Origin of the sequence: Corynebacterium endometrii (genome assembly GCF_004795735.1) — a bacterium.
GTDB lineage: Bacteria > Actinomycetota > Actinomycetes > Mycobacteriales > Mycobacteriaceae > Corynebacterium > Corynebacterium endometrii.
Window position 1 is genome coordinate 802,787 of sequence record NZ_CP039247.1, and the last position, 114,647, is coordinate 917,433.

108 protein-coding genes, 1 tRNA gene and 2 pseudogenes (1 of these 111 cut by a window edge) are annotated in these 114,647 nt (G+C 61.2%); 61 read left to right on the top strand and 50 right to left on the bottom strand.

The window, feature by feature from the left end:
- Positions 1-604 precede the first annotated feature (604 nt).
- The 6 genes from CENDO_RS03635 (at position 605) to CENDO_RS03660 (ending at position 4,932) form a co-directional block, all read left to right on the top strand.
- Complete coding sequence (locus CENDO_RS03635) at positions 605-871, top strand: type B 50S ribosomal protein L31 (protein ID WP_136140825.1); 267 nt, start codon at positions 605-607, stop codon at positions 869-871.
- Positions 872-886: 15 nt separating this feature from the next.
- A complete protein-coding gene (gene rpmF / locus CENDO_RS03640; RefSeq protein WP_136140826.1) occupies positions 887-1,060 on the top strand; it encodes a 50S ribosomal protein L32 in 174 nt (57 codons plus the stop codon).
- Positions 1,061-1,280: 220 nt separating this feature from the next.
- Positions 1,281-1,979 carry a response regulator transcription factor gene (locus CENDO_RS03645; RefSeq protein ID WP_136140827.1) on the top strand — a complete coding sequence of 233 codons (699 nt, stop codon included), beginning with the start codon at positions 1,281-1,283 and terminating at the stop codon, positions 1,977-1,979.
- A gap of 424 nt (positions 1,980-2,403) precedes the next feature.
- Positions 2,404-3,921 (top strand): S1C family serine protease, encoded by a 1,518-nt coding sequence (locus CENDO_RS03650; RefSeq protein ID WP_136140828.1) that lies wholly within the window; start codon positions 2,404-2,406, stop codon positions 3,919-3,921.
- A 57-nt stretch (positions 3,922-3,978) separates the two neighbouring features.
- A complete protein-coding gene (locus tag CENDO_RS03655; RefSeq protein ID WP_136140829.1) occupies positions 3,979-4,584 on the top strand; it encodes a MogA/MoaB family molybdenum cofactor biosynthesis protein in 606 nt (201 codons plus the stop codon).
- Between the two features lie 144 nt (positions 4,585-4,728).
- Positions 4,729-4,932 (top strand): hypothetical protein, encoded by a 204-nt coding sequence (locus tag CENDO_RS03660; protein ID WP_342773424.1) that lies wholly within the window; start codon positions 4,729-4,731, stop codon positions 4,930-4,932.
- Positions 4,933-5,034: 102 nt separating this feature from the next.
- On the opposite strand, the gene mscL is transcribed toward CENDO_RS03660, so the two are convergent.
- The 3 genes from mscL to CENDO_RS03675 form a co-directional block, all read right to left on the bottom strand.
- Positions 5,035-5,472: a large conductance mechanosensitive channel protein MscL gene (gene mscL, locus CENDO_RS03665; RefSeq protein ID WP_136140831.1), complete on the bottom strand. Its 438-nt coding sequence runs from the start codon at positions 5,470-5,472 to the stop codon at positions 5,035-5,037.
- A 281-nt stretch (positions 5,473-5,753) separates the two neighbouring features.
- Complete coding sequence (locus CENDO_RS03670) at positions 5,754-6,551, bottom strand: SAF domain-containing protein (protein ID WP_136140832.1); 798 nt, start codon at positions 6,549-6,551, stop codon at positions 5,754-5,756.
- 45 nt (positions 6,552-6,596) lie between these two features.
- Positions 6,597-7,226, bottom strand: a complete 630-nt coding sequence (locus tag CENDO_RS03675) for a 5-formyltetrahydrofolate cyclo-ligase (RefSeq protein WP_136140833.1) — start codon at positions 7,224-7,226, stop codon at positions 6,597-6,599.
- A 65-nt stretch (positions 7,227-7,291) separates the two neighbouring features.
- Between CENDO_RS03675 and CENDO_RS03680 the strand changes: the two genes are divergently transcribed.
- The 4 genes from CENDO_RS03680 to sepX all read left to right on the top strand — a co-directional run bounded on the left by CENDO_RS03680 (position 7,292) and on the right by sepX (position 12,131).
- Positions 7,292-8,215: a UTP--glucose-1-phosphate uridylyltransferase gene (locus tag CENDO_RS03680; protein WP_136140834.1), complete on the top strand. Its 924-nt coding sequence runs from the start codon at positions 7,292-7,294 to the stop codon at positions 8,213-8,215.
- 245 nt (positions 8,216-8,460) lie between these two features.
- Positions 8,461-9,750, top strand: a complete 1,290-nt coding sequence (gene glp / locus CENDO_RS03685) for a molybdotransferase-like divisome protein Glp (protein ID WP_136140835.1) — start codon at positions 8,461-8,463, stop codon at positions 9,748-9,750.
- 5 nt (positions 9,751-9,755) lie between these two features.
- A complete protein-coding gene (locus CENDO_RS03690; protein ID WP_136140836.1) occupies positions 9,756-10,472 on the top strand; it encodes a GNAT family N-acetyltransferase in 717 nt (238 codons plus the stop codon).
- A 123-nt stretch (positions 10,473-10,595) separates the two neighbouring features.
- Positions 10,596-12,131 (top strand): divisome protein SepX/GlpR, encoded by a 1,536-nt coding sequence (gene sepX / locus CENDO_RS03695; protein ID WP_136140837.1) that lies wholly within the window; start codon positions 10,596-10,598, stop codon positions 12,129-12,131.
- A gap of 1 nt (position 12,132) precedes the next feature.
- Here sepX and CENDO_RS03700 read toward each other — a convergent pair whose 3' ends face one another.
- Complete coding sequence (locus CENDO_RS03700; RefSeq protein ID WP_425456198.1) at positions 12,133-12,804, bottom strand: DNA-3-methyladenine glycosylase I; 672 nt, start codon at positions 12,802-12,804, stop codon at positions 12,133-12,135.
- 6 nt (positions 12,805-12,810) lie between these two features.
- Positions 12,811-13,347, bottom strand: a complete 537-nt coding sequence (locus CENDO_RS03705) for a methylated-DNA--[protein]-cysteine S-methyltransferase (RefSeq protein WP_136140838.1) — start codon at positions 13,345-13,347, stop codon at positions 12,811-12,813.
- A 54-nt stretch (positions 13,348-13,401) separates the two neighbouring features.
- Between CENDO_RS03705 and CENDO_RS03710 the strand changes: the two genes are divergently transcribed.
- A complete protein-coding gene (locus CENDO_RS03710; RefSeq protein WP_136140839.1) occupies positions 13,402-13,815 on the top strand; it encodes a DoxX family protein in 414 nt (137 codons plus the stop codon).
- Positions 13,802-14,500 (top strand): zf-HC2 domain-containing protein, encoded by a 699-nt coding sequence (locus CENDO_RS03715; protein WP_136140840.1) that lies wholly within the window; start codon positions 13,802-13,804, stop codon positions 14,498-14,500. The genes CENDO_RS03710 and CENDO_RS03715 overlap by 14 nt, the downstream gene beginning before the upstream one ends.
- A gap of 99 nt (positions 14,501-14,599) precedes the next feature.
- Here the strand turns inward: CENDO_RS03715 and CENDO_RS03720 are convergent, their stop codons facing one another.
- Positions 14,600-16,174 (bottom strand): dolichyl-phosphate-mannose--protein mannosyltransferase, encoded by a 1,575-nt coding sequence (locus CENDO_RS03720; RefSeq protein WP_136142127.1) that lies wholly within the window; start codon positions 16,172-16,174, stop codon positions 14,600-14,602.
- 211 nt (positions 16,175-16,385) lie between these two features.
- On the opposite strand from CENDO_RS03720, the gene rsmI reads away from it, so the two are divergent.
- The 3 genes from rsmI (at position 16,386) to metG (ending at position 19,966) form a co-directional block, all read left to right on the top strand.
- Positions 16,386-17,249, top strand: a complete 864-nt coding sequence (gene rsmI / locus CENDO_RS03725) for a 16S rRNA (cytidine(1402)-2'-O)-methyltransferase (protein ID WP_136140841.1) — start codon at positions 16,386-16,388, stop codon at positions 17,247-17,249.
- 17 nt (positions 17,250-17,266) lie between these two features.
- The gene (locus CENDO_RS03730; RefSeq protein WP_136142128.1) at positions 17,267-18,070 is read left to right on the top strand and encodes a metallophosphoesterase family protein; all 804 of its coding nucleotides are present in this window, start codon (positions 17,267-17,269) and stop codon (positions 18,068-18,070) included.
- 63 nt (positions 18,071-18,133) lie between these two features.
- A complete protein-coding gene (metG, locus tag CENDO_RS03735) occupies positions 18,134-19,966 on the top strand; it encodes a methionine--tRNA ligase (RefSeq protein ID WP_136140842.1) in 1,833 nt (610 codons plus the stop codon).
- A 247-nt stretch (positions 19,967-20,213) separates the two neighbouring features.
- On the opposite strand, the gene CENDO_RS03740 is transcribed toward metG, so the two are convergent.
- Both CENDO_RS03740 and CENDO_RS03745 read right to left on the bottom strand, forming a co-directional pair.
- Entirely contained in the window at positions 20,214-20,747 is a 534-nt protein-coding gene (locus tag CENDO_RS03740) for a GNAT family N-acetyltransferase (RefSeq protein WP_136140843.1), read from the bottom strand.
- A 175-nt stretch (positions 20,748-20,922) separates the two neighbouring features.
- Positions 20,923-21,417: a GNAT family N-acetyltransferase gene (locus tag CENDO_RS03745; protein ID WP_136140844.1), complete on the bottom strand. Its 495-nt coding sequence runs from the start codon at positions 21,415-21,417 to the stop codon at positions 20,923-20,925.
- A 49-nt stretch (positions 21,418-21,466) separates the two neighbouring features.
- On the opposite strand from CENDO_RS03745, the gene CENDO_RS03750 reads away from it, so the two are divergent.
- The 4 genes from CENDO_RS03750 to CENDO_RS03765 all read left to right on the top strand — a co-directional run bounded on the left by CENDO_RS03750 (position 21,467) and on the right by CENDO_RS03765 (position 25,681).
- Positions 21,467-22,306, top strand: a complete 840-nt coding sequence (locus tag CENDO_RS03750; protein ID WP_136140845.1) for a TatD family hydrolase — start codon at positions 21,467-21,469, stop codon at positions 22,304-22,306.
- A 256-nt stretch (positions 22,307-22,562) separates the two neighbouring features.
- Positions 22,563-23,711: a resuscitation-promoting factor gene (locus tag CENDO_RS03755; protein ID WP_136140846.1), complete on the top strand. Its 1,149-nt coding sequence runs from the start codon at positions 22,563-22,565 to the stop codon at positions 23,709-23,711.
- 101 nt (positions 23,712-23,812) lie between these two features.
- Positions 23,813-24,691 carry a 16S rRNA (adenine(1518)-N(6)/adenine(1519)-N(6))-dimethyltransferase RsmA gene (gene rsmA / locus CENDO_RS03760; RefSeq protein ID WP_136140847.1) on the top strand — a complete coding sequence of 293 codons (879 nt, stop codon included), beginning with the start codon at positions 23,813-23,815 and terminating at the stop codon, positions 24,689-24,691.
- The gene (locus tag CENDO_RS03765) at positions 24,692-25,681 is read left to right on the top strand and encodes a 4-(cytidine 5'-diphospho)-2-C-methyl-D-erythritol kinase (RefSeq protein WP_136140848.1); all 990 of its coding nucleotides are present in this window, start codon (positions 24,692-24,694) and stop codon (positions 25,679-25,681) included.
- 46 nt (positions 25,682-25,727) lie between these two features.
- Here CENDO_RS03765 and CENDO_RS03770 read toward each other — a convergent pair whose 3' ends face one another.
- Positions 25,728-27,017 carry an NHL repeat-containing protein gene (locus CENDO_RS03770; protein ID WP_136140849.1) on the bottom strand — a complete coding sequence of 430 codons (1,290 nt, stop codon included), beginning with the start codon at positions 27,015-27,017 and terminating at the stop codon, positions 25,728-25,730.
- Positions 27,018-27,107: 90 nt separating this feature from the next.
- On the opposite strand from CENDO_RS03770, the gene CENDO_RS03775 reads away from it, so the two are divergent.
- The 3 genes from CENDO_RS03775 (at position 27,108) to CENDO_RS03785 (ending at position 30,044) form a co-directional block, all read left to right on the top strand.
- Entirely contained in the window at positions 27,108-28,979 is a 1,872-nt protein-coding gene (locus tag CENDO_RS03775) for an ABC-F family ATP-binding cassette domain-containing protein (protein ID WP_136140850.1), read from the top strand.
- A gap of 74 nt (positions 28,980-29,053) precedes the next feature.
- On the top strand, positions 29,054-29,608 hold the full coding sequence (locus CENDO_RS03780; RefSeq protein WP_136140851.1) for a hypothetical protein: 555 nt from the start codon (positions 29,054-29,056) through the stop codon (positions 29,606-29,608).
- Between the two features lie 106 nt (positions 29,609-29,714).
- A complete protein-coding gene (locus CENDO_RS03785; RefSeq protein WP_136140852.1) occupies positions 29,715-30,044 on the top strand; it encodes a putative quinol monooxygenase in 330 nt (109 codons plus the stop codon).
- Between the two features lie 74 nt (positions 30,045-30,118).
- Here the strand turns inward: CENDO_RS03785 and CENDO_RS03790 are convergent, their stop codons facing one another.
- Together CENDO_RS03790 and treS are read right to left on the bottom strand one after the other, a co-directional pair.
- The gene (locus CENDO_RS03790) at positions 30,119-31,300 is read right to left on the bottom strand and encodes a phosphotransferase (RefSeq protein WP_136140853.1); all 1,182 of its coding nucleotides are present in this window, start codon (positions 31,298-31,300) and stop codon (positions 30,119-30,121) included.
- Between the two features lie 24 nt (positions 31,301-31,324).
- Positions 31,325-33,211 carry a maltose alpha-D-glucosyltransferase gene (gene treS / locus CENDO_RS03795; protein WP_136140854.1) on the bottom strand — a complete coding sequence of 629 codons (1,887 nt, stop codon included), beginning with the start codon at positions 33,209-33,211 and terminating at the stop codon, positions 31,325-31,327.
- A 221-nt stretch (positions 33,212-33,432) separates the two neighbouring features.
- Here treS and ppk2 point away from each other — a divergent pair, with 221 nt between their 5' ends.
- Positions 33,433-34,302: a polyphosphate kinase 2 gene (gene ppk2, locus CENDO_RS03800; protein ID WP_136140855.1), complete on the top strand. Its 870-nt coding sequence runs from the start codon at positions 33,433-33,435 to the stop codon at positions 34,300-34,302.
- Between the two features lie 50 nt (positions 34,303-34,352).
- Here ppk2 and CENDO_RS03805 read toward each other — a convergent pair whose 3' ends face one another.
- A complete protein-coding gene (locus tag CENDO_RS03805) occupies positions 34,353-35,159 on the bottom strand; it encodes an HAD family hydrolase (RefSeq protein WP_136140856.1) in 807 nt (268 codons plus the stop codon).
- A gap of 98 nt (positions 35,160-35,257) precedes the next feature.
- Between CENDO_RS03805 and CENDO_RS03810 the strand changes: the two genes are divergently transcribed.
- Both CENDO_RS03810 and CENDO_RS03815 read left to right on the top strand, forming a co-directional pair.
- Complete coding sequence (locus CENDO_RS03810) at positions 35,258-36,313, top strand: 3-hydroxyisobutyryl-CoA hydrolase (RefSeq protein WP_136140857.1); 1,056 nt, start codon at positions 35,258-35,260, stop codon at positions 36,311-36,313.
- A gap of 538 nt (positions 36,314-36,851) precedes the next feature.
- A complete protein-coding gene (locus tag CENDO_RS03815; protein WP_136142129.1) occupies positions 36,852-38,174 on the top strand; it encodes a dicarboxylate/amino acid:cation symporter in 1,323 nt (440 codons plus the stop codon).
- On the opposite strand, the gene CENDO_RS03820 is transcribed toward CENDO_RS03815, so the two are convergent.
- The 5 genes from CENDO_RS03820 to CENDO_RS03840 form a co-directional block, all read right to left on the bottom strand.
- Positions 38,171-39,442, bottom strand: a complete 1,272-nt coding sequence (locus CENDO_RS03820) for a DUF6882 domain-containing protein (protein ID WP_136140858.1) — start codon at positions 39,440-39,442, stop codon at positions 38,171-38,173. The genes CENDO_RS03815 and CENDO_RS03820 overlap by 4 nt on opposite strands.
- Before the next feature lie 18 nt (positions 39,443-39,460).
- Complete coding sequence (locus tag CENDO_RS03825; protein ID WP_136140859.1) at positions 39,461-40,603, bottom strand: glycosyltransferase family 4 protein; 1,143 nt, start codon at positions 40,601-40,603, stop codon at positions 39,461-39,463.
- 1 nt (position 40,604) lies between these two features.
- A complete protein-coding gene (locus tag CENDO_RS03830; RefSeq protein ID WP_136140860.1) occupies positions 40,605-41,807 on the bottom strand; it encodes an NAD-dependent epimerase/dehydratase family protein in 1,203 nt (400 codons plus the stop codon).
- Positions 41,808-41,918: 111 nt separating this feature from the next.
- On the bottom strand, positions 41,919-42,506 hold the full coding sequence (locus CENDO_RS03835) for a TetR/AcrR family transcriptional regulator (RefSeq protein WP_136140861.1): 588 nt from the start codon (positions 42,504-42,506) through the stop codon (positions 41,919-41,921).
- Positions 42,499-44,868 (bottom strand): MMPL family transporter, encoded by a 2,370-nt coding sequence (locus tag CENDO_RS03840; RefSeq protein WP_136140862.1) that lies wholly within the window; start codon positions 44,866-44,868, stop codon positions 42,499-42,501. Before CENDO_RS03840 ends, CENDO_RS03835 begins: the two co-directional genes overlap by 8 nt.
- Before the next feature lie 131 nt (positions 44,869-44,999).
- Between CENDO_RS03840 and CENDO_RS03845 the strand changes: the two genes are divergently transcribed.
- Complete coding sequence (locus tag CENDO_RS03845) at positions 45,000-45,668, top strand: sulfite exporter TauE/SafE family protein (RefSeq protein WP_136140863.1); 669 nt, start codon at positions 45,000-45,002, stop codon at positions 45,666-45,668.
- 4 nt (positions 45,669-45,672) lie between these two features.
- Here CENDO_RS03845 and CENDO_RS03850 read toward each other — a convergent pair whose 3' ends face one another.
- A complete protein-coding gene (locus CENDO_RS03850; RefSeq protein ID WP_425456210.1) occupies positions 45,673-46,230 on the bottom strand; it encodes a gamma carbonic anhydrase family protein in 558 nt (185 codons plus the stop codon).
- Positions 46,231-46,629, bottom strand: a complete 399-nt coding sequence (locus tag CENDO_RS03855; RefSeq protein ID WP_136140865.1) for a hypothetical protein — start codon at positions 46,627-46,629, stop codon at positions 46,231-46,233.
- Between the two features lie 118 nt (positions 46,630-46,747).
- On the opposite strand from CENDO_RS03855, the gene CENDO_RS03860 reads away from it, so the two are divergent.
- Entirely contained in the window at positions 46,748-47,620 is an 873-nt protein-coding gene (locus CENDO_RS03860; protein ID WP_136140866.1) for a patatin-like phospholipase family protein, read from the top strand.
- A gap of 47 nt (positions 47,621-47,667) precedes the next feature.
- On the opposite strand, the gene CENDO_RS03865 is transcribed toward CENDO_RS03860, so the two are convergent.
- Both CENDO_RS03865 and CENDO_RS03870 read right to left on the bottom strand, forming a co-directional pair.
- Positions 47,668-49,311, bottom strand: coding sequence for a peptide chain release factor 3 (locus CENDO_RS03865; protein WP_136140867.1), 1,644 nt, complete (start codon positions 49,309-49,311; stop codon positions 47,668-47,670).
- A gap of 19 nt (positions 49,312-49,330) precedes the next feature.
- Positions 49,331-50,176, bottom strand: a complete 846-nt coding sequence (locus tag CENDO_RS03870) for an SDR family NAD(P)-dependent oxidoreductase (protein ID WP_136140868.1) — start codon at positions 50,174-50,176, stop codon at positions 49,331-49,333.
- A gap of 121 nt (positions 50,177-50,297) precedes the next feature.
- Between CENDO_RS03870 and CENDO_RS03875 the strand changes: the two genes are divergently transcribed.
- Entirely contained in the window at positions 50,298-50,834 is a 537-nt protein-coding gene (locus CENDO_RS03875; protein WP_136140869.1) for an NADPH-dependent FMN reductase, read from the top strand.
- 97 nt (positions 50,835-50,931) lie between these two features.
- Here the strand turns inward: CENDO_RS03875 and CENDO_RS11135 are convergent, their stop codons facing one another.
- Both CENDO_RS11135 and pth (CENDO_RS03880) read right to left on the bottom strand, forming a co-directional pair.
- On the bottom strand, positions 50,932-51,105 hold the full coding sequence (locus CENDO_RS11135; protein ID WP_168707164.1) for a hypothetical protein: 174 nt from the start codon (positions 51,103-51,105) through the stop codon (positions 50,932-50,934).
- A 221-nt stretch (positions 51,106-51,326) separates the two neighbouring features.
- Entirely contained in the window at positions 51,327-51,905 is a 579-nt protein-coding gene (gene pth, locus CENDO_RS03880) for an aminoacyl-tRNA hydrolase (RefSeq protein ID WP_246014415.1), read from the bottom strand.
- Between the two features lie 116 nt (positions 51,906-52,021).
- Between pth (CENDO_RS03880) and CENDO_RS03885 the strand changes: the two genes are divergently transcribed.
- Positions 52,022-53,014, top strand: coding sequence for a nitronate monooxygenase (locus CENDO_RS03885; RefSeq protein WP_136140871.1), 993 nt, complete (start codon positions 52,022-52,024; stop codon positions 53,012-53,014).
- Between the two features lie 62 nt (positions 53,015-53,076).
- Positions 53,077-54,531 carry a glyceraldehyde-3-phosphate dehydrogenase gene (locus CENDO_RS03890; RefSeq protein ID WP_136140872.1) on the top strand — a complete coding sequence of 485 codons (1,455 nt, stop codon included), beginning with the start codon at positions 53,077-53,079 and terminating at the stop codon, positions 54,529-54,531.
- Positions 54,532-54,637: 106 nt separating this feature from the next.
- On the opposite strand, the gene CENDO_RS03895 is transcribed toward CENDO_RS03890, so the two are convergent.
- From CENDO_RS03895 to CENDO_RS03935, 9 genes are all read right to left on the bottom strand, one after another.
- Entirely contained in the window at positions 54,638-55,552 is a 915-nt protein-coding gene (locus CENDO_RS03895) for a fumarylacetoacetate hydrolase family protein (RefSeq protein WP_136140873.1), read from the bottom strand.
- A gap of 50 nt (positions 55,553-55,602) precedes the next feature.
- Entirely contained in the window at positions 55,603-56,160 is a 558-nt protein-coding gene (gene pth / locus CENDO_RS03900) for an aminoacyl-tRNA hydrolase (RefSeq protein WP_210726566.1), read from the bottom strand.
- Between the two features lie 50 nt (positions 56,161-56,210).
- Positions 56,211-57,218, bottom strand: a complete 1,008-nt coding sequence (locus CENDO_RS03905; protein ID WP_136140875.1) for an HNH endonuclease signature motif containing protein — start codon at positions 57,216-57,218, stop codon at positions 56,211-56,213.
- 189 nt (positions 57,219-57,407) lie between these two features.
- Positions 57,408-58,073: a 50S ribosomal protein L25/general stress protein Ctc gene (locus CENDO_RS03910; RefSeq protein WP_136140876.1), complete on the bottom strand. Its 666-nt coding sequence runs from the start codon at positions 58,071-58,073 to the stop codon at positions 57,408-57,410.
- A gap of 283 nt (positions 58,074-58,356) precedes the next feature.
- Positions 58,357-58,851, bottom strand: a complete 495-nt coding sequence (locus CENDO_RS03915) for a DNA alkylation repair protein (protein ID WP_168707165.1) — start codon at positions 58,849-58,851, stop codon at positions 58,357-58,359.
- Positions 58,852-58,885: 34 nt separating this feature from the next.
- Positions 58,886-59,656: an SDR family NAD(P)-dependent oxidoreductase gene (locus CENDO_RS03920; RefSeq protein WP_136140878.1), complete on the bottom strand. Its 771-nt coding sequence runs from the start codon at positions 59,654-59,656 to the stop codon at positions 58,886-58,888.
- A 104-nt stretch (positions 59,657-59,760) separates the two neighbouring features.
- Positions 59,761-60,756 (bottom strand): ribose-phosphate diphosphokinase, encoded by a 996-nt coding sequence (locus CENDO_RS03925; protein WP_136140879.1) that lies wholly within the window; start codon positions 60,754-60,756, stop codon positions 59,761-59,763.
- A 39-nt stretch (positions 60,757-60,795) separates the two neighbouring features.
- Positions 60,796-62,277 carry a bifunctional UDP-N-acetylglucosamine diphosphorylase/glucosamine-1-phosphate N-acetyltransferase GlmU gene (gene glmU / locus CENDO_RS03930; RefSeq protein ID WP_136140880.1) on the bottom strand — a complete coding sequence of 494 codons (1,482 nt, stop codon included), beginning with the start codon at positions 62,275-62,277 and terminating at the stop codon, positions 60,796-60,798.
- A 99-nt stretch (positions 62,278-62,376) separates the two neighbouring features.
- Positions 62,377-63,615 (bottom strand): MFS transporter, encoded by a 1,239-nt coding sequence (locus CENDO_RS03935; protein ID WP_136140881.1) that lies wholly within the window; start codon positions 63,613-63,615, stop codon positions 62,377-62,379.
- 79 nt (positions 63,616-63,694) lie between these two features.
- On the opposite strand from CENDO_RS03935, the gene CENDO_RS03940 reads away from it, so the two are divergent.
- The 4 genes from CENDO_RS03940 (at position 63,695) to adhP (ending at position 71,164) form a co-directional block, all read left to right on the top strand.
- Positions 63,695-64,474, top strand: coding sequence for a trimeric intracellular cation channel family protein (locus tag CENDO_RS03940; protein WP_136140882.1), 780 nt, complete (start codon positions 63,695-63,697; stop codon positions 64,472-64,474).
- Positions 64,475-65,202: 728 nt separating this feature from the next.
- Positions 65,203-65,886: a TetR/AcrR family transcriptional regulator gene (locus CENDO_RS03945; RefSeq protein WP_136140883.1), complete on the top strand. Its 684-nt coding sequence runs from the start codon at positions 65,203-65,205 to the stop codon at positions 65,884-65,886.
- Positions 65,887-65,897: 11 nt separating this feature from the next.
- Positions 65,898-69,770, top strand: a complete 3,873-nt coding sequence (mfd, locus tag CENDO_RS03950) for a transcription-repair coupling factor (protein ID WP_136140884.1) — start codon at positions 65,898-65,900, stop codon at positions 69,768-69,770.
- 365 nt (positions 69,771-70,135) lie between these two features.
- Positions 70,136-71,164 (top strand): alcohol dehydrogenase AdhP, encoded by a 1,029-nt coding sequence (gene adhP / locus CENDO_RS03955; protein WP_136140885.1) that lies wholly within the window; start codon positions 70,136-70,138, stop codon positions 71,162-71,164.
- A 98-nt stretch (positions 71,165-71,262) separates the two neighbouring features.
- Here adhP and CENDO_RS03960 read toward each other — a convergent pair whose 3' ends face one another.
- On the bottom strand, positions 71,263-72,723 hold the full coding sequence (locus CENDO_RS03960; protein ID WP_136142130.1) for an amino acid permease: 1,461 nt from the start codon (positions 72,721-72,723) through the stop codon (positions 71,263-71,265).
- A 171-nt stretch (positions 72,724-72,894) separates the two neighbouring features.
- Here CENDO_RS03960 and CENDO_RS03965 point away from each other — a divergent pair, with 171 nt between their 5' ends.
- The 10 genes from CENDO_RS03965 (at position 72,895) to CENDO_RS04010 (ending at position 82,736) form a co-directional block, all read left to right on the top strand.
- Positions 72,895-73,524, top strand: a complete 630-nt coding sequence (locus CENDO_RS03965) for a MazG nucleotide pyrophosphohydrolase domain-containing protein (protein WP_136140886.1) — start codon at positions 72,895-72,897, stop codon at positions 73,522-73,524.
- Positions 73,525-73,649: 125 nt separating this feature from the next.
- On the top strand, positions 73,650-74,429 hold the full coding sequence (locus tag CENDO_RS03970; RefSeq protein ID WP_136142131.1) for a lytic transglycosylase domain-containing protein: 780 nt from the start codon (positions 73,650-73,652) through the stop codon (positions 74,427-74,429).
- Between the two features lie 195 nt (positions 74,430-74,624).
- A complete protein-coding gene (gene eno / locus CENDO_RS03975; protein WP_136140887.1) occupies positions 74,625-75,902 on the top strand; it encodes a phosphopyruvate hydratase in 1,278 nt (425 codons plus the stop codon).
- Between the two features lie 160 nt (positions 75,903-76,062).
- Positions 76,063-76,707 carry an FtsB family cell division protein gene (locus CENDO_RS03980; RefSeq protein WP_136140888.1) on the top strand — a complete coding sequence of 215 codons (645 nt, stop codon included), beginning with the start codon at positions 76,063-76,065 and terminating at the stop codon, positions 76,705-76,707.
- Between the two features lie 65 nt (positions 76,708-76,772).
- Complete coding sequence (locus CENDO_RS03985) at positions 76,773-77,321, top strand: DUF501 domain-containing protein (protein WP_136140889.1); 549 nt, start codon at positions 76,773-76,775, stop codon at positions 77,319-77,321.
- Between the two features lie 23 nt (positions 77,322-77,344).
- Positions 77,345-78,316, top strand: a complete 972-nt coding sequence (locus CENDO_RS03990; protein WP_136140890.1) for a Ppx/GppA phosphatase family protein — start codon at positions 77,345-77,347, stop codon at positions 78,314-78,316.
- Between the two features lie 75 nt (positions 78,317-78,391).
- Positions 78,392-78,468 (top strand) — tRNA-Leu (locus CENDO_RS03995).
- 732 nt (positions 78,469-79,200) lie between these two features.
- On the top strand, positions 79,201-79,617 hold the full coding sequence (locus CENDO_RS04000; protein ID WP_136140891.1) for a hypothetical protein: 417 nt from the start codon (positions 79,201-79,203) through the stop codon (positions 79,615-79,617).
- 915 nt (positions 79,618-80,532) lie between these two features.
- On the top strand, positions 80,533-81,090 hold the full coding sequence (locus CENDO_RS04005; RefSeq protein WP_136140892.1) for a hypothetical protein: 558 nt from the start codon (positions 80,533-80,535) through the stop codon (positions 81,088-81,090).
- 839 nt (positions 81,091-81,929) lie between these two features.
- Complete coding sequence (locus CENDO_RS04010; protein ID WP_136140893.1) at positions 81,930-82,736, top strand: Bax inhibitor-1/YccA family protein; 807 nt, start codon at positions 81,930-81,932, stop codon at positions 82,734-82,736.
- A gap of 877 nt (positions 82,737-83,613) precedes the next feature.
- Here CENDO_RS04010 and CENDO_RS04015 read toward each other — a convergent pair.
- The 3 genes from CENDO_RS04015 to CENDO_RS04025 all read right to left on the bottom strand — a co-directional run bounded on the left by CENDO_RS04015 (position 83,614) and on the right by CENDO_RS04025 (position 85,418).
- A complete protein-coding gene (locus CENDO_RS04015) occupies positions 83,614-84,081 on the bottom strand; it encodes a hypothetical protein (RefSeq protein WP_136140894.1) in 468 nt (155 codons plus the stop codon).
- Positions 84,082-84,132: 51 nt separating this feature from the next.
- Positions 84,133-84,654, bottom strand: coding sequence for a transcription elongation factor GreA (greA, locus tag CENDO_RS04020; RefSeq protein ID WP_136140895.1), 522 nt, complete (start codon positions 84,652-84,654; stop codon positions 84,133-84,135).
- Between the two features lie 272 nt (positions 84,655-84,926).
- Positions 84,927-85,418, bottom strand: a complete 492-nt coding sequence (locus CENDO_RS04025) for a DUF4307 domain-containing protein (protein WP_136140896.1) — start codon at positions 85,416-85,418, stop codon at positions 84,927-84,929.
- Between the two features lie 171 nt (positions 85,419-85,589).
- Here CENDO_RS04025 and mca point away from each other — a divergent pair, with 171 nt between their 5' ends.
- From mca to CENDO_RS04055, 6 genes are all read left to right on the top strand, one after another.
- Positions 85,590-86,459, top strand: coding sequence for a mycothiol conjugate amidase Mca (gene mca / locus CENDO_RS04030; protein WP_136140897.1), 870 nt, complete (start codon positions 85,590-85,592; stop codon positions 86,457-86,459).
- Positions 86,460-86,509: 50 nt separating this feature from the next.
- The gene (locus CENDO_RS04035; RefSeq protein ID WP_136140898.1) at positions 86,510-86,815 is read left to right on the top strand and encodes a hypothetical protein; all 306 of its coding nucleotides are present in this window, start codon (positions 86,510-86,512) and stop codon (positions 86,813-86,815) included.
- Positions 86,816-87,147: 332 nt separating this feature from the next.
- Complete coding sequence (locus CENDO_RS04040) at positions 87,148-88,215, top strand: 3-deoxy-7-phosphoheptulonate synthase (protein WP_136140899.1); 1,068 nt, start codon at positions 87,148-87,150, stop codon at positions 88,213-88,215.
- 10 nt (positions 88,216-88,225) lie between these two features.
- The gene (locus CENDO_RS04045) at positions 88,226-89,026 is read left to right on the top strand and encodes an isoprenyl transferase (RefSeq protein ID WP_281276153.1); all 801 of its coding nucleotides are present in this window, start codon (positions 88,226-88,228) and stop codon (positions 89,024-89,026) included.
- Between the two features lie 6 nt (positions 89,027-89,032).
- On the top strand, positions 89,033-89,572 hold the full coding sequence (locus CENDO_RS04050; RefSeq protein ID WP_136140900.1) for a flavodoxin domain-containing protein: 540 nt from the start codon (positions 89,033-89,035) through the stop codon (positions 89,570-89,572).
- A 355-nt stretch (positions 89,573-89,927) separates the two neighbouring features.
- Positions 89,928-91,865: a BCCT family transporter gene (locus CENDO_RS04055; RefSeq protein WP_246014372.1), complete on the top strand. Its 1,938-nt coding sequence runs from the start codon at positions 89,928-89,930 to the stop codon at positions 91,863-91,865.
- 132 nt (positions 91,866-91,997) lie between these two features.
- Here the strand turns inward: CENDO_RS04055 and coaA are convergent, their stop codons facing one another.
- Complete coding sequence (gene coaA / locus CENDO_RS04060) at positions 91,998-92,924, bottom strand: type I pantothenate kinase (protein WP_136140901.1); 927 nt, start codon at positions 92,922-92,924, stop codon at positions 91,998-92,000.
- 218 nt (positions 92,925-93,142) lie between these two features.
- On the opposite strand from coaA, the gene glyA reads away from it, so the two are divergent.
- Complete coding sequence (glyA, locus tag CENDO_RS04065; RefSeq protein WP_136140902.1) at positions 93,143-94,444, top strand: serine hydroxymethyltransferase; 1,302 nt, start codon at positions 93,143-93,145, stop codon at positions 94,442-94,444.
- A 174-nt stretch (positions 94,445-94,618) separates the two neighbouring features.
- On the opposite strand, the gene CENDO_RS04070 is transcribed toward glyA, so the two are convergent.
- Entirely contained in the window at positions 94,619-95,023 is a 405-nt protein-coding gene (locus tag CENDO_RS04070; protein WP_246014417.1) for a DUF5997 family protein, read from the bottom strand.
- 71 nt (positions 95,024-95,094) lie between these two features.
- Here CENDO_RS04070 and CENDO_RS04075 point away from each other — a divergent pair, with 71 nt between their 5' ends.
- The 4 genes from CENDO_RS04075 to CENDO_RS04090 all read left to right on the top strand — a co-directional run bounded on the left by CENDO_RS04075 (position 95,095) and on the right by CENDO_RS04090 (position 97,892).
- Entirely contained in the window at positions 95,095-95,835 is a 741-nt protein-coding gene (locus CENDO_RS04075; RefSeq protein ID WP_136140903.1) for a type 2 periplasmic-binding domain-containing protein, read from the top strand.
- A 134-nt stretch (positions 95,836-95,969) separates the two neighbouring features.
- Positions 95,970-96,587 carry an LGFP repeat-containing protein gene (locus CENDO_RS04080; protein WP_136140904.1) on the top strand — a complete coding sequence of 206 codons (618 nt, stop codon included), beginning with the start codon at positions 95,970-95,972 and terminating at the stop codon, positions 96,585-96,587.
- Between the two features lie 302 nt (positions 96,588-96,889).
- Positions 96,890-97,264, top strand: a complete 375-nt coding sequence (locus tag CENDO_RS04085) for a hypothetical protein (protein WP_136140905.1) — start codon at positions 96,890-96,892, stop codon at positions 97,262-97,264.
- Positions 97,265-97,331: 67 nt separating this feature from the next.
- Entirely contained in the window at positions 97,332-97,892 is a 561-nt protein-coding gene (locus CENDO_RS04090) for a GNAT family N-acetyltransferase (RefSeq protein WP_136140906.1), read from the top strand.
- A 105-nt stretch (positions 97,893-97,997) separates the two neighbouring features.
- Here CENDO_RS04090 and CENDO_RS11430 read toward each other — a convergent pair.
- From CENDO_RS11430 to glpX, 6 genes and pseudogenes are all read right to left on the bottom strand, one after another.
- Positions 97,998-98,078: pseudogene (locus CENDO_RS11430) on the bottom strand (DUF1990 family protein); the annotation flags it as partial.
- 40 nt (positions 98,079-98,118) lie between these two features.
- Positions 98,119-98,274: pseudogene (locus tag CENDO_RS11435) on the bottom strand (DUF1990 family protein); the annotation flags it as partial.
- Between the two features lie 111 nt (positions 98,275-98,385).
- Positions 98,386-100,074 (bottom strand): MDR family MFS transporter, encoded by a 1,689-nt coding sequence (locus CENDO_RS04105; RefSeq protein ID WP_136140907.1) that lies wholly within the window; start codon positions 100,072-100,074, stop codon positions 98,386-98,388.
- Positions 100,068-100,691, bottom strand: a complete 624-nt coding sequence (locus tag CENDO_RS04110) for a TetR family transcriptional regulator (protein ID WP_168707166.1) — start codon at positions 100,689-100,691, stop codon at positions 100,068-100,070. The genes CENDO_RS04105 and CENDO_RS04110 overlap by 7 nt, the downstream gene beginning before the upstream one ends.
- Before the next feature lie 155 nt (positions 100,692-100,846).
- Entirely contained in the window at positions 100,847-101,419 is a 573-nt protein-coding gene (locus tag CENDO_RS04115; RefSeq protein ID WP_136140909.1) for a hypothetical protein, read from the bottom strand.
- A gap of 112 nt (positions 101,420-101,531) precedes the next feature.
- Positions 101,532-102,548, bottom strand: a complete 1,017-nt coding sequence (gene glpX, locus CENDO_RS04120; protein WP_136140910.1) for a class II fructose-bisphosphatase — start codon at positions 102,546-102,548, stop codon at positions 101,532-101,534.
- 235 nt (positions 102,549-102,783) lie between these two features.
- On the opposite strand from glpX, the gene CENDO_RS04125 reads away from it, so the two are divergent.
- Positions 102,784-103,404 (top strand): DUF4245 domain-containing protein, encoded by a 621-nt coding sequence (locus CENDO_RS04125; RefSeq protein WP_136140911.1) that lies wholly within the window; start codon positions 102,784-102,786, stop codon positions 103,402-103,404.
- A gap of 65 nt (positions 103,405-103,469) precedes the next feature.
- Here the strand turns inward: CENDO_RS04125 and CENDO_RS04130 are convergent, their stop codons facing one another.
- Genes CENDO_RS04130 through xseA form a run of 3 tightly spaced genes read right to left on the bottom strand, consistent with a single transcriptional unit; the run spans position 103,470 to position 105,487 of the window.
- Entirely contained in the window at positions 103,470-103,886 is a 417-nt protein-coding gene (locus CENDO_RS04130; protein ID WP_210726567.1) for a hypothetical protein, read from the bottom strand.
- 2 nt (positions 103,887-103,888) lie between these two features.
- Positions 103,889-104,185: an exodeoxyribonuclease VII small subunit gene (locus CENDO_RS04135; protein ID WP_136140912.1), complete on the bottom strand. Its 297-nt coding sequence runs from the start codon at positions 104,183-104,185 to the stop codon at positions 103,889-103,891.
- Positions 104,186-104,245: 60 nt separating this feature from the next.
- Entirely contained in the window at positions 104,246-105,487 is a 1,242-nt protein-coding gene (gene xseA, locus CENDO_RS04140; RefSeq protein ID WP_136140913.1) for an exodeoxyribonuclease VII large subunit, read from the bottom strand.
- A gap of 171 nt (positions 105,488-105,658) precedes the next feature.
- Here xseA and CENDO_RS04145 point away from each other — a divergent pair, with 171 nt between their 5' ends.
- A complete protein-coding gene (locus CENDO_RS04145) occupies positions 105,659-106,666 on the top strand; it encodes a 4-hydroxy-3-methylbut-2-enyl diphosphate reductase (RefSeq protein ID WP_136140914.1) in 1,008 nt (335 codons plus the stop codon).
- Between the two features lie 85 nt (positions 106,667-106,751).
- Here CENDO_RS04145 and CENDO_RS04150 read toward each other — a convergent pair whose 3' ends face one another.
- The 3 genes from CENDO_RS04150 to CENDO_RS04160 all read right to left on the bottom strand — a co-directional run bounded on the left by CENDO_RS04150 (position 106,752) and on the right by CENDO_RS04160 (position 110,578).
- Entirely contained in the window at positions 106,752-107,804 is a 1,053-nt protein-coding gene (locus tag CENDO_RS04150) for an MFS transporter (RefSeq protein WP_136140915.1), read from the bottom strand.
- Positions 107,805-107,933: 129 nt separating this feature from the next.
- On the bottom strand, positions 107,934-109,100 hold the full coding sequence (locus CENDO_RS04155) for a DNA recombination protein RmuC (RefSeq protein ID WP_136140916.1): 1,167 nt from the start codon (positions 109,098-109,100) through the stop codon (positions 107,934-107,936).
- A 38-nt stretch (positions 109,101-109,138) separates the two neighbouring features.
- The gene (locus tag CENDO_RS04160; RefSeq protein WP_136142136.1) at positions 109,139-110,578 is read right to left on the bottom strand and encodes an AI-2E family transporter; all 1,440 of its coding nucleotides are present in this window, start codon (positions 110,576-110,578) and stop codon (positions 109,139-109,141) included.
- Positions 110,579-110,833: 255 nt separating this feature from the next.
- On the opposite strand from CENDO_RS04160, the gene ychF reads away from it, so the two are divergent.
- The 4 genes from ychF to CENDO_RS04180 all read left to right on the top strand — a co-directional run.
- Complete coding sequence (gene ychF, locus CENDO_RS04165) at positions 110,834-111,919, top strand: redox-regulated ATPase YchF (RefSeq protein WP_136140917.1); 1,086 nt, start codon at positions 110,834-110,836, stop codon at positions 111,917-111,919.
- A gap of 320 nt (positions 111,920-112,239) precedes the next feature.
- Positions 112,240-113,202 (top strand): substrate-binding domain-containing protein, encoded by a 963-nt coding sequence (locus tag CENDO_RS04170; protein ID WP_136142137.1) that lies wholly within the window; start codon positions 112,240-112,242, stop codon positions 113,200-113,202.
- A 35-nt stretch (positions 113,203-113,237) separates the two neighbouring features.
- Positions 113,238-114,266: an ABC transporter permease gene (locus tag CENDO_RS04175; RefSeq protein ID WP_425456212.1), complete on the top strand. Its 1,029-nt coding sequence runs from the start codon at positions 113,238-113,240 to the stop codon at positions 114,264-114,266.
- 6 nt (positions 114,267-114,272) lie between these two features.
- On the top strand, positions 114,273-114,647 hold the beginning of the coding sequence (locus tag CENDO_RS04180) for an ATP-binding cassette domain-containing protein (protein ID WP_136140919.1). It continues 390 nt past the right edge of the window; the window shows 375 of its 765 coding nt (coding positions 1-375); the start codon lies at positions 114,273-114,275; its stop codon lies beyond the right edge, outside the window.

Genomic DNA, 114,647 nt, shown 5'->3' on the forward strand with positions numbered 1-114,647 from the left:
AAACGTACATTGTGACAACAGCAATGGAGAATCTTACATCCATAAGCGCGGTTTTCCTAATCGCGCTAAATCTAAGGCCCAAATTTAGGTCCACACGTTTTCTGGTACGCGGCTTGCGCGGGTGGGTTATGGGTTGATGCCGGCGCCTGGCGGCGGTGCGATAGGGATATATATTACGGAATAGCGCAACACCTGTAGTCCAAAGTGGGTTGTGTGATTCGTGTGATTATCGCGGCTATAGGTGCGGGTCACGCCGGGTCCCGGCCGCGGGGAGCAGGCGAGCCGGCTGGGGCGGGACTGAAACCACGCGTGGAATCCCTCCGGCTCGGCGGCGAGCCCTGGGAAGGGGGTGGCCCTCGCGTGCCGGAAAAGGCGGCAGGGCCGAGAGGGCGCGCGATGCGATTTAGAAAAGTGCACGTCAACCTGTAAGATATAGCGAGTTGTCTGCGAAGGGCGGGTTAAAACCCCGCCTTAGCGGGCTTGATGCAAGTATTCGAGACCCAACTCGGGCACGATCCTCGCCGTATAAAGCCATCACTTAGTTGTAAGGTGGCCGCGCGTCGCGGGGAACCGACCCGTAGTTCAACCCTGAGGGAATCTACATATGAAGAAGGATATCCATCCTGATTACCACCCAGTGGTATTCAAGGACGCAGGTACTGGCCACCAGTTCCTGACCAAGTCCACCGCGACCTCTGACCGCACCGTTGAGTGGGAAGACGGCAACGAGTACCCACTCATCGTCGTTGACGTTACCGCTGAGTCCCACCCATTCTGGACCGGTGCACAGCGCGTCATGGACACCGCAGGCCGCGTTGAGAAGTTCAACCAGCGTTACGGTGCTCTTGCACGTCGTAAGAAGAAGGCGTAAGGAGGATAGAAGAAGATGGCAACTCCTAAGTTCCGTAAGTCCCGTGCGAACACTCACTCCCGTCGTTCCCAGTGGAAGGCTGACAATGTAGCCCTCCAGGAAGTAAAGATCGACGGCCAGACCGTACGCATCCCACGCCGCCTCGTTAAGGCTGCGAAGCTCGGTCTCGTAGACGTAGAGCAGTTCTAAAGTAACTAACCCCCTTAGCTACAGGGGGGTGTTACTTCGGAAAATAGGCCTCGTTCCTGCCCTTTTAAGGTAGGTGCGGGGCCTTTCCTTAGTTTTCTCAGGCTCTAGTTTTATGGCTTGCGCAGGCGAACATCGGTGGTAAACTGGTCAAACCCTCGGGATGTGTACTTGGATTGTTAAACACTTCGTGTTTTATTGCTAAATGCGCGATAATCGCGGTATGAAAATTTTAGTAGTAGACGACGAGCATGCTGTACGCGAGTCTCTACGGCGTTCCCTAGCCTTCAATGGCTTCGACGTTATTCTGGCCGGCGACGGGGAAGAGGCCTGCGAGTGCGTCCGTCGGGAAAACCCCGAGCTGGTGATCCTCGATATCAGGATGCCCAAGATGGACGGCTTCGAGGTCTGCCGGACATTGCGCGGCGAAGGCTGGGACCGTCCCATCCTTATATTGAGCGCTCGTGCCGGCGTTTCTGACCGGGTGGCAGGTCTAGATGCTGGCGCTGATGATTACTTACCCAAGCCATTCGCCTTAGAAGAGTTGCTCGCCCGCGTCCGTGCCCTCCTGCGGCGCGCCGCTGCAGCTCCCCTCGGTGGTCCCGCTCCGGCTGGTGCCCAGCTGACTTTTGCGGATTTGTCTCTCGACGTTGATACACGCGAGGTCAAACGCGGCGACCGCATAATCTCATTGACCCGCACCGAGTACTCTCTGCTAAAGCTGCTTATGGAGCATCCACGCAAGGTATTGTCTCGCAGCGCCATCCTTGAAGATGTGTGGGGTTCTGACTTCCCAACGTCTGGCAACGCGCTTGAGGTCTACATCGGCTACCTACGCAAGAAAACCGAGGATAACGGCGAGTCTCGTTTAATCCATACGGTTCGGGGTGTTGGGTATATCCTGCGGGAATCCACACCGTAGTCTTCTGCCGTGCACGCCGCGACGGTCGGGTGTTTCCACAAATCTCAGGAACTAGCGCGGCAAAGTTGGACGGTTATCCTCCGCGCCGCGAAGCCCGCTGAGTCTTTCAGTCCATCTAGGTTCGCGCGACATGAGTGCGGAGGGCCTGGCCGTGCCTTAAGTGTTAGGGCCGCGGTGGTCGGTGAAAGGAATAGCCGCCTCTTTCGTGTGGGGGCGTTAAAACGAGTTATGAGCCTGCCGCGCCAAATGAGTTTCTAAACCCGTGGGGGCTTGGGGGTAGTACCGCTTCATTCCTCGAGTGCGGATTCAGCTAGGTTCTGATCGTCGCGGCGGTTAATTCCTTACAGTAAACTCACAGTCAATTTTGGCAACTCTGCAGATGCTGTTCATTAACCAATCAGAAGGCCGGTGCATAATAGTGTCCATGAATAACGATGATCCAAAGGCAACCCCTGAACCTTCCAATAACCAGGGGCAAAGGGAAGATTTTTGGACTGACTCGCGGCCTGCAGGGGCGCAGGATTCACGGACCCCTCGCGCAGCTCAGGACGGGGTTGAACCCGAACCTTCCCCTAATTCTCCTTACAAGGGGTGGACCCGCCACAATTCGGATCACGAGACCCCGGCACCCGCCCCGGCAACTGGTGGGAGCACGGGTGCTGAGGGGAGGGCAACCGCAACGCCACCTAGCGGCCGCGGGCAGCGGCACGGCGGCGACGAGCTAGCCACGGGGAATCAAAGCCCGAAGGCGGGCCCGGCACCGGCCGCCGGGTCGGTGGGGGTTCCAACTGCCGTGGGCCCATCGGGTGCACCCGTTCCAGTGCAGGCCGTCTCCCGGCAGAAGGAAAAGAAGAAAGTGGGGCTGGGCACAGCGTTGGCCTTGATGCTGGTGGGTTCCATCGCTGTTGGTTCCATAACCGGTTTGGTCGTGGGAAATCGCGGTCAGACCGGCGTCAACGGCAGCTCCACCGCCGTGGTAAACGAGGTGCTAAACCGGGAGCCGGCCGGCAATGACGCACCACCTGCGGAGGGCTCCATTGAAGCGGTGGCTTCGAGGGTGTTGCCAGCGGTGGTCTCCATCCAGGTGGCCACGCGAAGGAGCCAGGCGGAGGGCTCCGGTTCTATCATCTCCCCGGATGGTTACGTGCTGACCAACCATCATGTGGTTGAGGGAGGTGAGGATGATCAATCCCTGATCCAGGTCACCATGAATGATGGCAGCAAGTATGAGGCGGAGTTCGTGGCATCGGACGTAAATACTGACGTGGGCATCATCAAGATCAAGGACGCTTCAGAACTCCCGTACCTCGAGTTTGGCGATTCGAATTCACTGCATGTGGGCCAAGAAGTAGTCGCCGTGGGCTCTCCCCTGGGGCTTAACGCGACCGTGACTTCGGGCATCGTGTCCGCTATGAACCGTCCGGTACGCGCATCCCAGGGCGGTGGCGAGTCTTCCCTCATTGACGCCGTCCAGACCGATGCGGCGGTCAACCCAGGAAACTCGGGCGGGCCATTGGTCGATCTCAACGGCAACCTCGTGGGGATGAACTCGATGATTGCTTCGCTATCCCAGGGCGGAGGCGAGGCCGGTTCCATTGGCCTGGGTTTTGCTATTCCATCCAACTTCGCTAAACGCATGGCGGACCAGCTGATTAATTCGGGCGAGGTAAAACACCCAATGCTTGGCGTTATCAACGTGGATGCGCGTAGTAGGGGAGGCGGTGCACTCATCCTAGAGGTTGAGCCTGATAGCCCCGCGGAGCGTGCCGGATTGAAGAAGGGTGACGTGGTGACAAAGCTGGGTGACCGCCTCATCGAGAATTCCGACTCTCTCATCGCCGCCGTGCGTTCCCTGGACTTTGGTGCCACTACGAACCTCGAAGTCCGCAGCGAGGGTGAAAATGAATCTCGTTCGGTAGAGGTGACGGTCACCAGCGAGTAGATTCAATAGCAATGGAATTTCGAATGTGGATTTCCAGCAATGGACAAGGAGCCCTGCATGACCACTGACTCAACGCCCACCACTTTGCAAGAGGAGTTCTCCTCCCGGCTTGCAGGCCATGAACTGCTGGATATGCCGGAGCCGGATGACGCGTTCCTCCTCGCCGCCGAAGAGCAGAAGGAACTGTCAGCCCGCCGCCGTGCGCTGATCGTATTGGTGACGGACCATCCTGAGCAGGACTCAGAGGACAACGCCCGCCTCTGCTCCGAACTACTCGCGGAGGCCAACTTTGAGGTAGATGGAGCGGTGGTCGTCCGCTCGAAGAAGTCCAAGATTCGTGAGGCGATAGAAACCGGCGTCATTGGCGGCGTAGACCTGGTTCTCACGGTCGGCGGCACCGGGGTTGGGCCGCGCGATAAGACGCCTGAGGCGACCCGCGCCATGCTGGACCAGATGGTCCCCGGTGTGGCGCAAGCCCTGCGCTCGTCCGGACAGGCCTGCGGAGCGGTAGATGCCTGCACGTCCCGCGGAATATCCGGCGTATCCGGCTCCACCGTCATCGTGAACTTAGCGTCTTCTCGCGCGGCGGTGCGAGACGGCATGGCCACCTTGACTCCTCTCGTTCACCACTTGGTGGACCAGCTCCAGCGTTACAGCGTGTAGCTGCCCTGGGCACTGGGAAAAGGCACTGAAAAGTTAGAAGACGGGGAGCCGACTGACACAAGCCGGCTCCCTAATGGTCACGCGCGAAGGGGACGAACAATAATGGCGGAAAGGCAAGCGGCTGGTAGCAGGCGTAGGAGGGCGGTGCGTCGGTCGGATGCGGCGGACTATGACCGCACGGCCGATTCGCCGCGTTTTAATTCAGCTTTTGATGACTCGGGCGAACTCAAGCCGCGCTCCACGGATGGAGAGCGCCCCGTGGAGTTCGACGAGCATGCTGATGACACCCCAACAGGTGAGGCATTCTGGCGCGAACAGATTCCGCCCCATTTCGGCGGGGAATCCTAAAACATGGAAAAGCCGGGGCCTAGTTCTTCAAAACTAGGCCCCGGCTTTGCAAGGCGTTGCCTCCCATCGCGAGGAATTAGGGAGCCGCAACCCGGGCGGGAATTAAAGCTGTGGCTTATCGATGCCGGTGGTGCCGTTAACGCCGCCCTGGTTCTGGGCCAGGAGGTCACGGATCTCGGTGAGCAGCTCATCGGTGGTAGGGGCCGGAGCATCCTCTGGGACGCCGGCACGGCGCTTCTGCAGTTCGTTCAGCTTGTTCATCGGGACGACGAAGATGAAGTAAACAACCAGCGCGATGATGAGGAAGTTGATTGCGGCGGTAATGACCGCACCGAAGTCAACAAAGGTAGCCTCGTTTCCGGAGCGAATCTGGAAGCCCAGGCCCTTTACTTCGGCGGAGCCCAGGGAAGCGATGATTGGGTTGATGAGGTTATCGGTGAACGCGGTAACGATCGCGGTGAATGCGGAACCGATGACAACCGCGATTGCGAGCTCGATGACGTTGCCACGCATGATGAAGTCTTTAAAGCCCTTGAGCATATGAGTGCCCTTTCTGAGTAAAAGTTTTTCTTTGCGCACACCGCTAGAGTCCAGGTAAATACCGGGGTTCTTTAGCGTTGGTGGTTAGCTCTTTGCACTAACGTTGATTTGGTAGCGCCTGCGGAGCGCACCGTGTGCTTAAGCTTAGGCAACATTAATACTAAAGAGCCGCAATAGTCCATTCAGTTTTGGGGCGTTTACCAAATTGTTGTCACGTCAACTGAAAGTTGATAGTCGGGTACGCATCGGGGCCTTGGCCGCAGCGTTGCTTGGGCTTACACTCAGCGCTCTTTCGCGCCCACGGGTCGTGCCCTATCGCCTGTGATCACGAGCGCTAGTGGGAGCTGCAAAGACGCCGCTGCTACCCGCGCAGCCTGGGAGGCGGGCAGGGCGATGAGGACGGTTCCGCTGCCGTCGCGGCCCGACGACGGATCGGCGCCGCCGGCGGTAATGACGCGTCCACCTGCGGCTATGAGTTGGCCGCCGGCAGAAAGCTCGCCTGGTGATCCCCGCTGACCCTGGGGCCTGGGGGATTCCGGACTCGGGGTGGCGGGGCCCGACGGGCCTCCCGGGGTGCCGGAAGAATCCGGCGTAGTGATGATGTCCACCGTGTCCCCGTGGTGGAGCAGGGGGATGATGTCCGGGTCGGAGACCTTCACTGGCACCATGTGAGCGTCTTCGGGCGAATCCCCCGTTGTGGTATTACCCACTAAAGCCGCGGTGAGGGCCTCGCCCACTAAACGTGACTCGGTTACAACCTCCCCCTGAGACGCCATGGATGCGGATACGCGCCCCGCGATCTCATCGATACTCAACCGGTTGGAGGCGGCAGCGTGCGGCAGGGCCTCGGAGGGGAGCGATTTCAGCTCCACATCGTCTGTGGTGATGACCGATCCGGCGGGGACGTCCCGCGCGAAGACCACCACCTCTGGCTCGGCGCGTCGGGCGGCTAGAGCGCTAACAAGGGCGGCGAAGACCAGCAACGCGGCAACCGCGCGGCGCAGTAATAAGGAGCGCGCCAGGCCGGGGGTGGTCACGGTCCGGGTGAGGGATTCTGCAAAAGGTAAAACTGGCTTCATATCCTATTGGACTGACGGATTCGCCCGGTGGTTCCCGTCGAAGTATCAAAGCTCTCTGCCGGTGGGTTTGACCAGCCCGAGCTCGGTGATCATCGCGGAGACGGGCAGGTCATGGGCCTCGGCCGGGACGCGTGGGACCAGCTCGAAACTATAAACCACGCCGATGAGCCCAACATCATGTCCCTCAATGGCGTCCAGAGCGCGGTCATAGTAGCCGGCGCCCTTGCCAAGTCGGTATCCCGCATTGTCTATGGCCATGGCCGGGATGATGACCGCGTCTAGACTCGACAGAATGGAGCTATCGCTGTGGGGCGGTTCCGGCTCGGTGATGCCATAGGCGCCGATTCGTGAGGAGCCCGGGGTGTAGCGGCCCCATTGCAAGATTCCGGCCTCACCGGAAACGGGGAGCCACAGTTCGGCAATCTCGGATAGTGCTGGTACCAGCTGCGATCCTCCCGGTTCGGAGGGAAGGGGGCTATACGCGGCTATCTGCGGCCGGCCGCCCAATTGCTGAACGTACTCGCGGAGGTGAGCCGTAATTTCTCGGTCGTAGGATTCCTTGACACTGGGTTGAAGCGCGTCGCGGCGTGCCTTGTGGGTAAGACGCAGATCACGTTTTTCGGAGCGAAGCGCTGCTGAGCTGGAATTGGGCTGTGAATCGCGTGAAGATGACATGATTTTAATGTTAGTCGGGGGCAGGGTCCACGAATTGACCGGTTGAGACAGGTAGGCTCGAAACTATGGACAAAGAAAATAATCACTCCGGCAATTGGGTCAAAACTGTTGTTGTTCCGGCCGCGGGCATGGGCACCCGTTTCCTTCCAGCGACCAAGACCGTGCCTAAGGAGTTGCTTCCAGTTGTAGATACCCCCGGTATCGAGCTGATTGCTGAAGAGGCCGCCTCGGTGGGGGCCGAGCGCCTTGCGGTCATTGTTGCGCCCTCCAAGCAGGAAATTATGCGCCACTTTGAAAAGTTTCCCGATCTGGTTGAAACACTGTCATCGCGCGGTAAGGATGAGCAGGTTGCAAAGGTACAGCGTGCTCAGAAACTGATTCATCCGGTCGCCGTTGAACAGGAAAAGCCGCTCGGCCTGGGCCATGCGGTGTCCCTCGCCGAATCCGTGCTGGACGAGGATGAGGATTACTTTGCCGTTATGCTCCCCGATGACATTGTGCTTCCCGCGACGGTGATGGAGGATATGGCGCGCGTCCGCCAGGCAGTGGGCGGTTCGGTGCTGTGCGCCTTTGAGGTTTCTCGCGAAGAAACCTTTAACTATGGCGTCTTCGACGTAGAGGACACCAACGCCCCCGGCGTCAAGAAGGTTGTGGGCATGGTAGAAAAGCCGGAGCCCGAGGAAGCGCCATCCAACCTGGTGGCGACTGGCCGCTACCTTCTGGACCGCAAGATTTTCGATGCGCTGCGCCGCATCAGCCCGGGTAAGGGCGGTGAGTTGCAGCTGACTGACGCCATTGAGCTGCTGATCCAGGAGGGCGAGCCGGTCCACGTCGTGGTCCATAAGGGCAAGAGGCATGACCTAGGCAACCCGGGCGGATACATCCCCGCGTGCGTTGACTTTGGCCTGCACGATCCGAAATACGGCCCCGCTCTGTATAAGCAGCTCAAGAACATCATTGCCGAGTTTGAAAAGGAGCAGGAGGCTTAAGTTCCTTCTCCACACTCATCGCGTCAGACTCGACCTTGCGGCAGTGTTTAATGCTGCGGTATTCAGTGACTGCGCGGCGAAAGTTTCGCAGGAATCTTTCGGTAATCTCCAGCCACAAGGTTAAACTGAAGTAACAAAGAGCACACGCGGCACACGGTGCGAGAGTGCCGGTTGCCGCGTGTGCTTCGGTTTGTCCTCATAGCAACAACCTCAAACGGTCCGTCCACAGGAAGGCTCGCACGTCCATGCGTTCAGTAGAAGAACAGCTTGCATTCATCACGGATGCGGCAGTCACTCCGGAACCGGTACGCATCGCTATCGCTAACGCCCTGGGGCTGATGTGTGCCGAGGAGGTTCAGGCTAACTCGCCGCTTCCCGGCTTTCCGCAGGCCGCGATTGACGGTTACGCGATCCGCGCCGTTGACGTTGGGGGAGAAAAGGCTCTGACAGGCCGTAAAGCCGGTGCACCGAGCGATGGCGAGGCGGTTCCAGCCCCAGAAGTTGAGCGTTCCCTGCCGGTGGTCGGTGAGGTGCCGGCTGGTTCGCGCACCCCATTGCGCCTGCAGCCCAAGCAGGCGGTGCGCGTGTATACGGGTGCGCCGTTGCCGACGCTCGCGGACGCGGTGCTGCCACTTGAATGGTCCGACCGCGGACGCAAGCGAGTCACCGCCCACCGCCCGGTACGCTCGGGCGATTTTGTGCGCCGCGTGGGTGACGATATTCAACCTGGTGACGTGGCCGTGTCATCGGGAACCATCTTGGGCCCCGCACAGATCGGGCTGCTGGCGGCGGTGGGCCGCAACAAGGTCCTGGCTTACCCGCGCCCGCGTGTGACCATCATTTCCTACGGCAAGGAATTGGTTGACATTGACCGCGAGCCCGGCCTGGGCCAGGTTTATGACGTTAACTCCTATGCCCTGGCGGCCGCCGCCAGGGAAGCCGGTGCGGATGTCACCCGCGTTGGCATTGCTGAGGGCGAGCCACGCCGTATTCGTGAGACCCTCGAGGCCCACATCGGCCGGAGCGAGGTAATGGTTATTTCCGGTGCCGTGGGTGGCGCCGGGTCCCAGCAAATCCGCGAGGTGCTCGACGAGTTGGGTGACGTGGACACCAACCGCGTCGCCATGCATCCGGGATCCGTGCAGGGCTTTGGTCTGCTAGGGGAAGAACGCATTCCCACCTTCCTGCTTCCTTCAAACCCAGTCTCGGCTCTGGTGGTCTTCGAGGTATTTATTCGCCCGCTCATCCGCTTGTCCCTGGGTAAGCGAAATGCCAATCGCCGCGTGGTACGCGCCCGTGCGCTCAACCACGTGGAGTCACGCCCAGGACGCCGCGGCTTTATCCGAGCCCGCCTCATGCGCGATGCCGAGACAGCGGATTATTTGGTGGAGGGGCTCGGTGGCGCGGCCGGTGCACCCGCGCACCTTCTGGCCGGATTGTCTGAGGCCAACGCGATTATCCGCATTCCCGAGGATGTTACGGAGATCCGCCCAGGGGACGTGGTCGATGTCCTGTTCATCACGCAACGCAGCTAGATCGCATGATTGATCCCTTCGGATTTGCGGCCGGTCGCTTTTCGCAGCCCGGAAAGGGAGACCGGCATCCGGTCCATCCCGGGTGGCCGGAGTCAACACCCGCCGTGATGCTGCCGCCCAGCAGGGTTTTCCCGCGGGGCGCCCGAGTGCGCCTTCGGCCGTTGCATCGGCGTGACGGCGATGAATGGCGAATGATGCGCATTGAGGATGAACACATCCTGCGCCCGGTCGAGCCCACGATCCCGGGCACGTGGGAACAAGCCCATTCAACACAGGCCTGGTGGAATCACCTCATGAACCTGCGCGAGGCCGCCAAGGCCGGTGCCGTGATACCGCTGGCGATTGAGGTGGGCGGCCGATTTGCCGGCCAGGTCACGCTGGGCAATATCCAGCACGGGATCATTCGTGATTGCTGGATCGGCTATTGGGTCTATTCCGGCTTTTCCGGGGCCGGGGTCGCCACCGCCGCATGTGGGTTGGGCACGGACTTCGCCCTGCGCCGGGTAGGTTTGCACAGGGTGACCGCCACGTATTTGCCAGACAACCCGGCCTCCGGCAAGGTACTGGCGGCCAACGGCTACAGGGAGGAGGGCTTCCTGCGGCGCAATCTCCACATCGATGGGCAGTGGCGCGACCATCATTTCGTGGCGATAACCTCCGAGGATTACCGAACCTCCTGCGTGGCGCGCCTCGTTGCCGATGGGCGAATCACCCGCGTATAACTCCACTCTATTCACATCAGTCACAACTATGCCGGGTGGGCGGCGTGGCAGGAGACATCGTGGCGGCGGGGGAACTACAGTTTTCGCAATCAGTTCTCTACTTTCCAGGAAGGGGCTTGTGCCTTGTCTGGTGGCCTAGGAATCGTCCTCATCATCATCGTGTGGCTCTTTGTCCTCGCGCCGTGGCTTCTGCGAAGCCAGCGTCCGGTCAGCCACACGGGGGAGGCCTTCGACGATACGCGCGTGCTGTTCGAGGGTGGAAGCGGCAACGTCGAGGGGCGTCGCCGCCCAAAGCTCACCCCTGGGGATATCCATGCCCATGAGCAGGATGAAGAGGACTATGAGCTGGTGGAGGCCGTAGAGGAAGATGCGCCACGCCAAACCATCGCCGGCGCCGCCGCACGCGCCAAGGCTGATACGCTTTCCTCCCGTGGAAACCGCTTCTTTGCGTACGGGGCGGCGGAGAAGGCCAAGCTCGAGCAGCAGGGCTCGGAAGAAAAAGAATCAACCGCCGACGCGTCCGCGGGGGAGGCTTCCGAACTTATCGACGGCGAAGTAGTGGAGGAGACCCCAGCGGAGGCCGCTGAATCCTACCGCGCGTCGCAGCGCCTGCCGCGGGACGTTGAGCTCGTCGAAGACGTTGAGGACCTGGACATCAGTGACGAGATCGACGAGGTGGAGACCCATGCCCAGCCTCGCGTCAAGCGCGTGTCCCTGCGTGACCGTTTCGACGAAGATGTCCTGGAGGAAAACCTCTTGGACGAGCCTACGGAGCGCGAAGATGCCGAGGGGGATAAGGCGCACCCTGGCTCCTCCCACGAGCCGTCCACACCCGCCGTAGACCGAGAGCATGAAAAAGTGGCCGCCGCGGAAGTGGAGATCTTCACAGCGCCGGCCTTGGCCGCCGTGTCGGAGGACGCCTACGAACTCGATGAGACCTACACATCCCCCGTGGACCTCCTGTACCCGGGCGCGGTGGATCCGCAGCCGGTCAGCGACGTAAATTCCAAGGAGCGCGCGTCGGAGGCGCAGGCCCCACTGGATGACGAGGACCGCAATGAGGGCGATGCCGAGGGCCTCGAGCAATCCGAACTTCAGGCCGCCGGCCGCACCGGTGAAGTTGCGGTCCACGAGATGGCGGAAGACATGAGCGAAGAGTTATCCGAAGAGGAGCTCGAGTTTGCGGCCCGCCGCATGGGGCGGGGCGGCTGGGACCCAATCGCTGATAAGCAGGCCTCGGCTAGCCGCTTCCAGCGACGCCAGCGCACGCTGATCGCCTTGGCCATCGTAGTTGTAGCCACCGTGGCGCTGGGAATCGTCGTGGGTGGTTGGGCATGGATGGCCGCCCTGGCGGCCGGAATTGTTTCCACGCTATACCTGGTGGCGTTGCGCTCTCAGGTTCGCCAGGAACACGCCTTGCGGACCCGCCGGATCCGCCAGCTACGCAGGGCACGCCTAGGCGTGCGGAACGCGAGCGATGAAGAGCTCGCCATTCCTCGTAACCTGCGCCGCCCGGGTGCCGTGGTCCTCGAGGCCGATGATGATAGCCCAGACTTTGACCACCTGCCGGTTCACTTCGCCGATGATGACGTCTTTGACCCTAGTGAACCCCAGCGGCGCCGCGGCCGGGATGACCTGGCGGCCCGCCGCGTGGGCTAGCCTACTCCGGCCATAGCCCCGAACATCCCCGGCGGTAAGAGCCCATCAAATGGGTATCCACCATGCCGATGGCCTCCATGAGTGCGTAGCATGTGGTGGGGCCAACGAATACAAACCCGGCCTTTTTGAGCGCGCGGGATAGCGCGGCGGATTCGGGCGAATGTGTGGGGACTTCTTCGACCACGGAGGGCGTGGGTGTGGCATCGGGGATAAACGACCAAATGAGTTCATCGAGCCCGCCCTCCTCGCGCAACGCGACGGTTGCCCGTGCGTTGGTCACGGCCGCCTCGACCTTCCGGCGATTGCGGATGATAGCCGGATTGGCGGAAAGCATGTCTATCTCGGTTTCCGTCATCCCGGCCACCTGGTCTGGATCGAACCCATGAAAAAGTGTGCGGAACGCCTCCCGCTTGCGCAGGATTAGGGCCCAAGACAGCCCGGCTTGGAACGATTCCAAGCAAATGCGTTCAAAGAGCCCCGCCTCATCGTGTACGGGAATTCCCCATTCGTTGTCATAATAGTCGCGCAACTGGGCCGAGCCGGCCGCCCATGGGGTGCGTGCTAATCCGTCCTCGCAGACCACCGGGCCCGCGCCGGGAGTCCGCGTCGGCGAAGCCATGGTGGCGGAGGAGGCGGCTTGATGGTTCTTGAAAGTGTTCTTTTGAGTATTCATATGTGCTTAGACAGAATTGGTGTCCGTTTGGTTCCCGATGGGGCTCAACTGCGCCTGTTTTTCCAAGCGGATGAGGTATTCCTTGGCTGCTTGACCGCCAAGGTAGTTACCCAACTGAGCGTTGGCTTTTACCACCCGGTGGCACGGAATGATGATGGGCAGCGGGTTGGTCGCGCAGGCATTGCCCGCGGCGCGAACGGCCTTAGCGTTGCCGGCCGCGCCCGCTAGTTTGCCATAGGACCACAGCTGGCCATAGGGGATTTCAATGAGGGCCGTCCGGGCGCGCCCCTGAAACGTGGGCCCAAAGAAACGCCGGGCGACCGCGGAGTCAATCGGCACTGAAAAACTGCGGCGGTGGCGCGCGAAGTACTCGTCTAGCTCCGTGGCAGCCTGCTCAAGAATCGCCAGCGCTTGGCCTTCCGATGTCTTGCCGCCGCCCGCCCCATCGGTGGGACCGCCGAATGCCAGCCGGGTCAAACCGCCGGCGCTTGCATAAAGGGTCAGTGGGCCCAAGGGAGTGCTTAGCGTCTTATGCAGTTGCATGCTCGGGGCTTGTCCTTTCACCGTGGGCGGGGGTCTACGGGTAGTCTAATGCTCATGAATAGACCCGCCGTTCGTGATGCCGCGCTGCTGCTTTTCCGCGTCGTATTAGGAGTGGTCTTTTTGTTCCACGGCGTGCACAAGCTCTTCATCGCCGGAATGGACGCCACAGTCAGCCAATTCACCACAATGGGCGTGCCCGAGCCGCAACTGTCAGCCTACGTTACGGTGGCGGCTGAGACCGTGGGCGGTGGCATGCTCATCGTGGGGTTGCTGACCACCTTTGTGGCTGGCGCTATGTCCCTGATGATGGCCGGCGCGCTGTACTTTGCGCACTTGCCCAATGGATTCTTCGTGGATGAGGGCGGCATGGAGTACGTCCTGGTGCTTATCGCATCGCTACTGATGATCGTGGTCTTTGGAGCCGGCCGCGCAAGTTTGGATGAGGTGCTCTCACGTGTTGAAGCATGATGATGTCCAGGCCGCCCTATCGGCCCGATTCGACGGCGAAAGCTACGCGCTTTCCGACGATGTCATCGACGCGCACGTAGCCAATTGCCCGGAATGCGCGAGCTTCCGCGATAATGCGCTAGCCCTATCCCGGGCGCTCAACCCGCAGCGCACCCAGACCTCGTTCGCCCCGCCCAAGGATCTCTCGGAGGTCATCCTTGCCGGGGTGGAACCGGAGTGGCGGCGCACTTCGCAGGCGCGTCAATCCTCGTTGGCCATAGGGCGCGTGCTGGCGGCGGTACTGGGTATCTTCTTCACCATCTGGGCGGCTGCCCTCGTGGTCCGCGCATCCGGGCTGGTGCCTACAGTGGGGAACGGGGAAATACTCGGCCTGCAGGCCGACCCTGAACGGGCTTTAATGCTCATCGAAGGCGCCGCGTGGCGCTTGGGGCTTGCTTCCGGGATGTTCTTCGTGTCCTGGAAACCATCGAACGTTAGCGGCATGCTGCCCATCGCCTGCACAATGCTGGCTTTCCTGTTTGGCTTTACGGTCCGTGATTTAGCTTTGGGCCATGGGGATGCAGGCCAGGTCTACCTGCTGGTTGCCATGTTCACGGCAACCGCAGTCCTATCATTTATCTGGGCCGCCGATAAAGGCTATTTGCTGCGCAGGGCTTGGAAGGATTTGGGGGCCAGTCCCCATTAGGCCCGCTCACAGTGGGTCACTGCCCCGTGGGCCATATGGCGGCCTACACGTCGCGGTCAAGTACACAGCGTTTTGGCGGGGCAGGGCACAGCTTTGGTCCTAACGCCAGGACGGCAGCCACATCATCGACTGGTACCAGCTGTCGCTAATGGTAAAGCCGTACAGGATCGGTGAGAAGTAGACAAACATGGCGATCACCGCGGCCAGATAACACACCACGGCAAAGGTTCCCCAGGTCATTCGCTTGCCACCCAACTCGGCCAACGGCCTCCACGTGATGGCTTTCCCGGCCCCTGAGAGTTGCCCCAGTGTCAGGGAGATAAGCGCAATGACAAATGGGATGAAAGCGGCCGCGTAGAAGAAATACATTTGGCGGTCGTAGCCGGCCAACCACGGCAGGAATCCCGCGAGGAATCCGATTACTGGGATGAGGAAGCGGCGGTCCTTGCGGATTATCAGGCACCACGCGCCCCACAGCACGGCCGGGATGACGGCCCACCAGATGATCGGGGTGCCGAAGAGAAAAAGCATTTGCCGGCAGGTGCCTGAGCCGCATTGAAGATCGGTGTTGGAGTAGTAGAGGATGGGCCGCGCTGACACCAACCACGCCCATGGCTTTGACTCCCAGGGGTGCGAATGGCCCGCAGAGGTGGTCAGGGACGCGTGGAATTCCAACACGGATGAATGGTAGTAGATCCAGTTGGCGAGCGTTTCGGGGAGGTGATGGAGCAGAGAGGTATCTGGGATGGTTCCATCGGACTGCGCATGCCGGTAGACGGCGGTTTCACTGGCGAACCACGAACGCCAAGTCCACGCGTACACTGCCACCGGTATCGCCACGATGGAAGCCAAAGCGGCGGGGGTATCGCGTACCAAGGTTCCAACCACGTAGCGCCATACACCATAGCGGCGGCGCAGCGCCAAATCGGAAAACACGCTCATGAGGCCAAAAAACGCCATGTAGTACAGGCCGGACCACTTCACGGCGAGGGCTAGTCCCAGAAGGATGCCTGCGGCAAAGCGCCACCAGCGGAACCCGAAGCGCGGGCCAAAGGCATGGTTGCCCATAGTGCCCGTTTGCCACGCGCGGTGGAGGCGCTCGCGCATCTGATTGTGATCGCGCGCCAGGGCCCATGCGGCGGCTACGACGAAGGCCACCTGGAAAATGTCCAGCATGCCGAATTTAGAGGAGACTAAAAGCACGCCGTCAAACACGGCTATGAGGCCGGCAAAGGTAGCCACCTGCCAGGATCCTGCTATGGTGCGCACCAGCGCCATCGTGAGCAGCACCGTGGCCACCCCAAAGGTGGCGGTCATAAAGCGCCACCCCAGAGGGGTGTAGCCAAAAACCATTTCGGATAGCGCGATTAATTGCTTAGCTAACGGCGGGTGGACCACCAGGCCGTAGGCCGGATTGGATTCGATGCCGGGCAGGAAAAAATTGTCCCAACTTTTGACCATGTCCCACGCCTGCGGAACGTAATGCTTTTCATCGAATATGGGCGTGCCGCCGGAGGATGGGTGGGGCAAGGAAATAAAGCGCGTAATGAGCGCAAGCACGGCCACGACTGCAGTGGAGACGGTATCCGCCCGGGTCCATTCGTAAGGCAGCGGGGCGGCAGGGCGGAACCGCCCGCGAGCCCCCCGCGGGGAGCGCGCAGCGAAAAGGCGCATGCGGGCAGGCGGGGTGGCTGGATGCGGGGCGGTAGTAGTCACGCGGCCTATCTTAGGGCACCGCGCGAACTCGCAAGGCATCGGTGGGTCACCGGTTGGACGGTGTCTCGATGGGTGCTGCATCGCAATTAACCGGCCCAAGCAAGGGGCTGCTCGCTGGCTTAACTGCAGCCGACGCACAAATCGCGGCATTTATGGAATGCTAGGCTGCATGAGTTTCTCCTTCGCTTTGGACCAGTCCCTCGACCCGCTACCCCGGGGTGTCATTCTGGCGGCAACCCCACTGGGAAACGTTGGTGATGCGTCCGCCCGCCTGATACACGCCCTAGGCCGCGCGGATGTCATTGCGGCGGAGGATACGCGCCGGGTCCGCACCCTCGCCCAAGCCCTGGGCGTGGACATCCGGGGCAAGGTAGTCTCCAACTTCGACCATAACGAATCCCAGCGCACCCAATCCTTGCTCGATGCCGCCCGTTCCGGCACGGTGCTGGTGGTCACGGATGCGGGCATGCCCATAGTCTCCGATCCCGGACATTCCATCGTGGCGGCCGCGGCGGAGGCCGGCGTGCCCGTCACCTGCTTCCCCGGCCCATCCGCGGTACCTACCGCGCTGGCCCTGTCCGGGCTCGGGGTTGGTCACTTCATCTTTGATGGGTTTGCCCCGCGCAAAAGTGGTCCGCGAAAGGCGTGGTTAGAGTCCCTGCGCACCGAGGAACGAGCCGTGGTCTTCTTCGAGTCCCCGCACCGCATCGCGGAAACCCTAGAGCTTGCCGCGGAGCTCCTGGGTGGTGAGCGCCAGGCTGCGGTCTGCCGCGAACTGACAAAAACCTATGAGGAGGTAAAACGCGGCACTCTGGCCGAGCTTGCCGCCTGGGCGTCTAGCGGCGTCCGCGGCGAAATCACCGTTGTACTCGACGGCGGCGCGCCGGGGGCAGAAGATGTTGAGTCCCTGCTGCCTAAGGTCTTCGAATTAGTCGATGGCGGCATGCGTTTGAAGGATGCCTGCAAGCACGCGGCGGCGGGCACTCAGGTATCCAACCGTGAGCTCTACGCCGCGGCCCTGGAACAGCGCTAGCGGCGCGAATGGCTACACTGCCTAGGACCCTGTGGGCTGTCAGCGACCTGCACGTTAACTTTCCGGACAACCGTGCCATGGTGGATGCCCTGCGCCCGCGGACTTCGGGGGACTGGCTGATTGTGGCGGGGGATGTGGCGGACTCCGTGCCGGACGTGGTGCGCACTATGCGCGCTTTGCGCGGGAGGTTTGCTACCGTCATTTGGGCCCCGGGCAATCATGAACTCTATAGCCGTCGCGGGGACAGGTTGAAGGGCAAGTCTAAATACCGCGAGCTGGTAGGTCACATGCGCGCGCTGGGCGTGTCCACACCGGAGGACCCGTTTCCGGTCTTTAGTGGGGTAACCGTATGCCCGTTGTTCACGCTGTATGATTACTCTTTTCGGCCGCTGGGGTTAAGCGCCTCCCAGGCGGTGGCCCGGGCCACGGTACGGCTGGATGACGAGTTGACGATTGCCCCGTACGTGGACGTTATCGAATGGTGCCGCGAGCGAGTGGAATACACGGCCGCGCGCCTGGCAGGAACTAGTGGCCCCACGATTCTGGTCAATCACTGGCCGCTGATTGAAGAACCCACGCGCCGGCTGAAACAACGGGACCTAGCCCTGTGGTGCGGAACCCGTGAGACCAGGATGTGGCCGGTCAAGTACCAGGCGCTGGCGGTCATCCATGGGCACCTGCACATCCCTCTCATCACCAGCCAGGACGGTATTCCCCACATCGAGGTCTCACTGGGGTACCCATTCGAGCGGCAACGTGCGGGTGGCCGCCCCGCCCTGGCCGGGCGGCAGTGGCCGTATCCGGTTGTAGTAGAGCAGTAGCGGTGCACTAAAAGTTGGGTGTTAGTTCACACTCTCAAGGGGCATTGGCTAAGGTAGGAAGCTATGACTGAGCATGTTGTAGTGAATGTTGCCTGGCCGTACGCGAACGGCCCACGCCACATCGGCCACGTTGCCGGCTTCGGCGTTCCTTCTGACGTTTTCGCCCGCTTCCAGCGAATGCGTGGCCGTAACGTGCTCATGGTGTCCGGAACTGATGAGCACGGCACCCCGCTTCTGGTTCAGGCCGATAAGGAAGGCGTCACCGTCCGCGAGCTGGCTGACCGCTACAACCGCCAGATTGTGACCGATCTGGCCGGCCTGGGCCTGACCTATGACCTGTTTACCCGCACTACCACGCGTAACCACTACGCCGTGGTGCAGGAATTGTTCAAGGGCCTGTACGAAAACGGCTACATGATAAAAGAGACCCAGCAGGGAGCGGTGTCCCCATCTACCGGCCGCACCCTTCCTGACCGCTACATCGAGGGAACCTGCCCAATCTGCGGCGCTGACGGTGCTCGCGGCGATCAGTGCGACGATTGCGGTAACCAGTTGGATCCTATCGATCTCATCAACCCGGTCTCCAAGATTAACGGTGAGACTCCTAAGTTCATTGAAACTGAGCACTTTCTACTCGACCTGCCTTCGGTTGCCGAGGCGCTGGCGGAGTGGCTGAAAACCCGTGAGGATTGGCGCCCAAACGTGCTGAAGTTCTCCCAGAATCTGCTGGAAAATGTGCGTCCGCGCGCCATGACCCGTGACATCGACTGGGGCGTGCCCGTCCCAATCGAGGGGTGGGCGGACAATGACGCCAAGAAACTCTACGTGTGGTTCGATGCGGTGGTTGGTTACCTCTCCGCCTCCATTGAGTGGGCATACCGCTCCGGCAAGCCCGACGCCTGGAAGGAATTCTGGCAGGGCGGCAACGCCCGCCACTACTACTTCCAGGGCAAGGACAACATCACGTTCCACTCCCAGATCTGGCCGGGACAGTTGCTGGGTTACGCGGGCAAGGGCGCTAAGGGCGGCGAGCACCACCTTTATGGTGAATTAGACTTGCCAACTGAGATTGTTTCCTCCGAATACCTGACCATGTCTGGCTCTAAGTTTTCCTCGTCCAAGGGCGTTGTCATCTACGTCAAGGACTTCCTTGCGGAGTATGGCCCGGACGCGCTGCGTTACTTCATCGCGGTGGCGGGGCCTGAAAACAATGACACGGACTTTACCTGGGATGAGTTTGTCCGCCGTATCAACAACGAGCTGGCCAACGGCTGGGGCAACCTGGTCAACCGCACTGTTTCCATGGCACACAAGAACTTCGGTGAGGTGCCTACCCCGGGTGAGCTGCAAGAGGCAGACAAGAGGATTCTTGCCTTGGCGGAAGAAAGCTTCGAGAAGGTAGCGGCAAATCTGGAGCAGTCCAAGTTCAAAAATGCGATCGCCGCCGCTATGCATGTGGTGGGCGAGGCCAACGCCTACATCGCTGAGATGGAGCCGTGGAAGTTGGCCAAGGATGATTCCCAGCGTGAGCGCCTAGCCACCGTTTTGTGGACCGCGCTGCAGGTGGTTTCTGACTGCAACGTGATGCTCACCCCGTTCCTGCCGTTTACCGCGCAGAAGGTGCATGAGACCCTGGGGCGCACCGGGGTCTGGGCAGCGGAGCCGCAGATCGAAGAGGTCGTGGATGACATGCCGGTAGAGCTAATCGGCGTGGGCCTACCCGAAGAGGGCCACCCTTACCCAATCATCACCGGTGATTACACCCAGCAGCAGGCGACCTGGTCCCGCGTGGACGTTGTCCCCGGCACTGCTTTGTCCAAGCCAAAGCCGCTGGTGCAAAAGCTCGACCCTGAGCTAGCCGAGACGGGCCCCGAATGGGCCCCGGTCCAGAAATAACTTAAGCCAAGCATAAGGCGGGCCGCTCAACCGCTTCGCGGGACCGGCCCTTGGCTGCGAGCGTGCGTTTGAGCATGTGATGGCGGACGGTAATTGCGAGTTGGGCATTACCGTCCGCTTCTTTATTCCCCCGAAGTACCTAGCGCTACCCTGCGCGGGGAAGGCATTTATCCCGTTGCCCCGGGGACCGTCGGCCCGCCGGATGGGCTGTTGGCCTGACCGCGCGGCCTAATAGTGGCGCGGCCGGCTACAGGGCGTGGCGCGGGAAGTCGCGCTGCAGGTGAACCAGGCCTAGGCGTTTTCCCTGCTTGGTGTGGATATTGGGCATGCGCCCGGTTTCCACGAAGTCGAACTTCTTGTGCAGGGCCAAGGAGGCGGCGTTCGTGTCCACGATGTAGGTGATCATGGTCTGGACGTAATCGTTGCCAGCTGCGTGATCAATAACGGCCTCCATGAGGAGGGAGCCCACGCCCTTGCCTTGCGCGTCGGGGGAGATGTAGATGGTGTCCTCCGCAGTGCCGTAGTAGATGGCCGGGGTGACAAATTGAAAATACGCGGCAAAACCTAGGATCTTGCCCTTATCACCGTCGGCATCGGCCTGCTCGGCTACGAACACCGGATAGCCGTCCTTGGCCAGTGAGTCCATCCACTCAACGCGCTCTTGGGCATCCACCTCCCAAGTCACGAGGTTGGAATCCGGCTGGCCGGAGCCCCAGTTATAGATCTCCGCCATGGCGGGGGCGTCTGCGTGGGTGGCCGGGCGAATGATTACTTCTGGCATGGGAGTGTCCTAACCGGTGGTGGGCTGCATGAGAATTACATCATGCCATGGGGCGGATCTGTGGCCAATCTGACATGCCGTCACCGTTGCCTCGACCCGCGCGTTCGCGCGAGCAAACAGCCAGATACCATGCCGCGGCGTGGCTGCTGGGGACCGTGGAATACTACGGGGAGAGCTAGCAGGCAAGCTGAAGGTAGGCCAGGTTGACCCACTCGCCGAACTTCCGGCTGACCTCTTGAAGCACACCCTTGAGTTCAAACCCCAGCTTGTAATGGAGTCTGAGGGAAGGCTCGTTGTCATCTACAATCTTGGCCACCATGGTGTGGCAGCGCTCATCGCGCCGGGCCCGCTCGATGAGTTCTTTCATCAACGCGTACCCCGCACCCTGGCCGTGGGCGTCGGGGGAGATGTACACCGTGTTTTCCATGCTGCCAATCCACACCACGGGATCTCCCAGCGGCTTGTAATGGGCAAAGCCTAGGACTGTATCCGCATCATCTACCGCCACCAGCTGAGGGTAGCCGCCGCTATCGAGGCGATGGAAAAACCCCTCGCGCTCCTCGACGGTGGCCGTGTGGGCTCGGAAGATCGCGTTAGTCTCGGAAATCGCCCAATTAAGGATGTCCGTCATAGCGGGAACATCATCGATGGTTGCTTCGCGAATACGCATGGCGAACAGATTACTAGCAACAAACGCGTGGCTTTCTATAATGGCCACCATGTCAAAGAAAAAGCCACGCCCCGTCCCCGTCCCAGCCGGAACCATCCCCAACCTGGTGGACGCGCACACGCATCTCGCCTCGTGCAAGGCCACCACGCAGGGGGATGTCACCGCATTGATGGAGCGGGCCGCGGCCGCTGGGGTTTCCAAACTTTGCACCGTGGGAGATGGCCTGGAGGAGGCCCAACAGGCGCTGGAGGCAGCGCACATGGATGAGCGCATCTACGCCGCGTGCGCCATCCACCCAACCCGCGCGCACGAGCTGGATGCGGCGGCCCGCGCCCGCTTGAGCGAGATGGCAGCGGACCCCCGCTGCGTGGCCATCGGTGAAACCGGTATTGATACGTATTGGATTAAGCACGAACCGGAGCGAACCGCACCCCTAGACGTACAGGAAGAGGCGCTGCGGTGGCACATCGATCTTGCGGTGGAGACGGGCAAGGCGCTGATGATTCACAACCGCGAGGGCGATGAGGAACTCATGCGCATCTTGGCGGACGCGCCGGTACCACGAGTGACGATGCTGCACTGCTTCTCATCCCCATTGGATGTGGCCAAGGAGGCGCTGGAGCGCGGATACGTTCTGTCTTTCGCGGGCAACGTGACCTTCAAGCGCAATGATGAACTGCGGCTAGCGGCGGGTTTGGCGCCGGCCGGCCAGCTGCTCATCGAGACCGATGCGCCGTACATGACGCCGGAACCTTTCCGCGGGGCGCGCAATGAACCCGCGCTTATCGGGCATACGGCGCAGTGTGTCGCGGAGGCCCGCGGCATGGCCGTCGAGGAACTCGCGCAGGAGGTCTCCGCCACCTTCGATAAGGTTTACGGGCTGAGCTAACCCCAGTGTGTTGATCCTCACAACGGGAGAACGCGCAGCTTGCGCGGTAAAAGCGTGGCCAGTGTGACGGGTGAGGGGCGTGTTGATGGGGATTCGCTGCGCCCCTCGCGCGGCGGTAACTGTTATCGTATTGTTACTAATTATTCGCCCATGCGTTACTATGCTGCGTTGAGGTCCTCCCGTACACGCGCGGCGTGGGCCACCATGATGAAAAGTCCAAAACCTGGGCTCCACTTCAGATTCACGGAAGAGATGAATGTCTACCTCTAACCAGATCAAGCGAATCAACAACACTCGCTCTATGCCCCTGCGCCTGGCCACCGGTGGGGTCTTGGGCACGCTGGCCGTTGGGGGAGTAGTGGCCGCAGGTACTCACAAGGACATCACGCTGGATCTCAATGGAGAAAAGACCCAGCTGTCCTCCTTCAGCGGGTCCGTAGGGGACGTGCTGGCGGCCGCCGGCGTAGATATCAACCCCGATGACCTGGTTTACCCGGCACCGTCGGAGGATGTCGCTGACGGCGAAACCGTGACCGTACGCACCGCCAAGCCCGTCGCCGTGGTCATCGATGGCGTTGAAACCCAGCTGTCTTCTACCGCTCTCACGGTGCAGGACTTGGTGGGTTCCCTGGGGGATGTAGCCCCGGGTGCTTCCGTTACTGATGCGGAAGGCAATGAGGTTGACTCGGAACGGGTGACGGAGGGCATGGAGCTGCAAATCACCTCTCCGAAGATTATTTCCGTAGTCGACGGCGGCAAAGCGACCTTCACTAAAATCGCGGCACAGACCGTAGGGGACGTTCTTGAGGCGCGCGGCGTGGAACTGGGTGCGCATGACGTGGTTACCCCGGCAGTGGAGACTCCCACGGCTGAGGGAATGAGGATCAACGTCGACCGCGTTGAGTTCGTGGAGGAAACCCTCACCGAGGAATTCGACGCGGAGCCAACCTACGTTGATAACCCGGAGCTCGAGGCGGGTGTTGAAGAGGTTCAGACCCCAGGGCAAAAGGGAGAGCGCACCAAGACTGAGCGCATTAAGAAGGTCAATGGCCGGGAAGAATCCCGCGAGGTAATCGAGGAAGAGGAGATCCGCCCAGCGGTAGCCGCCGTGATTTCCCGCGGAACCAAGGAATCGCCCGCCGCGCCGTCAGTTGCCGGCGGTTCCGTCTGGGACTCCCTCGCGCAGTGTGAGGCCACGGGTAACTGGAGCATCAACACTGGCAACGGCTACTCCGGTGGCCTGCAGTTCTCCCCGTCCACCTGGCTCGCATACGGCGGCGGGGACTACGCCCCAGAGGCGTGGATGGCCTCCCGTGAGCAGCAGATTGACGTGGCTACCCGGGTGCAGGCGGCTCAGGGATGGGGCGCCTGGCCGGCGTGCACCGCGAAGCTTGGCATTCGATAAGCCGCATCGACGTAAAAAGCCCCGCGCCGCATCACGAGTTTGTCCTCGTGCGGGCGCGGGGTTGTGACGTTTCGTGCCGGTATTGAACTAGATTGGAATCCATGACTGAATCCTCTGTGGCGCTCCTAGGGCCGGTTGAAATCCGCCAGCTTGCAGAAAAGCTGGAGGTGAACCCCACGAAGAAGTTGGGGCAAAACTTCCTGCATGACCCCAACACGATCCGCAAGATCGTGGCGGCCGCGGACCTAGACCGCCAAGACCGGGTGGTAGAGGTTGGCCCGGGGCTGGGCTCGCTAACCCTCGGCCTGCTTGAAGCGGTGGATCAGGTCACCGCGGTGGAAATCGATCCGCGCCTCGCCGCACAGCTCCCGCACACCGTCCGCGAACGCGCGCCCCGGCAGGCGGATAATCTGAAGCTCATCGAAAAGGACGCGTTGAAGGTCCTCCCTCAGGATCTGTTTCAGGAACAGGGTGGTCCCACCGCGCTGGTGGCTAACTTGCCCTATAACGTCTCAGTGCCGGTGCTCCTGCACTTGCTGGAGACTTTCCCCAGCATTCGCCGGGTGTTAGTCATGGTGCAGCTGGAGGTGGCGGAGCGCCTTGCCGCGAAACCCGGAACCAAAATATACGGTGTTCCCTCCGTCAAGGCGGCGTTTTACGGGCAGGTGCGCCAGGCCGGCAACATCGGCAAGAACGTGTTCTGGCCGGCTCCTAACATCGACTCAGGGCTGGTCCGCATCGATTGCTTTGATCCCGGCCAGGCTCCGTGGCCTATCAACGACGAGTCGCGCGCCAAGGTATGGCCGGTGGTGGATGCGGCCTTCGCCCAGCGCCGCAAGACCCTGCGCGCCGCGCTGTCCGGGCTTTATGGGTCCGGTGCCGCCGCTGAGGAGGCCCTCGTTGCCGCCGGTATTGACCCTAGGCAACGCGGTGAGAAAATCTCCGTTGCCGATTTCGTGCGCCTGAGCGGGGTGGAATAAATGTCGGCGCCCATGAGCTTCGACCCGCGCGTGTGGACCGCGCACGCCCACGCTAAGGTGAACCTGCATCTGGGCGTGGCCGAGCCGCGTGAGGATGGCTTCCACGAGCTGGCCACCGTCTTTCAGTCACTGAGCATCCATGACGTGGTGACGCTGGAGGAAGTGGGCGGCCCAACGGGGGCGTCGAGCAGCGCTAGCCGCGTGCTTTCCCTCGAGGTAGATGGCCCCTACGCCCTGGGTGTTCCAGCCGATTCATCTAACCTGGCCTGGCGCGCCGTGGACCTGGTGGCCAGCCGCCTGCGGGAAAAGTTCGGCCCGCGTGATCTGCCTCAGGTAGCCCTCTACCTCACCAAGGGCATCCCGGCCGCCGGGGGAATGGCTGGGGGCTCCGCGGATTGTGCAGCCGCCCTGCGCCTGGCGGATAGGTGCTTTAGCCAGTACTACACCATGGACACCTTGGGCGAGGATGAGCTAATGGGGCTGGCCGCGCAGCTTGGCTCCGATGTTCCCTTTACCCTGATGGGGGGAACGGCGCTGGGGACCGGCCGCGGTGAGCAGCTGACCCCCATGATCTCCCGCGGCAGCTACGCGTGGGCGTTTATCTCCTCCCACGAGGGGCTTTCCACCCCCGCAGTCTTCGCCAAACTCGATGAGCTGCGCGCCGCGGGACGGGGCGTTGGGCCAAGCATGGACACCACCGCGGTGGGCCAGGCGTTGATGAGCGGCAAGGCACAAAGGCTGGCCGGTGCCCTGGCCAACGATCTGCAAGCGGCGGCAGTATCCCTGCGCCCGGATCTGCGAAAGACGCTTAAGGCGGGTAAGGCTGCCGGTGCGCTGTGTGGAATCGTCTCCGGTTCCGGGCCCACGTGCGCTTTCCTGTGCGAGGATGAGGGCATCGCCGCGGACGTTGTCTCCCAAGTCACCGTTGAAATACCAAAGACCCGCGGCTTTGTGGCCACGGGTCCGGCGGCTGGCGCGGTGCTTGTCTAACCAATCGCGGTTGGAATTCGCCGCACGGCCAATGGTTTACTCCGGTTTACTCCACGGTCATTTCAACCGGGGTGACGTCCAGCTTGTGGCGGACGGGTTCGGCGTCGCTGAGTAGGTCGATGACCACCAGCTCTTTGTTTTCTGCGTCGGTGACGTAGGCGTAGCCGTTGTCAGATTTGAGGATAGGGCCGGGTAGCTGCCATTTTTCCTTCTCCTCCCACGGCTCGATCGCCTTGATCTTCTTAGTCACCTCGCCGGATTCCGGATCGATGACGTTGAGATTGCCGTCATAGGTCAGCACCAGGCCCTCGCCCTGCGGGCCGCGGGCCAGGGAGCGGAACCAGTAGGAAGAACCCAGTTCAATCTCCTTGGCCTCGCCGGTAGCCGAGTTGATGAATGCCACGGAGGTGGGGCGCTCAAACTCGGCGTCCTCCTCGGTTTTGTTATCGCCAAGGACCCACTCGGATTCCTCGGAGCCGGCCAGGTTGCCGGAGCGCTGGTAGCCGCCCTCACCCGCGTACGAGGAGACGTCTACCTTGGTAAATTCCTTGCCGTCGAAAATGACCGGGCCGTCCTCGCAGCCGAATACCAGCCTGCCATCCGCGGCTGCGGCCTCACCGTGGACGTTTCGGCAGTCCGTGGTCTCTGCGAGGGTTTCGCCGGCTTCGTCGATGTGCCGGATGGTAAACCGTTCATCCTCGTTGCCCACGGTGTGGACCACGGAACCATCTGCAAATGGCACGGCCACGCCGTGGTGTGCCTCGCCGGTGTTGATGGTGCGGACGTTGGATGGCTCGCCGGTTTCGGCGGATTCGTAGATTTGGATGGTGCCATCGCCATCGGAGAACAGCGCGGTCAGGCCGTCGTGGGTGACCACATGGCCGGCCTTGGGGGCATCAAACTCCACGTCCGTGGGTCGGGGGTCCGCGGTGTAGTAGTGCTCGTGGTCGCCGTGCGGTGTGGTAATCAGGCCCAGATCGTAGGCCTCGAATTTATCGCCGTTGATGACCATTGCGTGGCGACCATCGCCGGCGCCGGCCAGGCGCAAGAAGCCCTCCTTGGCGTCATCGCCTAGGACTTCGCCGGTCTTGGCGTCCAAAGTCAGCAGCCCGCCCTCCTCGTAGGCGATGAGGACGCGGGCGGGTAGGGAGGCCACCTCAACTTCGCCGGCCTTTTCTTCGCCATGTTGGCCTTGCTCGGTGGATTCGGCGGGTGATGCGGTGGCCTCGGTGGAAGGGGTCTGGTCCCCGGGCTCTTCCGCCGCGGGCGAACACGCGGTGGCGAGGATTCCCGCCGCGCCGATAGTGACAATCGTTTTAATTAATTTCCTGGACATGGGAGGAGACCTTAAATCTTTTGAAAAAGATTTGCAATACTGCGCTGGTGTGGGTGTCCCCGGCCCGCCCCGGCTAAGATTGGAGGGGTTATGGCGAATCTCATCAACCTGGAACAGGTATCTAAGTCTTTTGGGCTAAAGACCCTGCTGGACGGCGTGTCGCTCGGTGTGCAGACCGGGGACCGCATCGGCATCGTCGGGGTTAACGGCGGCGGTAAAACCACCCTGTTGGAGGTGCTGACCGGAATCGAACCGCCGGACGCCGGCCGCGTGTCCCACAACTCCGATCTCCGCATGGCCGTGGTAACCCAGCGCTTCGAGTTGGACGAGCAGCTCACCATTGGCCAAGTAGTGGTGGAGCCGCTAGGCCTTGAGGTATTCGAGTGGGCGTCGAACTCCAAGGTCCGCGACGTTCTCGCCGGTCTTGGCATCGTCGACCTGGGGCTTGAAACGCGGGTGGGTAACCTCTCCGGCGGCGAGCGCCGCCGAGTCAACCTCGCCGCGGCGCTGGTGCAGGATTTAGACCTTGTGGTCCTGGATGAGCCCACCAACCACCTCGACGTGGAGGGCGTCCAGTGGCTGGCAAGCCACCTGCTCGCCCGCAAGCTGGCCGTCATAGTAGTCACCCACGACCGCTGGTTCCTGGACACCGTGGCCACTGTGACCTGGGAAGTTCACGACGGGGTGGTGGACACCTACGAGGGTGGTTATAACGATTGGACCTTCGCGCGAGCAGAGCGCGCCCGGCAGGCCGATGCCATGGAGCAGCGCCGCCAGAACTTAGCGCGCAAAGAGTTGGCCTGGTTGCGTCGCGGTGCGCCCGCGCGAACCTCGAAACCCCGCTACCGCATCGAGGCCGCCGAGGCGCTGATTTCAAACGTCCCCGAGCCGCGCAACAAAGTGGAGCTCATGGCCTTTTCCAAGCAGCGGCAGGGCCGCGTGGTCATTGAGCTTGAGGATGCCACCATCACCTCGCCGGACGGGCGCACCCTCGTCGACCGCCTCACCTGGCGCCTAGCACCGGGGGAGCGAATCGGGCTGGTAGGCGTTAACGGTTCCGGCAAGACCACCCTGCTGCGCGCCCTAGCCGGGGAGCATCCGTTGGAGGCCGGCAAGCGTATCCAGGGACAGACCGTCCGGCTGGGCTGGCTGAAGCAGGAACTCGATGACCTGGATCCAACGCGGCGCCTGCTCGATGCGGTGGAAGACGTGGCAAACTACGTTCGCCTGGGCAAGAAGGAACTTTCCGCGTCCCAGCTGTGCGAGCGCCTTGGGTTTTCGCCCAAGCGCCAGCGCACCCCGGTGGGGGACCTCTCCGGCGGTGAGCGCCGCCGCTTGCAGCTAACTCGCGTGCTGATGGCCGAGCCTAACGTGCTGTTACTGGATGAGCCCACCAATGACCTGGATATCGACACGCTGCAGGAGTTGGAATCCCTGCTGGATTCCTGGCCGGGAACCATGGTGGTCATCTCGCATGACCGTTACCTGATCGAGCGCATCGCGGACAACACCCACGCGCTTTTCGGCGATGGCAAGCTCACCAACCTGCCCGGCGGCATCGATGAATACCTGCGCCGCCGCGCAGCGATGGATGCGGCGTTGCCCCAGGGCACGCTGGATCTGGGCGGAGCCTCCGCATCATCTTCCGACGCCGCCCCGTCCGCCGCCACCGTAGCGGACCCCGCGGGTCCATCCGCTACCCCGGCCAAGGCCCCGGCGAAGTCCAATGGCCTGAGCTCGCAGCAGGAGCGCGAAATCACAAAGAAAATGAACTCGGTGGAGCGCAAGATGGGCAAGCTCGATCCCCGGATAGAAAAGATTCATCAGGACATGGCCGCGGCGGCGGAAATCGTGGACACCGAGGCGCTGACGCGGCTCGATGGTGAATTAAAGGCCTTGCAGGCAGAACGCGAAGAATTAGAGATGGAGTGGCTCGAACTGGGTGAGCGATTGGAAGGCTGATTCCGGCCATTAACCCGCCACGCTGGACTCATTAGCGGATGCAATCGCCGCCATAGTGTGGAATCATGGCGGCTATGAGCATTTCACAGCGCGTCATTGCGGCCTCTATTGCCACCGCGGCGGCCCTCGCCGGAACCGGCGTGGCTAACGCCGCACCGGCTAATCCACTCGAGCAGTTGTCCTCCCAGGTGCGGCTCCCTGAACTTAGGGTCCCGGAGTTTCAGCTGCCGAAGGAAGTCACCCAGCTGTCTTCCCAATTTGGCCTCGAAGTACCCGAGTTCCTCATCAGCCCTAGCATTACCTCCACGGGCGCCGAGCTCAAGGCTAAGACCACTGGTCACCTCAAGCAGGTTGGCCACATTGAGGACGGTAACGCCACGGGCATCGCCCAGGAGTGGGCTAACCAGGGCGCACGCGGGCAGCTGCGGTTCCATTCCGGCTCCCAGCGTGGGCTAACCCACAATGACAGGGGCACAGGTTCCGTGAAGAAGCTCACCGTCAGTGCGGCCAAGGAGCGCATCAATTGGCTCAACCGTAAGGCCAACCGGACCCCCAAGCCCCAGCGCTTCGGTGTAGCCACCGCGACGGACGGGACCTACATCTACGTAGCTGAGTACTTCTTCGACTAGAGCCTGAGCCCTCGCCGCGGATCCCTCGCACCGTAGCCAGCGCCGGTTGCACGTCATCGGCGCTGGCTTTCTGCGTGCCGGGGAGCGCGCCGGTAGGATGGGATCCATGATTTTGATCAACGTAAAGTACGAAGTCCGCCCGGAATATGAAGAGACTTTCCTGCAGGAAGTGGCCTGGTTTACGGATGCCACCCGCGCCGAGGAGGGAAACATCTTCTTTGACTGGTACAAGGACCCGGACAAGTCCAACGGTTACCTGCTGATCGAGGCATTCCAGGATGATGCGGCCGAGGCCCATGTGAACTCCGAGCACTTCCAGCGCGCGTGCGATGAGATGCCCCGGTACCTGCTTAAGACCCCAGATATCATCAACACCACCATTGAGGGCAAAACCACCTGGGATAAGATGGCGGAATTCCAGGTCGAGGAAGACTAGGCTTTTTGCCGCGAGGCCGCTTCCCGCGCATAAATCTTGCGCGCGGGAAGCGGCTTTCTTTATGCCGCGCTTGGCTAGCCTTCGGCGGTAAGCCGCCTAATCGCCGAGCGTGGAATGTCAATCCAATCGGGGCGGTTATTGGCTTCGTAGACCAGCTCGTAGCAGGCCTTGTCAAGGACCAGCGCGCGCAGGAGCAGGGCTTGGAAGGCGTCGCGGGTGTCGTAGCCATAGCCTTCTAGCAGGGCGCCTATGGCCCCGGCGGCCCATTCCTCGGACTCGGCGGTGGGGGAGCCGCCGTTATTAAAGTGCGCCGCGTAATCGATCGAGCGTACAAGCCCGGCCACATCGCGTGCCGCGGCATCCGGGCGGCGGCGGTCCTCAAGGTCGCGGGCCGGCTCGCCCTCAAAGTCCACGAGGGTGTAGCCATTTTCGCTGCGCAGCACCTGGCCTAGGTGCAAATCGCCATGGATGCGCTGGAGATTTACCGACTCGCCGCGGGAAGCCAGCGCGGCGTAAACGCCCATTACGGCTTCTTCGACCTCGGAAAGCTCGGGGGCGCGCTTTTTCAGGGAGGAAAAGTGCCCCCGCAGCCGCTGCGCTAGCTGCCGGGCGGGGGTCGACTCGGTATCAAAAGCGGCTGCTAGGTCCGCGTGGACACGGGCGGTTGCGGCGCCGAGAGCGCGGGCCTCGGGCAAAAACGCGGTGGGCTCTCCGGTCAAGGCCAGCGCGTACTTCCAGCCGTCCGTGGCCCCGGGCACCAAGTCCTGGACCATACTGAGCGTGACCTTTACCCCGTCCAGGTCGTAGCTGGTGTGGCCATGTACGGGAGCCACGTGTGGGCAGTCGGTGATTTCACTTAGCAATTCCACGTCCGGATTAAGCCCGTGTTCCAAGCGGCGGAACACCTTGTACATCCGCCCGCCGAAGACCACGGAGGTATTGGACTGCTCACCCTTGAAGGGGCGAGGGTTACCCGTAACGCCGGTGTCACCGGATATCTCCGCTATGTCCCCGATGGCCTCGCGGTAGGCCGCCGCGCCCTCAGGGGTGCCCAGCACATCCTCATCGGCGTCATTGACCAACAACTGGTAAAGGTCTTGCGTCTCCCCGTGGCGCACGTTGACGATGAGCCAATGGAACGGCCCGCAGGGAGCCTCCCGGAGGACGGTGACCTCATCGATGGGTTCCGACTTTGCGCCGTAGAAGCGCGCTGACATCAGGGTTGCGGCGAGCGTGTGAGGATTATGCAGGGGCATCTGTTAGAGCCTTTACTTGTAGCCTTACTTGGAAATATCGAACCAGAAGAATCCGTGCGGCGGCAGCGTGACCAGCCACGGAAGTTCGCCGATGGTGGGGAAGTACTCGCCGCCGGAAAGCTCACGCGGGGTGACCCCGTTAAACTCCTGCAGATCCATCATCACGGCCTGCGGGCGGTCAGACAGGTTGTTGACGCAGAGGATGTTCTCCCCGTTGTACTCGCGCAGGTACGCAAGCACGGTCTTATTCTCGCAGGAAACCTCGCGGTAGGTGCCCAGTCCGAAGGCCTTGTACTGCTTGCGTATGGCGATCTGGGAGCGGGTCCAGTGCAGCAGGGAGTTTTTGATCTCCATCTGGGATTCCACGTTGACTTGCTGGTAGCCGTAACGGTCGTTTTGCACCGGCGGGAGGTAGAGCTTTTCCGGGTCGGCCTTGGAAAAGCCGCCATTGCGGTCCGCCGACCATTGCATGGGGGTGCGCACGCCGTCGCGGTCCTGGAGCCAAATATTGTCACCCATTCCAATCTCGTCGCCGTAGTAGAGGATGGGGGAGCCCGGCAGGGACAGCAAGAGCCCGTTGAGAAGCTCCATCTTATTGCGGTCACCCTCGAGGAGCGGGGCGAGGCGGCGGCGGATACCCACGTTTGCCTTCATGCGCGGGTCCTTGGCGTAGTTGGCGTACATGTACGCGCGCTCTTCATCGTTGACCATCTCGAGCGTGAGCTCATCGTGGTTGCGTAAGAAGATGCCCCACTGCGCGGAATCCGGGATTTCTGGGGTTTCGGCCAGGATGTCGGAGATGGGCTGGCGCACGCCCATGTGCACCGCCATGAAGATGCGGGGCATGAGGGGGAAGTGGAAATTCATGTGGCACTCATCGCCGCCCTTGGCGGGATCGCCAAAGTATTCCACTACCTCGTTGGGCATCTGGTTGGCCTCGGCCAGCAACACGCGGCCCGGGTATTCCTCATCCACCATGGCGCGGATTTTCTTGAGGAACTCGTGGGTCTCCGGCAGGTTCTCGCCGTTGGTGCCCTCACGCTCGTACAGGTACGGGACGGCGTCCATGCGGAAACCGTCCATGCCCAGATCCAGCCAGAAACGCATCATATCGAGCATGGCTTCCTGCACAGCCGGATTGTCGTAATTCAGATCCGGCTGGTGGCTAAAGAAACGGTGCCAGAAGTATTGCTTGCGCACGGGATCCCAGGTCCAGTTGGATTCCTCGGTATCGATGAAGATGATGCGCGCGTCCTCGTAGAGTTCATCAGTATCGGACCAGACGTAGAAGTCACCGTATGGGCCGTCCGGGTGCAGGCGGGACTCCTGGAACCAGGCGTGCTGGTCGGAGGTGTGATTGACCACTAGATCGGTGATCACGCGAATGCCGCGCTTGTGTGCCGCGTCCACCAAGGCCACGAAGTCGTCGACGGTGCCGAATTCCGGGAGTACCTTGCGGAAATCGCGCACGTCGTAGCCGCCGTCGCGCAGGGGGGAGTCAAAAAATGGCGGCAGCCAGAGGCAATCCACGCCGAGCCACTGAAGGTAATCCAGTTTTTCCTCCAGGCCCTTGAGGGAGCCAGAGCCGGAACCCTCTGGGTCGTAGAATGCGCGGACAAGCACCTCGTAGAACACGGATTCCTTGTACCAGTGCGGGTTGGAACGCTCCCACGGGTTATCGCCCGGGGCCGGCGCCGGGGTGGTGTATTCATCCGCTCCCTGTTCAACCACAAAGCCATCTTCGGTGAGTTGGGTGGGGCCTGCCGGGGCCTGGGAGAGGTGCGGCTGGGTCTTCAGCGGGCCCGCGGACAAGCCAGGGGTTCCGTGCTGCACGGCATCGGTCCGGTCCTGGATCTGGTCGTGGCCCTGGCTCTCGCCGTTGTTCTCAGATGGGTTTGTGTGTTCAGTCATGGGTACCACCTTATGCAAAAACCGCACGCGCTTCAGATTTCGCGTGGCGCCGTCGCGCGGCAGATCCGGCGGGAGTTGGCCGCGCCACCCCCGCGCGGGAATGTGGAGAAGCGGGTTAACTTTTGTTGGTGGCGCGGCCCAACTAAATTAATGAGGAGAGATTTGGAAAGTTTCGACGCCGAGAAACTTTCACCCCGAACAACCCTTAAAGGTGGTTTCCTGTGGCTAAGCCAAAGAAGTTGGATAAGGAAGCGTACGAGGAGGAGCTCAAGCGCCTCCAGGCCGAATTGGTGGAGATGCAGCAGTGGGTCGTGGAGACCGGTCAGCGCGTGGTCATCATCATGGAAGGCCGCGATGCGGCGGGCAAGGGTTCCGCCATCAAGCGCATCACCCAATACCTCAACCCGCGCACCTGCCGCATCGAGGCGCTGCCAAAGCCCAATGATCGCGAGGCGGGGCAGTGGTACTTCCAGCGCTACATCGAAAAGCTTCCCACCGCCGGTGAGATAGTCATCTTCGACCGTTCGTGGTACAATCGTGCCGGCGTCGAGCGCGTCATGGGTTTTTGCACCTCTGATGAGTACCACCGCTTCTTGCACCAGACCCCAATCTTCGAGCGCCTGCTGCAGGAAGAGGGCATCATCCTGCGCAAGTACTGGTTCTCCGTGTCGGACGAAGAGCAGTACAAGCGTTTCAAGTCCCGCCGCAACGATCCGCTGCGCCGCTGGAAACTGTCCCCAATGGATCTTCAGTCCATCACCCGGTGGGAGGATTACTCCAAGGCTAAAGACCAGATGTTCGTCCACACGGATCTTCCTGATTCGCCGTGGTACACCGTTGAATCCGAGGACAAGAAGCGTTCACGCATCAACGTCATCAACCACATCTTGGAGTCCATTCCGTGGAAGAAGATCGAGACGGATGTGCCAGAGATTCCGGAGCGCCCGGAGGGCGGCGAGTATGAGCGGCCACCGCGCGCGGAATTCCGTTACGTCGAGGACGTAGCCGCCAAGCTCGAAAAGAAGGACGGCAAGAAAAAGGGCAAGAAGGGCGCTAAGTCCTCGAAGTCCAAAAAGAAGTCCAAGAAGTAGGCAATCGCGCCCGACGCCGCCCGCCGCTGGCCCCGCTTTTACGCCGGGCCCTAGGCGCCGAGCAATTCCTTGAGCATCGTAATGCAGCCCTGCTCGGAATTGGGCGGGGCAACCACGTCGGCAATCGCCAGGATTTCAGGATGGGCATTGCCCATGGCGATGGCGGTTCCCGCGGCCTGCAGGAGCTCATAGTCGTTGAGGTAATCGCCGATGGCCACGGTGTCCTCGATGGCAATGCTTAGTTTTTCAGCCATGTGCTCGAGCGCCCGGCCCTTGTGCGCCCCGGCGGCCATCACGTCTATCCAGTGCTGGCCTGACACCGCTACGTTTTGATCGCCCACCGCCCGTTTCAAGGCGGGGTAGATGTGTTCCTCAGACCCGGCCTCGCAGAAGACGGCCACCTTGATGATGTCCTTGGTGTTGGCAACTTCCAACAGGTCATCTACCTCTTGCACGGAGTAGTAGTACTTCTCCAGCTCCGCCCGGGTGCGCTGACCTACGCCCCGCAGCATGTATGTCAGCTCTGGTGTGCACAAAACCATGTCATTGTTTGCCCCGAATTCAGGCCGCGCCGCAAGGGCGCGCAGTACTGCATCGCGAGGGAGGACGGAAGAATCGATGATCGCCCCCTCATGGAAGACCACGGTGCCATTTTCCGCAATGTAGGACCTAGGGGAGCTGGGTCCCCCGTCGAACATCGTGCGCAGCGACGCCAGCTGCCGCCCGGAGGCCGGCGCCACCGCCACGCCCAGGTCCTTCGCGCGGTCGAGCAGCGGCCAGAATTCATTCGGCACGGTGCCATCCGCGTTCAACAGTGTGCCATCCATGTCCAAAGCAATGAGCCTAGGAGTCTTCACGTAAACGTACGCCTACCCGTCTATCCGTATGGATTATCGATCCGTATTGTTAATTGGATTACTGGAGAGAATCATAGTGATGTGGAACACTGGAGTGTATGACTTCACAGGATGCACAACCAGTTGACAGCACCATCATCACGTCCGTCCGCAAGACTACCGGACTTATAGAGCTTAACCGCCCAAAGGCGCTGAACTCCCTGAATCCGGAGATGATTAACTCGATGACGGAGGCGCTAGAGGCCTGGAAGGATGATGACTCGATCACCCAGGTGGTGGTCTATACCCAAAACCGCAAGGCCTTTTGCTCGGGCGGCGACGTGCGCTATGCCCGTGAGGCGGTACTAGCCGGGGACCATGGCGCGGCCGATGATTTCTTCGAGCGCGAGTACGCAATGAACGCCCTGATTGCGAATTACCCCAAGCCCTATATCGCCCTGCTTGATGGCATTGTCATGGGAGGCGGCCTGGGCATTTCCGGCCACGGCTCCCACCGCGTAATTTCGGAAAATGCGGTGGCCTCCATGCCGGAGATGAACATCGCCTACATTACGGACGTTGGCCTGCCGTTCCTTTCCCAGCGCATGGTGGGCACCCGCGGCAAGGCCTCCCCGGAGTTGGCCAAGTACTGGGCGCTGACCGGCTACCGCATGAAGGCGCCGGATCTCATCTGGTCCGGTCTTGCCACCCACCACGTCGCCGATATCGATGGGGCCTTCGAGGCCATTATCGAACGCGGGGTTGATGAGGCGCTCGCCGAGCTGGCAACCCAGCCCTCGGGGGATCCGGAGCTCGCGGAATCCATCGCCACCATCGAGGAGATCTTCACGGACCGCCCTTGGTCGGAGATCGACGCTGCCCTCAACGCGCACCCAAACGCGCGGTTTGTCGAAGACACCCGCAAGCTCATGTCCGCCGCGAGCCCCACCGCGGTCGTCGCGGCCAATGAATTGTTTAACGCGACCCTTGCGCTCGGTTCCGTGCGCGAGGAGCTCGACCTCGAGGTGGAGCTGGGCAAGTACATGCGCCGCTACCCGGACTTTGTTGAGGGAGTGCGCGCCGTCCTAGTCGACAAGGACGGAAATCCTCAGTGGCAGCCCGCCAGGTTCGAAGAGGTAGACTTCAAGGCCATCGAGGCGGCCCTTAAAGGCTAACCGCTCCGGCCCAACGGCCGGGGCCTAACCGAGGGAAGGGCCCGTGACCACAGTCCCCGCCGCGGCGGGAGGTACGCCCCTCTTTATTTTCCGGCATCGCGTCTCATCGCCACGCGGCGCCCGCTGGGGCCTTGCGGATGGTCAGATAATTGGGGTTAAACCGTTCAATGACTGCGTTTAGCCAAGCGGCTCCTGGCCCGGGGCTTGTGCCGCTTTCTCATTCCTTTAGGCCGCGGCAGGCCCACGCCGCTTGGGGATTGCGCCCGCGCTGCTTTATCCCCGTGATAGTGGTAGCCGGTCTCGCGGCTGCCGCGCATTAGCTGGGCATGTGGTAGTTGCGTAATTGCTTTTTTACAGCAGGGGGAGTTAAATCAGGCGGGCTAGAGAAATATACTGTCCTGTTCGAACAAAATAGACCTTTTAGTCTATTTTTTGTTCGCGTCTGATAAAAAGTGAGGTAACGGTGGCTACAGCTACTGCTTCCAATTCCCCTGATACTTCCCCCGCGCCTGAGCGCCGCGGCGGCCTCCCCACCTGGATGACCGGGTTCGGCGCCCAGGTAATCCTGGGCCTTATCGTGGGCCTCATCTTAGGCCTTATCGCCCGGTCGCAGGGACTCGACTGGCTAACTAACCTGCTATCCGGCGTGGGCAACGCGTACGTGCAGTTGCTCAAGATTATGGTTCCGCCGCTGATTGTGGCGGCGGTCGTTACGTCCGTGGCAAACCTGCGGAAGGTGGCCAATGCGGCAAACCTGGCGGTGTCCACCCTGGTGTGGTTCGCGATCACGGCATTCTTCTCCGTGCTCGTGGGTATCGCTACCGCGCTGATTATGCAGCCGGGCGTGGGCACCAGCATCGACCCGTCCACGGCGGCCGAGCCCGGAAAGGTGGGCTCGTGGCTAGCGTTTATCCAGTCAATCGTCCCGGCCAATATCCTGGGCCTGTCCGCGTCCTTCAGCGCCGACGAGGGCTCCGTATCCCTGGGCTTTAACGTCCTGCAACTGCTCGTGATCTCCCTGGCCCTGGGCATCGCCGCGGTTAAGACCGGCAAGGCGGCCGAGCCGTTCCTGGGTTTCGCCGAATCCTTCCTCAAGGTTATCCAGGTCGTGCTGTGGTGGATCATTCGCCTGGCGCCAATCGGCACCGCGGCGCTTATTGGAAAAGCCGTTGCGACCTACGGCTGGGACGCCCTGGGCTCCCTGGGTAAGTTCGTCCTAGCGATGTACGTGGGCCTGGCGATCGTCTTGTTCGTGGTCTACCCACTCGTGCTCACGTATAACCGCATTCCGGTCGTGGGCTTCTTCAAGCGCGTGTGGCCAATCTTCTCCCTCGGTTTCGTCACCCGCTCCTCCATGGGCGTGATGCCGGTGAACCAGCGTATTACCGAACAGGCCATGGGCGTGCCACGCGAGTATGCCTCCTTTGCTATCCCGCTGGGCGCGACCACCAAGATGGACGGTTGCGCGTCCGTGTACCCCGCGATTGCCGCCATTTTCGTTGCCCAGTTCTACGGCATTGACTTGAGCATCACCCAGTACTTGCTGATCATCTTCGTGTCCGTTATCGGTTCCGCGGCTACCGCGGGAACCACTGGCGCTACCGTCATGCTGACCCTGACCCTGTCCACCCTTGGCCTACCGCTTGAGGGCGTTGGCCTGCTGCTGGCCATCGAGCCAATCATCGATATGGGCCGTACCGCGCTCAACGTGACCGGCCAGTCGCTGTGTGCAACCGTGGTGGCCAAGCGCGCCGGAATTCAGGACCAGCGCACGTGGGACGCGGCAGAGCACGGGGTCGACGTTGTAGGTCGCGCCGACGATGCCGAGGACCACCTCACCCACACCGCCGCACGAGCCTAAGGCCGCTCAATAATCACTGGATTCGTTGTCACCGCAGTGCCGTCAGGGAAATACACCCTGGCGGCATTGCTGCGTAAAGAGCGGTTGTGGGCGTACGCCCGCAGGGCCCGCTCCCGTGGCACCCCCTCGGGCAGGGGAGTGGACAGCACTGCCTGCACCGCCTCCGGTGTGGGCGCCGGGAGGTCCAGCTCGCGGGCCTCTATCAGCATCACTCCCGTTGTGAGCTCGTTAAGGCGAACCGTCACCAGAGTCCATACCCCCAGGATCGGCATCGCCATCATGCCCAAGGACTGCTCCCGGGACCACGCCGCCGGCATAGTAGGGCGCACCAAATCGATGAGCCCATTGTCCGCACCGCACCGCGCAAGGCCCAGCGAGGCTTGGGCAATCGCCTTGCCCCGCAGGTGGGAGTCGGCCCAGGCCCAGGTCCACGTGCCGCCGGTGACCGTGGCGATCATATGCGCGCGGGCCTCGAACGCCCCCGCGTCAGAGGCGACCCGAGCCTTGCCCGCGTCCAAATCCACGGAGACAGCCGCGCCGGGGTAGCGGCTCTCAAAGAGCATGCGGTGTTCCACCGCGGTATAGCCGGCGTCCGCTAGCACGTCCCCCGCGGCCAGTCCGCCGGAGACTTCCGTCACGCGCGGTGCCCCGCGATGGGAGCCGGCCGCCAGGGTAACCACCGTGGATCCGGCCAATTCGATGTCCACCGCCGCGGCCCTAGTCCTCCGTGCGATTCCCAGGCCACCCGCCGTGGCGTATGCAAGCACCGCCCGTTCTTCGTCGATATGTCCGGCAAACCTTCGCACGCCGTCGGCAATCGCCCGCCGCGGGTCAAGCGGGCCATGGGGCGCGGCCAAGGCCACCACGGCGCGGGCAGAGTTGTCCATCGGGAGCACCAAGACGGGCTTGCCGCCGGTGACCGTCCGCGCGGCCAGGCGCAGCCGGTCCACGGGGGCGCCAGAGTCGTGCAACTCGGTTACTTCTAGGCCCTCGACCAGCCGCGTGGTCCACTGCCACCGCCCATCCCGGATCAGCGCGATACGTTGAACCTGGGCGGGGAATTCGCCAGCCTCGCTGACTATCCGGGCTTGCGCCATCACATCGGGCTCGCCGCTGCGGATGCGGGAGGCCAATTCCACCGAGCCCACGTGGAGATCGACGTTATGGATCTGGCCGTAGCGCTGCGCGAGGGCGTGGTCCACGCCGGCGGCGATGAAGGCGCCGTCAGTGATTATCTCGTCCAGTGAGCGGGGTGCGGGAAGGTGCATGGCTACACATTCTAAACGTCAGCGGGCGGCCGCTTGGGAGTACGCGTCAATCAGTACGCGGGTGGATTCCTTCCATGAGTATTTCTCAGCCTCCGCCCGGGCCCGCCTGCCCATCTCCACGCGGGCGTCCCCGTCGCTGAGAATCTCGTACAGCGCTTGCGCCCAGCGCGTGGCCACCACATCCGCCTCCCCATCGCAGTCCACGAGGCGCCCGGTCACCCCATCCTCAATGACGAACGGAATACCGCCGGCGCGGGCGCCCACAACCGGCGTACCGGAGGCGAAGGATTCCAAGGCGACGAGCCCTAAAGTCTCCGTCAGCGATGGGAAGGCGAATACGTCACCGCTGGCAAAGGCCGCGGCCAAATCGTCGCCGGACATGAAACCGGTAAACGTGGCCCACTCCGGCGAGCATTGGGATTTTAGCTGCTTGAGGAAGGGGCCGCCGCCCACTACCGCCAGGCGGGCGCCGGGCAGGTGCCCGCGCAGTTTTTCCATGACGGCCGGCAAAATATGCAGGTTCTTTTCCTTGGAGACTCGGCCCACGTACGTTACAAGGGGAGCGGCAGGGTGGCCGCTAGTCATGGTGGATCGCATCTCATCCGACGCCTTCCCCGGGGCAAATCCCACCGTATCCACCGCCTTGGGCCACAGCTGCACATTGCGCATGCCCATGGCGCGCGCCTTGTCCACCATGGGGCCGGAGGTGCACAGGTTAACCTCTGCCTGGTTGTGCAGGTAGCGGATTGCTCTTTCCGTTAGCGGGCGGACAAACCCGATGCCCAAATCGTCGACGTATTCCGGCACGTTCGTGTGGAAACTGGCGACGATGGGAAGCCCCAACCGGCGCGCGGCCAGCACGCCCAGCGCCGCGGTCCAGATGGGATTGACCGCATGGACCACGTCAGGTTTAAAGGCCTTGAGCCTCCTAAACAGCGAAGGCCATGGACCGGAGAACTTGATCTCCGGATAGACGGGCCACAGGCTCAAGGCCGGCAGGTAGACCACCTCGAAGCCCGCATAGGTTTCGGGCCCATTGCCGGGGGCGAAGATGAGCACCTCATGGCCTGCGTCCCGGAGCTGTTCCAGGCTCCGCGTGACGCGGGTGACCACGCCGTCGATTTTGGGGAGGAAGACCTCTGTAAAGATCGCGATTCGCACGCTACGCCTGCTGGTCCAGCTCCGCGGGAACGCCGGCGGCCTGCTTAGAGGTCCATAGGGACTGGGCCGGAATCTTGGAGCGGTCGCAGCGGTCCGCATACTTGCGGGCCACCTCTTCTACTTCCTGGAGGAGCCCCTCGCTCAGGGTGGTTGGTTCAAGGCCCAAGTCTAGGAAGGTCTCATTTTTTACGTGGAGCTCGTTTTCCGCCGATTCCTTGCGCGGATTGGGCACGTACGCCACCCGCGCGCCGGAAATCTTGGCCACGAGTTCCGCCAAGTCGCGCACGCGGTGCGTTTCCGTCATCTGGTTGAAAATCTTGACCCGTTCCCCGCGCGCCGGCGGGTTGTTCAGCGCGATCTCGATGCAGCGCACCATGTCCGTGATGTGAATGAACGCGCGAGTCTGCCCGCCGGTGCCGTGCACGGTGAGCGGATAGCCCACGCCCGCCTGCATGAGGAAGCGGTTGAGCACCGTTCCGTAATCTCCGTCGTAATCGAAGCGGTTGATTAGGCGCTCGTCCTTGAGCGTTTGCTCCGTGTGCGTTCCCCAGATAATGCCCTGGTGAAGGTCGGTGACGCGGAGTTCATCATTCTTGGCGTAAAAGGCAAACAGGTGCTGGTCCAGGACCTTCGTCATGTGGTAGACGGAGCCCGGATTGGAAGGGTAGAGGATTGATTGTTCAACCTTGCCGCCCGGCACTGCCACTTCCACGTCCAGGTAGCCCTCGGGGATTTCCATGCCCGCGGTGCCGTAGCCGTACACGCCCATGGTGCCTAGGTGGACAACGTGTATATCCCGGCCGGTCTCGACGATCGCGGCCAGCAGGTTATGGGTGGCGTTGATGTTGTTGTCCACCGTGTAACGCTTGTGGGCCGCATCCTTCATGGAGTACGGCGCCGCGCGCTGTTCGGCGAAGTGGATAACGGCGTCGGGGCGCTCAGCCTCGAGCAGCTCAACCAGGCCCGCGTAATCGTGGGCGATATCCAGCTTGCTAAATCCGATGCGCTTGCCGCTGACTTCCTCCCAGGCGTTGATGCGCTCTTCGATGCTGGAGATGGGGGTCAAAGACTCGGCGCCCAATTCCTTGTCGATGGCGCGGCGGGAAAGATTGTCGGCGATGACTACTTCATGGCCTGCATCGGACAAGTGCAGGGATGCTGGCCAGCCACAGAAACCGTCGCCGCCGAAAATGACAATCTTCACTTTGAAAAATCACTCCAGTAAATAGTTGATGACGCCACGATAAAGCGCGGCCCCCGTACCGCCCGTGCAGTAGGTGGCCGCGCTCTGTCAAGGTAATTCTACCCAAGCACGTTATTTAAGTGAGGTTAAAGCATCGAATGCCGCCATCACAATCGCCCTTTTTTCCTCGGCGCCGGTAATCCCGCGATCCGAAATCTCTTGCAGCGCCACAACCCCGGCGGTTCCGCAGACGTTGAGCATGACGTTGATCTCGAATCCGCTGAGTTCCGGATGGCGCTCAAGGAAGGCCTGCCTCATTGGTTCGCAACGCTCGGTGAAGCCGCATGCGTCATCGAAGGAAACCTCCATGTTTGCCAGCGCCTCGCGGACTTTGAACAGGGAGGTCACGCAGCGCAATTCCTCGCCGTCTCCAGCGAACATGGACGCGGTGATATCCCCCATGATCGCCGCCATGGACGCGTCCTCGGGGTAGGTGGGAACCTGGCGGGCTACCTCGGTGATGACGTCGGACGCGAAATGCAACAATGCCTCCGTCACGGACGCGAAGTAGTTGTGGAAGGTGCGGGGTGATACGCCCGCAGCCTTGGCGACGCGGGCCACGGTCAGGGCCTCCGCGCCCTCATCCACCACGATGCGGGCCGCCGCGTCAGACATGGCCTGGCGGGTTGCCTGCTTCTTTGCCTCGCGCAGACTAGACACCGAGCTTCTCCTGTTGGGCCTTCTCCAGCTCCGCGCGGTGCTCGCTCAATGCCTCGCCCTCGATGTCCATGTTGGGCAGGATCTTGTCCAGCCAGCGCGGAATCCACCAGGCCTTATCGCCCAGGAGGAACATGGTGGCGGGGATAATCATCATGCGGACGATGAACGCGTCGAAGGCAACGCCCACGGCGAGGGCAAAGCCCATGGTCTTGATGAAAGGCTCATCGATGAGGATGAACGCGGCGAAGACGGAAATCATGATCAGCGCCGCGGCGGTGACCACGCGGGCGCCGTGCTTGAAGCCGTTTGAGGTTGCGTTGCCCGCGGTCTTGCCGTGGATGAAGCCCTCGCGCATGCGGGTAACCAGGAAGACCTGGTAATCCATTGCCAGGCCGAAGGTCAGGCCGATGAGCATAATCGGTAGGAAGGACAGCAGCGGCTGCGGGTCGTCAATGATGCCGGCAAAACCCTCCTGCCAGATGGCGACGGTGATACCGAACGCTGCGGCCATGGACAACGCGAAGCCCAGCGCGGCGATGAGCGGCACCCAGATGGAGCGGAAGACGAGCAGCAGCACGATAAATGCCAGCACCAAGACGATGGCGATGTACGGCAGCAGCACGTCCGTGAGGCGCTCGGAAATATCGTCGAAGATTGGGGTCACGCCGGTAATGCCGAAGGTGGCTCCGGTGTCCTCCTGGAACTGGCCCTGGTATTCACGCAGCGCGTTGAGGGTATCCGTGGTGGCCGCGTCCGTGGCGCCGGTGGTTGGGGTGATAAGCACCTGCGCGGCGTCCATGTTCTCCGTGGTGGCCACGATCTGGGCGTTGACCACGCCGTTAGTGGAGTTGAACTTGTCCAGGATGGCGCCGTACGCCAGCGGGCGCTCCTGGGCCTCAATATCGGCGGTGTCCACAAAGGCCACCATCGGAGCGTTGCGGCCGGGGCCAAACGCGTCCGACGTCATCTCATACGCATCCCTCTGCGGCGAACCCAACTTTGCGGTGCCGTCAGTCGGCATTGCCAGGGAGAGATTTGCGGCCGGGACGGCCAGAATGCCAAGGACTGCCACGCCGGCGACCAGGTTGAGCACCGGGCGCTGGCGGATCTGGCGGACCCATTTAAGGCCCATGGTTGGTTTTTCATCCTCAGGGTCCGGAACCTTGGGGCCGGGCACCTTGCCCGCGAAAATCTTCGTGCCGAGCAGCCCGAGCAGGCCGGGGATGGCGGTAAGCGCCACGAGGACCGCCACGGCCACGGTGGCCGCTGCAGCGATGGCCATGGTGGACAGGAATGGGATGCCAATGATGGTCAGCGCGGCGAGCGCGATAACCACGGTGATACCCGCGAAGACCACGGAGGAACCGGCGGTGCCCAGCGCCATGCCCATGGCGTGCGCGCGGGTGCCCTTGTCCATCTTCTTGAGCTCCGCGGCGAGTTCCTTCGGGCTCAAGTCGTTGAGCCCAGAGGACGTGATGAGTTCGTTGCGGAAGCGCGCCACGATAAACAGCGCGTAGTCAATGCCCACGGCCAGGCCAATCATGGACGCCAGCATCGGGGTCATCTCGGAGACCGAATCCGTAAACACGGTGGAAATCTGGACGCCCAGGATGCCCACGCCCACGCCGATGACGGCGGATATCAGCGGCATGCCCGCCGCCACGAAGGAGCCGAAGGTCACCAGCAGCACGATGGCGGCCACGATGAGGCCGATGACCTCCGCGGTCATGTCCATGCCCTCGCTCATCGAGTTGAAGGCGTTGCCCTGGTACTTGACGGTCAGATCACCCCGGTTATACTCGTCGAGGATCTGCGTGACGGCGTCGCGGTCGGCGGGGTCGATGGCCATGACCTCTTCCGCGTCGAAGCTCACGGAGAGGGTGCCGGTGGTCTGATCAGGACTCAAGGGGGACAGGGCCGCCAGGTTGGAATCGATCTGCTCCTGCGGCATTCCCTCCGCCGCCATTTGCTGGCCCATCTGCTGGGCCATACCGCCGGCGGCGAGCACGGGGTTCACCAGCTGCTCGGTGCCGGTCAGCGCGCCGGTGGCCTTGAGCTCTTCAATCATGGCGTCCATCTCGCCCATGACCGCCTGATCCGTAAGCGTTGCTCCCTCGGGCGCCTGAATGACAATGGTGCCGGACGGTTCGCTCATCGCGTCCGAGCCGGTGCCGAAGCGCTCACTCATCTTCTCCTGAGTGACGGTGGAGTCCATGTCTGGCATGGCGAAGTTAGGGTTAGGGGATTTGGCGAATGCGGCCGTGAGCCCGCCCAAAGCGATGAGCAGGACGAGCCAGAATGCGAGGAACGGCCATACCTTCCGGTATGACCAGCTTCCCAGACGGTAGAGGAATCTAGACATGGAGTTACAACAGCCCTTGAACTAGGTGAACGGTCAAATTTTTAAAAGCTTGCACAGTCTATGAAAGTTTGCGCAGTTGCTGCAAATATGGTGACGGCGGCCACCTTCCGGGCGCGTGTAAACTGTCCGGCATGCTGTCTTCGCTCATGTACGCCGTAAGCTTCGCGCTGGCCGATTCCGTCAACGCCTTGCTCATCGGCGTTACCGTCGCTATCGGCATCATGTTGCCGCGCGGGCAGTACAAAGTGATTGCGCCGCTGCTCATCCTCGGCGACTGGACCGGCGTGTTCTTACTTTCCATCCTGACCATGCTGGTCTTCGATGGGATCAAGGACTACGTCGACGCGGTCCTAGAATCCCCGGTGCTCGGCTGGATACTGATTCTCATCGGCCTGGCCGCCGCGGTCATGGCGTGGCGCCAGCGTCCCGGCGAATCGAATGCGCTGGTGCAGAAGATGCTGGGGCCGCTGCGCACGCCTTCTCCGCTGACCTTCTTGACCGGGCTGGTCCTCGGACTGGCGCAGTCCATTACCTCCGGGCCGTTCTTCATCGGCCTGCTGCATTTGTCCGCCGGCGATTTTTCCGCCTGGGTCCGCTACGGCGGCCTGGCCATCTACGCCTCGCTCGCCCTGTCGCTGCCGACGCTGGTGGCCGTGTTCGTGGGCATCGTCCGCAGGCGGCCGGAATCCGCCGCGGGCCGCCTTTTTGCCAAGGCGCGCGAGAATAAAGACGCGGTGACCAAGACGGGCAGCTACGTCGTGGCGGCGTTTTTGGTGTTTATGGGGCTTGTCTCGCTGTAGGCGACTAATCGAAGTAGACGTCCTCGAGCCTTAACGCGTCGTGGGGGCGGGCCTGCTGGCCCGCGATGCCCACGTATTTGGCCGCGTGGGGGATAAAGGCGCTCGATTCGTCGAGGCTGAGTTCGCGGCGAACCTTCGCCGGGACGCCCGCCGCCAGGCAGCGTTCCGGGATTCCCTGGCCCTCGAGGACCACGGCGCCCGCGGCGATGAGCGAACCCGCGCCCACCCGTGAGCCAGACAGGAGCGCGGATTTCATGCCGATTAGGCTGCCGGCGCCCACGTGCGCACCGTGGACTAGCGCCATGTGGCCCACGGTGACGTCATCTTCGAGGATGGTGGGGTTGGCGGCGTCGGCGTGGAATACGCAGTTGTCCTGCACGTTGGAGCGCGCCCCGATGCGGATCGCATTGACATCCCCGCGCAGCACAGAACCGTAGAACACCGAGGACTCGGGGCCGATTTCCACGTCGCCTATGATCACGGCGGTAGGTGCGATGTACGCGCTGGAGTGGATGCGCGGCAAGATGCCATTAAACGGCAGAATCAAAGGCTGGTTCATGATTTACTCCACCACTATTGCTAGGCGCTCGCTGACTTCGTAACCGCCGGTTTCGGCGCGCAGGCCGCCCAGGACGGCGCGGCATGCCTCGGGCGGCAACGGGACCAGCCAACCGCGGTCTTGGTCGATTACTGGCAGATCATCGCGCTTCGAGGGGGCCAGCCACGCGGCCAGTACCGGCGAACCGTCCGCCCGGGAGCGCGGTGCCTGGTCCCCGCGCAAGACCACCGCTTCGCCCGCCGCGGCGGCCTTGATATCCGGCACCACACGGGCGGGCACGGTGATGATGAGCATCGACTCGGCGGTGCTGATATCGAGTTCGGGCACGTCCACCGCGCGGGCCGAATCGGGCGCGGAGGCAAGCCTCGGTCCGCGCTGGAACAGTGCTTCAAACAAACCCATGCCCGGTAGTCTACCGCCTTCCTGCGCCGCCGATCGGGGCACGGGGGCGCCGGACCGCGCCGGCGCTAAAGGAGGGGTCCCGCCGCGAAAGGCGAGATAGTGTTCTACGATTGGTCGAATGATTGATGCTCAGAATGTGGCCCTGGTGATCGAGGGTGGGGGAATGCGCAACTCCTACACGGCGGCGTGCATCCGGAAACTTATCCAGGAAAAGGTCCAGGTTGGGTGGGTTGGCGGCGTGTCAGCCGGCGCGTCCCACGCGCTTAACTACCTGTCCCGCGATGCCGAGCGCGCGGTGGAGTCCTTCGTGGATTTTGCCAACAACCCCAGCTTCGGCGGCGTAAGCTCCCTGCTGCGCGGCAACGGCTATTTCAACGCGGAGTACATCTACGAAAAATCATCGGACGCGGACTTGCCCTACGATTTCGCCGCGTATGAGGCGAATCCGGCGATGATGAGCCTGGGAGCGACCCGCGCGGACACCGGGGAGACGGTCTACTGGGGCAAGGAGGACGCCCAGGACCAGGCCAGCCTGAATATGCGGGTGCGCGCCTCTTCAACGCTGCCGCTGATTATGCCCATGCGCTACATCGATGGCGTGCCGTACGTAGACGGCGCGTTGGGGGAGTCCGGCGGGATTACCATCGGCGAGGCGGAGAAGGCGGGTTTCGAGAAGTTCTTGTTCATCGGCTCCAAGCCCCGCGGATACGTGCGGCCCGAGGTCTCCCGCCCGGCCGCCGTCCGCCGCTTGTTCCGGCGCATGCCCGCCATTGCCGACGCCATGATTACCCGCCCCGCCAAGTACAACGCCTCGAAGCAGCGCCTCTTAGAGCTCGAGGCGCAGGGGCGCGCGCAGCTGTTCTTCCCGGACAACATGCTCGTCACATCCACGGAACGGTCCGTGGCCAAGCTAAAGGAAAACTACGAGGCGGGCCGCGCGCAGATGTACCACGAGTGGCCCGCGTGGAAAGACTTCCTCACCGCGGGCTAAGCCACTGGGATAGCGGCGGGGAAGCGCCCTGGTGGAAGCCGGGGTGCTTAGTCGGCGACTAGCGGCTCCATGGTCAGCTCCGGGTGCTCCTTTTCCACGAAGGCGAGTTTCCACTTGTCGCCGAATAGCGCGATGAGTTCGCCGTCGGCGCGGGTGAAGATTTCCACGCCGCGCTGGCGGCCCAGCTCAGGGGCGGATTCGGCGTCCGTGCGGCGGGCCACCGAGTACGGAATTGGCTCCGTGACGGTCTCCACGTTGTACTCGAGTTCCATGCGGGCCTGCATGACCTCGAACTGCATCGGGCCCACGGCGGCCATAACCGGGGCCGCATCGCCGCGGGTGTCGTTGCGCAGGATCTGCACCACGCCCTCGGCGGCGAGCTGATCCAGGCCCTTGCGAAACGCCTTGTACTTGCCCAGGGACTTGGCTCGCAGGATGCGGAAGGCCTCGGGCGCGAACTGCGGCATCGGCTTGAACTGGACCTTCTTGCCCGCATAGATAGTGTCACCCGGTGCCAGGGATCCGGCGTTGACCAGGCCCACAATGTCGCCCGGGTAGGCGGTGTCCACCGTCTCGCGCGTGCGGCCGAAGACCGTCAGCGCGTACTTGGTGGAGAAGCTGCGGCCGGACTGGGCGTGGTTGACCTGCATTCCGCGGTCAAACGCGCCGGAGACCACGCGCATAAACGCCAAGTTGTCGCGGTGGTTGCGGTCCATACCCGCCTGCACCTTGAAGATGACGCCGGAGAAATCCCCGGTGACCTCGCGGCGTTCATCGATGGCAGCGCCGCCGCTGGAGCCCGCCGCAGCGACAACCGCGGGGTCCGAATCGCGCGGGCCCGGCGCCGGCGCAATCGCGCAGAGCGTGTCCAGGATTTGGTGCACGCCAAAGTTCAGCATCGCGGAGGCGAAAATCAGCGGGGAGGTCACGCATTGTTCGAAGAGTTCTTGGTCGTGGATGGCGCCGTCCGCGGCAAGCAGCTCCGCCTCCTCCACGGCGGTATCCCAGGCGCCCTCCTCCTTAGCGGCGGCGTCGGCGGGCGAGAAGTGCTCCTCAGGCGCGATGGTGGATCCGCCCGCGGTACGGATGAAGTGGATGTAGTTGTCCGCCTCACCGTCCTCGTTGATGTGCGCGAGGCCCCGGAAATCGCCCGCGATGCCCACCGGCCAGTACAGCGGGGTGGGCTGCAGCTGGATCTCGTTGACAATTTCGTCGACCAGCTCCAGCGGCTCGCGGCCCGCGCGGTCCCACTTGTTTATCACGGTAACGATAGGCAAACCGCGGGCCTTGCACACGCGGAATAGCTTCAACGTTTGCGGCTCTAAGCCCTTGGCCGCATCGATGAGCATGACGGCGGCGTCAACGGCGGTAAGCACGCGGTAGGTGTCCTCGGAAAAGTCGGCGTGGCCCGGGGTGTCTACCAGGTTGATCATGTACGGCTCGCCCTCGTGGCCCTCGGGCGCGTATTCAAACTGCAGCGCGGAGGAGGCAACGGAGATGCCGCGGTCCTTTTCCATCTCCATCCAGTCGGAGACGGTGGCTTTGCGGCCGGCCTTGCCGTGCACGGCGCCAGCCTCGGAGATGACGTGCGCATGCAGCGCCAGCGCCTCGGTCAGCGTGGACTTACCAGCGTCCGGGTGGGCGATGACGGCAAACGTGCGGCGGCGTGCGGATTCGGAGGCAATACTCATGGCACTAGAGCTTAGTGCCTTAAAGCCCCCACTCCACATTCACCCGCGAGGCCACCTCGTCGAATACCCGGCGGGCGAGGCGGTCCCCGCGCGCGCCGCGCCTGGTAAATCCCTTGCGCCCGGGTTTGCCGTAGTAGTACCCGGAGTCCCAGTGGATCCCGGGCTGCCCGGCGATGAACTGGGCCAATACTAGGCCGCCCTTGTCCGGGCTGGCCATGACGCTGTGCGCGAACCGCGTGGCGTAGGCCTTTGACAACAAACCGGTGGAGCGGCTGCCGAAACTGGAATCTATGACCCCGGGGTGGAAGGCCACGGACGGTATGCCGTGCAGGTGGAAGTAACGGGTCATGAGGTTCACGCCAACCTTGGCGTTGCCGTAGGCGCGCTGGGAATCGAAGTCCGTGCGCGAATCGAGCTCACCTGGGTCGAAGCGGCCCATTAAGTGAGACGCCATCGAGGATGTGTTTACTACCGCGCCGCGCAGCTGCGGCCGCAGGAGGGAGGTAAGCAGGAACGGGGCAACGGTGTTGACCTGCCAATTGCGTTCCCAGCCGTCTTCGGTGATGACCGGGCCGTCAAACATGCCCCCGGCGTTGTTGGCGAGCACGTCGATCCCGCCTATGCCGCGCAGCTCCTCGGCCAGTTCGCGAACCTGAGCCAGGCTGGTGAAATCGGCGGTGAGGTGCTTGTATCCGGGCACCGCTAGCGTCTTCGCCTCATCGCGCCCAACGACTACTAGCCGGTTGCCCGGCCCCGCCTGCTGCAGTATGCGCGCCGCCGACGCACCAATGCCGTCCGACGCCCCCGTAATCACGATCGTCTTCCCGGCTGCCCCCGCGGTATTACTGTCAGACCCGTTATGCATGCCGTTTATCTTAGCCCCGCCGGTTAATGTGCACTCCCGGGGGTGCTAACAGTAATCTAATTCGGGTTGTTTCAATGTTGATGCGTCAACAGTTGAAGAGTTTTAAGAAGCAAGGAAGCATATGGCGAACATTGGTGTAATTCTTGGGTCCATCCGCGAAGGCCGCAATGGCCAGCCCGTGGCGGAGTGGGTCGTGGAGCAGGCGCAAGGCCGCGAACACTCCTACGAGCTGGTGGATCTTAAAGAGTTTAATGTCCCCCTGATGGAGTCCGCGGTAAATCCAGGCCAGGCCAATGGTCAGTACGACAATGACAACGTCCAGCGCTGGGCGGACAAGATCGGCGCCCTGGACGCATTCGTGTTCGTGACCCCGGAATACAACCAGTCCGTCCCCGGGCCGTTTAAGAACGCCTTCGATTCGATCATCGAATGGAAGGGCAAGCCGGTTGCGTTCGTGGGATACGGCTTTGGCGGCGCCGAGGCCGCGGTCAAGGCGTGGCACGCCGCGGTTGATTCCATGCTGGCTATGCCGTATGTGCGGCACGCTACCCAGATTGACATTCCGAGCTACTTCGCCGAACTCGGCTTCGAGGCGGACGGGGCGCTGGCCAAAGACTTGGCCAAGACCCTCGACGGGCTGGAGAAGCTGCTGAAATAAAACGGGCAAAACGCTTTCGAGCCCTGGCCGGCCGCGATATTGATTCGCGGGGTGGCCAGGGCTCGTGCGTTTTTACGCGGATAGGGAATGCAGGGGATTAGTCATCCCAGTCGTCATCGTCCCAGTCGTCCCGGTCATCGTCCCAGTCATCATCGCCCCACGCGGCTGCGTGGTGGCCAATCTGGTCCAGAATCTGCGGAACGCCCGGGATGTGGCCGAAGTTCGACATGAGGAATGCGATGATTGAAGCAATGATTGCGCCAATATTCATTGATGTGCTCCTAAGGGTATTTTCTAGCCGCTGGGCTGGCTAGGGGTGGATAAGGTGTGCCGGCACATCTGAGTAAATCCCACGTCACAGGGTTGCGCAAGGCCTTGTTTTGGGTGCAAAACCCATAAAAGCCCTTCAACAGCGATTATGAAATCCGTGATTAAACCAAGATGAAGGAACTCTCATCTGCAGGCGCCCGGGATTAATCCGGGGCTTAACGTTCATCGCGAGTGGATTGCATTTTGTGCTCGAGTCAGTCCCTCCTCGACGATAAGGCGTGCCGCTTCCGCCGCGGTGCTGATGGCCGCATCTAAGCCGGCGCCCGAATCGACGGGCCCCAGGACGTAATCCGGAATGCTAGAGCCCTTGGGCGGGCGGGAGATACCGATGCGTACCCTTAGATAGTCCCGCGTACCTAATTGCTGGGTTAGGGATTTCAGTCCGTTATGCCCGTTTTCATTCCCGCCCTTTTTCACGCGTACCTTGTGCGAGGGCAGATCGAGTTCATCGTGGATGACTATGATGCGCTCGGCGGGGATGCCCAGCTCGCGGGCCAGGGGTGCCACCGGTTCGCCGGAGAGGTTCATATAGGTATCACTGCGCGCCACTAATACCCGTTGGGAGCCAAATGTCAGAGGGGCTGCTTGCAGGCCCATGCCCCGAACCGGGTCTAGGACGTCCCCAGTCTGGGCCAGTATGTCATCGATCGCCATGTATCCCACATTGTGGCGGGTGGCGGCGTACTTAGCGCCGGGGTTGCCCAGGCCCACAATCAGCCAATCCGCATGCAAATCCGTCACGGACCAAGCGCGGCTAGTGCCGGGGGAGCGCTGGCCGCGGCCAAAGAGGCTAGTAAGGAAATTGATAACTTTATTCACCCGTCACAGTCTGCCATAGCGTGGGTATGGTGTGGGCCATGAGCCAAGTCATTGACACCTTGCCAGTCCCCATCGTCGTAGCGCCCATGGCGGGTGGGCCCACCACCGTGGCGCTAGTTAAGGCCGCAGCGGCGGCCGGCTGCATCAGCGCATTGGCGTGGGGGACAATCCAGGCCCGGGAAGCGGCCGAACATCTTCGCTCCATCAACGGCGCCTACGGCATCAACCTGTTCTACCCGCAGCGCCGCCTCAGCGGGGCGGAAATGGCCGCGGCGCGGGCAATCGCGGAGGAAGCAGGACGTGAACCGGGGCGCGGGCTCGCGGCCGTGGATTACACGTTCGGGTGGCAGGAAAAATTTGAGCTAGCTCTGGGCTCCACGGCCCGCATGGTGTGGTCCATGTTCGGCTGCTTTAGCCCTATGGAAATAGAAAAGCTGCACTCGGCGGGCAAAGAAGCATGGGTGACGGTCACTAACGAAGCCGAAGCATGCGAGGCCCACGCCCGCGGGGCAGACGTGCTGTGCGTTCAAGGGCCCGAGGCCGGTGGGCATCGCGGCACGTGGGACTTTACCGCCGAGCCCGACCCCCGGCCTTTGCCAGCTCTGGTCGGCGCCGTGCACGAAGCCGTGCCTAGTGCCACACTCGTCGCCGCCGGAGGGCTGCGCAGCGCTGAGGATGTGGACGGTGCCCTCGGGTGGCCGGGCGTGCGTGCGGTTAGCTGCGGCTCGGCGTTCCTGCTCACGGGGGAGGCGGGGACATCGGACGCGAACCGCTCTTTGATTGCTGAAGGCGGAACCACAGTATCTACGCGTGCACTGTCCGGCCGCTACGCCCGCGGTATGGAGACCGCCTACACGCGAGCGCACCCGGACATGCCGCCCATCTACCCCCATTTGAGCACCATTCTGGCGGAACGTCGCGCCGCTGGCGAGCGGGAAGTGTCCTATTGCCTAGTGGGGATTAACCCGCACCTCATCCGCGGGGGTAGCGCGGCGGAGGTGGTTGCCCAACTTTCCGGTAGCGGGCACTAAACCCCGGTAGAATGTTGGGTTGGAAGTAAAGGTTTACCCCCTCACCGCAAAGGAATGATTCTGTGACCGCGAACCCTGAACTTGGCCATGCTGACTGGAACGAGCGCCTCGAGCGTGCCCAGAAGATGATCCCGCTCATCCACCAGCTGCACAATGAGAAGAACGTTGTCACTTCCGTGTTCGGCCGCCTGCTGGTTGGCGTCACTGACATTGACATCATCAAGGCCAACAAGTACGCCCGCCGCGTCACCGGCTCCCAGCTTTCCACCGCAGATACCCTCCCCGTACTGGAAGCTCTCACTGAGCTCGACCTGGGTTCAGCTTCCCTCGACCTGGGCCGCCTGGTGCAGGGTTTCGAGGAGTCCGGCGAGTCAGACCTTAAGGCTTACCTCGAAAAGGAGCTTGAGGAGGTAATCGGCACCGGCAAGGACCGCGAGCCTGTGGACGTTGTTCTCTACGGCTTTGGACGCATCGGCCGCCTGCTGGCCCGCATCCTCATCGCCCGCGAGGCAACCTATGGTGGCGTACGCCTGCGCGGCATCGTAGTCCGCAAGAAGGGCGAGGATGACATCTACAAGCGCGCATCCCTGCTGCGTCGCGATTCGGTACACGGCGCCTTCGCCGGCACCATCGATGTGGACCCGGAAAAGGAAATCATTTGGGCTAACGGCTCCAAGATCCAGATGATCTACGCCGGCAACCCGGCCGAGATCGATTACACCGCCTACGGCATTGACAACGCCATCGTCGTTGACAACACGGGCGTATGGCGCGACCGAGCTGGCCTGGAACAGCACCTGCAGTCCAAGGGCGTTGCCCGCGTGCTGCTGACCGCGCCGGGCAAGGGTGATCTGAAGAATATCGTCTACGGCATCAACCATGGCGATATTGCCGCCGAGGATAAGATCCTCTCCGCTGCCTCCTGCACCACCAACGGTATTACCCCCGTGCTGAAGGTCATCAATGACCGCTACGGCGTGGTTCACGGTCATGTGGAAACCGCGCACTCCTTCACCAATGACCAGAACCTGATCGATAACTTCCACAAGGGTGACCGCCGTGGACGCGCGGCGGGCCTGAACATGGTGCTTACCGAGACCGGCGCCGCTAAGGCCGTCTCCAAGGCCCTGCCCGAGTTCGAGGGCAAGTTGACCGGTAACGCCATCCGCGTGCCTACCCCGGACGTGTCCATGGCTGTGCTTAACCTCGAGCTGGAGAAGGAAGTGGACCGCGACGAGGTTAACAACTTCCTGCGCGACGTATCCCTGCACTCCGACCTGCGCCAGCAGATCTCCTACATTGCATCCCCAGAGGTTGTCTCCTCCGACTTCGTGGGCTCCACCCACGCGGGCGTGGTAGACGGCCTTGCTACCATCGCCTCCGGCAAGCACCTCGTGCTCTACGTCTGGTACGACAACGAGTTTGGTTACTCCAACCAGGTAATCCGCATCGTTGAAGAACTCGCGGGCGCACGCCCAGTGGTTCTTCCACGCCGCGTTTCCCCTGAATCTCTGTAGGATTAGCCGCCTAGTGCACTTTTAACGCCGGACCCGCGTCGCGGGGCCGGCGTTGCTTCGGTTTTAGCGAAAGGGGTGGGGCAGCTGCGGGGCGCGGACGCTCACCCTAGTGTCGCGATTCGGCCGAACACCCACATGCCCCACCGCAGCAGCCGCCGTTGGATAGTAGATTTGTATGATCCACCGAGTCCGGTTGACCGTAGTGGGTAGTTGCCTGGAGATGGCCCAGTCCATCGATCTCAATGCGCACGGTCTGGCCGTCTCCGATAAAACGCGGCGGGTTCATGCCCGCGGCAACGCCCTCGGGCGTGCCCGTGACGATGACATCGCCGGGGTTGAGCGGGTAAAGCCGGGAGCAGTACTCAATCAGCTCGGCTACGGAGAAAATCAGGTCATCGGTGTTGTCATCCTGGCGTGTTTCGCCGTCGACCTGGGTGCGGATGCGGGCTCCCCGGCCCGGAGACCATTCATCCGGAGTCGTGAGCCACGGGCCAAACCCCGCCGTTCGGTAGAAGGACTTGCCGGCGTGGAACTGGCTGGTGGCCTTCTGGAAGTCACGCATGGAATAGTCATTCATGACCGCGTAGCCGGCCACGTAATCCAAGGCCTCATCGCTGGAGACCTGGTAGGCGCGGGTGCCGATTACCGCGCAGAGCTCGCCCTCGTAGTCCAGCTTTGACGTGGCGTAGTCCGGCACATAAACGTCATCGTAGGGGCCGGTCAGCGCGTCGGGGAACTTGATGAACAGCGTCGGCTGGTTCGGTGCCTCGTGCCCCATCTCCCGAATATGCTTAGCGTAGTTCAGGCCGACGCAGATGATCTTCCCCGGGTTGGGGATAACAGGGGCCAGATTGGCCGGGTTAAAGGTGATGGGTTCGCCGGACATCTCGGCCGCCTTGCGCCAATCGGGGCTGGCCAGCAGGGCGCCAACATCTTCGTGGTCCAGTTCGGTGCCAAAACCCTCACCGTCAACGCGGACAGTGGTGGTGCCGTAGGGGGTCCTTAGGGTAGCTAGTTTCATGTTCAGCTAGCTTAGTCGCCGCACCGGGGGAATTGCCGGGAAAATAAGGATTACCGGAGGGATTGCTCGAGGAGGTCGGCGGCGTCGGCGGCTACGATGGGCAGGTCGGCGACCTCGGATTTGGCAAACGGTTTAAGGACAAACGATGCCACGTCCTGGCGTCCCGGAGGGCGGCCAATCCCTACGCCCAGGCGCTGATAGTCCTTGGTGCCCAGCGACTTGGTAATCGAACGTAGGCCATTGTGGCCGTGATCGCCGCCCCCGGAACGCAGTTTTACCTGGCCGAATTCCAGCTCGAGATCATCATAAATGACAACCACATCGCCAGGCTCTATTCCGTAATAGGACGCCAATGCCTTGACGGCGCCGCCGGAAAGATTCATAAAACACCGGGGTTTAGCCACAATCGCCCTGCGCCCCAGCAGGCGGCCGGCGGGCAGCTCCACGATTTCCGTATTGGTCTTTTTGTGCACGCTTAAAGACGCGGGCATGGGGGAGACACGCGTCAACAACTCATCGATGACCTCGAAGCCAACGTTGTGGCGCGTGCCAACATACTTTGGGCCCGGATTGCCCAAACCTACAATAAGAACGGGGGTCTCACTCACGCTCCATATTGTTCCACATCCCGGCCTCCCGCCACGGTGCCGGGTGGTCTCTAAACCAACAGCGGTGCGCGGTAACCGGGGTGGGTGTTGACCGGAGGGCCGCCATAAGGGGAACACCATGCGGATTTGCCGTTGACTTTAATCATCCGGCCGCGGTTGCGGACCTTGTCATCCTCGTTCACCGCGTTGTGATATGGGCAAAGCATGAGCAGGTTGGCCATGGACGTAGGGCCGCCATTCTTCGCGGCGATGATGTGGTGAACCTGCGACATGTCCGCCGGGCAGTGGCATCCCGGCCAGGCACAAACGGGGTTTTCGATGCAGGCCAACTTGCGCTGTTTGCCATTGGCCAGGCGCTCCGTGGTGCCAAGGTCGATGGGCCCGAGAACCGGGTGGACCAGTGCGGCGTAGCCACGCTCAGAGATCTTTGACTGCAGGAGCTGGGCGCCGGTGAGCACCTGGCCGTTGGTGCAGCGAAGCAGCGTCTCATCCCCGGTACCGTCTAGAATTTCGTCCAGATCATCTATGGTAACCACCACGTTGATGGCGTATTCCGGCGCGGATTGGCCGGCGAAATAGCGCTTATGAAAAGTCTCAATGGTGCCGTCCTGGCCCTCGTACATCTCACCTATCAGCTTGGATGGACCTGTAAGCACCATCTGCCAATGTGTGGAACCGCGGCGGATGCGCACGCCCTCTACTGGGGCCTTGGGTGGTTTTAGGGCCTTGAGGCGCTCACGGGCGACCGAGTCGACGCGAGACGCGGGTAGCAGGGCTAGTTCCTCCCGCAGGCGCCATTTATCCAAAGACTTCTTCACGCGCCGGACAAAGCGCTCGATCCGGATGAGTACCTGGAGATCATGGGTGGTGCGGCGGGCGCGTTCCTGCTTGCGGGTGTAAGCGGTGTCACCGAAATACGCGGCATAAAGGTCGAGGAGTTCTTGCGCGTGCGCGGGAGAGGCGCCCCAGTCCATCAAGTCCTGTCTCGACGCACCGGAGACCTGCGCCACGAGCTGAATGCCGTGGGCAAGGGAGGAAAGGTACGTCTGCAAGCTCATGGTTTTACGCTAAATCGCCTGGCGGGCCAAGCGCAAGAATATTTAGCCGCCTGTGGATAACTCTGCTAAGGCACAGGTAGATCCCTATTTCAGGCAATAAAACAGAGAAACCGCCCCCCGCCCATGCATCGAGTGCACGGGGCGGGGGCGGAAGCTCACGCGGCGGCTTGGCCGCGCAGGAAACGAGATTTACTCGTTATCGGAGGACTCCTCGGAAGCAGACTCCTCAGCCTCTTCCTCAGACTCAGCGCCGGCCTCGGCGCCGCCCTCTTCGGCAGCCTCAGCGGCAGCCTCGAGCTCTTCGTCAACCTCAGGAACGGAAACGGTAGCAACAACGGTCTCGCCGTCTGCGACCAAGGTGGTGCCCTCAGGCAGCTCAACGTCAGCGGCGGTTACCACGGTGCCGTCCTCAGCGCCCTCAACGGAGGCAACCAGCTCTTCTGGGATGGACAGTACGTTTGCCTCAACGAGCAGCTCGTAAGCGTCCTGGTTGATCATCAGGCCTGGGGCTGGCTCGCCGGTGACGGTTACAGGTACCTCAACCTCAACCTTCTCGCCACGCTTAATGGTCAGGAGGTCGATGTGGTCGATGTCCAGGGTCAGCACGTTCTGATCGATGTGCTTAACCATGGTCAGGTGCTGCTCGCCGTCAATCTCGAGCTCCAGAACAGCGTTTACGCCGTGGTTGCGGACCAGGGCGGTGATTTCCAGGCGGTCCACTGCGAAGTGGATTGGGTCGTGGCCGTGGCCGTAGATTACGCCAGGAACCTTGCCGGCGCGGCGTGCGCGGCGGGCAGCGCCCTTGCCGAATTCGTTACGTGCATCTGCTTTGATGACAGGCTGATTGCTAGCCATAGTGGTCTCCTTCTACAAGTTTATTTCTAACCGGCGGGGCAGTGGAGCCGCGATGCGCGTGAAGACGTGCAGCACATACAACAAAAGCCTGCCGATGGACGTCTTGGACGAGTCATCGCAGGCTTGGAAAGCTTAAGCTGCTTACATGAAATCAATCGCGTCGATAACGGCGTATAAAACGCCCTCGCCGAGACGGTGATAATCTACCACTACCGCAACCTCGAAGGCAAAAGCACCGCGGGTAGAGCGCCTTGAGGGGCCACCGCATGACCGATCAGGGGCCTCAATGAAGTCCTTGGCCCGACCCACACAGGGAGGCTGCGCGGCGAAGCCAGATATCACCGGCGGTAGCCCAATCGTTGATGGTTTCGGCGGCGGCGGAGTCGTAGCGCAGGCACCGTGCGGCGACCCGGGCCAGCTGCTCTACGGTGTCCCACCACGGCTCGGTAGTGATGAGCTCCTCGAGCAGCGGCAGCAGCGCGGCTGGGAATCGGCGCTGGCGCAGCAAGTGATCGCACGCAACATACTTGAACTCCCTTTCCGGCAGGGACCACAGGCCGCGCACAAAATCCGGATCCAGCGGCCGGCGATCCAGGATTCCGCGGGTGGCCCGCTGGCGGGTTTTAACCGGGATACCCAGGAATTCACACCGGCGACCCGCCGCGGCGGACATGGCGAAGGCTTGGTCCGCATCGGCCAGCGGCGCCAGAACCTCCTCTACCGCCTCTACGGCCCGGGCGCGGGCGCAGTAGCCGTCTTCGCAGGGTTCGGTCATCATTGCTCGCCTCGCTATCGATGAGCGCGACCCGGGATTAACCGGCCGTGTAGCCGCCATCGACGGGTAGGGCGGCGCCGGTGATGTAGGAGGCGTCGGAGGAAAGCAAGAAGCGGATCAAGTATGCCACCTCTTCCGGGTTGCCCAGGCGACCCAGGGGATGGGCGTTGATGATCTTGCCGATTTCTTCATCGTCCATCTCACGGGCAAGCATCGTGTTGCGCACATAGGCCGGGGTCACCGCGTTGATGCGAATGCCCTTGGAGGCGTATTCCAGCGCCGCGGTGCGCGTTAAGCCAATGACACCATGCTTGGCGGCGGTGTACGCCGAGTGGCCGTGCGCGGCCAGGAAGCCGTGGACCGAAGCTACATTGACTATCGCGCATTGGCTCGTGCGCTCCTGGTCCATGAACTGCTCGAGCTGGTAGCGCATGGCATACGCAACGGAGTTGAGATTGAGATCGATCTGGCGATCCCAATCGGAGACGTGGAATTCCCCGGAGCGCTGCGGTTCGCTTCCATAACCGGAGGAATTGACCGCCAGGTGCAGGCCGCCGAAGGCTCGCACCGCGAAATTCACGGCCTCGCGCTGGTCCGCCTCGGACGCCTGGTCCATGACAAAGGCTTCTGCGGTGCCGCCGGCTTCGCGGATGTCAGCGACTAGGGACTGCAGCTCGGGTTCGGAACTATCGCCCGCGACAACCTTGGCGCCACAGGCTGCCAGCTCCTTTGCTGTGGCGGCGCCAATTCCGTATGCAGCGCCCGTTACCAGCGCCACACGTCCGTCAAAACTAGAAAACCTACCCATTGGGGACGGCGTTCCTTTCTCTGACGTTTCAAGTCAGTTGAGGAAAGAGTACGCCCCCAAGGGTAGTGAATTTATGAAGGAATTACCGCAAACCGGGTTTGTGGCTACTTCTGAGCCTCTTCTTGGGGCTCGAAAAGGGTGGTCACGGAGCCATTCTCGAAGATCTCATGGATGGTCTTGGCCAGCAGCGGAGCGATCGAAAGAACGGTCAGGTTGGACCAGCCCTCGGTGGACTGAGGCAGCGTATCGGTGGCGATAACTTCCTCCGCACCGCACTCGGACAGGCGCTCACGGGCAGGGTCGGAGAACACGCCGTGGGTACAAGCAATGACAACGGACTTGGCGCCGGCTTCCTTCAGCACGCGCACGGCGCCCGCGATGGTGCCGCCGGTATCAATCATGTCATCCAACAGGATGCAGTCCTTGCCCTCTACGTCACCAACGACTCGGTTGGACACGGTCTGGTTAGCAACCTCTGTGGAGCGGGTCTTGTGGACGAACGCCAGCGGGGCGTCACCCAATTCGTGTGCCCATTTCTCGGCAACCTTCACGCGGCCGGCGTCAGGGGAGACCACCGCCAGGTTGTCCAGGGAGTACTTGCCCTTGATGTAGTCCACCAGGATTGGCATGGCGTGCATGTGGTCCACCGGACCATCGAAGAAGCCCTGAATCTGATCGGTGTGGAGGTCGACGGTGACGATGCGGTCAGCGCCGGCGGCGGTGAGGAGGTCAGCGATCAGGCGCGCGGAGATAGGCTCACGGCCGGAGTGCTTCTTATCCTGGCGCGCGTATGGGTAGAACGGCAGGATAGCGGTGATGCGCTTTGCGGAACCGCGCTTGAGCGCATCAATCATGATGAGCTGCTCCATGAGCCACTTGTTCAGCGGCTGCGTGTGGGACTGGATGACAAAGCAGTCCGAGCCACGTACGGATTCTTCGAAGCGGATGAAGATTTCACCATTCGCAAAGTCGCGGGCGGTGGTAGGCACCAAGTCAGTGCCGAGCTCCTTCGCTACTGCCTCGGCCAGCTCGGTGTGAGCGCGGCCGGAAAACAGCATGAGCTTCTTCTTGACCTTGGTCTTAATCTTCTTGCCAGTCATAGGGGTCTAAGTGCCTTTCCTATCAATCCTGTGTGACTTTTATACGGTGTCAGATTCTTCAGAACCGGAACCAGTTTCAATGGAACGGGCCTGGGCCGCCTCCGCGGCTTCTGCCGCAGGGGTACCAGGGCGCTTGCGCTGAACCCAGCCCTCGATGTTGCGCTGCTTGCCGCCCGAGACCACGAGCGCGCCCGCAGGAACATCCTCCTTGATAACTGTACCCGCACCGGAGTATACGCCGTCACCAATTTGGACAGGTGCAATGAACATCGTGTCAGAACCGGTGCGCACATGGCTGCCGATGGTGGTGTGGTGTTTGTTTACCCCGTCATAGTTGACGAAGACGGAGGAAGCTCCGATATTGGAGTATTCGCCCACGGTGGCATCGCCAATGTAGGTCAGGTGCGGAACCTTGGAGCCGCGGCCAATTTGCGCGTTCTTCGCCTCGACAAAGCCGCCCAGCTTGCCCTCTTCGGCCAGGATGGTGCCGGGGCGGATGAAGGTAAACGGTCCCACGTTGGCGCGGGCGCCGATGGAGGAATCAGAGCCGTGGGTGCGCACGACGGTGGCTTCCTCACCCACCTCCATGTTTGTCAGCGTGGTATCCGGACCGATTTCTGCGCCGTCGGCGATCACGGTGGTGCCCTTGAGCTGGGTGCCGGGGTGGATGGTGACGTCCTGGCCGATCCGCACGGTCACGTCTATCCAGGTGGTGGCCGGGTCCTCGATGGTGGCGCCGCCGCGCATGGCGGCTTCGACGGTGCGCTGGTTGAGCACGCGGCCGGCGTCGGCGAGCTGAACGCGGTCGTTAACGCCCGCCAATTCGGCGGCGTCGGTCGCGAGGTGCGCGCCTACGCCATGGCCGGCTTCGCGCGCGATTTCCAGGACGTCGGTGATGTACAGCTCGCCCTGGGCATTGTTTGAATCCAGCTTGGTTAGCGCGTCGCGCAATACGGCAGCATCAAACGCGAAGACGCCGGAATTGACCTCATCGATCTCAAGCTGCTGCGGCTGCGCGTCCTTCTGCTCCACAATGGCGGTGACCGAGCCGGCCTCATCGCGGACAATCCGGCCATACCCGGTTGGGTCCTCAAGCCTCATGGACAACACGGTCACGGCATTGCCGGCGGCCACGTGCTCGTCTGCCAGCGCCTGGATGGTCTCGGCGCGCAGCAGCGGAACATCGCCATTGGTCACCAATACGGTGCCCTCGAAAGATGGGATTGGCTCGAGCCCGCACTGCACCGCGTGACCGGTGCCGTTTTGCTCCTCCTGGACCGCCTGAATAACCTCGCGCCCGAGCTCCGCCGCGATGGCGTCAACGGCGGGGGAGACCTGGTCACGCTGGTGGCCCACCACAGTGACGATGTGCTGCGGATTGATCCCAGCCGCGGCATGCAGGGCGTGGCCTACAAGCTGGCGGCCGCCAATGTCATGCAGTGTCTTTTGCTTGCTGGACTTCATGCGGGTGCCTGCGCCGGCGGCGAGGACCACAACGGCACACGGGTTAGTAGCTACCACGGGAAAATGAGCTCCTAAAAATTGGGATTGTTGAATCGATAATATGCGGGCGCTTTCGCTGCGCCGTTAGGCCACTTATCTTATAGGCCATAAGGGGCCTTATGCAGAGACCTCCTTGAGGCCCCGGGCGCGCCAGACGCCCACGAAGCCCATCGCGGCCAGCAGTAGCAGGGCAAAGGAGGTCCCAGCCAGCGCAACCAACGCGCTTATGCCGCCGGCAACAAGCAGGAACACGCCCATGAGCGTGTTGGCCGCGCCGACAAAACGGGTCCGCTGGTCACCCTCCGCCATGTCCACCACGTAGGTTTTGCGCGCCACGCGGATAGCGGTGTGGGCGAGGTTTACAAGGAAAAACGCCGCCGGCATAATCCACGCCAGCAAGCTTGGCGGCAACCACGCCGCCGCGGCGACGATGAGCACCAGGATGACCGAGGCGCTCGCCGCTCCGCCCGCCATGACCGAGCGCGAGGATTTATCAGCCAGCAGGCCGGATACTCGCCCGCCGACGAGGCTGGCCAGACCAGAGGCCACGATGAAACCGGCGAGACCGGAGAGCGCATCACTGCCCGCTTCCTGCGCGAGCATCACGATGAAGGAGGTGGAAAGCGCGGATACCAGAAGCAGCGAGCGCACAAAGACAAAGGAGCGAAAATCCTTGTAGTCGTGGAACAGGTGCCAGGTGTCCTTCCACCAGGACCTATCCATGCCCCGTGGTTCCTCGTCCGAGTGGGGTTCGTAGATACCGGAGAAAATCAGGGCGGCTGCCAGCCAACCGAGCGAACCTAAGCCCAGCAGGGCGGCGAGGCCCCAACCCGGCAGGTCTCCAAGGAAGTAGAGCGCTAATCCCACGGCAAGCGTGGTTGCACCGCCGATTTGGGTGGCGCGCCCGGTTACCTTGCCGCGCCGGCCCTTGGAGATGGTGCGCCCCTGCACGTCTTTTCCGGCAATGGAACATAGCGCCCGGAAGATGGAGAGTGCGCTCAAGGCAGCGATGACCACTACGCCCAAGCCGATGCCCGTAAAACACAGGGCCGCCAGGGCAATGATCAGGGCGCTGGCGGCCTGGCCGATGCTGCCGAGGATCCACAGTTTCTTACGGGAGCGGTGCGTGGTCACCCATGGGCTCAGCGCCGCCTGCGGCAACATGGATCCGGCCTCGCGGATGGGAACCAGTAGACCCGTGAAGAATCCGGGAACGCCGGCGGCCTGAAAGATCCAAGGGAGTACCGTCTTGGCGGCGACGAGCTGATCGCCAATATTTTGCAGGCCATTTGACCACGCGAAACGGGTTGCGTTGCGGGCCTCGTTGCGGCCTTCCTGGCCCTCCGGGTGTGTCATAAGAATTAAGCATAGGGCCCCGTCCTGGGTGGAGGGAAAATGGGCGGAAGAACGAGTGGCTGCGCTAGGGTTAATGCACATGGCAGACGTGGATCCCCTCATCCAGACGCTCTATGACGTCTTTGACCTCATCGGAGTAGTTCTCAACGGCATTATCGGCGGAACAATCGCCCGCAAGCGCCAATTTGACCTCATCGGGTTCATCTTCCTCGCCCTATTTTCCGCGCTGGCCGGCGGCATGATGCGCGACATGCTCATCGATCAGGGCCCCGCCGCGGCGATTTCCAACCCCACCTACCTGTCGCTGGCGATGCTGGGTGCGCTCATCGCATACCTCACTGATTTCAAGGGACGTGCCTGGGAAATGTTCCGCGTTCACGGCGATGCCGTGATTCTCGGCGTGTGGTCCGTCACCGGATGCGTGAAATCGCTGGCCTATGACATGCCCCTTATCGCGTGCGTGTTCATGGGCGTGCTGACCGCGGTGGGCGGCGGCATGGTCCGCGATATTGCCTCCGGCATTACACCGTCCGTCTTCGGCGGCAGCCCGCTGTATGCCGTCCCGGCGGTGGTGGGTGGATGTGTGATGGTGGCCTTCGCCCAGTTCGATTACACCGCTCTTGGCATGATCGTCTCTCCAATCATCGCGGCTGGCTTAGCAATCACGGCATACTGGCGGGAATGGATCCTGCCACGAGGCTCCTACTTTGCGCCGGTCAACTACACCGCTATGCAGGTGGCACAGATTGCCCGCCGCGCCGAACGCAAGGGCTACGCCATGGGCAAAAAGGCCGGGCGGAAGCTCATCCGCGGTAAATCGCCAAAAAGCAGTGGCGATGACCATGGCCCTGGTGAGTAGGGCCCATGCGCGGAGAGACGGTTGCCCTTAAATTCGCCCGCCTCGGTGCGCCCTAGAGTTCCATGCTCGTAGTGCATCCGGACCCGCCCAGTTGTTTTGTTTTCGAGACTCCCCGACGCGTCATCTCTATAGCGCGTAATCCGCAGGTACTTCAACCGCGTCTACACCGTGTTCCGACCCGCCAGCTGGCGTGAAGTGCCCGCCCACTGACTCCAATTATTTACATCAACAGGACGCCCTAGCCCACGGTGGGAAGCCCCGACTTCATCCATAGGCTCCTGGTGGTTACGGCGCGTGCGTTAACCACCATAGGCGCAAAGCTCGCGGTCTGCCCGAGGGTGCAATGCAACAAACGTTCGGGCAGTAGCTGGCCATCGGCAACGAACCGAATCCCACGACGTACCATCCAGAAATAGGCCTAAACAGGCCTAAACCAGTTCAACCCGAAAAAGTAAAAACACCCCACCACCAGCAAAACACTGGTAGAGGGGTGTAACAAAAAGCTTCCCCACCAGGACTCGAACCTAGAATGACGGTACCAAAAACCGTAGTGTTGCCGATTACACCATGGGGAACCAGCAACCAGTGCGCATACGCACCTGGCGCTGTAAACACACTACCTGAAAATCCCGTCGGGGCATAAATTGACTCGCGCTTAAATCCTTCTCGGCCGGCGGGGCGGGGCGCCGGCTCACGTTTGCCGGCGTAGGGGCATTAGGCTGGAGGGCATGGTGAGGCAGAGAATGCCCGGCAAGCAGCGCCGGGAACAGTTGATTTCCATCGGGCGCGCGGCTTTTTCGGAACTTGGATTTGACGGCACCTCGGTCGAGGAAATCGCGCTACGCGCGGGTGTATCCAAGCCGGTGGTCTATGAGCACTTCGGTGGCAAAGAAGGCCTGTACGCGGTGGTTATCGACCGTGAGATGCTGGCCTTGGAGAAGGTGATTACGGGGGCTTTGCAGGAGGGGTCGTGGCGCGCCCGCATCGAGCAGGCGACCATGGCGCTGTTGACGTACATCGAGGAAGAAACGGACGGGTTTATCATCCTGGTGCGTGATTCCAAGCCGGGCACGGACCGCAGTTATTCCACGCTGCTTAACACGGCGGTGGGGCAGGTCTCCCACATCCTGGGCAACGCCTTTGCCCGGCGCGGGCTGGATCCTGCTTTGGCGGAGCTGTACGCCCAGGCGTTGGTGGGCATGGTGTCCATGACCGCCCAGTCGTGGTTGGACGTGCGCAGGCCGGACAAGGAAGCAGTGGCGGCGCATATCGTGAATTTGTGCTGGAATGGTTTGTCTGGTTTGGAGCAAAAACCTAAGCTGTCAGTTCCGTTGGTTGAGTTGGAAGATACCGCCTTTGATGCGTCCGCCGGTGGCAAAACGGTGGACGCGGGCGAAGAGGATGTGAAGTAAACGTGCCGCCTATGCTTTCCGGATTGCTCAAGGTTGCTGCCTCGGATCCCAAGTTGAAGGGGTTGGCCTCCAACGTGGGGTTGGAGCGGCTGCATATCAGCGGCATCGATCAGGCCCGTCCCTGGGCTATCGGCGCGCTGGCTAATCAGGCGCCGGTGCTGGTTGTCACGGCCACCGGCCGTGAGGCTGAGGATTTGACCGCAGAGCTGGCCGCCATGATGGGGGATAAGGTGGCGTTTTTCCCGGCGTGGGAGACGCTGCCGCACGAGCGTTTGAGCCCTGGCGCGGATATCGTGGGTCGGCGTGCGCAGGTGCTGCACCGCCTGGCCAAGGGGGAGTTGCGCGTCGTGGTGACCGCGGCGCGCGGATATTGCCAGCCCATTATGTCCGAGGTGGAGGGCCGGGAGCCCATCTCCCTTGCTGAGGACGCGGAGTATCCGTTGGAGGCCGTGGTCTCTGCCTTAGAGTTCCGCGCCTATAAGCATGTGGATATGGTGGCCAAGCGGGGTGAGTATGCTACGCGCGGCGGCATTCTGGACGTGTTTCCCACCACCTCTGATTACCCGGTGCGCGTGGAGTTCTGGGGCGATGAGATCACGGATATCCGCCAGTTTTCCGTAGCAGATCAGCGCGCCATCCCGGAGATTGAGGTGGGTGCGGTGGACATCTTCCCGGCGCGGGAGCTGCCCATTACCAATGAGGTGGCCGCGCGGGCCGGGCGGTTGGCCCCGCAGCATGCGGGCAACGCTGCCTTGGCGGAGCTGCTGACCAAGGTCTCTGAGCACATTCCGGCCGACGGCATGGAGTCCCTCATCCCCGTCCTCGCCACCTCGCCGTTGGTTGCGTTGCCTGAGTTTTTCCCGGCCGGCACCCACATTGTGTTGGTGGGGCCGGAAAAGATCCGCACGCGCATCGCGGACTTGGAAAACACTGACGCCGAGTTTCTGGCCGCGGGCTGGGAGGCCGCCGCTATGGGGGCGGACGGTCCCATAGATGCCGCGAGCCTGGATCTTGAGGCCTCCAGCTACCGCTCTTATGAGTCACTGGAGGCGACCGCGCGTGGACATGAGTTGCCGTTGTGGACTTTTGCGCCGCCGGGGATGTTTGAAGCCGATGAGGCTGACACCCTCCCCCTTGAATTCGAACCGGGGCCCACCCCGCGCGGTGATATCGCCGGGATTGACGCAATGATGGCCCAGCTGCTGGCACATACCAATGCCGGTGGCCGCGCGGCGTTTATCGCCCCTGCGCAGGGCGCTATAAAACGCATGGTGGATCGCTTTTCGGAAAAGGGCATCCGCACCTCCGTGGCGGAACCCGGTCAGGAGCCCGCCGCCGGCGAGGTCACTCTGTACCAGGCGCTCAGCCACGCCGGCCTGGTGTTTCCCAAGGTGCGCAAGCCGAAAGGCGCGGACGCCCTGCCGCTGGTCGTGGTCACCGAGACGGACCTGACGGGTAACCGCGTCGGCGATATTGCCGGCGCCAAGCGCCGCCCGGCCAAGCGGCGCAACCGAGTGGATCCCCTGGCCCTGAAAACGGGGGACTACGTGGTGCATGAGACACACGGCATCGGACGCTTTTTGAAAATGGCGGAGCGCTCCGTCAACACCGGCGATGAGATGTCCCGCCGCGAATACATCGTGCTGGAATACGCCGCCTCCAAGCGGGGCCAGCCGGCTGACCAGCTGTGGGTTCCCATGGAATCCCTGGACCTGTTGTCTAAGTACACCGGCGGAGAGGCCCCCACCCTGTCAAAGATGGGTGGATCCGACTGGAAGAACACCAAGCGCAAGGCCAGGGCCGCGGTGCGCGAGATCGCCGGCGAGTTAGTCCAGCTCTACGCCAAGCGGCAGGCCGCGCCGGGGCACTCCTTTGCCCCGGACTCGCCGTGGCAGGCCGAGATGGAAGACGCATTCCCGTACGTGGAGACCGAAGATCAGATGCTGGCCATCGATGCGGTGAAACAGGACATGGAATCCCCCGTGCCTATGGACCGTGTGGTGGTAGGCGACGTGGGCTACGGCAAGACCGAGGTGGCCGTGCGCGCCGCCTTCAAGGCGGTGCAGGACGGTATGCAGGTGGCGGTGCTGGTGCCTACCACGCTCTTGGCGCAGCAGCACCGCGCCACCTTCGAGCAGCGCATGGCCGGATTCCCGATAAAGATCGAGGGGCTTTCCCGTTTTACCTCCGCCCGCGAATCGAAAGAGATCCTCGCAGGCTTGGCCGACGGCACCGTGGACATTGTCATCGGTACCCACCGCCTGCTCCAGACCGGCGTGCAATGGAAGAACCTGGGCCTCATCGTGGTCGATGAGGAACAACGCTTTGGCGTGGAGCATAAGGAACATATCAAGGCGCTCAAATCCTCCGTGGATGTGCTCACCATGTCCGCGACGCCGATCCCGCGAACCCTTGAGATGTCCATGGCGGGCATCCGGGAAATGTCTACGATTCTGACCCCGCCGGAGGATCGCCACCCGGTGCTTACCTACGTGGGCGCGTACGAGGATAAGCAGGTAGCGGCCGCCATTAGGCGAGAGCTGTTACGTGATGGCCAGACCTTCTTCATCCACAATAAGGTCGCGGACATCGAGAAAAAGGCCCGCGAGTTGCGGGCCCTGGTCCCCGAGGCCCGCATCGTCGTGGCCCACGGCCAGATGTCCGAGGACCTGCTGGATAAGACCGTGCAGGGATTCTGGGACCGCGAATATGACGTGCTGGTATGCACCACCATCGTCGAGACTGGCCTGGATATCGCCAACGCCAATACCCTGATTGTGGAAAACGCCCACCATATGGGCCTTTCCCAGCTCCATCAGTTGCGCGGGCGTGTGGGGCGTTCCCGTGAACGCGGATACGCCTACTTCCTTTACCCGAAGGGCGCGACCCTGACCGAAACTTCCTACGACCGTCTGGCCACCATCGCCCAGAACAATGATCTCGGCGCCGGCATGGCCGTGGCGATGAAGGATCTAGAGATGCGTGGTGCGGGCAACGTGCTGGGCGCCGAGCAATCGGGGCACATCGCCGGCGTGGGCTTTGACCTCTACGTGCGCCTCGTGGGCGAGGCCGTGGAGACGTTTAAGGCACTCGCCCGCGGCGAGACGCCGACTGTTACCGATGACGGCCCCAAGGAAATACGCATCGACCTGCCTGTCGATGCACACATTCCTGAGGAGTACATCAACGCCGAACGCCTGCGCCTCGAGGTCTACCGGAAGCTGGCCGCCTCCAAGGACAACAAGGATCTGCAATTGGCGATTGAGGAAATGGAGGACCGCTACGGCCCGCTGCCGGAGGAGGTAGAGCGCCTCTTGGCCGTGGCGCGCCTGCGCCATCAAGCGCGCGCGGCCGGTATCGCCGATATTGCCGTCCAGGGCACCCGCATCAAGGTGCACCCGGTGCAGTTGGCGGATTCCAAGCAGGTACGCCTCAAGCGCCTCTTCCCCGGCTCCAGTTACCGAGCCGCGGCCCAGGCCATCCAACTGTCGTTCCCCAAGAGCGGCCGCAACGTCAACGACCCGCTCATGCGCGACGTGGAACTCATTCAGTGGATGGCGGACTTCCTTTCAGCCATGTTTGATCTGCCCGAAATTGACGTCACCGGCGGGCGCGGGCCCAAGGTTAAGGGCCTAAACGTCGATGAGGCAGGCAAGGCCAAGGCCGAGACCCCACGCACCGCCGCCCAGGAGGCCGCCGCCCGTGCGCGCCGCGCCCCGGCGTCCCGGGCAAGGAAGAAGTCCGCGATTGACAACGCGGGCGGCTTTCGTTCCCGCGGCAGGTCCTCCGGCTCCGGCGGGGAGGGCTCCGCGGGTTCCGGATTCGGAGTCAACGCCGCCCGCGGCGGCCGCGGTGGCCGGGGCTTCCGCGGCGGCGGCCGCTAGAGATAAGACAAGGTGCGGGTGAGCCGGTTGTAGCCGGCCTACCCGCCCTTTTTCTTGAATAATCAGTTCACCGGGTTACGCCCGGTGCGGCGGGCGGGGAAGTATCACGCATCACGCGGTGGGTTTGCTCCATCAGGGGCCAGGGAGGGGAAGGCGGTTTACTGGCATTCGCCCGGTCGTAAAAGTAGTGGGCCCGTAAGCAGGGGGCGGTCTCTTCGATAGGCTGTGAAGATTCACTGGGGTGTTGTGCCGCGGGTGAAAAATTATCCTCCGCAATTTCCCACTTCGAAATCGATTGCAGAGAGGGGGATTGGGTTATAATGAAGTTAATTCTTTGCACACATTCCATCGAAGGAGATGACCCTATGGCAGAGAAATTTACCGCGGCGGTGGTTGAGGAATTCGGCCCAACCCTGAACATCCGCGATGAGGACCTTCCGGAGCCAGGACCGTTCCAGGCACTGGTGAAGGTCCATGCTTCCGGCGTTTGTCACACTGACGTGCACGCTGCGGAAGGCGACTGGCCGGTAAAGCCAGAACCACCATTCATCCCTGGCCACGAGGGCGTGGGTGAGATCGTCAAGCTTGGTCCCGGTGAGCATGAGCTCGAGCTGGGTGACATGGTTGGCAACGTGTGGTTGTGGTCCGCGTGCGGCCAGTGTGAGCACTGCCGCTCCGGTTGGGAGACCCTGTGCGATAAGGCCGAGTACGGTGGCTACACCGTCGATGGTTCCTTCGGCCAGTACATGCTCGTTGATACCCGCTACTGCGCTCGCATCCCGGAAGGGGCAGACCCAATCGAGGTAGCCCCAATCCTGTGCGCCGGAGTGACCGTCTACAAGGGGCTGAAGGTCTCTGACACCAAGCCCGGCCAGTTCATGGTGATTTCCGGAATTGGCGGCCTGGGCCACATCGCTGTCCAGTACGCCGTGGCCATGGGCATGCGCGTCATCGCGGTAGACATCGCCGATGACAAGCTAGAGCTGGCCAAGAAGTACGGGGCGGAGTTCGTAGTCAACGCCGGCCAACAGGATCCGGGAGAGGCCGTTGCCGAATACACCAAGGGCGGCGCCCACGGCATCCTGGTTACCGCGGTCCACCCACAGGCCTTCGGCCAGGCAATCGCCATGGCGCGCAAGGGCGGAACCATCGTGTTCAACGGCCTTCCACCAGGGGAGTTCCCCGCACCAATCTTTGACATCGTGTTCAAGGGCCTGACCATTCGCGGCTCGCTGGTGGGCACCCGCCAGGACCTGGCCGAAAGCCTGGACTTCTACGCCCGCGGGCTGATTAAGCCCCACGTGGAAGAGATCAAGCTTGAGGACATCAATGACGTCTTCGACGGATTGATCAAGGGCGGCATCGATGGCCGCCGCGTCATCAACTACCAATAAGCCGCCAAGGCCGGCTCTCCTAGAGCGGTAGTGGCACAAGGCTAATGGCGCCCCGGTTTTCCCGGGGCGCCATTTCTGTTTACTGGTTTTATTTGCGGCTATAGCGCCAGATTGCCGGTCACCAGACCGATGACCGCGGCAATCGCGCCGCCGATGATGATGGCCACCACGGCCCACTCTAACGGGTTGAATACACGTTCCTTCTTTGAGATGCGGGTGATGACGTATGGAACCAAACCCGGTACCACCGCAAGCGCGCCGAAGAGGAGGTAGACGGGGTCTGCGGCGTAGATAAGCCACATGGAATACACAAGGGCCAGCAGGCCAACTGCCAGGTGACGCTTGTTGGTAGCCGGTGGGATATCGGGCCCGGAGTCATCGAAGCGGGTTCCGGCGTGAGGGTGGGAGATTCCCTTGCCCCTGGTGGCGAGCAGGACCAGGTATAGCGCGGAGAAGATGTATGGCAAAAGGTAGAGGATAGTAGCCAGCTGGACCATAGACGTGTAGGCCGTGTTGTTCAGGAAGAACAGGATGACCGTGAACTGGATGACGCAGGTGGAAATGAGCTGCGCTACCCATGGGGCGCCGGTAGAGGTGAGCTCACCAACGCGGCGCGGCAAAAGCCCGTCCAGGGCCATCATCATCAACGGTTCGGCGCACAGCATCTGCCACGAGACATACGCGCCAAGAACTGACAGGCACAAGCCGATCGAAATGAGGAGTCCACCCCATGGGCCCACCACGGCCTCAAGGACCGAGGCCATGGAGTTATCCGGCAAAGCGGCAAGCTCGGCCTGGGTTAGCACGCCATAGGACAGGGTGGATACGGACAGCAGCAGCACGAGCACGGTGAGGAAGCCAATGACCGTGGCGCGTCCCACGTCCTTGCGGGATTTTGCCTGTTTTGAGTAGACGGATGCGCCCTCGACGCCAATGAACACCCACACGGTAAAGAGCATCACGCCCTGGATTTGCTCGAACACCGTGGCGCCGGATGTTTCGCCCCAGAAGTCTAAGGTGAATTTGTCCCAGCTAAATCCCAAAAACGCCACCAGGATGATGAACGCCGCAATGGGCAGCACCTTGGCGATGGTGGTAATGGAGGTCATGATGGCGGCCTGGCGAATGCCCCTGGTGAGCAAGATGAAGATCAGCCAGGTCATCAGCGAGACGGAGATACCCGTGACCCACCGATTGGATTCATCAAAGAACGGAATGTAGTGACCGATGGTGCTGAAGAATAAGGTTGCGTAACCCACCTGCGCAATGACGGAACCTAGCCAGTAGCCCCAACCTGCGGTAAAGCCGATATAGTCGCCTAAACCGGCGCGGACGTATGCGTAGACGCCGGAGTCCAGGTGCGGCTTGCGCTGGGCCAGAATATGGAAGACGAAGGCCACGGACAGCATGCCCACGCCGGCGATGACCCAGCCGATGAGCATAGCCCCGGGGGCTGCTACCGATGCAATATTCTGGGGCAGGGCGAAAATACCAGAGCCGACAGTCGAGCCGATGATCAGCGCTACAAGCGTGAACAGCGGAACTGAATGCCGGGGCATCTGGGCTGGGGTGGCTGCGGTTGTACCGTCAGAAGGATGGGATAAGGTCACCCGAATAACCTACTGCGTTTGATTCCGCCAGCGAAAACGCACACTCGGCGAGAAGCCAATCTAGCAGTAGAAATGGATGAAATTCCCCCGTAAGTGTGCTGAGGCTTACACTGTGAGGCTATGTCCGTAGTAGTTCTTGACCCGCGTTGGCCTGACCAAATCCCCCTGCAAGCAATAGGGCGGATTACCTCGCCCGTTGAATTTGGCGCCGAGGTGCCAATCTCGGTGCGGTGGGATTTCGATGCGGTGGTCTCCGGTTGCGGGGAATCCACCTACGTCACCACGGATGCCTCGGACCCAGAGATTCAAGCCCGCAGGGAAGCGGGGGAGAGGGTCTTTGCCGCCGCGTCGCTCAGTGACCCGGTCCTCAAGGCCCGGCAGGTCATGTCTCGCGCGCGTGACATCGGGGAATGGGAGGCCACCCAGACGCATGCAACGCTGCTGCCGTACCTTGAAGAGGAAACGCAAGAATTCACCGACGCGGTGCGAGGTGGTGCAGGCGATGAGGAGTTGCTCAAGGAACTAGGCGACGTATTTTTGCAAGTTCTTTTCCATGCGGAAATCGCCAGCCGCAGGGGAGCATTCGATTTGGACGATGTGGCGGCGAGCTTCGTTAGCAAGATGCGCTCGCGTTCTCCGTACCTGTTTGACGGCACAACCACCACCGTTGCGCAAGAGGTCCAGCAACGCTTCTGGGCGGAGGGCAAGGCGCGAGAAAAAGCCGGAAAGCCCCGCGGGGATAACCGCTAACCCGCCGCCTCGGCGCGGGAATCTCATGTCTAGCTGTGGGGGAGATAATAGGTGAGGGCGGGGCGGGGTGGCGTCGTTAAGAATTGCGTGCCATGCCTGTAGGATTGGGCGCCGTGACTGATTGGATGAGGCGACTAACGGGCTGCGGATGCGCGGCCGTCTTGCTGATCGTTGTCACCGTGTCCGTGGGCCTGTGGGGACTATCCTTCATGGACAAGCCCGCTCCGATGCGCACCTTGCAGCCAGTACCAGACAACGTACCGCCGCAAACCCCGGCCGAGGTGGACTCGATTGATATCAATGCGCCCGGGCGCACCTCGGACAGCCTCACCCAATGGTCTACCCAGCTGTCCCAGCAGACCGGCATTCCGGGGCAGGCCCTGCGGGCCTACGCCAACGCGGAACTCATCGCGCGCGAAGCGTGGCCGGAGTGCAACCTGCGCTGGAACACTCTCGCCGGCGTGGGCTGGGTAGAAACCCGCCACGGAACCTACAGCGGGAATTGGTTTAAGCCCTCGGAGCTAGACGCCAACGGCTATACCACGCCGCCAATCATTGGAATCCCCCTGGACGGCGCCAATGGCACCGCGCGGGTGGCTGATACCGATGACGGCGCCTACGACGGGGACCCGGAATTGGACCGCGCCATGGGGCCGATGCAGTTCATCCCCGAATCCTGGAAGCGATACGGCCTCGACGCCAACGGCGATGGCAAGGCCGATCCACAGCAGATCGATGACGCGGCCCTATCCTCCGCGAAGCTGTTGTGCGCCTTTAACCGCAACCTGGCTGACGGCGAGGCGTGGGTGCAGGCCATCTTCTCTTATAACCAATCAGAGGACTACATGCGCCGGGTGGCCAACGCGGCAAATTCCTACGCCATTGGGCAGCCGGCGACGTCCTAGCGGCGCCCCGGTTGGGGCCGTTAGCCCCTGCTGAGGGGGTGTTGCGGCAGAGTAGGTCAACTGGTTATGACGTAACTGGGCACCGGGGCGGGTTTTCTGGAACAATTAGGCAGAGGTGCCAATAAATTCTGATTTTGAGATTATTCCCGCACCCTTATCTCACATCAACCTAGTTCTATAGGAGTGAAGTACAGCATGGCTGACATCATCCACGTATTTGCACGAGAGATCATGGACTCCCGCGGCAACCCAACCGTTGAGGCTGAAGTATTCCTCGATGACGGTGCGCACGGCTCCGCCGGCGTGCCTTCCGGCGCATCCACCGGTGTTCACGAGGCTCACGAGCTGCGTGATGGCGGTGACCGCTACCAGGGCAAGGGAGTTCTCAAGGCAGTCGAAAACGTAAATGAGGAAATCGCTGACGCTCTCGCAGGTTTCGAGGCTGACGACCAGCGCCTCATCGACCAGGCAATGATTGCCCTGGACGGCACCGAGAATAAGTCCCGCCTGGGTGCAAACGCCATCCTGGGTGTATCCATGGCTGCCGCCCGCGCGGCCGCCGCCTCCGCCGGACTGCCGCTGTACCGCTACATCGGCGGACCAAACGCGCACGTTCTGCCGGTTCCAATGATGAACATCCTCAACGGTGGCGCACACGCTGACTCCGGCGTCGACGTTCAGGAATTCATGATTGCCCCAATCGGTGCCGAGTCCTTCTCTGAGGCACTGCGTCAGGGCGCAGAGGTTTACCACAACCTCAAGTCCGTCATCAAGGAAAAGGGCCTGTCCACCGGCCTTGGCGATGAGGGTGGCTTCGCCCCATCCGTAGAGTCCACCAAGGCGGCGCTTGACCTGATTGTCGAGGCAATCAAGAAGGCCGGCCTCGAGCCAGGCAAGGACATCGCGCTGGCACTTGACGTTGCCTCCTCCGAGTTCTTCAAGGATGGCAAGTACCACTTCGAGGGCGGCGAGCACACCGCTGAGGAAATGTCCAAGGTTTACGAGGAGCTCATTAACGAGTACCCAATCGTTTCCATCGAGGACCCACTGCAGGAAGATGACTGGGACGGCTACGTCACCCTGACCAAGGCGATTGGTGACAAGGTTCAGATCGTGGGCGATGACTTCTTCGTCACCAACCCGGCACGCCTGAAGGAAGGTATCGCCAAGAAGGCAGCGAATGCTCTGCTGGTTAAGGTCAACCAGATTGGTACCCTGACCGAGACCTTCGATGCCGTTGAGCTGGCGCACCGCAGTGGCTACCGCACCATGATGTCCCACCGCTCCGGCGAGACCGAGGACACCACCATCGCCGATCTCGCGGTTGCGCTGAACTGCGGCCAGATCAAGACCGGTGCCCCTGCTCGTTCCGAGCGCGTGGCTAAGTACAACCAGCTGCTGCGCATCGAACAGGAGCTGGGCGAGGGTGCCGTATACGCGGGCCGCTCCGCGTTCCCACGCTTCCAGGGCTAAGGGGCCGTTAGGACTTGCGCAAAAGAGGCCTAGGCCTCTAGGCCCATGAAGCGAAGATTCCCGTGACCTCCCGGTGGGGTCGCGGGAATTTTTGTTATTTTCACTGCAGTCACGTGTGCCACGGCGCTTACCCATTTTCTGGCGCTAGGATAAGACTCCTATGGCAAGCGCGAACAAGTCCTCCAAGCCCCAGTCCAAGCTGGACGGTGGCAACTCTCGCCGCCGGAATTCGGTTCCGGTGGCCTCGCGTGCTGCCGATCGCGCGTCCCGTGAGCGGGAGGCGGCGAGGGCTAAGGAGCTGGCCTCCAAAAACCGTTCGCGCATGGATATCGCAGGCGTCAGCGTTCTCATCGCAGTGGTCCTCATCATCTTGTTCGCAATCGCCGTGCCGTTGCGCAACTATTACGATGGCCGCACGGAGCTGGCCCGCTTAAACGAATCCATTGCCAGCGCGCAACAGGAAAAAGAACGCTTGCAAACCGAAATCGAGCGTTACCAGGACCCCGAATACATCCGCCAGGAAGCCCGCCGTCGCTTGGGTTTGGTGGCGCCCGGGGAGGTTGCGTACCGCATTGTGGATCCCCGCATGAGCCAGGGGGAGAGCCTGTCTACCGATAAGCAAGCGGAATCGGACCAACGCGAGTGGTACGAGGTCCTCTGGGACTCCGTCGCGGAAAAGCCTCAGGTCTCCGTGGTCAGCGGCAACGGGCCAGAGACCCCGCCTTCGGCCGCCGAGACCGCACCAGAGACGCCCGCCGCCTCTGGCGACGAGGCGGAGCAGGCCACCCCGGCCCCGACCGGCTAGCCCGATTAGGCGGCCTCGAGCTTTTCGACTAACCAACGCGGCCGGAGCCATGAGACAATGATCTCATGAGCGTTAATCAAGCAGATCTTGACATTGTTACCACCCAATTGGGCCGCGAACCACGCGGCGTAGTGGACATTGCATACCGCACCCCGGACGGACAGCCGGCCGTGGTAACCACCTCGCCAAGGTTGCCGGACGGTACTCCGTTCCCAACGCTGTACTACCTTACGGATCCCCGGCTAACGGCGGAGGCATCACGCCTTGAGGTTGCCCACGTGATGAAGTGGATGGAAGCGCGCCTGGGGGAGGATGAAGAACTGGCAGCGGACTACCGCGCAGCTCACGAATACTTCCTGGCCAAGCGCAACTCAATGGAAGACCTGGGCACCGAGTTCTCCGGCGGCGGAATGCCGGACCGGGTCAAGTGCCTGCACGTTCTGATCGCCTACGCCCTGGCCGAGGGGCCTGAGCATTTCCGCTTGGGCACCGAGGCCGTTGCACTGGCCGCCGATCATGGCCGCTTGCGCGGCACCGCCATCCCCGAGGATTGGCCGACCATCGCTGAGCTAGGCATCGAGCTTAGCCAGTTTGATTTCTCCAACGCCGAATAAATCCCTACAAGGAGTTCTTCCCCATGACTCGCGTGGCTGCTGTAGATTGCGGTACCAATTCCATCCGTCTGCTCATCTCCGATATCCATGAAGATGGAAAGATCAAAGACATTGTCCGAACCATGGAAATAGTCCGCCTAGGGCAAGGCGTGGACGCACACGGTGAGTTTGCCCCGGAAGCTCTTGAGCGCACGCGTGCGGCCCTGGCCGGCTACGTGCAGCAAATGAAATTTGAGCAGGTAACACGGGTGCGCATGGTAGCCACCTCCGCCACCCGTGACGCGAGCAATCAGCGGGAGTTTTTCGACATGACCGCCGAATTGCTCGGCCAGATCCAGCCGGGCGCGCGGGCCGAGGTTATTAGCGGCGAGGAAGAGGCCATGCTTTCCTTCTCCGGCGCGGTCAGCGACCTGCCGGCGGACCGCGCCCCCTTCTGCGTTATCGATTTAGGCGGCGGGTCTACTGAATTTATCGTGGGCGAGGCTGACGGCTCAATCCTCGGTATGCACTCCGCGCAAATGGGATGCGTGCGTATAACCGAGCGGATGATGCCTTCCGATCCTCCGAGCGAGACGGAAATCGAAATCGCTGAGGATTTCGTGGAAGAGCGCATGCAGGAGGTGGAGCGAATTGTCCCCGTCGACAAGGCAGTAACCTTCGTAGGCTGCGCGGGAACGTTCACGACTCTGTCTGCTATAGCCCAGGGATTGGAACGCTATGACGCGGATTCCATCCATGGTTCGGAGCTTCGCTTCGACGGTCTGCGGGTGTTGACGCGTTCATTGATGCTTGAGCCGGCCGAGATGCGTGCGCTCAATCCGGTCATTCACCCGGGGCGTGCCGATGTCATTGGCGGCGGCGCCGTTGCCGTAGAGGGGATCATTAACATGATCGAGCGCAACTCCGAAGCCCGCTCCTTCTTCATCAGCGAGAAGGACATCCTCGATGGGATCATTGCGGGCTTGGCCGAAGACGTTCAGGCCGAGGCCGAGTAAATCGCGAATTTATGCGCGTTACAATGCGCAATTCGGTGTTGGACTGGGTACTCTAATAGACTGGTTCCAGCACGCGCCCCCATAGCCCAATCGGCAGAGGCAGTTGACTTAAAATCAATTCAGTGTGGGTTCGAGTCCCACTGGGGGCACCACCACCAGCGGAAACGCTGGAAAGTTGGGCACTTTTTGGCCTATGGTGTCCAAAAAGTGTCCAACTAATAATTACTTAGCCGTCTTCCGGTAACGGTTGAGGCACTGCAATTCTCCGAGCGTGAAACCCTTAAACCCTTCTCCTCGAAGGTAGGATACGGCTCCGGTTTGGTCTCGTTTCTGGACTTGGCCGGGTTTAGCCATAATCTGAGCAGCCGCCATAAGGACTACGCTCCGAACGCCTGGACGGTAATTTCCGGCACTGTCTATGTGATTTGCCTCGGGATTGCCTCGGCAATATGCCTCGCCGAAGCCAGAGGCGCTCTGGAGCGCGAATTTGGCCGTCTTTCGGGCCTCTTCCTCGGTAACGATGGGCGGAGGATCGAATTCGAGTAGCTCGTCGACTGAAATCTCCATTAGCCCTCCACGAATCGAATCTTTACTTCAGAATGTTTGACCGGAGTTTCGTAATGAACCGGAGAACCTTCAAACGTCGCAGCCATGATCGACCGCGCAGTCCACCACGCAGAGATTCTCACACACAAGGCAACCAGTTACCGCATCAACGGTCACGAAGATATCCTGCCTTCCGTAAACGCAGAACGAGGCAAAGCACTAAAGTAAACGACAAGTACAATTGGGCTACTTTTCCACCGTCAGAAGTGGGCTACTTTTCGACCGTCGCTGACAGTCGCTGACGCTCTGATGTTCGTGTTCCTTTAAGGGGGTCTCCAGTGGAAGATAATTCGGCGAGCCTAGCTGATCTAGAGCGAAGGATAGAATTTCTGTCTGCTCAAGTAGAACGGCTTGTAACCCTGCATCACCCATTTCCGCCACCTTATGTAGAGTTTCGGAAAGCGGTGATGCTCGCTGCCTTGACTTTCGAACAAGAAGCTTTATCTCAGAAGCTTTTGGGGGCAGTGGTTGCACACAACGATGGCAATATCGTTGATGTCAGGGAAGGCTTGTTGCCTTTTCCTGAGGAAACCATCGAATTGTTCAATGAGTATTCGGCTAACGGGGTGATCGAACCCGATCAGACAATCGACATGCTCAAAACCATTGTCCCAAATGGTGCGGTGGCCAAAGACCTCTTCGAGGCGTGGGAAGTAGGCCGGTCCGTCATTCGTCAAAACAACGGAGAATCGTGAATCCGGCTACGGGCTTAACACTCGCTACCCAAGCGAACTGTACTTTTTGCCACGGTCAAGCGCCGCGGAGCACAGTGCCCCTGGCCTAGACCACTGACCAAAGCAACACCTCCGCGCGCAGCCCAAGCGCGGAGGTGTTGTTGTCTCCGCCGCATGCCGCGCCCTGGCCTGACCAGCCCCACGGCACAGTAGAACGGGTTCTGCACCGCGATCGGCGGTGCGCCAGGCGAGCCCGACCACGACAGCTGTACGTATTTCCCCGCGACCGTGCCCGCGTCCCACTACACCACGGCGGTGCAGCGATGACCCCAACCGAGCGCGCGATCGCCCGGGCTGGGCTGACCTTCGAGATGGCCGACGTTCTCGACGATCTTGGCGACACCCGCCGCGGCATCGCAGGCGTCACCGACGAGCTCTGCCGCTTGCGCACCTGCCGCGATGCCTTGATAGTCCGCGCGGTCACCCTCGGCGGACCGCGCGAGGCCATCGCAGCGGTGACGGCGTTCGTGGGCGGCCTCAACGCCGCGGCCTCAACGCCGCGGCCTCAGCGGCGGCACAGGCGAAGGGGGTGGACTTCGTTGCCCCGCCAGACGACGGGCTCGGGGTGTGCGCACCGTGGGCTGCGCGGCGGGTGTCCGCGCTGGGCCCGGTGACGGGGGATGACGCCGTGCCGGTGCATCCGACGTCGCTTGGCCACGCTGCGGTGGCGGAGGCGGTGGCCGGAGCGATGTAGGTGAAGAACGGTCGAACCCCCGCCGTGGTGATCCCCGCTTCGGGGGCACATCCCCCCATATAGGTGTGCACGAAAGTGCTTCGAGTAGCAGTCGCGCTGAAATACTAGACATCGGGCTTTATTGTGACGTCAGGTGTATTCCAACGCCATGCCAATAGGCCTAGATCGAAAGGGAAACCGCAATGTACAAGCGACTACTCGCACTCTGTCTTGCCGTGGCCATGCCAGTGGCGGCCGTGCAACCAGCCCACGCAACGACGCCCGAAATCACCGCTGCAAGAGCTACCAAACCAGCCTCCGAAACCCTCTCGCAACCAGATTTTTCTGGTGCCTCCGAAACTGAAACCGAAGACATTTATGAGCAGCTGGATTCTGAGCTTGAATACCTTTCTGGCCTACCGGCGGATGAACTGGATGCCGAACTTCAATCGCTTGAGCGCAAAGACGGAACAGCCCCGAGGCTTGGACCGCTCGTCATCGTGGCTGCGATCGGATGCGCGGTAGGGATCGGGGGCGCAGTCTTTACAAAATCGTGGGAGGACCCGAACAGTGCTGTGTGGGCTCTCGCAGGTGTGCTCACTAGCTGCATTCCCGGAGCCCAGCAGGCTAAGCTCGTTCAAGTCATTATGAATAACAAGCAAACGATCGCCACCGCCCTCAAGAAAGTCGGTGCATTTAGTCTCGCCGCGGCGATCCTTGGTGCGAATATCGTTCCTGTCGCGATTGCACCTAACGAGTAATTAGAGGAAACGTTCTATGAGCCTACAAAAATTCCTGTGGATTTGCGCGGGCGTCGGGACTTTGCTTGCGGGGTATGTAAAAGAAGCGCCTCCTCTTCTGTTAGTAGCTCTTCTCTTCGTCGCTGCCATTCCGACAGCTCTACTAATTGGGTCATCTTCGGAGCTAAAAGGCGGCCTTAAGGCCGTCGGTCTGCTTGCGATTTGCATTGCTATAGGGGCATTCGTTCCGCTAGTTTTGGTCTTCGCTTTTGCTGGTTATGTAGCAGTGACCTGGTATTCGGTTACCCCCGCTGAACCCTCAGAGCACTCTATCTCGCCGAAAGGATAATTGGAGCAACGACGGAACACAGCTTCAACACGACAAACCCCCGCCGTGGCGACGCTCCGCTGAACCCTTCCCCACCGTTTGCTCGTCATCCCCCCGTTAGAAGCACGCCCACACCAATTTGCCCAGTACACCCCTCGCCAGGCGATTGGCAGCGGCGAGCTCTGCGCTGCGGCGACGTCCAAAATGTCCAAAACCACACCGATTCAGTGTGGGTTCGAGTCCCACTGGGGGCACCACCAAAGGCCAGCTTAAACGCTGGCCTTTACCTTTACCCCGCGACAATCCCACGGCAATTCCCCAACGGACTATTTAGCACGTCAGCAACCTCATCAAGCACGCCGACCCACAGCGCCGCCTAAATAACCAGAGCGTGGAAGGGTTGAAATCTAAATGTTTCCTTGGTTGGGAACTAAAATTTCCGGCCGGGCGTTAATAAGAGTGTAAAGACACCGAGAAAGCACCGAATAGAAAAGCACTCGGCCGCCAAGATTGAAAGGAATCGGGATACCCTGTGCGTTCAAGCAACCCGGTAATGAACTCGTTAACCCAGACTACCGCTGAGAACCCATACCAGTCACAGTACGGAGGTTACAGTGACGGCTACGGGCAGGCCGGCGCTCCAGTAGCGCAGGAGCGGCCTATGACTGTCGATGACGTGGTCACCAAAACCGGTATCACCCTCGCCGTTATCATCGCTAGCGCGGTGGTTAACTTCTTTATCGGCGCATTCGTCGACCAGAGCCTCGCGATGATCCTGACCTTCGTGGGTGCAATCGGCGGCTTTATCACCGTCCTGGTCGCAACGTTTGGCAAGAAGTGGGGCTCTGCAGCCACCACCTTGATTTACGCTGCGTTCGAGGGCCTTTTCGTGGGTGGCTTCTCCTTAATCGTCTCCGCCGGCGCAGGTTCCGAGGCGGGCGCCATGATTGGCCAGGCAGTCCTGGCCACCGTTGGCGTCTTTTTGGGCATGCTGATTGTCTACAAGACCGGTGCGGTTAAGGTCACCCCTCGTTTCAACAAGATCATGTTCGGCCTCATCATGGGCGTTGCGGTCATGGCGCTGGGCAACTTCCTGCTGGCAATCTTCACCGGCAGCAGCCCTCTGCGCGACGGTGGCATGCTTGCGATCGTCTTCTCCATCGTCTGCATCATCCTGGCAGCCCTGTCCTTCATGACTGACTTCGACCAGGCGGATCGCCTCATCCGCGCCGGTGCGCCGGCCAAGCATGCCTGGGGCGTGGCCTTGAGCCTCGCTGTGACCCTGGTATGGCTCTACACCGAGATCCTGCGCCTGCTGAGCTACTTCCAGCAGAGGTAACATCACCTCTACGGCCTCGGTATAGGTACGAAGACCTCCATTGCCCACCCCGTGTGGCTGGAGGTCTTTTTGCATCCCGGATGCGGCGGGCCCATGCATCCTGTGGCGCGCCCCGCCACGGGTGCTGGCGTGCTGCGAAGGATTGGATTCGGATCCCGGATTCGCCGATGGAATGTACAACAGTGGCGTGGGGTGCGCGGCGAGAGGCGTTAGGCGTGAACGAAGATATTTCAAACTCGAAATAAAATTCCGCTAACCCAATTTAACTCTGGGTTAATGATCTCATAATCTCAACCCGTTTCGGTAGACAGTGACGGGAACGTATTGCATTATTTTTCCTGAAAGCGCCGATAGGAGCTCACCAAGGTTGGCCTTGGTGAATGGCGCTTTCCGGGAGAGCGTGGTTGCCTCGCATTAGTGCGTGTGACACTGTGCCTTTCCGTTATATGAGAGATAGCTGACGCGAATAGGTGTCAGGGGGAGCCGCTTTCAGCGCAATGCGGCTTTCGACTCCACATTTGGGGGCTCACCGTCACTCGCTCTAGTCGCACGGGAGGTCCTGGGCTTTCCGAGGCCTAGGGAGGGCTATACGCCGCGCCTGCCGCCGCAGGAGGCGCGCGTTACCGCCTGATACATTGCTCAACTGCCTAATGGCCTTTGAAAAAAGGGGGAGGCCGGGTAGTAGACGAGCGGGGTGGGGCTGTTTGGTTCATGCAATCCCGCCCCGTTCTTGCGTGCGTAAGTGCCTCGCGTGTGCAGGCTCCTAAACGAGTGCAGGAACCGGAAGTTGCTGGCGGGTGGCCGATGAGAAAACGATCTTCGGCGCAGCCCTGCCGGGTGGGCAGTCACTGCGCCGAAGAGCTAGTGTCTGGAGGGCCTAGAGCCGGATTGGGTCCCCGTCAACCGCCACTGCGGTAAACGCCACAACGCCCTGTGCGGTCTCCTCAGGAGCGGACAGCTCGACCGTGACGCCCTCGGTGGTCTCGCCATTCGTCACGCGGGTAGCGGTGCCCTGCGCGGACTCCTCGGTCCACTCGTTCCAGGTGATGTCCGTGAGCATGTCGGAGGTATCCACGCAGTTGAGGGACAACTCGGCCGGCTCAGCCGCTGGGGCAGCCGCGCAGTCGATGTACTGGGGAAGCTCCGCGGAAGCCGCTGCGGTGGTGGTTTCAGCAGTGGAGGACTCAGACTCAGACTCAGCGGCGGCACGGCCGGTGAAGGTGGAAGCGTTATCCTTGAAGCTCGTATCGGTGGAGTCAACCTCTCCTGGTGGGTGGCACGCTGCAAGGCCAACGGCTGCAACCACGCTAAGAGCGGCAGTGGCGGAACGGGAGAACTTCTTCATGAGTTAGCTCTTTCTCCAGGAATCGAAAATAGATGGAAAACTTGTGCAGGTTTATGACTGGCGCGGAGTCGCGGCCTTCTCTGAATCATACGGCGCCGCGGAGATGATTGTGACGGAAATGGTCTTGCCATTTGGGGCGGAGTATTCACGGGTCTCACCCTCCTGTGCGCCCAGGATGGCTGCGCCCAGTGGGGACTGCTCAGAGTAGGTCTCCAGATCCTTATTGTCGGACGCGGCGGCGCGGGTGCCGATCAGGAAGGTTTCCTTGTTGTTTTCATCGCCGTTGTAGTACACGTGAACCACGGAACCGATGTGGGCAACGCCCTCCTGCAGTGCGCCACGCTCGGTGGTTGCGTTGGCAAGAATCTCAGAAATCTGCTTGATGCGGGCCTCTTCCTGGTCCTGCATTTCGCGCGCAGCATCGTAGCCAGCGTTTTCCTTAAGGTCGCCCTCTTCGCGGCGCTCGTTGATTTCGGCGGCGACTACCGGGCGGTGATCAATGAGCTCCTGAAGCTCAGCCTCAAGCTTTTCCTTAGTTTCTGGGGTGATGTACTGCTTCTGCTGTTCAGCCATGATGCAACCTTCCCTGATTGTTCAATCTCAGTGCGTTGAAGTGTGAAGTGGCACGGGCTTACCGCGCCATGTTAAAAATTTAGGTCTTTAGCAGTGGCTATGGCCCCGGAAATGCGATTGGGCGCAACGATATGCACCGCGTTGGGAGCCTGGCATAGCTAGCTCAAGACATACGCAGGAAATATTAGCACAGCGGGCGCGGCCTTTAACTATGCCAGCGCGCGGGGCCACTAGCGGTGAGGGGGAACCGGTTGGCTTTCGGCAGGGAGGTGTTAGGAGTTTGCGTAGCGGGGGTTTTCAGCATCCAAGTACGCGGGAACCTCGCTTGAGCAACCATAGACTCCGCCGGCCACGGCACGGGCATTGGTGGGGATATCCACGGCCACGCGCATGTTGGCCTCGCCGTTGGCGGGAAGGGCGAATTCGCGGCGGCCTACCTCAGCCTTGGAGTAGTCATAAGCCTGAACGATGCAATACGCAGTGGCATTTGGGTCGTTTCGGGTTACGTCACTCCAGACTCGAAGCGTGGAATCATCAACTACCTCGTGGGAGACGTAGCTAATCGATGCATTAACTTCCTGCTTGGTGGTGAAATACTGGTAGGCGTAGAAGAGCGCGGCAATCAAGATCGCTACTAGCACCAGCGCCATTGCCTTTCCGGTGAGGTCACCGGAGCTTTTCTTAGCGGCTGCTCCGTATCGGTCACCGCGCTGGGTGGTGGTGGAAGCGGTGGTACGCGTTGAATGTGGACCTTGAGGGCTCATGCCCAATATCTTAGACCGGTTCCAACTTTTTATTGACATCGCCTACTATGGTCATGGTTAGCCCCGCACAGGCGGGGGAGGAAATCTAGATCTCCTTTGGCGCCACCGATGCGCAGTAGCACTGCCGCACGGTGGCCAAAGGTTCTCTAATTAAAGGGGATGGATACCAACGTGAGTGGACTTCGAATTCTGTCAATCCACGCACATCCAGATGATGAGTCATCTAAGGGTGCCGCAACCACTGCCAAGTATGCGCACGAGGGACACGAGGTTCTAGTCCTAACCTGTACTGGCGGTGAGCGTGGAGACATCATCAATCCCGCCATGGATAAGCCCGGAATCCTGGAGAATATGGGCGAAATCCGCAAGGAAGAAATGGCCGCGGCCGCCGAGGCTCTGGGCGTTAAGCATAAGTGGCTTGGCTACGTGGACTCCGGCCTGCCGGAGGGGGACCCGCTCCCACCGCTGCCTGAGGGCTGCTTCGCCCTTTATGACGATGACGTCATTGGCCGGGACTTCGTCAAGGTGATCCGTGAGTTCCGCCCGCACGTCATCATCACGTATGACGAAAACGGCGGTTATCCGCACCCGGACCACCTGATGGTCCACCGCGCGTCGATGATCGCGTGGGAAAAGGCGGGGGATGAAAATTACCATCCCGAGCTCGGCGAGCCGTGGACCCCGCTGAAGCTCTACTATTCCCACGGATTCGTCTACCAGCGCATGAAGCTTTTCCATGACCGCCTGGTCGAGTCCGGCAAGTCCAGCCCATATGGGGCAATGATGGCTCGCTGGGAGGCCGGTTTTGGTGACATCATGGCGCGCGTGACCGCCCAGGTGGAGTGCGCGGAGTACTTTAGTCATCGAGAGGCCGCATTGATCGCGCACGCGACCCAGATCGATCCGGCGGGAGCCTTCCTAGCCACTCCGGTCTCAGTTCAGCAGGAACTTTGGCCTACGGAGGAATTCGAGCTGGCCCGCACGCGCGTGGCCACGGATTTGCCGGAAGACGATTTGTTCGCGGGAATCGAGCAGAACTAGGGGCTGGCACAGCGGGCCAGCGCCAAGGAAGAATCTAAGGTTGTAGAAAAATGAATGCACTGGGAACCCTCAGCGCCGCGGTGACGAGCGATGTGCTGCTAATTGCGCAGGGCGTGTCCGACGGACCGGTTGGCCCTGAGTTTGGCAAGGCTTCGCCGGTAGGCATGCTGTTGCTCGTGGCGCTGGCCGTGGCCGTGTTGTCCGCCGGTTGGGCTTTTCACCGCAGGCACTCCCGTTTCCGCAGGCGCGCCATGTTCGCCGAGGAACACGGCATCGACCCATTCGATCAGGAGGCAATCGATGCGGCGATGGCGGAACGTGGACTCTATGACCGCCGCAAGCAGCGCAAGTTCTAACGGTGAGCCCGTTTGCCTTTTACACAGACTCAGAAGAATGTGGCAGGCGATTTTCCTCACCTGCGCACGCTCATAACGCGTTTGTGTTAGATTGAAGGCCATGTTGAGCAACCGTCAGTATTATCCGCAGGCTCCGGGCCATCCGGCGCCTGCTCATGACGCGTGTACCTCATAAGTCCTGACGCTTGCGCCCCTGAGGCTTTCTAGTTTCAGGCGAGCCCGGAGCCTTAAAGCAGCCCTTCACGAAAATGAAGGAGCTGCTTTTTCTTTTGCTTATTTCCGTGCCGCGAGGCGCTATAGAGACCCATTTACCGGAAGAAGGATAGACCATCATGACCATTTCGCCAGCCTCAACTTCCAACCGCCGGGTTCGTGCATTCCATGAACTACCAACCCCGGCCCAACTGCGGGCGGAATCCCCGCTCACTGAGCGTCAGCTAGGAAAGATTGAGCGCGACCGCCAGGAGATCGCTGACATTTTCAATGGCCGGGATGACCGCCTTGTGGTGGTCGTTGGACCGTGTTCCATTCACGACCCGGTAGCCGCAACGGATTACGCCAACCGCCTGGCCCCGTTGGCTAAAGCCCTGAGTGAGGATCTCAAGGTGGTTATGCGCGTGTACTTTGAAAAACCCCGCACCACCGTCGGGTGGAAGGGACTTATCAATGACCCGTACCTAAACCAGACCTACCAGGTGGCGGAGGGGCTGCGCTTGGCCCGGCGGGTGCTCACGGACGTGGTAAACCTCGATCTTCCCGCCGCCTGCGAGTTCCTGGAGCCCAATTCCCCGCAGTACTACGCGGACGCCGTAGCCTGGGGCGCGATTGGCGCGCGCACCACGGAATCCCAAATCCACCGCCAATTGGCCAGCGGCATGTCCATGCCCATTGGATTCAAGAACGGTACCGACGGCAACGTCGAAGTCGCCATTAATGCGGTGGCCGCGGCCGCGAAGCCACACTTCTTCTTCGGCACGTCTGATGACGGGATCCCGTCCGTGGTGGAAACCGCGGGAAATGAGCACTGCCACATCATCTTGCGAGGCGGCAGCTCCGGGCCGAATTATGATGCGGAATCGGTGGAGGGGGCCGTCGGGCGGCTAGGGGGCGCCAAGCGGCTGATGATTGACGCTTCGCATGCAAACTCCGGCAAGGACGATGCGCGACAGGTAGCGGTGGTGCGCGAGATTGCGGATCAGATTGCCCAGGGCAACGAGCACATCGCCGGCATTATGATGGAATCTTTCCTCGTGGCCGGCGCCCAAAACCTCGACGAGGTAGGCATCGATGGCCTGGTCTACGGGAAGTCGATTACGGATAAATGCATGAATTTCGATGACACCGTGGACTTGCTAGGTGAGCTGGCAAGTGTTGTGCGCCAACGCAGGGCTTCACGCTAAACTAAGGATTGTGAATTACCTGCCGAAGCTGCGCGCGCCCAAGCTGCTGGCGTCCAAGCTGCTCTACCCGCTGTATGAGGCTCGCCTGACCCGTGAGCTAAATAGCCGGCCGCAGCCCAAGCACGTGGCAATCATGGCTGATGGTAACCGGCGTTGGGCCCGCGAGGCCGGCTTCACGGACATCAGCCACGGGCACAGGCAGGGCGCTAAAAAGATTGGTGAGATCATCTCTTGGTGTGCAGACACCGAGGTGGAAGTAGTAACCATCTACTTGCTATCCACGGAGAATCTCAAGCGCAGCAACGAGGAAGTTCAGCTGCTCTTTGACATCATCTCCGACGTGGTAGAAACGCTATCGACCTCCGACCTGGGATGCCAGGTTCGGCTCGTGGGCCACCTTGATTTGCTGCCAGAGGAAGTATCGTCCAAGATGCTCGCGGCCGCGGCCCAGACCACGGAGAATTCCGGCGTGATTGTTAACGTCGCCGTGGGCTACGGCGGCCGCCAGGAGATAGTCGATGCGGTGCGCACGCTCATCGAGGATGAGGTTGCGCAGGGCGCCACGCTGGACAACATTGCAGAGCGCGTGAGCGTGGATTCCATCTCGCGCCACCTCTATACGCGTGGACTGCCTGACCCGGATCTCGTCATCAGGACCTCCGGAGAGCAGCGCCTGAGTGGCTTTTTGCTCTGGCAGGCGGCGTATTCGGAAATTTGGTTTACAGATACGTATTGGCCGGCCTTCAGGAAGGTTGACTTCCTGCGCGCGCTGCGTGACTACTCCCAGCGCTCCCGGCGGTTTGGAAAGTAGGCAGACATGGGCCCCACGGTGATTTTCGATACTTTCTACGGCGCTACGCACCAGTACGCGCGGGAGCTTGCCGAGAGGACTGGGGCGCGGCTGCTGGATTTAGACATGGCGGGCAACCAAGCGGAATTGGACCGCCTGTACGCCGAACAAGCGCCCCTGGTCGTGCTCAGCCCGGTCCATGGCCCGCAGATCCGCGGTGCGGCCTTCGTCGCGGAACATGGTTTTAGCCATCGGCCCGTCGCCGTGGCAGCGGTGGGCATGACCCTCCTTGAGGATGCACGTAAGAAAGACCAATTATCGGGAGCGCTGGGGGATTATCACGCCGTGGAGCGCTTCTATCTACCCGGCCGGATGAACTATTCCGCCCTTTCGGCAAAGCATAGGGCAATCATGACCTCCCTGATCACGGCGTTAAAGCTCAAACCGCGCAAAAGCGACAATGAGAAGTACATGATTGAGTGCTACGACAAGGACGTCGATCACGTGGACTTGGCAGAATTGGAGCCAATAGTCGAGTGGATAGTGCGTAATAGCGCACTCGGGTAAAACGCCGGTGTTAGAGAGCTCTGCCGGTTAACTCGGCGTAGCCAGGCGCGCCCGTTGCGGGCAATGGCGGGGTTGGAGACGGCAAGGGATGTGTCTACATCTGCACCCTCTGCTAAATTTGCATATCGTTCTTTGTTAATTTCCTCGGAGAAGTTTCTCTATGGCTTGCAAGCTGAAGGGCCGATAAGGCGCGGTGCGGCCGCGATAGCAGCACCAAGATATTGCAGACATTTAACCCGTATGGCGCCGTACATGCCGTACGTGGCGTTGTTTGAGCACGAGGAAACCGTACCTGGAACATGCGCGTATCAAGGACGCGTAATTAAATGTTGTACGAAGAGTTAAGTAGATTGACGTGACAGAAAAATCTAGAAGTAGCGCGGCGCATGGTGCTGGCACTGGTGAAGAAGTGATCATCAAGCGCGGCCGCAGTGTGGTGGCCCGCGGTGGCAAGCTGGAGGCTGCCCTAAAAGACCGCATGCTTGGCCGCCAATCCATCCATCCGGGGCTGATCCCCGGCATTTCCGTGGAAGACACTAACCGCGAGTTCCCCACGAACAAGCCCGTGTTCATCGTGGCATTCCTGTTGACCCTCGCGGTCATAGCCTGGGCGTTTATCAGCCCGGAATCGCTGAGCGAAACCGGCACCAACATGCGCGACTGGGTAGTGATCAACCTGGGCTGGGGGTACACGGCTGTGGTCCTTGGCGTAGCGCTGTTTATGCTCGCCATCGCCTTCGGCCCGACCGGCAATATCCGCCTAGGCGCGGATGATTCCGAGCCTGAGTTTTCCACTGCGACGTGGATTTCCATGCTCTTCGCGGCGGGCCTGGGTATTGGTCTCATCTTCTACGGCCCGCTGGAGCCGCTGCAGCACTTCATTACGGTCCCGCCGGGCTTTTCTGAGTATGAGTCCGGTTCCCCGGCACTGGCAGAGCACGCGCTTTCCCAGGCGATTTTGCACAACGCATCCCTGGCGTGGGTGATCTACGCCCTCGTTGGCGTATCGATTGCCTACGGCGCATTCCGCCGCGGCCGCCTGCCGCTTATCTCCGCGGTCTTCGAACCGGTATTCCCGGATAGCCCGAATAGGCCAGTCGGCAAGGTCATTGACATTTTTGCCGTGTTGGTGACCCTTTTTGGTACCGCAACCTCCTTGGGCATCGGTGCTTTGCAAATCCGCACTGGTGTCTCCATTGTTACCGGCCAGGAGCTGGGCAATAAGTTTACAGTCGCAGCGATGACGGTTCTGACCATCTTGTTCATCATTTCCGCAGTGACCGGAGTCAAGACCGGCATTCGTATCCTGTCCAATGCCAATATGGGGTTGGTAGTGTTCATGGGGCTGTTTGTGCTGCTAACAGGCCCAACCCTCTACCTGCTTAATCTGCTTCCCTCCACGCTGCTGACGTTCGTGGATAACTTCGCCACCATGATGGAGGTTAACTCCACGCAGTCAGAAGATAATGCCGCTTGGCTGGCAGGCTGGACCACCATGTTCTGGGCGTGGTGGATTTCCTGGTCCCCATTCGTGGGTTCCTTCATCGCGAAGATTTCCAAGGGCCGCACCATCCGTGAGTTCGTGACCGTGGTGCTCTTTGTGCCTTCCGGCATTTCCTTCGTGTGGTTCGTGATTATGGGTGGAACCACTATTGACCTAAACATGAATGAAGGCCTGGGGATCGAGGATTCCGGCGAAAACGTATTGTTCGACATGTTTGACAATCTGCCGCTGGCCCCAATCATGACCATCGTTGCTCTTTTGGCCATTGTGATCTTTTTCGTGACCGCGGCGGATTCAGCAACCAACGTCATGGGATCCTTCTCCCAGTCCGGCCGCCCCGTGCCGTCCAAGCCGGTCACCATTATCTGGGGCGCGTCCCTGGGCGTTGTGTCTATCGGCCTGCTGCTTGCGGGCGGGGAGGATGCGCTTTCCGGCCTGCAGTCAATCATGGTGGCATCATCCTTGCCGTTTACTTTCATCATCATTGGCATGTGCGTCTCCATGGCAAAGGACCTGGCGAATGATCCGTTCATGATTCGCCGCCGTTACGCTAAGGACGCAATCGGCCGTGGCGTGAAGGCCGGCATCGAAGAACACGGTGATGACTTTGTCTTCGGCGTCACTCAAGTAGATTCCGAAGAGGGCGCCGGCGCTGACTTCGATTCCAAGGACCCAACCCTGACTGAGTGGTACACGGACCACAACGATGAGTACAAAGCCGTCAACTACGCCCCTGACGGCCACGAGATTGTCATCGAAACCGAGCCCCGCGGGCGCGAGGAAAAATAACCTTGTAGTCATAAAAGCGTGCGCCTCACATTCGGTGGGGTGCACGCTTTTTCAATTCAGTTTCCGGGCAGTACACCGTGGTATTTGCGGATCCTGCCGGAGAAAACCGGGGTGCATGCTCGCGCGGCCGGGTTAGACTTTCCGCAGGCGAACTTGCTCAACCAGGTGGTTAGGGCCCTTGCGCATGACCAAAGAGGCGCGGACGCGCGTGGGCAGGATGTTTTCAACGAGGTTGGGCAGGTTGATGGATTGCCAAATCTCGCGCGCGTTGGCGCGCGCCTGATCCGCGGGCAGGTCCGCATAGTGCGCAAAGTGGGCGCCGGGTTCCCTAAACGCAGTGGTGCGCAGTTTAAGGAAGCGCTCAATGTACCACTGCTCGATGGTGTCTACATGGGCATCGACGTAGACCGAAAAATCGATCAGGTCGGAAACCATGATGGTGGGACCAGTCTGGAGCACATTGAGGCCCTCAAGGATCAAAATGTCCGGTTGGCGCACCACCTGGGCCGCATCCGGAACAATGTCATAGATGATGTGGGAATATACCGGGGCCGGAACCTCAGCCTTGCCTGATTTCACATCGGTGACAAAGCGCATGAGCGCGCGGCGGTCGTAGGATTCTGGGAAGCCCTTGCGCTGCATCAATCCCTTTTCCTTAAGGATTGCGGTGGGGTAGAGGAATCCGTCCGTGGTTACCAGATCCACCTTGGGGTGGGAATCCCAGCGCTGAAGCAGCACCTGGAGCAAACGCGCGGTCGTGGATTTGCCAACCGCCACGGAGCCAGCCACGCCGATGATAAACGGCACCTTCTCCGGGGATTTGCCAAGGAATTTCTCCGTAGCGGCGTTGAGCGCCTGGCGCGCGGCGACCTGCATGTGGATGAGACGCGAGAGCGGGAGGTAGACGTCAGCTACCTCGGTCAAGTTGATGTTTTCACCAATACCGGAAAGCTCCTCAACCTCTTTCTCATCGAGCACCTGAGGCATGGATTTACGAAGCTCACGCCATGATTCGCGGTCGAATTCGACGTAGGGGCTGGTGTCCTGCGGGCGAGACATGACCATATTGTTGCACTAGGACGTTATTGCGGGCGAACTTGGACGCGCATCGCGGCCCTAAACGGGGGGCTGTGCCGCGCGCTAGTGTCTGAAGGATTAGACCCAAGACAACTAGTTGAATTTTTTGGCCCGGCCCCTAGGTCTGCCCGATAAGATATGGGCGAGCGCCGCGCTGGCGCAAAAGCTATCAAGACTTCGACGAAGGGATACGTGGTTCCATGACCTCAAATAACGGCGCTGACGTACGCTACCAGGAGCTCCGCGAGCTGGATCCAGATGTATTCAACGCGATCGGCGGGGAGATTTCCCGCCAGCGTGACACTCTGGAAATGATTGCTTCTGAAAACTTTGTGCCACGCGCGGTACTGCAGGCCCAGGGTTCTGTTTTGACCAACAAGTATGCGGAGGGCTACCCGGGCCGCCGCTACTATGGCGGCTGCGAGCACGTTGACGTGATCGAGGATATCGCCCGCGACCGTGTCAAGGAGCTCTTCGGCGCCGAATTCGCCAACGTTCAGCCGCACTCCGGTGCGCAGGCTAACGCCGCGGTGCTATCCGCCCTGATTAATCCTGGCGATAAGATCATGGGCCTGTCCCTGGCTCACGGTGGCCACCTGACCCACGGCATGAAGATTAACTTCTCCGGCCGCCTCTACCAGGTAGCCGCCTACGAGGTAGATGAGAAGACCTCCCGCCTGGACATGGACAGGATTCGTGAGCAGGCCATCGCCGAGAAGCCGCAGGTACTCATCGCGGGCTGGTCCGCGTACCCACGTGAGATTGATTTCGAGGCGTTCCGCTCCATCGCCGATGAGGTGGGAGCGTACCTGTGGACGGATATGGCCCACTTCGCCGGCCTGGTCGCGGCTGACCTTTATCCATCCCCGGTTCCTCATTCCGACGTGGTATCTTCCACGGTTCACAAGACCCTCGGCGGCCCACGTTCCGGCCTCATCCTGGCGAAGCAGGATTACGCTAAGAAGCTGAATTCCTCCGTATTCCCGGGCCAGCAGGGCGGGCCGCTGATGCACGCTATCGCGGCGAAGGCCGTGGCCTTCAAGATCGCCGGCACCGAGGAATTCCGCGAGCGCCAGAAGCGCACCATTGAGGGTGCACAGATCCTGGCCGAGCGCCTGACCTCCGAGGACGCCAAGGCAGCGGGCGTCGACGTGCTAACCGGCGGCACCGATGTTCACCTCGTCTTGGTAGACCTCCGCAACTCCAGCTTGGATGGCCAGCAGGCCGAGGATCTGCTGCATGAGGTGGGCATCACCGTTAACCGCAACGCGGTCCCCAATGATCCACGCCCACCAATGGTGACCTCCGGTCTGCGCATCGGTACCTCTGCGCTGGCTACCCGCGGCCTCGACGCGGAGGCCTTCACCGAGGTTGCTGACATCATTGGCACCGCACTGGCCAACGGTAAGAACGCTGACGTTGCCTCCCTGCGCGCACGCGTGGACAAGCTTGCAGCTGACTTCCCACTCTACGAGGGCCTGGAAGACTGGAAGCTCGTCTAAGGCCATACCCCGCCCGCTTCCGTCCCCGCGACGGTGCTAAACGGGCAAGGAACTAAGTAAGAGCCCACCGCGGCGGCCCATGTGAAGGGGCGCCAGGTGGGCTCTTGGCGATCCGGCCGGTGTGTAGGAAACACTTTTTTACCGGCCAGGGCGCGAGGCGGGAGCTTAACCGGTTTAAGCGTCAGGCTCTTCGAAATCTGGGGTATCGGGCAAGGCTACCGATGGTCCCAGCGCCCGACCCGGTGCGGGATCGGATTGCGCGGAATCCTTCGCGGACTGCGCATGCGCCTCACGCGCTTGTGCGAGCCACTCCGGCGCAGAATCGAGCAGCTCCTTGATTTCCGAGGTGGTCAGCGGCTTGTCCATCCCGTTTTTCTTTAGGGCCGTCACGGAGATGCCAAGCTTCTGAGCTACGACAGGCCGGGGGTGAGGGCCCTCACGCCGCAGGGTGGACAACCACTCCGGGGGATTGTTCTGCAGGTCGCGCAGCTGAGCATGCGTTACGGCGCCGGCCTGGAACTCTTCTGGCGTGGCAGGCAGGTATATCCCCAACTTCTTCGCCGCAGTCTGCGGCTTCATTGCGGTACCTGATGGTTGAATATTGTTATCAGTCACGCCCCCAACTTAGCACTAGAACTACACTGTCTTCCATGCTGCGATTAACTTTTGCCACTGGGTGCGAGCCCGGAAAGTGGTTCCAACGGTTCCGTGACAACACCGCCCACGGAGAGCTCATCACCTTAGATTCGGACGATCCAATCGCCGAATTGCTCGCCGGGCGCGCTGACTTGGCACTGGCCCGCGTCCCCGCCCGGGGCGAGGATTCACGGCTAGGGGAGGGGTTTCATAAGGTTAATCTTTACGAGGAAGCCCCCGGCATCGCGGTGCCCAAAGACTCGATATTCGCCCAGCTAGGGGAACCGGTGCTCGCCGCCGATGTGGCCGATGAATACGTCAATTGGGCGATAGGACCCGATGCGGATGTGGACATTCCCTCTATCCGTGACGGACTTCAGGTAGTAGCCGCCAACGTGGGCATTGTCATCGCCCCGCGCCCGCTGCTGAAGGTCTTATCTAAGAAGCAGGTGACCCACCTGGACTACATCGATCCGGACGTGGCGTTAACCCGGATCGCCTTGGTGTGGCGCAAGGAAGATGACGGCGATGCCATCCAGGACTTCGTTGGCATTGCCAAGGGGCGCACCGCCAATTCCTCACGCCAAGAGCAGCCTAAGAAGACGGCGCGGGAGAAAGCGGAGGCCAAAAAAGCGCGGCGTGCTCAGGGTGGCGGAAAGGGACCTGCGGGTCAAGGAAAAGGCAAAGGTAACGGCCGTGTAACCAGCTCGTTATCAAAAAGTAAGAAAGGTCGCAGCCAGCGAAAACGTCGCTGAATCCGGGGCGGTACCCGCAAATTGCTTCACTGATTGAACAATTAGCTTGCCTCGGCTGCAACCGATTTCTACGCTGGATTAGGAGCTCACAGGTTGAGCATGAATCTCCATCGACAAACAAAGGATTTACTGAGATGAAGAAGATGAACCGTCGTATCGCCGCTGGCCTGGCTGCCGCAACCCTCTCTTTGACCATGGTTGCTTGCTCGCAGGCCGAGGACGCGGCCAACGAGGCAACTGACGCGGCCGGCTCCGTCGCGAATGAGGCTACTTCCGCTGTAGATTCCGCTATTAACGAGGTGGAGTCCGAGGTTGAGGGAACCGACACCGAAGATTCTGACAACGCTGAGGGTGAGAACGCGGAGGAGGCTACCGATGTAGCCGCCAACGGTGAGACCACCACACTGAACACCCCTGCGGGCGACTTCGAGGTTCCTGCCGCATTCGCCACCGCCATCGAGGGCAAGGTTGCCGAATGGGGCGACGTGGTCAACGTTGACACCACCGACCTGGGTTCCGTGGCTGAGTTCTCCAACGGCGACATGCTGGCTTGGGCTAAGGACGCCGCCGGCGAGGTCCCAATCGTGGGCAAGATCGCTGAGACCTGGAAGAACGAGGGCGGCATCGAGGCTCTTGGTATGCCAACCGGCCCGGAGACGACCGAGGGCACCGGCTGGGTTCAGGAGTTCGCAGAGGGCTCCATCTCCTGGCTGCAGGGTGAGGACGGCCAGTACGGCCCAACCATCAACTAAGTGCCCAGCCCCGCCGGGGCGAGCAACTTAAATCCACAGGCCTCCACGGCTTTTCCTATAGGAAAGGACGTGGGGGTCTTTTTGGTGCTGAGCATTTGTCAATGCTCGGTTGATTGGGGTGCTAACGCCGGAGCAAGCTTGAGCGATAGATTGCGTAGCGTGGGTAAAAGACCCGAATGTTGACGAGTTGACGGGGCGGCGGTCTAGACTGCCCCCGCTACGGATGCTCGGTGAGATGGTCGCCGAGGCAGCCTTTGGTAGCCGGCCCCGCATCAGGAATTACAAGGTTAAGGATGAAAACAATGACGCTTAAGCTTAGCCGCAAGTGCGCTGCAATCATTACCGCCGCAGCGGTGGCAGTCTCCGCGGGCGTTGCCGCGCCTCAGGCGGTAGCGCAGGCTCCGACTAACTCCAATCCCGCAAGTGCGGAAGTGGCTCTTGAGACCTCTAGCTTCGGAACCGAAGTGCAGAACTTAGCAACCGGCGGGGTTCAGAACTCCGAAGAGGCCGGCGCTTCCTCCGAGTCCGGGGAGGGTGCCAACGGGGCAAGTTCCGAGAGCAAGCAGCCGTTTAACCTCCTGTACTTGCTTGCCGGAGCCGTGGGGATCATCATCCTAGGAGATCTGATCCTCAGCGCGGTCAACGCTGCTAACTACACCACGATTTTCAGCCGTTAGGGCGCGGGGCCCATCCCTGAGGGTGGGTCGGCATGACGTGGTAGTAGATTTTAAGGATAATGGAACCATGAGCGAAAAGACTTTTGAGATTCGTGCATTCCGCCCTGAGGATTACCCTCAGATGCAGCATATTTACGAAGTGGGCCTCAACACCGGCCACGCGACGTACGAGACCAAGGCTATGACTTATGAGCAATTCACCAAGTCAAAGATCATGTCCACCGTCCACGTAGCGGTGGAAGCGGATGATGATTCCAAGGTCATTGGTTGGGTATCCGCCGCACCTATCTCTTCACGTTCCGTATTCCATGGAGTGGTAGAGGACTCTGTATATATTCACCCGGATGGCCAGGGCCGTGGCGTAGGTGGCGCCCTTATCGATAAGCTGATCGAGGTGTGCACGGAGCTGCACAAGTGGGCGATCCACTCCTGGATCTTCCCGGAGAATGTGGGCTCCATCAAACTGCATGAATCCCGCGGCTTCGAAAAGGTTGGAACCTACTCCCACCTGGCGAAGATGACATATGGTGAGCTCGCCGGAGAGTGGCGCGACACTGACGTATTCGAAAAGCTACTGCCAAAGCCGTCTGAGACGGCCATCAAAGTTCAAGAAAACCGCGAGGGCTAAACCAGAATTTTCAGATAGTGCCTGACGATAGCCGATTGCGCCCGACGGGCTAGCGCGCCGACGCAGCGCGCCCACCATGCTCCGGGTATAGAGCCGGTTTCGATGCTAAAAGACAATCCCGTCCTTGGACTCCGTCAGGATCAAGGTTTCCTCGCCGCATTCCGGATGCCCCGGCAGGGTAGCGTAGCTAAACCCACCGTGCGGGCGCCTGAATCCCCCTGCCTGGTTAAGTGACCCGGCAGGGTATTTCTATGCCCGCGGCGCCAATTCCTAGGCGCCTTACCACGACGCTGCCGGGCTCCAGCGGGATCCCAGAGTGGTAGACCGCGAGCCCGGCGCGGGCTTGGTCCCGCCAGCTCAGCAGTGCCTGGGCGGCCGCAACGTAGTCGCGGTGGGGAAGCGTTCGGCTCCACGTGCGTACGGGAAAGCCCGCCGTGGAGGCGAAGGTGAGCTCTTGCGAGCGTAGTTGCGCTTCCCGGCGGGCTTATAGCTTTTAATCAACGGTTTCCTTGAGGTGCTCCTCGCGCAGCGGGAAGAGCAAGATCATCGCCACGATGGTTAGTGGCACCATGAGCAGGAATACCGGCGTGAGGCCATCGTTGTAGGAATTTAAGATAGCCAGCTTGATTGGCTCCGGCATCTGGGAGACCATCTCCGGGGTCAGTGAATTCATTCCCTCGTCCCCAAAGTGCGCGGCGTAATCGCGGCCCTGCTGTCCTAGCTTGGCCAGGGCCTCCGGCATGCGGGCCTCCATCTCACCACGCATGTTGTGGATGAAGAGGGAACCAACGAGGGATGCGCCCACCGCGGAACCGATCTGGCGGAAGAAGTTGTTGGCGGCGGTGGCGGTGCCCACCAGGGAAACGGGGAAGGAGTTCTGGACGATAAGGACCAGAACCTGCATGACCAGGCCCAGACCGATGCCGAACACCAGAAGGCGGAGCCCAAGATTCGGCAGGGACGTGTCATAGGTCAAGGTAGACATCCACCACAGGCAGACGGTGGTGATGGCAAGGCCGATGATGGGGTAACGCTTGTAGTGACCGGTACGGGCGATGATAAAGCCCACCGCGGTAGAGGTGCCCATCATGCCCACCATCATTGGAATCATCATGAGGCCGGCATTGGTTGGGGTCAGGGTGTGGACCATCTGCAGGTACGTAGGCATGTAACCAAGCACGCCGAACATCGCGAGTCCCAGCATCGTACCCGCCAGAGTGGTCAGCAGCATGTTGCGGTTGCGGAACAATCCCATGGGAATGAGCGGGTTGGCGGCGCGGCGCTCGGTGAAGATGAGCAGCAGGCCAGCGGCCACGGCCGTTATGCCTAGTCCGATAATGACCGGGGAGGTCCACTCATATTCAGTTCCGCCCCACGTGGTGGTGAGGATTGTGGAGGACGTAAACAGCGCAATAAATAGCGCGCCGAGCCAGTCGAAACCAACCATGGACGAAGAGCCCTTGCGCAGTTTCAGAACGATGACGCAGACGATGAGTGCCAGCAGGCCCAGCGGGATGTTCATCCAGAGGCCCCAGCGCCAGCCGGGGCCATCCGTGAACCAGCCACCTAGGACCGGGCCCAGGACGGAGGAAAGGCCAAAGACGGAGCCCATGATGCCCATGTACTTGCCGCGCTGACGGGCGGGGATGACCTCAGCGACGATAGCCTGCGAATTGAGCATCATGGCACCGGCGCCGAAGCCCTGAATGGCTCGGCCCACGATGAGCAGGTTCATGCTCTGGGCGAAACCGCCTATCGCGGAGCCAATGATGAAGATGGCGATGCCGGTAATGTAAGGCCACTTTCGCCCCATCGTGTCGCCGAGCTTGCCTGCGATTGGCATGGCAATGGTCATGGTCACCAGGAATGAGGATATAACCCAGCTCATGTGCTCAACTCCGCCTAGTTCGCCCACGATAGTGGGCAGGGCGGTGGAGAAGATCATCTGGCCCAGGGAACTCATCAGCATGGTGAGCAGCAGGGCGATGAAGATAATGGTGACGTTCGGGGCCGCCTTGGCCGCGGAGACCGGGTGGGCGTGTTCCGCCGGCTCAGTAATTGCGGCCTCTGGCGTCACGTGTGCCTGGTCTTTCCTGACGTTTGGATTAACCACAGGGCTGGCATGGACGTCAGCATCGACGCGTGGTTCATCATGGTGATGATCAGGGTTGTTATTTACCATGTCAGTCCCTTCGAAAAAGTAGTAAGTTGCTTGGCCGCGTTGCGGAAACTGTCCGAGAATCCTTCGTCCGGCTTTTTGCAGGACATTGCCAGCCAGAGCGATTCACGCAGGAAGGAAGCAGTGATCGCTGCCTCCATTTCCAAGGAGATCTCAGTCAGCTTGCGGTCTTGGGGATGGAGCCTGAAATGTTCCGCTATGAGTTCCACGGTCTCGGAGGAATTAGCCCGGCGGCGGGCCATCAATTCCGCGGCGGCATTGGGGTCCGTGGCGATACGTTGGCGGCGCTGCCAGATCTCCTGACGAGGATCCTGGTCCGTGAAGCGGTCTCGCATGACGTTCATTATGAGTTTGATGACATTATCCGTAGGGGTATGGATAATTTGCTCACGTTCGTCATCGCTAAAAGCGGCAATAGGGGAGCCTAGGACGGCCTCATCCTTAGAGTCGAAGTAGTTGAAAAAGGTCCGCCGCGATATCCCAGCGTCCTCGCAGATTTCTTCCACGGTGACCTCTTTGAAGCCGCGCTCATCGACGAGGCGCGTAGCGGCGTCCTCGATACTCCGGCGAGTATCTCGGCGTTTTTGTTCGCGAAGTCCAATAGTCTCTGTTTCTTGCACGAGGTGCAACCTTACACCCGGGTGCACTTTTTCTCCAAGTGCAACTTTGCACTAAGTGCAAAAGTCTAGTTGGGGATGTAAAAAGCGCCCACTTACTGGGCGCAGTGGGCGCTAACGTCGCGCGGGCGAAGGGGATAAGTATCGACGAAAAGGACTTATTCCCGGGTCAACATAGCCGCGACAATAATTTGGCCGCCTTCGACGTATTCGGCAACGATTCCGTCCTCGGTCTGGGTAAATGACCACGTGCCAGTGGGATTGCACTTCGAATTCAGCGGGTTGGCCTTGAATACCACCGCGGCGTTATCAATCTGTGCATCGGATAGGAATACCTGGCACCCCTGGCGCGGGTAGACCAGCAGTCCCTCGTCACCGGTAATCGATACTGCCCCAAGCCAAGTGGAGGGGTTATCCGCCTGGATGGCGTTGCGGAAGGCGCCGGAATATGTGCCCGTTAATTCGCTTACCTCTTGGGGAACAATGGCATCTACGGAGTCCGAGGATGGGAAATTCTCAGTGATGGGCTGAGGTTGCGGCTTGGAAAGCCCAATGGCTCCAGCGACAATCGCCGCAATCGCGGCCAAAACCAACACCGCGATGCCCGTGCCGACTACCAAGCGCCTGGTGGAAGCGGACTCCTTAGCGGGGCCGAACGTGTTGGCGGGGTTTCCTGACGGGGAGGCCGGAGACCCAGGCGGCTGGGAAATGGGCTGCGAGCTATGGGGCATGGCGTACATTCTAAAAGCCACAACCCCGCCAGCACCACTCGAGATCCTTGAAAGGACCGGTAGCAATGCCAACGGGGCGAAAAGATCTACTCGGCTGTACCAGCCGCGCTATCTAGCGGCGGGACTCCGGATCGGAGTAGTCAACCACGGAGTACTCCTGCAGCTTCGCCAGCTGGTGGAGGGACTCGATGTAGCGGACGGTGCCGGACTTGGAACGCATAACCAGGGAACGGGTGGTGGCACCGTTCTTGCGATAGGAAACGCCACGCACCATGTCACCGTTGGTCACGCCGGTCGCGGAGAAGTAGCAGTTATCGGAAGAAACCAGGTCATCGAGGGTCAGCACCTTGTCCAGGTCGTGGCCGGCCGCGCGCGCCTTTTCCGCCTCGGCTTCGTCCTTCGGCCACAGCTTGCCCTGAATCTCGCCGCCCATGCACTTCATCGCGCATGCGGTAATGATTCCCTCGGGAGTTCCGCCAATGCCCATAGCCATATCGATGGAGTTGGTGGTCTGCGCGGTGGCGATCGCGCCGGCTACGTCGCCGTCCATGATCAGGCGGACCTTGGCACCCGCCTCGCGAATCTCCTTGATGAGCTGCTCATGGCGTGGGCGATCGAGGACCACAACCACCACGTCGGACGGCTTGAGGCCCTTAGCCTCGGCCACGGCCTCAATGTTTTCCTTCACCGACTTATTGATATCAATCTTGCCCTTAGCCTCCGGGCCAACCGCGATCTTGTTCATGTAGAACACCGCGGAAGGATCGAACATGGCGCCACGCTCGGTAGCGGCAATCACGGAAATAGCGTTTGGGCGGCCCTCTGCCATGAGCCGGGTGCCGTCCACCGGGTCCACTGCGATGTCCATCTCCGGGCCCTCACCGGTGCCCACCTTTTCGCCGTTGTAGAGCATCGGAGCCTCGTCCTTTTCGCCCTCGCCGATGACCACAACGCCATTCATCTCCACGGAGTTGATGAGCTGGCGCATAGCATCGACCGCCGCGCCGTCACCCTCATTCTTCAATCCGCGGCCAACCCAACGGCCAGAGGCAAGCGCCGCCGCCTCGGTGACGCGCACGAGCTCCATTGCTAGGTTGCGGTCCGGTCCATGCACTGGTTTCTCAGACATAAAAGTGGTGCCTTCCTTACTTGATGGCAAAAGAGGTTATAACAAACTTGTCCGTAGCCGGACTAAGTGCCCGCGCTGCTTCCTTTTCCATTCTTCCATTTTTAGCCTCTATAAATTCCGTATTTAACCCCCGAAAGTGGGATTGAGGGGTGATAACCAGTCAATCGCGCGGGAAATGGCAGGTGATAGCTCCATAGTTCGCAATGTTGCGGGGGAACGTGAAATACTGGTGCGCGTGGCAAGTGAGAACAAACCTAAAGTCTTCGAGACTGGTAGAGACATGATTTTGTCCATCGGCGTCATTGTCGTTGCGATGTTTGCAGTGGTGGGTGCCACTGGGCTGTGCACTATCAACCCAGAAGACTCACAGCAAGGCCCGGTGCGTGAAGTTGATGCGCGCTCCTTTTTGGATCTGGAGGCACGCTCGACCGGCATTGCAATCCGCATCCCGGAGGTGCCGGAGGGGTGGTACACCAACTCGGCGCGCCGCCAATCACTTGCTGGGGAGCTGGCATCGACGGTGGGCTTCGTATCTCCTAATGACGGCTACGTCTCCGCCACTCAGACCAATGTTGGTTTGCCCGAGGCGGCCAAGCAGTTTGACGGCAATTTCCGCCCCGATGAACGCACTGTCGACGTGGAGGGCGTAGAGGCGACCGTCTATAGCTCAGAGGATGAGGAGGTGCGCCCGGTCTGGGCCGCCGACCTGGGGGACGTCCGCTTAGTACTGTCAGGTTCCGCATCCGAGGCGGATTTCACCACGGTGCTAGAGTCCTTCATCGATGCGCCGGTGGCCGATGGCGTGGGTTCCGCGCCGGAAGGCGGCGTGGGAGCGTCCACGCAATCTTCCCAGTAGTCAGACATAGTTCAAGGCCCTTCCCAGCTTGGGGGAGGGCCCTGAACTCTTTAGAAGGGCAGAACCTAGGCTGAGAAGGTTACCGTAGCGATTTCGAGCGCGTTGAGCGCTTCGGGGTCGGCGCCGTCTGCCGACGCCTCCACCGGCTTTTCCTCAACCGTCACCGCCACCCCGGGGCCGGAGGCTGCCTCCTCCAGCTCCTTCGCGCTAAGACCGGAGATCTTTTGCTTGCCCACGTACACCTCAATCCTTTCCTTCGACGCGGAAGGGGTGATGATAATGTCCGCCACCTTTCCATCCTCGAAGGATAGGGCGATGGAGCCGGAGAAATAGGTATACAGCCCGGATGTTTGGGTATGCGGGGAGCCAAAGAATTCCTCCACTGTCCTTTCCTTGTCGCCAAAGAAAATGGATCCAGCGGAGCCCGATGCGGACACGAAATCCACGCGCTCACCCGGGTAGCCATAAATGCGCATTGCCATATCTAGAATTCCTCTCCGTCTTCCTGCTTGTCCGCCCCATCGATGGGGCTGCCCGCTGCTTCGGCCTTGCCCAGCGCGGCCTCGACGCGGGCCGCAGCGCCATCCAGATGGGACTCGCACGCCCTGGCCAGCGCCTCGCCACGTTCCCAGTACTTCAGGGATTCGTCTAGGCCCATCTGCCCCAGTTCTAGGATCTTGACGGTTTCAATTAACTCATCGCGAGCCTGTTCGTAGCTCAATTCCTCGACCGGGGTAAAAGCATCCTGGCCGGGCTGGCCGGTGCCGAATGAATCGCTCATAATCGTGGTGTCCTTGTATTTTGTCGAAAGTTTATAGTGTTCGCGGTGCAGGCAAAGGGGTTAGTCCGCCTGTTTAGCGGCCATGGACGCGGCCGTGATGGAGCCATCGCCCACGCGGATGCGCAGCTGGGACCCGGGCGGGGACTGCGTGTAAGACGTCACTACCTGTGGACCGGAACCGTCCCGCGGGATTACCTGAACAATCGCGTAGCCGCGGTCCAAGGTAGCCGAAGGCCCCAGCGTAGTGATCTGGGAACGTAGGGAGGCCACGCGCGTGCCCTCACGGTCGAGCAAATGCCCAATATCCCGGCGCATCATCAACCGAGCGCGCTCAAGCTCATCCCGACGCGCGCGGATAGGGGTCATTGGATCCGCCATCGCCGGGCGGGAACGCAGGTTTTCCACCCCGCGACGCTCGCGCTCGACCCAGGTCCTCAGTGACGCGGCCATTCGCCCGCGGGCCTCATCGATAAGGGCGTATTCCTCGTTGACGGCGGGGACCACGCGCTTGGCGGCGTCGGTAGGTGTAGCGGCCCTGAGATCCGCGGCGTTATCGAGCAGCGGGCAGTCCGGCTCATGCCCGATCGCCGATACCACCGGTGTGCGTGCTGCGGCCACCGCGCGAAGCAACGCCTCCTCGCTAAACGGCAGCAGATCCTCAACCGAGCCGCCACCGCGGGCAATGATGATGACATCCACGGCGGGGTCAGCATCCAAGACCTTCAACGCGGCCGTGACTTCCTTGACCGTATTGACGCCCTGGACGGCGGTGTTGATGACCTTGAATTTCACCGCCGGCCACCGATCCTGCGCTACCGCCATAACGTCACGCTGGGCGTGGGAGTCACGGCCCGTAATCAATCCAACGGTGGTGGGCAGGAAGGGCAGCGGCCTCTTCCGTGAGGGATCAAAAAGCCCTTCTTTTGTGAGCTCTTGGCGCAGCATCTCGATCTTGGCCAGCAATTCGCCGATACCCACCGGGCGGATCGCGGTGGTCCACAGGGAAAAACTGCCGCGCCCTGCGTAAAAGGCCGGCTTTCCGCAGACCACCACGCGATCGCCGTCCTTGGGCGGGGATGGCAGGGAGGTCAACAGGTTAGTGGGGCAGGTCAGCTGGACGGAAGTCTCCTTCTCCGTATCCCGCAGCGTGAGGTAGGACAGCTTCCAGCTGGGCTTCACATTGACCTGGGTGAGCTGGCCTTCGACCCATACCTGGCCCATGCGTTCGATCCAGCCTTTGACCAGATCGTTGACCTTGGATACCGACCAGGCGGTCTCTGGCGTGTTGGCCAGCTTGCTCATGAAACTCCTCCCGCGGGTACTCTTACTGTGCCCAAGCGTGCCTATTCGCTTGCATCTGCCGGCCGACGCGCCCGTGCGGGGGAGCGCCGAATCCGGCCTAAATCAGGGCGGGTACCCAGCCTTGTCCATCCAGTCTATTGTTTTTCCGGACCTTTCGTTACTCTGGGGGACATGACTGATGCAGGAAAGAACGTTCTCCTCGCCGCGCCCCGCGGCTACTGTGCCGGTGTTGACCGTGCCGTTGATACCGTTGAACAGGCCCTAGAGAAGTATGGCGCCCCGATTTACGTGCGCAAGCAGATTGTGCACAATCGCTACGTAGTTGAATCCCTGTCCGAACGCGGCGTGATCTTCGTTGACGAGGCCTCGGAGGCCCCGGAGGGTGCGCACCTAGTCTTTTCTGCTCACGGTATTGCCCCGAGCGTGCGCGAGGAAGCCTCCGCGCGCCGCCAGCTAACCCTGGACGCCACCTGCCCGCTGGTGACTAAGGTCCACAATGAGGCCAAGCGCTTTGCTCGCGATGGCTTCCACATCCTCCTCATCGGCCATGAGGGCCACGAAGAGGTTGAAGGCACCGCCGGAGAGGCCCCCGAGGTGACCCACTTGGTTGATGGTGTCGCCGGCGTGGAGAAGCTGCCCGAGTTCTTGCAAGATGAAAAACTCATCTGGCTTTCCCAAACCACGCTGTCCGTGGATGAGACCATCGAGATCGTCAACAAGCTGCGTGAGCGCTTCCCGCACCTGCAGAATCCGCCTTCGGATGACATCTGCTACGCGACCCAGAACCGTCAGGAATCCGTCAAGGCCATCGCGCCCAAGTGTGACCTGATGATCGTCGTGGGTTCGGCTAACTCCTCGAATTCGGTCCGCTTAGTCGAGGTGGCCCTGGAAGCGGGCGCCAAGTCCTCCTACCTGGTGGATTTCGCCAAGGAAATCGATGAAGAGTGGCTTGAGGGCGTTAACACCGTGGGCGTTACCTGCGGCGCCTCGGTTCCGGAGCTGCTGGTGCGCGAAGTGTTGGAATTCCTCGACCAGCGTGGGTATAGCAACGTCGAGCAGGTCACCACTACCACGGAGACCATCCAGTTCGCGCTCCCACGTGAGCTGCGCGAAGCGCGCAACAAGACCGCGCGCAACAAGACCGCGGGTGCCAAGGCGGCGGGCAACAAGGCCCTGTAGGTAAGCGTGTAGTGACTCGCTAAAGAGCCCACCGGTCTTGTGCTGCGCGTTGGCCTAAAGGAAGCCTTTATAAGAGCGGGCCGTCCTAATCGCCGTAAAGATTGTCATCGAGGCGGCTGCGGCGGTTGGGCTTGGCGCTGTGCGGATCTTTCGGCTGGCCCTGGACGCCGTCAGGAGTCTTCTGCTGGTAGCTAGCCGGCTGGGCCGTGGTTTGCTCGTAGCGTGGCAACTGCGGCGCGCTCGGCTGCCCCGCTCGGCGGTTCGGGTCGGGGCGGCGGCCCCGGTCGAATTCCTCAGCCACGCGGGATTGGCGTTCCACATTGTGGCGCGCTGCCGCCTGCTCCGATTGCTCGCGCGCGATGCGCGCACGCTCCACGCGCTCGGCGTGGGCGCTATCCGCGGCGGGTTTGTTGGCGCGGGCGCGCTCTATGCGCTCACGCGCCTCCGCCTCGCGACGCGCGGCCTGCTCACGGCGGCGTTCTTCGCGGTTACGGGCCTCGTCACCGCCGCGCACGCTGCTTGGGCGCCTGCGCTGCGTGGCGTTGGAGCGTTCAACCAACTCGGCGACGGACAGGCGCTGATTACGCTCACGCGCCCGATTGGAAACCTCACGGTTGCGGCGGTCGGCCTCGGCCGCTATGCGGCGCGAGGTCTGTGCCTTTTCTTCCCGTGCCCTATCCCCGCGGCTGCGGAGCATGAGCCGGAGCACCGCGATAAGAATGGTCGCGATGGTAACCGTGATGAGCAGCGGGAAAAGCTGAATCAACGGGTACACGGACGTGATCAATGCGGTGCGGGAAAAAGGGGAGGCGTTGTCTGTAGCCTGGGCGCGCGTGACCAGCCAGCCCGTGATTACCGTGGCGATGCCGAAGAGGAGCGGCAGGGATGCCACGGTGAGAAACAGCCCGCGAACCTCGACGAAGAAGGTCGCCACTATCGCCGCTATGGCAAAAATTACCCCGTACTGCCAGCCGATGTTGGCCATCAGCATGGAGAGGATGGCGCCAGTAGCTAGCGCGGCACACACAATCGCCACGCTGCTGGCGATGGGTAGGCTAGCCCCGCGCAAGGAAGAGGATTTTCGAGTAGTCCTCTTAACCTTCGCTTTTGCACGTGGTTGGGATTGAGCGTGTGACACGCTGAGAAAGTTTACCCCGAGGGAGGTTGACTTTTGTCTTTAACGCACCCGCAAGCCCGCGAAAGATGCGGGCGTCACCCGCCGCTTAGCCCAACTGGGCGCCCCGAGGTAAAGCCGGGCGATATCGCGTTATTGGCCGCCGCCCATTCGCCGCGGCCAATCCTCGACGGGCTTTAGCACCGTAGGGTGGCGGTCCGCCCTTCCCGGAATGTCCATCTCCGCGAGCCTGCGGGCGGTGACCATCACGCGGGAATCCAGGCTTGCGATTGTTTGATTGTAGGCCTCCACCGCGCGCTCGAGCCCCTTGCCCACCTTGTTGTAGTGCTCACCCATCGTGTTGATGCGGGAGTATAAGTCCCTACCCAGGCGTTGCACCTCACGGGCCTTGTCAGACATGTCTTCTTGCTGCCAACCCAGTGCTACGGTGCGCAAGAGCGCAAAAAGCGTCGATGGGGTGGCGATGACCACACCGCGTTCAAAGGCGTGCTCAAGCAGCTCGTTGTCCACCGATAATGCCGCATCGAGGAATGGATCGGCCGGGACGAAGAGAATTACAAACTCCGGAGTGGGGAAGAACGCCCCCACGTAATCCTTGGAGCCCAAGGCGTTGACGTGATTGCGCAGCAGATGGGCATGACGGCGGAGGTAAGCGGCGTGTTCCTCCGGGTCCTGGGATTCGAGGGCGTCCAGGTAGGAGCTGAAGGGAACCTTGGCGTCTACCACCACGTTGCGCCCACCAGCCAAGTGGATCACCAGGTCGGGGCGGTAGGTTTTGCCATCAACCGTGGCGGTGACTTGACTGTCGAAATCTACGTGTTTGAGCATGCCGCCGAGCTCCACCACGCGCTCGAGCTGCATCTCGCCCCAGCGGCCGCGCACGTTGGGGGAGCGAAGCGCGGTGACCAGCTGGTCCGTTTTGTCATTCAACCGTGTCGACGTCCTAGCCATGGACTGGACCTGGCTGGTCAGCGAGGCAAAGGCCGTAGCCCGGTCGGCCTCCAATTCCTTCAGCTGGATCCCCAGGCGATACAAAGCCTTCTCTAGGGGTGCCAGGCTGCGTTCCATCTCCTCCTGGCGCTGGCCCGCGGCGGCCAGGGCCGCCTGCTGGGAGCGGGCCTGACTTTCCTCGAGCAGCTCAAGCAGCCGCTCTTGGTCGCGCCCCGGCCCCTCCACGGCCGGTTGTCCACCGGATTCGGGGTGGGTGGTGGGGCGAAGGTAGGCGTGGCCCAGCCACCCAAGCATCGCGCCGATTGCGAGGCCTAGGAAAAGCAATAGCACGGGCAAGGTAGTACTCATGGAACCTACCTAACCACCCGTGCCAGACATGCGGCTAGTTAACGCCCTCTTCTATGGAAAATTTGTTCTACAACTGCGCGCGCCTTCTTCAGGCCTTCGCGTGCACTGGGGTGGTCCAGCTTGGTTGGGGAGGAGTCCAAGTTGAGATTGTCTGGGGTGCGACTGTGGGAAGAGTCCACGCCGCCGGAGGCCGAGCCGGCAGGGGATTGCTCACTGCGCGCAATCTGGGCGCGCTGTATGGCGGATTGCTCCTCGGTATACTTGCCCACCAGATGCCCGGCCACCGTGGCAAAGGGGATATCCTCGACCGTTTTTTCACCGGATTGCAGTTGCAGCATGTCCTGCATGTAGCGGTAGGCCACGGCGATGGTCGCGACCGTCGGAACCGCGAGGAACGCGCCGACGAGATTGAACAACGTGCCGCCAACCGTCACGGAAATCAGCACCACGACGGGGTGCAGGTTCATCGCCCTGGACTGCAGCCATGGGGAAAGCAGGTTAGATTCAACCTGCTGGACTATGAGCACGAGAATGAGTACCGCGATGGCCTGGGAGAAACCCAGGGACACCAAAGCGATGGTTACAGACAAAGCGCCGGCCACTATTGCGCCCACGAACGGGATAAAGCCCGCGATGAAGGTGATTATTGCCAGTGTCAGGGCCAGGGGCACGCCGATGATGACTAGGCCTAAGCCGATGAGAACGGCGTCCACGGCGGAGACCATGGCCTGTGCGCGAATGAAGCCGCCAAGGGTATTCCACGCGCGGGTGAGTGCCTCGGTCAGATGCCACCCGGCGCGGCGGCCCGTGGCCCTGCGCAACCATGGCAAAAATGCATGCCCGTCCTTCAAGAAAAAGAACGTGAGCACGACCACGATGATCATGGTGACTACCAACGAGGTTGCCGTGCCGATACCGGAGAATACGCTGCCCGCGATATCCCCGGCGCGCCGCTGCAGCAGCGATGCCACCTCATCTACGTAGCGGTAGATGTCCTCTGGGTTGAGGTTCAATGGGGGTCCCTGAGCCCACAGCTGCAGGCGCTGGATTCCTTCCACGGTCTGCAGGTACAGGGTCTGGGATTGGCGGGCGAAGTTAGGCGCGATGTAGGCGATCAGCGCGGTAATGATGCCAAAGAACCCCAGCATTGTCAGCAGTGCGGCTATGGCGCCGGGCACCCCCACTCGCCGCAGCTTGCCGGAAATCGGCGCTAAAACCGTGCAGATAAGCAGGGCCAAGACTATGGGGAGCAGGCCGCCCCAAAAGTTTCCCAGCATACGGCCGGCGGCGTACAGGAACGCGCCGATTACCAACAGGCGCAGCGCCCATAGGGCGGCGTTGGTGGCCATCGCGCTGAGCACAACGCTGCGGTCTAATTGTTCCCCAGGAGGGTGGGGCGAGATTGAATCAAGCTCGGCGGGGTCAACGCTGTCATCAAACTTCTTGCCCACCGTTGTATCGGCATGCTGCGCTTGCACCTCGGACGCCGATTCGCTGGAGCCTTCGCGAGCTGCTTCGGTGGCTGGGCCAAGCGTGGGCTCTGCGGCCGAGGGCGCTAGTGACTTCGCGATGGAAGGCGATTCATCTTTGCTGGAACTCACCCTTACATAGTGCCCTAAAACCGCCCATTAGTGGTGTTGCGCAGGCCAATGGGCGCTGCGCCATGCCGCGGCGCAGGGGGAAGTGGGCTGGTGATGGCCAGGTTTGCCCACAAGTGCGTTAGGATTGTGCGCGTGAGTCTTACATTAGGAATCGTCGGCCTGCCAAACGTTGGCAAGTCCACATTGTTTAACGCCCTGACCCGTTCGGACATCCTGGCTGCGAATTACCCGTTCGCCACCATTGAGCCCAATGTTGGCTTGGTGGAGCTGCCGGATCCCCGATTGAACCGCCTTGCGGAGATCTTCGAATCTGAGCGCATCCTCCCGGCGACGGTGTCCTTCGTGGACATTGCCGGCATCGTCGAGGGGGCGTCAAAGGGTGAAGGCATGGGCAACGCGTTCCTGTCTAATATCCGTGAGGCGGATGCTATCTGCCAGGTTGTGCGAGCATTCGCCGATGACAACGTCATTCACGTTGACGGCAAGGTAGATCCAACCCACGATATCTCCGTTATCAACACTGAGCTCATCCTCGCCGACCTGCAGACCGTCGAAAAGGCCCTTCCGCGCCTGGAGAAGGAAGCGCGAAAGAATAAGGATCTGGCCGAGGTGGTAGAAGCTACCAAGAAGGCCCAGGAGATCCTCGAGGATGACCGCACCCTGTTCGCCGCGGCCAAGAATGGTGAGATTGACTTAAAGCTGGTCCGCGAGCTGCACCTGATGACCGCCAAGCCATTCCTGTATGTCTTCAACTCCGATGAAGAGGTACTGACGGACGAGGCGAAGAAGGAGGAGCTTCGCGCCTTGGTAGCGCCGGCCGATTGCGTCTTTCTCGACGCCAAGACTGAGACCGAGCTTCTCGAGCTCGAAGAAGACGAGGCCCTCGAATTGCTGGAGTCCGTAGGCCAAGAGGAGCCTGGTCTGGCGACTCTTGCTAAGGCCGGCTTCCACACGTTGGGCCTGCAGACCTACCTGACCGCCGGCCCCAAGGAGGCCCGCGCCTGGACCATCAAGCAAGGTTCCGCGGCGCCGCAGGCCGCGGGCGTCATCCATACGGATTTCGAGAAGAAGTTTATTAAGGCTGAGATCGTGGCCTTCGATGACCTCGATGAGCTGGGCTCCATGGCGGAGGCCAAGGCACACGGAAAGGTCCGCCAGGAGGGCAAGGACTACATCATGCAAGATGGCGACGTGTGCGATTTTAAGATCGGCGGCTAACCAACCCCGACCAGCCAGCTGCCCTTTCGCCGGGTGAAAAATCCGGCGGAAGGGCAGCTGTTTTATAACCCGCCATCGTGCTAAAGCGGCGACCCGGTGGCTTCCTCGAATCGGACCATTATTGCCGAGTTCTTTAGTAGCCCCGCCGCGGCGCCACGACGCGGTTGCCCTAGGGCCCGGAATTGCGAAAACTTGGAAACCATCGTGCCTTGTCAGGCCATCTGGATCGATTCACAAGTTTAAATTATGGTTTGACCTGCTTTATCGCGGTAGGACACTATCTAAAGGTGTTTAAAGTAGGAAAAGCCTTTACAGCATTGATGGCCACCATGGCCGCTGCATCCCTGGCCGCATGCTCGGCGACCGGCGGGGCGCCGCGTCCCGGCGAAGACGGTGAGACGGCAGGTGGAGTAGACACCCCGCGTTACGTAGTTTCCATGGTCACCCACGGGGCACCAGGGGATACCTACTGGGACTTGGTCCGCACTGGCGCCGAGGAAGCGGCGAAGAAAAACAATATCGAGCTGCGCTACTCATCTGACCCCGAGGCGCCTAACCAGGCCAACTTGGTCCAGACCGCCATAGATTCCGGGGTGGATGGCATTGCCGTAACCATGCCGAACCCAGGGGCGATTGGCTCCTCCGCGCAGGCAGCGGTCGATGCCGGAATCCCCGTAGTGGGGCTCAACGCCGGCATGGACGAATATCAGGAGTACGGCATGACCGGCTTTTTTGGCCAGGATGAAACCATCGCCGGCACCCGTGCCGGTGAGCGTCTGGCCGAAGAGGGCGCGGAGAAGGTTCTGTGCGTCATCCATGAGGAGGGTAACTCTTCCCAGGAAGCGCGCTGCGCTGGCGTCAAGGACGGCATGCGCGGCGGCGACGTGGAGATCCTTTATGTCAACGGTCAGGACCTGACTTCTGCCCAGGCCACCATGCAAACCAAGCTCTCCCAGGACCCATCCATCGATACGGTCTTCGGGCTGCAGGCGCCCGTGGCGATGCGCGCTATTGAGGCGATTGAAGACGCCGGCTCCGATGCCGAGGTTGTCACCTTCGATACCAATGCCGAGTTGGTGGACGCTATTGCCGACGGCCGCGTGAAGTGGGCCGTGGACCAGCAGCCGTATCTCCAGGGTTACCTAGCCGTTGACTCCCTTTGGGTAGCAAAGCGCAACGGGGGAACCTTTGGCGGAGGCCAGCCGGTCTTTACCGGCCCAAGTTTCGTGGATTCCACCAATGTTGAGCAGATTTCCGAGGCGGCTAAGGCTGGTCTGCGATGAACCAGACCACCGCAGCGGACAACGCCAACAAGACAATGGGTGATAAAGCCAGTGATGACCGCCTGCGCAGCAAATCGGGTTTTGCCAAGCTGATACGGCGCCCCGAGTTGGCTAGCCTGGTGGGCTTTGTGCTCATCTTCATCCTGTTTTTCTCGGTCGCCCCGGCCTTCCGTTCCCTGGACGCGATGGCCACCGTGCTCTACGCCAGCTCCACGCTGGGCATCGTAGCCTTGGCGGTGGGCCTGTTAATGATTGGCGATGAATTCGACCTATCATCCGGCGTCGCCGTGACCACCGCCGCGTTGGCGGCGACCATGCTCAATTACAACTTCCACCTCAACTCCTGGGTGGGGGCGGGCCTCGCCCTGCTTTTATCCTTGGCTATTGGCGCATTAAACGGGTACCTGGTCACCCGCACCGGAATCGCGAGCTTCCTGATCACCCTGGCCGCCTTCCTGATGCTGCAGGGGCTCAACCTGGCCATCACGAAGCTGGTGACCGGCCAAGTTGCCACCCCAACCATCGCGGACATGGAGGGCTTCCCGTCCGCTCAGATGGTATTCGCCGGGCGCTTCGAGATATTCGGTGTGACCATCCGCTCCACGGTTATTTGGTGGATCCTATTTGTGGCCCTGGCTTCCTTCATGTTGTTCAAGACCAAGTTCGGTAACTGGATCTTCGCCGTGGGAGGCGACGAGGAGGCCGCACGCGCCGTGGGCGTTCCGGTGCGCCGAGTCAAGATTATCTTGTTCATGTTCGTGGGCTTCGCAGCGTGGTTCGTGGGCATGCACACCCTGTTCGCCTTTGATTCCATCCAGGCCGGCCAGGGCGTGGGCAACGAGTTCCTCTACATCATCGCCGCCGTGATTGGCGGCTGCGCGCTCACGGGTGGACGCGGCACGGCGGTAGGTACCGCGATCGGCGCACTCATCTTCGGCATGACGAACCAGGGAATTGTCTACGCCGGCTGGAACCCGGACTGGTTTAAGTTCTTCCTAGGCGCCATGCTGCTATTTGCGGTGCTGACCAATTCTTCCTTCGCGAAATTCACCAAGAGGGGATAGGCCATTATGGCGATTATTGAATTGCAAGATCTGACCAAGTCTTACGGAAACTTTGACGCGCTGCGTGGGGTAAACCTCTCCGTCAATGAGGGGCAGGTGACCTGCGTGCTGGGGGATAACGGCGCGGGTAAATCCACCCTGATCAAAATCCTTGCCGGATTGCATAAGCAAACCACCGGAGTGATGCTCATCGACGGGGAGGAGGCTACTTTTGAGTCCCCGCGTGATGCCATTGCCCAAGGTATCGCCACGGTGTATCAGAACTTGGCGATCGTCGATGAGATGAGCGTGTGGCGCAACTTTTTCCTCGGACAGGAAATCACGGGCTTTCTCGGCAGCCTGAAGGAGGAACAGATGCGCGCCATCTGCTCCGAGCAGCTG

Bases quoted from the DNA above. Each gene is read 5' to 3' on its own strand.
- CENDO_RS03635 (WP_136140825.1), top strand. From the start codon at position 605: ATGAAGAAGGATATCCATCCTGATTACCACCCAGTGGTATTCAAGGAC.
- rpmF (WP_136140826.1), top strand. From the start codon at position 887: ATGGCAACTCCTAAGTTCCGTAAGTCCCGTGCGAACACTCACTCCCGT.
- CENDO_RS03645 (WP_136140827.1), top strand. From the start codon at position 1,281: ATGAAAATTTTAGTAGTAGACGACGAGCATGCTGTACGCGAGTCTCTA.
- CENDO_RS03650 (WP_136140828.1), top strand. From the start codon at position 2,404: ATGAATAACGATGATCCAAAGGCAACCCCTGAACCTTCCAATAACCAG.
- CENDO_RS03655 (WP_136140829.1), top strand. From the start codon at position 3,979: ATGACCACTGACTCAACGCCCACCACTTTGCAAGAGGAGTTCTCCTCC.
- mscL (WP_136140831.1), bottom strand. From the start codon at position 5,472: ATGCTCAAGGGCTTTAAAGACTTCATCATGCGTGGCAACGTCATCGAG.
- CENDO_RS03670 (WP_136140832.1), bottom strand. From the start codon at position 6,551: ATGAAGCCAGTTTTACCTTTTGCAGAATCCCTCACCCGGACCGTGACC.
- CENDO_RS03675 (WP_136140833.1), bottom strand. From the start codon at position 7,226: ATGTCATCTTCACGCGATTCACAGCCCAATTCCAGCTCAGCAGCGCTT.
- CENDO_RS03680 (WP_136140834.1), top strand. From the start codon at position 7,292: ATGGACAAAGAAAATAATCACTCCGGCAATTGGGTCAAAACTGTTGTT.
- glp (WP_136140835.1), top strand. From the start codon at position 8,461: ATGCGTTCAGTAGAAGAACAGCTTGCATTCATCACGGATGCGGCAGTC.
- CENDO_RS03690 (WP_136140836.1), top strand. From the start codon at position 9,756: ATGATTGATCCCTTCGGATTTGCGGCCGGTCGCTTTTCGCAGCCCGGA.
- CENDO_RS03700 (WP_425456198.1), bottom strand. From the start codon at position 12,804: ATGAATACTCAAAAGAACACTTTCAAGAACCATCAAGCCGCCTCCTCC.
- CENDO_RS03705 (WP_136140838.1), bottom strand. From the start codon at position 13,347: ATGCAACTGCATAAGACGCTAAGCACTCCCTTGGGCCCACTGACCCTT.
- CENDO_RS03710 (WP_136140839.1), top strand. From the start codon at position 13,402: ATGAATAGACCCGCCGTTCGTGATGCCGCGCTGCTGCTTTTCCGCGTC.
- CENDO_RS03720 (WP_136142127.1), bottom strand. From the start codon at position 16,174: ATGCGCCTTTTCGCTGCGCGCTCCCCGCGGGGGGCTCGCGGGCGGTTC.
- rsmI (WP_136140841.1), top strand. From the start codon at position 16,386: ATGAGTTTCTCCTTCGCTTTGGACCAGTCCCTCGACCCGCTACCCCGG.
- metG (WP_136140842.1), top strand. From the start codon at position 18,134: ATGACTGAGCATGTTGTAGTGAATGTTGCCTGGCCGTACGCGAACGGC.
- CENDO_RS03740 (WP_136140843.1), bottom strand. From the start codon at position 20,747: ATGCCAGAAGTAATCATTCGCCCGGCCACCCACGCAGACGCCCCCGCC.
- CENDO_RS03745 (WP_136140844.1), bottom strand. From the start codon at position 21,417: ATGCGTATTCGCGAAGCAACCATCGATGATGTTCCCGCTATGACGGAC.
- CENDO_RS03750 (WP_136140845.1), top strand. From the start codon at position 21,467: ATGTCAAAGAAAAAGCCACGCCCCGTCCCCGTCCCAGCCGGAACCATC.
- CENDO_RS03755 (WP_136140846.1), top strand. From the start codon at position 22,563: ATGTCTACCTCTAACCAGATCAAGCGAATCAACAACACTCGCTCTATG.
- rsmA (WP_136140847.1), top strand. From the start codon at position 23,813: ATGACTGAATCCTCTGTGGCGCTCCTAGGGCCGGTTGAAATCCGCCAG.
- CENDO_RS03765 (WP_136140848.1), top strand. From the start codon at position 24,692: ATGTCGGCGCCCATGAGCTTCGACCCGCGCGTGTGGACCGCGCACGCC.
- CENDO_RS03770 (WP_136140849.1), bottom strand. From the start codon at position 27,017: ATGTCCAGGAAATTAATTAAAACGATTGTCACTATCGGCGCGGCGGGA.
- CENDO_RS03775 (WP_136140850.1), top strand. From the start codon at position 27,108: ATGGCGAATCTCATCAACCTGGAACAGGTATCTAAGTCTTTTGGGCTA.
- CENDO_RS03780 (WP_136140851.1), top strand. From the start codon at position 29,054: ATGAGCATTTCACAGCGCGTCATTGCGGCCTCTATTGCCACCGCGGCG.
- CENDO_RS03785 (WP_136140852.1), top strand. From the start codon at position 29,715: ATGATTTTGATCAACGTAAAGTACGAAGTCCGCCCGGAATATGAAGAG.
- CENDO_RS03790 (WP_136140853.1), bottom strand. From the start codon at position 31,300: ATGCCCCTGCATAATCCTCACACGCTCGCCGCAACCCTGATGTCAGCG.
- treS (WP_136140854.1), bottom strand. From the start codon at position 33,211: ATGACTGAACACACAAACCCATCTGAGAACAACGGCGAGAGCCAGGGC.
- CENDO_RS03810 (WP_136140857.1), top strand. From the start codon at position 35,258: ATGACTTCACAGGATGCACAACCAGTTGACAGCACCATCATCACGTCC.
- CENDO_RS03815 (WP_136142129.1), top strand. From the start codon at position 36,852: ATGACCGGGTTCGGCGCCCAGGTAATCCTGGGCCTTATCGTGGGCCTC.
- CENDO_RS03820 (WP_136140858.1), bottom strand. From the start codon at position 39,442: ATGCACCTTCCCGCACCCCGCTCACTGGACGAGATAATCACTGACGGC.
- CENDO_RS03840 (WP_136140862.1), bottom strand. From the start codon at position 44,868: ATGTCTAGATTCCTCTACCGTCTGGGAAGCTGGTCATACCGGAAGGTA.
- CENDO_RS03845 (WP_136140863.1), top strand. From the start codon at position 45,000: ATGCTGTCTTCGCTCATGTACGCCGTAAGCTTCGCGCTGGCCGATTCC.
- CENDO_RS03855 (WP_136140865.1), bottom strand. From the start codon at position 46,629: ATGGGTTTGTTTGAAGCACTGTTCCAGCGCGGACCGAGGCTTGCCTCC.
- CENDO_RS03860 (WP_136140866.1), top strand. From the start codon at position 46,748: ATGATTGATGCTCAGAATGTGGCCCTGGTGATCGAGGGTGGGGGAATG.
- CENDO_RS03865 (WP_136140867.1), bottom strand. From the start codon at position 49,311: ATGAGTATTGCCTCCGAATCCGCACGCCGCCGCACGTTTGCCGTCATC.
- CENDO_RS03870 (WP_136140868.1), bottom strand. From the start codon at position 50,176: ATGCATAACGGGTCTGACAGTAATACCGCGGGGGCAGCCGGGAAGACG.
- CENDO_RS03875 (WP_136140869.1), top strand. From the start codon at position 50,298: ATGGCGAACATTGGTGTAATTCTTGGGTCCATCCGCGAAGGCCGCAAT.
- CENDO_RS11135 (WP_168707164.1), bottom strand. From the start codon at position 51,105: ATGAATATTGGCGCAATCATTGCTTCAATCATCGCATTCCTCATGTCG.
- CENDO_RS03885 (WP_136140871.1), top strand. From the start codon at position 52,022: ATGAGCCAAGTCATTGACACCTTGCCAGTCCCCATCGTCGTAGCGCCC.
- CENDO_RS03895 (WP_136140873.1), bottom strand. From the start codon at position 55,552: ATGAAACTAGCTACCCTAAGGACCCCCTACGGCACCACCACTGTCCGC.
- CENDO_RS03905 (WP_136140875.1), bottom strand. From the start codon at position 57,218: ATGAGCTTGCAGACGTACCTTTCCTCCCTTGCCCACGGCATTCAGCTC.
- CENDO_RS03910 (WP_136140876.1), bottom strand. From the start codon at position 58,073: ATGGCTAGCAATCAGCCTGTCATCAAAGCAGATGCACGTAACGAATTC.
- CENDO_RS03915 (WP_168707165.1), bottom strand. From the start codon at position 58,851: ATGATGACCGAACCCTGCGAAGACGGCTACTGCGCCCGCGCCCGGGCC.
- CENDO_RS03920 (WP_136140878.1), bottom strand. From the start codon at position 59,656: ATGGGTAGGTTTTCTAGTTTTGACGGACGTGTGGCGCTGGTAACGGGC.
- CENDO_RS03925 (WP_136140879.1), bottom strand. From the start codon at position 60,756: ATGACTGGCAAGAAGATTAAGACCAAGGTCAAGAAGAAGCTCATGCTG.
- CENDO_RS03935 (WP_136140881.1), bottom strand. From the start codon at position 63,615: ATGACACACCCGGAGGGCCAGGAAGGCCGCAACGAGGCCCGCAACGCA.
- CENDO_RS03940 (WP_136140882.1), top strand. From the start codon at position 63,695: ATGGCAGACGTGGATCCCCTCATCCAGACGCTCTATGACGTCTTTGAC.
- CENDO_RS03945 (WP_136140883.1), top strand. From the start codon at position 65,203: ATGGTGAGGCAGAGAATGCCCGGCAAGCAGCGCCGGGAACAGTTGATT.
- mfd (WP_136140884.1), top strand. From the start codon at position 65,898: ATGCTTTCCGGATTGCTCAAGGTTGCTGCCTCGGATCCCAAGTTGAAG.
- adhP (WP_136140885.1), top strand. From the start codon at position 70,136: ATGGCAGAGAAATTTACCGCGGCGGTGGTTGAGGAATTCGGCCCAACC.
- CENDO_RS03960 (WP_136142130.1), bottom strand. From the start codon at position 72,723: ATGCCCCGGCATTCAGTTCCGCTGTTCACGCTTGTAGCGCTGATCATC.
- CENDO_RS03965 (WP_136140886.1), top strand. From the start codon at position 72,895: ATGTCCGTAGTAGTTCTTGACCCGCGTTGGCCTGACCAAATCCCCCTG.
- CENDO_RS03970 (WP_136142131.1), top strand. From the start codon at position 73,650: ATGAGGCGACTAACGGGCTGCGGATGCGCGGCCGTCTTGCTGATCGTT.
- eno (WP_136140887.1), top strand. From the start codon at position 74,625: ATGGCTGACATCATCCACGTATTTGCACGAGAGATCATGGACTCCCGC.
- CENDO_RS03980 (WP_136140888.1), top strand. From the start codon at position 76,063: ATGGCAAGCGCGAACAAGTCCTCCAAGCCCCAGTCCAAGCTGGACGGT.
- CENDO_RS03985 (WP_136140889.1), top strand. From the start codon at position 76,773: ATGAGCGTTAATCAAGCAGATCTTGACATTGTTACCACCCAATTGGGC.
- CENDO_RS03990 (WP_136140890.1), top strand. From the start codon at position 77,345: ATGACTCGCGTGGCTGCTGTAGATTGCGGTACCAATTCCATCCGTCTG.
- CENDO_RS04005 (WP_136140892.1), top strand. From the start codon at position 80,533: ATGTACAAGCGACTACTCGCACTCTGTCTTGCCGTGGCCATGCCAGTG.
- CENDO_RS04015 (WP_136140894.1), bottom strand. From the start codon at position 84,081: ATGAAGAAGTTCTCCCGTTCCGCCACTGCCGCTCTTAGCGTGGTTGCA.
- greA (WP_136140895.1), bottom strand. From the start codon at position 84,654: ATGGCTGAACAGCAGAAGCAGTACATCACCCCAGAAACTAAGGAAAAG.
- CENDO_RS04025 (WP_136140896.1), bottom strand. From the start codon at position 85,418: ATGAGCCCTCAAGGTCCACATTCAACGCGTACCACCGCTTCCACCACC.
- CENDO_RS04035 (WP_136140898.1), top strand. From the start codon at position 86,510: ATGAATGCACTGGGAACCCTCAGCGCCGCGGTGACGAGCGATGTGCTG.
- CENDO_RS04040 (WP_136140899.1), top strand. From the start codon at position 87,148: ATGACCATTTCGCCAGCCTCAACTTCCAACCGCCGGGTTCGTGCATTC.
- CENDO_RS04050 (WP_136140900.1), top strand. From the start codon at position 89,033: ATGGGCCCCACGGTGATTTTCGATACTTTCTACGGCGCTACGCACCAG.
- coaA (WP_136140901.1), bottom strand. From the start codon at position 92,924: ATGTCTCGCCCGCAGGACACCAGCCCCTACGTCGAATTCGACCGCGAA.
- glyA (WP_136140902.1), top strand. From the start codon at position 93,143: ATGACCTCAAATAACGGCGCTGACGTACGCTACCAGGAGCTCCGCGAG.
- CENDO_RS04070 (WP_246014417.1), bottom strand. From the start codon at position 95,023: ATGAAGCCGCAGACTGCGGCGAAGAAGTTGGGGATATACCTGCCTGCC.
- CENDO_RS04075 (WP_136140903.1), top strand. From the start codon at position 95,095: ATGCTGCGATTAACTTTTGCCACTGGGTGCGAGCCCGGAAAGTGGTTC.
- CENDO_RS04080 (WP_136140904.1), top strand. From the start codon at position 95,970: ATGAAGAAGATGAACCGTCGTATCGCCGCTGGCCTGGCTGCCGCAACC.
- CENDO_RS04085 (WP_136140905.1), top strand. From the start codon at position 96,890: ATGACGCTTAAGCTTAGCCGCAAGTGCGCTGCAATCATTACCGCCGCA.
- CENDO_RS04090 (WP_136140906.1), top strand. From the start codon at position 97,332: ATGAGCGAAAAGACTTTTGAGATTCGTGCATTCCGCCCTGAGGATTAC.
- CENDO_RS04105 (WP_136140907.1), bottom strand. From the start codon at position 100,074: ATGGTAAATAACAACCCTGATCATCACCATGATGAACCACGCGTCGAT.
- CENDO_RS04115 (WP_136140909.1), bottom strand. From the start codon at position 101,419: ATGCCCCATAGCTCGCAGCCCATTTCCCAGCCGCCTGGGTCTCCGGCC.
- glpX (WP_136140910.1), bottom strand. From the start codon at position 102,548: ATGTCTGAGAAACCAGTGCATGGACCGGACCGCAACCTAGCAATGGAG.
- CENDO_RS04130 (WP_210726567.1), bottom strand. From the start codon at position 103,886: ATGGCAATGCGCATTTATGGCTACCCGGGTGAGCGCGTGGATTTCGTG.
- CENDO_RS04135 (WP_136140912.1), bottom strand. From the start codon at position 104,185: ATGAGCGATTCATTCGGCACCGGCCAGCCCGGCCAGGATGCTTTTACC.
- xseA (WP_136140913.1), bottom strand. From the start codon at position 105,487: ATGAGCAAGCTGGCCAACACGCCAGAGACCGCCTGGTCGGTATCCAAG.
- CENDO_RS04145 (WP_136140914.1), top strand. From the start codon at position 105,659: ATGACTGATGCAGGAAAGAACGTTCTCCTCGCCGCGCCCCGCGGCTAC.
- CENDO_RS04155 (WP_136140916.1), bottom strand. From the start codon at position 109,100: ATGAGTACTACCTTGCCCGTGCTATTGCTTTTCCTAGGCCTCGCAATC.
- CENDO_RS04170 (WP_136142137.1), top strand. From the start codon at position 112,240: ATGGCCACCATGGCCGCTGCATCCCTGGCCGCATGCTCGGCGACCGGC.
- CENDO_RS04175 (WP_425456212.1), top strand. From the start codon at position 113,238: ATGGGTGATAAAGCCAGTGATGACCGCCTGCGCAGCAAATCGGGTTTT.